Genomic DNA, 115,343 nt, shown 5'->3' on the forward strand with positions numbered 1-115,343 from the left:
GGTGTGGAGCAGGGGAAAAGGTGGAGATAACTTCAAATCCTTACCTATTGCTATATCAAATCAAAAATATTGGAGCTATTTTTGGAAAAGAGATTGAATCTAAAAAGTTTATTCAATTTTATGAAAAACCATTAAAATATATCGAAGAGAAACTTCAAAATGTTGAAAAAAAGAGTGTTTACTGGGAGGACTCTAAAAATTACTATACAGCTTTTCCTGGAAGTTACTACTATAATATGGTGAAAGCCTCTGGTGGAAAAAACATATTCGGTGAACTCGATAGAAAAACAAGTGAAGCCCAAGTTGACTCTGAGTCTATTATTATTAAAAATCCAAGTGTAATCGTAAAAAATATAAGTCCTGCACAAGCCATAAAAGGTACTGGTGTTTACGAAGCTCCTACAATAGATCAACAACTAAAAACTATTGAGGATATCAAAAATAGAAAAGGCTGGAAAGATATAGATGCTGTTAAAAATAATAATATATTTTTAATGTCACAATTTGGACACGGGGGAGCTTCGAAAATGATTGGAGCTGCTTACATGGCTAAATGGATATATCCTGAAGTCCTTTCTGATTTAGATCCTGATGCACTATTTAAAGAGTGGTTAGAAGAGTTCCAAGGATTCCAAAATATTGAGGGCCATTTCTATCCCTCTCCAAACAAGAGGTCTTAATGAAGAATAGATATATAATACTCACAACATCTCTTTTTATTTTAATTTACTTTGGTTTATCATTAGGAAATAGCACCATCAATATTTTTAACATGACAAAACAAGAATCAAGTATCATTTTACTGCTCAGAGCTCCTAGAGTTATCTTTGGCTTACTTTGTGGGATGGGACTAGCTCTTTGTGGAAGTATTATGCAAGGGATAACTAGAAATCCAATGGCTAGTCCTTTCACTCTTGGTGTATCTTCGTCCGCCGCATTTGGTGCTGCTGTTGCGATTGTATTTTTAAATGACAATCCTATCACTGTTATGCTCGGAGCTTTTTTATCAACTATTTTATGTGCGACTATTGTTTTCGTCTGTGCATTAAAAAAAGATATGGAATCTTTAACTATGATTATTATTGGAATTGCTTTAAACTATCTTTTTACTGCCTTGACATCCACTCTGCAATATATAGCTTCAGATGATAAAATATCAGCTATTGTTAGATGGACATTTGGAAGTCTAAATGGAGTTGAGTGGACAAATGTTTGGCTTCTTTTAATTATCTTAGCTCCTATTCTTATTTTTACCCAAAGAAAAGCTTGGATTTTAAATTTAATTTGTAACTGTGATGATGATTACTCTTTAAGTTTAGGAGTTAATCCTTCTAAAGAGAGACTCTTTCTTGGATTTAGTGCACTTTTATTGACCTCAGTTATTATATCAACTTGTGGAATTATTGGCTTTGTTGGCTTAGCTGCACCATATATCTCTAAACGTATTGTTGGAGATAACCATAGATATCTATTAACTTACTCTATGCTTGTCGGTGGAGTTCTTATTCTTATTTCAGATATTTTAGGAAGAACTCTTTTCTCACCTATAATAATTCCAATCGGGATTATTTTAAGTTATATCGGTGTTCCTATTCTTATAAATTTAATTTTAAAACGAGGTGAGAAATAGATGGAGATTAAAAATTTATCCTATCAACATAAAAATAATTTTTCTCTTAAAAATATAAATTTCAAAGTTGAAAAAGGGGAAATCCTTGGGATTTTAGGAAGTAACGGAAGTGGTAAAACAACTCTTATTAAAAATATACTTGGAATTTTAAATGGTGATGGCGAAATTACTATTGATAACTCACCATTTAAAAAACATATGATATCATATGTTCCTCAAGATTCTGGGTTAAACAATCTAACAGTTTTCGACACTATCATGCTTGGTAGAATACCACATATGGGGTATAAAGAGAGTAAAAAAGATATTGAAATTGTAACTCAACTTTTAGATAAGTTCAATCTTAATCACTTTAAAGATAGAAAAATAAGCTCTTTAAGTGGTGGCGAAAGACAGCGGTGTTATATCGCTAGAGCTCTTGCTCAAAACTCTGAAGTTTTAATTTTAGATGAACCTACTAGCAGTTTAGATGTTGCAAATGCTATTCATATATTAAATATTATAAAAGAAGTTATAAGAGAAAAAAATATTCGTTGTTTAATTATTATTCATGATCTTAATCTTGCTTCTAATTTCTGTAATAATTTTCTATTTTTAAAAAATGGTGAACAGATATTTTTTGGAAAAAAAGAGGATTGTTTTAAAAGTGAAATTATAAGTAATCTGTATAATATCGATATGAACATCTACAAAGTTGACACCACATTTTTTGTACATCCAAAACTAGATTGATGAAATTGAGAGTAGGGCTGTGAAGCTCTACTCTTTTAATTCTCTAATATGATAATGCTTTAGATAAAAATTCATATTTTTTTATTGTATCTACGATTTTTTTAGGTGATGAGCTTTTTTCAATGGTTTCTAAAAAGTCACAATTATCAACTAGTTCTAAAAACTGAGTTAAAGCATCTAAATAATCTTTTGAAACTGTCCCACAAAAAGCTAGTAAATACTTCACAGGTTTTTTATCAGGGAAATAAACAGGTTTATCTAGTGATACCAAGGCCATTCCCGAACAATTCACATCTTCTGAAAGTTCACCGTGAGGAATTGCTAATAAATTTGTTATTACTATATAGGAACCATACTTTTCAACTTTATTTATCATCGTCTGAATATACTTTTCATTTACATATCCGGATTCCACTAAAAGTTCCCCTGCAACTTGAATAGCCTCTTGCCACGTCTCTACTTTTTGCTTTAACTTTATAACATCTGTGTTTATAAAATCCGAAAGCTTTTTTCCTCTCTCCTTTAAATCATCTATAATCTTCCCTTCTAAAATAGATTTTAAATCCTTTACTAAAAACTTTTTATTGTTTATTTCACAATGCTTTGATATAGTATCACAAATAACCGAAAGAGAAACCTTATCTAAATGCTTTGGAAGATTATACAAATCTAAAGTTTCTATATCTTTCTCTTTTAGAATTGTATTTATCGAAACTATCGGTATCTCAGTATCTATATCTACTGTTGTTAGTGTTGTTATTATCAAATCTATTTTTCTTGAAAAATCTATATTATTCAATTGATTTAATGGAATTGTATCCAGTATATTTATATTGTACCTTTGTTTTAATTGTTGCTCTAACAGCTTTGAAGTTCCATACCCATACCCACAAATTAAAATTATATTTTTAGTTTGCTCTCTTCTACTTCTCCATCTATCTAAAGCTGTTTTAAAATGTAAAGCTATAAAAGATACCTCATCTTCATTCATCGGAATTCCTAAAAGTTCATCTAAAATAAACAAAGCTTCATTTGTATCTTTATATAGTGTTGGAAATTTTTCTGAAACCTCTTTCGATATTGAATTTTGTAGTTTCAATCCATTTTTAACTCTATGTAATGCTGGTTTTATATGATTTACAAGTCCATTTATCAAAGTCTCATCTTTACTTAAATCCACTTTATGAAGTTTTTTAAACTGTAAAACTATTTTTTTTACTAAAATCTCTATCTCTAACCACTCTTTATATGCTAAGTTTGATAAAGAAAAATTACTACACCCTAAAAAATAATCTGTTAATTTTATCAACTCTAAATTTGAAATTTCCATATTAAAATTCTTTTCTATTAAAGAGATACTCTTTTTTAAAACTTCATACTCTTTTGTATCCTCATAGAATTTTATGTTATTACTTTTTTTTATTTCGTTTCCACTTTGAATTCTATTTATCATAATTAAAATATAATTTGAAAGTATAAAATATGTTTCATCTGTTATCACTGTATTTAACTGCTTTACAATATAGTTTACAAACTTTTCAATCTCCTTCATACTGATATTCAAATATTTTTCTTTTATAAAATTATATATATACTTACGTTCTAAATCCTTTTCCAATATTGTATTTCCATATTCATTTACCAATTTCAATTGAAGATTTCTTAAATTTTGCTCTTCACCACTCAACTTTAAACCAAGATTAGAAACCTCTAATTCTAATGCGTTTTCTTTTAATATTTTTTTTACTTCAACTAACTCTGTTTTTATAGTTGTTCTAGTTAAATCAAACTCTTTACACAACTGTGGTATACAAATCTCCCCTTGAAATAAAACTTTTATCAATATTATTAACTGTCTATGTTCATTAAAAAAAATCTCTTTGAAATTAGATTTTATAAAAATATTTATCTCTTCAATATTTTCATGATAAAACTCACCTTTACTCTGTTTTTGAATTAAACTAATCCCCTGAGACTCAAAAATTTCATTTATTTTTTCAATATCATATCTAATTGTTCTTTCATTAGCTTTCGTAACTATAGAAATCTCTTTCAGATTTGTTCTACCATTTTCTTCAACTATAAATTTTAAAATCTCATATACTCTTTTATTCATTCCCACCCATTCCTTTCAAAAAAATCAAACAAGAAAAATCCTTAAACCTTCACTTTTTTCGAACGTTTTATATATTTATTATAGTTTATCAACTATATAAAAGCAACAAAACTATTTTATTCATATTTTTTTGAATAAAATAGCTTCTTTTTTTTAACAAAATATAATCATATAATCTATTTAATTAAAAAATACGGGAGGGTAAGAATGGATATTAAAAATTTGATTGATAGAGATCTTATAGTTTTAGACTCTAACTCAAAAACAAAAGAGAGTGTTATCGAAGAGTTAATAACTCTTTTAGATGAAAATGGGGTCTTAACATCAAAAAGTGGGTTTTACAACGATGTTTTATCTAGAGAGAAGATTTCACCAACTGGTTTAGAAGATGGATTAGCTATTCCTCATGCTAAATCTAATTTTGTGAAAACTCCAAAAATTGTTGTAGCTAGACTTAAAAGTTGTATCGAAGATTGGGAGTCTGTTGATGACGATAATAAAGTTTGCTTAGTTTTTCTTCTAGCTATTCCATCAAAACATCAGGGGGATATGCATATTGAGATTCTTAAAAATTTAACAATCTCATTTATGAAAGATGGATTTATAGATAGCCTTAAAAATGCTAAAAATAAAGATGAATTTTTAACGCTTTTATCCTCAGAAGAAGTGGCTTCTAAAAAAACTGAAAAAAATCTTAAAGTTGATTCATCTAAAAAGATAGTCGCTGTTACATCTTGTCCTGCTGGAATTGCCCACACATATATGGCTGCTGAAGGTCTATTGAAAGCGGGGAAAGAGTTAAATATAAAAATATCTGTAGAAAAACAAGGTGCTTTAGGAACAGAGGATGCTCTGAGTGAAAAAGAGATTGAAGAAGCTGATGTAGTTATTTTAGCTGTAAATAGAAATATTGAAATGGATCGGTTTGTTGGCAAAAAACTTTATCAAGTAAAAGCTAATGTTGCTATCAAAGATGGAAAGGGATTAATCTTAGAGGCTCTTGAAAATGCAACAGTTTTTGGAGCCAAAGGAAGCAAAGTTGGAAAAATAACTCTTGGAAAAACAGAAAATAAAGCTGTTGGTCATATTATGGCTGGTTTATCATATATGGTACCTATGGTTATTGCTTCTGGAATAATTTTATCTATCGCAAATATTTTTGCTTTTCAAAAGAATGAACTTGGACAGATTGTAAATTGGGGATTTGATAGAAGCACAAACTTTGGATTCTTAATGGCTAAGATGTTTGAGATTGGTCAAATTGGATTTAAATTGATGATTCCACTATTTGCTGGTTTTATTGCTAACTCTATGGCTGGGCGACCTGCAATTGCTGCTGCTATGATTGGAGCTTACATCGCGAACGATGCAGCATATCTTGGAACTCAAACTGGCGGAGGATTTATCTCAGCTATACTTGTTGCATTTTTAACTGGATATATTGTTAATCTGCTTAAAAAAATAAAGTGGCCAAAAGTTGTTCAACCACTTTTAGGAATAATGGTAATTCCTGTAATCTCTTTATTCCTTGTAACTATGATTGTTACTTTTATGATTGGTAAACCTATTGCTAATCTTATGGATACACTTTACTCAACACTGACATTCCTAAATGATAACTATACTGGAATGCCTATTATTATAGGAGCTATAATTGGTGCTATGATTGGGTTTGATTTTGGAGGTCCCGTTAATAAAACCGCTTTAATTTTCGGAGCTGCTGTTTTTACTGATACTGTTGCTAAATATGGAATTCAAGGTGCTAACTTCGTTCCAGGAACAGCTGCTCAAGCTGCTATCTCTGTTGCACCTCTTGGAATATGGTTAGCATCTAGAATTTTTAAAAATAAATTTACAAAACAAGAACATATTTCAGCTGCTTCAGCTTTCGGAATGGGTATTGTGGGAGTAACAGAGGGAGCTATTCCATTTGTTGCATCAAATCCTGTTCAGATGATAACTGCATCTGTTATCGGTGGTGCTGTAGCTGGAGGTTTAGCTGGTGCTACTGGTTGTAAATTCTATGGTGGAATTGGATCACCAATAGGAACTTTCATCGGATACATTGAGCAACCAGTTCCATTTTTAACTTGGATTGCTTGTACTTTTGCAGGAATTATAACAACAGCCCTGATTATTGGATTCTGGAGAAAATCTATTGCTGAAAACGAAAATGAGCTTGAAGAGATTTTAGTTTAAGAAAGAGGAGAAAAATGAAAAAAGTACATGTCTATACTAATACACATTGGGATTACGAATGGTATTTTACAGCCAACGAATCTATTGTTCAACTTATATATCATATGGATGAAGTTATTGAGGCTCTTGAAACAGGTAGTTTAAATCACTACCTTTTAGATGGACAGGTAAGTATTTTAGAGGAGTATTTAAAATATATGCCAAAAAATTTCGAACAAATTAAAAAATTAGCTTCTGAAAAAAAACTCTTAATTGGTCCTTGGTATACACAAACAGATGAACTTATCATTTCAGGAGAATCTATCGTTCGAAATCTATTTTACGGAATAAAAAGTTGTACGCAGTTTGGTGACTATTTTAAAGTTGGTTATCTTCCTGATTCATTTGGTCAAACTAAAGATTTACCAAAAATTTTAAATGGATTTAATATCCACAATTTTATATTTTGGAGGGGTCTTCCAAAAAATCTTTGCTCTGATAGAGAGTTCATTTGGGAATCTGAAGATGGAAGTGAAGTTTTAGCAAGTAATATAAAAAATGGGTATTACTATGGTGGAAATCTTATATATAACGATGATATTGAGAATGTTGAAAAAACCTTTTTAGATGGTGTATCTAAAGATAATATTTTACTATCTGTTGGTGGAGATCAAAGATACGTTGATTTTAATCTAAAAGAACGAATAGAATTTTATAATAAAAATAGTAAAAATAACCTATTGTATATCGAAAGTAACTGCGAAGAGTATTTCAAAGAGTTAAGAAAAGAGGATAATTTTAAAAGAGTTAAAGGAGAACTTATATCTCCTTCAAACTCAAAAATCCATCGTTCTATCTACTCATCTAGATATGATCACAAATACTTAAACGATAAAATCGAACGAAGATTACTCTATCAGTTAGAACCTCTTTTTGTCATCGGACAATCTTTGGGTCTCTCTCCTAAAACTGATATGTTAGAAACCATTTGGAAAAAATTGCTTTTAAATCATGCTCATGATAGTGCGTGCGGGTGTAACAGTGATAAAACAAATAGAAGTATATCATCTAGACTGATTGATGTAGATCAACTGTCTTACTCAGCTTCGGATTATATAGTTAGAAAAATTTGCGAATCAATTGAAGATAAAGAAAACAATGATCTATTTATTTTTAATACTTTACCTTATAAAAGAAGTAATCCTATTAAATTAAACGTATCCACAAAATCTAAATTTTTCACTATTAAAAATGAAAGTGGAAACGAGATTAAATATAATATTTTGTCTCAAGAAAAAGTTTATAGAGGCAGTATCAAAAGAAATGAATCTGAACATAACCCTGAACTTTACTATTATATAACTACACTACTTATAGAGCATACTCTTTCACCTTTATCTTTAGAAAGAATAAAAATCTACGAAACTGAGAGTTTTGAAAGTTCAAAGGCAAACAATTCTGATAACTTTATCGAGGATTCATTCTATAAAATATATTTCTGTGATGGTAAACTTACACTATTTAATAAAAGCACAAAAGTTTTACTTCAAGATTTTATAACTTTAGAGGATAGTGGGGATGACGGAGATACTTATGATTACTCTCCACCTATTTTAGACAGAAAAATACAGCACAGTTTCTCTGAGAGTTCTGCTATTTTTAATAACGATTCTATTTTTAAAAACTTAGAGATGCAAAGCTATATAAGACTTCCTTTAAACTTAAAAGATAGAGAACTTAATATTTTAAATACATATCTAAAGTATGATTTAAAAATTGAACTAAATAACTCTGGAAATATTTCAGTTCATCTCACTGTTGACAACCACACTCAAGATCACAGATTAAGAGCTGTTATAAATACAGGAATAGCCAGTAATATATCTATCGCCGATACTCCTTTTGGAACTATCGAAAGATTAAATACTCCTGAAAATATTGATTCTTGGCGTGAGATTGGATGGAAAGAGGAACCTTCACCGATATATCCATTTTTAAATTTTGTCACACTAAAAAATAAAGATATCTCAGCCTCTATTTTATCTAAAGGAATAAAAGAGTATGAAATTCTTGAAAATAGTAAAATTGCTATAACTTTATTTAGAAGTGTGGGCTTCTTAGGAAAACCAGATCTTTTAAGAAGACCTGGTATTGCATCTGGCCAAGAGTTTAAATATATTCCAACTCCAGATAGCCAACTCCAAGAAAAATTAAAGTTTAAATTTTCTATAAGATTTGAAGATAATTCTATTGTAGAATTTGATGCTAACTCACTCAAAAAAGAGTACCAACTCTACGCTGTAATGACACCTTACTATCAAGTTCAAGAGTTGAATCTATTTACAAACACTCTAAAATATTTTGTGATGCATCCTTTAAAAGACAAATTAAAATCTTTTAAAAACTTAATTGATTTTTCAGAATGTGGTTTAGCTCTATCATCTATTTTTCCAATAGATGAATTCAGTTATGGATTGAGATTAGTTAATTTGAATTCTAAAAAGGAAAATGAAGTTATTAAAGTAAACTTTGGAAAAGCTTATGAAATAATCAATATGTTGCAGGAAAGTGTTCATCAGAAAAGAGAGATAAAAAACTCAAAAATTATATTAAACAACATTAAACATGGGGAAATTATAAATCTAAAGATTTATATTTAAATTAAATTAAATTAACACGGGAGGATTTTTATGAGTAATTTTATGAATTTAATCGAACAAAAGCTTATGCCTGTTGCGGCAAAAGTTGGACAAAATCGGTATTTGAATGCAATTAAAGATGGTTTCGTTTACACAATGCCGTTTTTAATCATCGGATCTTTTATTCTTCTATTGGTAAACCTACCATTTACAGATCCAAACACTGTTCTTTATATGGAGTGGTACAGTAATTTAATGGGAGCTTTCAAAGGAGATTTAGTTCAACCGTTCTATGTTAGTATGGGAATAATGTCTTTATTCGTTTCATATGGTATCGGAATGTCTTTATCTAATTTTTATAAATTGAATGGAACTACTGGTGGATTTTTATCTATGTATGCCTTTTTACTTACATCTGCTAAATTAGATTGGCTACCTGTTGGGCAAGCTGAAGGAGCTACATCACTATTTCTTATAGCTGAAGGTGGATGGATGCCGATTATGGATGCTAGATACCTTGATGCCAAAGGACTGTTCACTGCAATTTTAGGAACTATTATTGCAATTGAAATATTTAGAGTTCTTGTACAGAAAAAATTTGTTATTAAGCTTCCTGACTCTGTTCCACCTGCAATTGCAAAATCTTTCGAACTATTGATTCCAATTGTTGTTGTAACTATTTTATATCATACTGTGAATATCTTAGTTATGAAAAATTTAGAAGTTATGGTTCCAGAAGTTATTCTAAAAACTTTTGCTCCACTTTTAAATATGTCTGATTCACTTTTATCTTTAATAATTTTACTTGTGATTATACATCTATTCTGGTTTGCTGGACTACACGGAACAAATATTGTTGTTGCTATTGTTAACTCAATAACTCTATCTAATCTAGCTACTAACCAAGCTGCACTTCAAGCTGGAGAAGCTATTCCAAAAATATTTGCAGGTGGATTCGTAGATTCATTCATCTTTATGGGAGGAGTTGGAACAACTCTTGGTTTAACTCTTGCTATGATTAGAAGTAATAACACACATATAAAATCGATTGGAAAGCTATCTTTACTTCCAGCTATTTTTAATATCAATGAACCTATTATGTTTGGAACACCTATTGTTATGAATCCACTGCTGTTTATACCATTCATAACTGTTCCTATTATAAATGGAACTATTGCATGGTTTGCTACTAAGTATGGTCTTGTTTCAAAAATTGTAACTCTTGTGCCTTGGACAACTCCAGGACCGCTAGCTGCATTACTTGCTACAAACTTTGATATCTCTGCTGCTCTTTTAAGTTTGGCTCTGATATTACTTTCTTACTTTATATATACACCATTTTTAAAAATCTATACTAACTCATTAAAAGAAGGAGAGATGTAAACTATGATTAAATTTAACGATAACTTCTACTTCGGTAGTGCTTCATCTGCTACTCAAAGCGAAGGAGCTTGGAATACTGATGGAAAAGGACAAAATATTTGGGACTACTGGTTTGAAACAGAGAGCTTCAGATTTCACAATAAAATAGGGCCTTACGAAACTTCTACTTTTTATAGAAATTACAAAGAGGATATAAAACTTTTAAAAGAGACCGGACACAACTCTTTTAGATTTTCTATCAGCTGGTCTAGATTACTACCGAATGGTTTTGGAGAAGTAAATCCTAAAGCGATTGATTTTTACAACAATGTGATAGATGAGTTATTAGCTAATAAGATTGAACCATTTATCAACCTTTTCCATTTTGATATGCCTATGTGTATGCAAAATGTAGGTGGATGGGAAAATAGAGAAGTTGTCGAACACTATGCTAATTTCGCTAAAATATGTTTCGAACATTTCGGCGATAGAGTTAAAAGATGGTTTACATTTAACGAGCCTATTGTTCACGTTGAATGCGGTTATTTACTTGGTTATCACTATCCATATAAAGTAGACCCTAAAGCTGCGGTACAAGTTGGTTACCATACTGCACTTGCTAATGCTCTTGCAATTAAAAACTATAGAGAATTAAATGGAGATGGAAAAATAGGAATTATTTTAAATCTTTCACCTTGTTATCCAAGAAGTGAAAACAAATGGGATTTAAAAGCTTCGTTTATAGCTGATCTTTTTGCCAATAAAAGTTTCTTAGACCCAGCAGTAAAAGGGTATTTTCCAATTGAATTAATCGATATTATTAAAGAACACGATTTAATGCCTGAGTATATAGAGAGCGATTTAAAGATAATCTCTGAAAATACCGTTGATTACTTAGGTGTTAACTACTACCAACCTAGAAGAGTTGCTGCTAGAGCCTCTCTTCCAAACCCAGAAGCTCCATTTATGCCTGAATATTACTACGACTACTATGTTATGCCCGGAAGAAAAATTAACCCCCATAGAGGTTGGGAGATTTTTGAAAAAGGTATCTATGATATAGCCATAAATATTAGAGATAACTATGGAAATATTGAGTGGTTGATATCTGAAAATGGAATGGGTGTTGAAGGTGAAGAGAAGTTCTTAGTTGATGGAGTTATTCAAGATGACTATAGAATTGATTTTTATAAGGACCATTTAAAATGGTTACACAAAGGAATTGAAGAGGGATCAAACTGTATCGGATATCACGTTTGGACTTTTATTGATAACTGGTCTTGGTTGAATTCATACAAAAATAGATACGGCTTGGTTTCATTGGATCTTTCTACTCAAAAGAGAACTATTAAAAAAAGTGGAAGATGGTTTAAAGAACTTTCTGACAAAAAGGGGTTTTAAATGAAAAATTATTTAGTTTTTGACTTTGGAGGAACCTCTATTAAATATGGTGTTTTATCTGAGAATGGAGATATTTTAGAGCACTCAAGTTTCAATACACCAAATAGTTTAGATGCTCTTTATTCTGAGATTTTTAAAATCAAAAACAGTTATGATTATAAATTTTCTGGTGTAGCTTTGAGCTGTCCTGGAGCTGTTAACACTGATACTGGCTTTGTTGCCGGTGTCAGTGCCCTTCCTTATATACATGGACCTAATATAAAAAAAGAGTTAGAAGAACTTTTAGAACTTGAAGTTCATCTTGAAAACGATGCTAACTGTGCTGCTCTTGCTGAAGTTTGGCTTGGAGAAGCACAATTTAATGACGATGTTGTTTTCATTGTACTCGGAACTGGAGTTGGGGGAGCTATTGTTAAAAACAAACAGATTCATAAAGGTAAAAATTTACAAGCTGGTGAATTTGGAATTATGTATTTTGAAAGTGAGAAGGGGGTTCCAGGAACTTGGGGCTCTGTTTCTATTGGACAGCTTACAAGTAGAGTCTCTAAAAAACTTAATCGTGATATAAATGGAGTTGAACTTTTTAATCTAGTCAATAAGAATGAGATTATTTCTAATGAGGTTAAAAATTGGTATAGTGATTTAGCTAAAGGGATTTTAAGCATTCAATATGTTTATGATCCTGAAAAAATAATTATTGGTGGTGGAGTTAGTGCTGATCAAAATATTATTAACAATATTCAAGCTAGCGTAACTAATCTTGTAGATAAAATTGACTCTGCTACTATATACCCAGAAATTAAATCTTGTAAATTTAACAATAATTCAAATTTGATTGGTGCATTATATAATTTTTTACAGAACTGTTAAATTTAGATACCTATTTTTGAATAACAAGTCAACTTTTGGAAAAGTTTTATTGTTTTTTATAAAAAAATAAAAAAACTCTTTTATTTTTACATTTGATATAGTATCTTATACTAAACATTTTTATCAAAATAAAAAAATAGGAGTTTTTATATGAAAAGAAGAGAAAGATACATTATTAGCGGTTTAGTCATGTTCTTATGTATGGGAACTATCTATTCTTGGGGAGTATTTCAAACCCCTTTGAGACAAACTTTAGAAACACTTTACGGAGAGAAAATATCTCCTACTTTAATAAGTATGCCATATACGACATTTTTATTTTGCTATGCATTTTCAATGCCTGTAGCTGGTTTATTTATTAAAAAAATCAATCCAAAAATTTTAGCAATAGCTGGTTCACTTTTGATATCTTTGGCTTGGATTTTAGCTGGATATGCTACGAGTATTGAATTTATAATTTTAACTTATGGAATTTTAGGTGGAATAGGAGTAGGTATTGTTTACGGTATTCCTATGGCTATTGTTTCTGAGTGGTTTCCAGATAAAAAAGGATTTGCAATTGGATTAACTCTTTTAGGATTTGGACTTTCACCATTTGTAACTGCTCCTTTAGCTGGAGAACTAATAATCAAATTCGGTGTATTTTCTACCTTTAAAATTTTAGGAGTAGCCTTTGGAATTATTCTTACACTATTATCATTGACTTTAAGATTTCCAAATAAAAATGAAACTATTATTACAGAAACTAGAAGCGAAGAGTTTAGTCTTGATATTGCCCCTAAAGAGATGATTAAAACAACTAAGTTCTATGCTCTTTGGATTTGTTATGCTATTGGTGCTTTTTCAGGACTTTTAGCAATCGGAGTTGCAAGCTCATACGCTCAGCAGGTAATCGGAATATCTCCATTAAAAGCGGCTTTCTTCACATCATTTTTCGCTATTTTTAACGGAGCAGGAAGACCATTATTTGGAGCTATTACAGATAAATTAGGTTCAAAAAAAGCTATCTTGATATCATATTCATCAATTATTTTTGCAGCGGGACTTTCTTTAATTTCAAAAGATAGTCTTGTAGCTTTCATTATTGCCTTCTCTATTTTATGGTTAAATCTTGGTGGATGGTTGTCAATAGCTCCAGCTTCAACTGCAAATATTTTTGGAAAACCTCATTATACAGCAAACTACGGGATTCTTTTCACATCTTATGGTGTTGGAGCTTTATCTCAAGGGTTTATTGGTGGATATTTTAAAGAAACTTTCGGATCGTATATCTATATTTTTTATCCTGTTATTGCTGCTTGTATTTTAGGGATATTTATATGTTTAATTTTTCTAAGAAAAAAAAGTGTCAAAGATTAATAAAGTTTGACTTTTTTTAACAAAAATTTTATAATCTGAACAAAAGATAAATTAAAAAGCACACACAACACTTTTAAGGATGGTTCTATGAAAAATAATAGTTTTATGCAAAACAAAAGAAAAAGAACTCTTTTTTTTGCGAATATAATGATGATTACATTTATAATATTTCAGTTTTCTGTGATGGGATTTGATAGCCCTGATAGTAAAACATTTTTAATTTTCCTACTTGGAGATCTTCTTCTTTTAGGATTCCAAGTAAGAGAAATTATTAAAGGAAACAAATCTAAAATTTAATAAAAAAATAATGAAAACATGCTATAATTGTTATATCTTAGATATTAAAAGGAGGAAATTATGGCAGCAAATACTATAATTTGTCACTGTAAAAATGTAGATTATATAACAATTAGAATGGCGATGGTTAAAGGCGCACGTACTTTAGAAGAGATAAAAGAGATGACTGGGGCAGGAACTGGTTGTGGAAGATGCACTGGTGAGATTGAAAAAATATTAGCTTCTGTTTGTGGATGTACTGGTGCTTCTATGAAAGACGTTGTCGAGGCTGTTAATAATGGTGCTGACACAGTTGAAAAAGTAGCAGAAATAACTAAAGCAGGTGCTGCTTGTGGAAGATGTAAAGTTTTAGTTCAAGATATTATCGAAAGAAAATATTAATTTTTTTACTCGTCTGAGTTAACCTTTTATACCTTTGATTAAGTTAGTCAAATATGATACAATGTACTAAAAAAACAAGGTGGTATTTCTATGGCAAAAAGATGGAGCGAAAAGATTAAAGATCTGGAAAATGCTATTTCAAGATTAGATGAAGCTATTAAAGATAGTCAAAAATTTGAGTTATCTACGTTAAAAGATGGAGCCATACAAAGATTTGAATTTACATTAGAGTTATCTTGGAAAATTTTAAAAACACACTTAGCAAATGAAGGTATAGATTGTATTAATACTCCAAAAAGTGTTATCAGACAAGCATATAAAGCTGAAATTATTAAAAATGGAGAAGTTTGGTTAGAGATGGTTGACGATAGAAATTTAACATCTCATATTTACAGTCAATCAATGGCTGATGAGATTTATTTAAGAATCACAAAAAAGTATTTCAAAGAGTTAGATTCTTTGCTTTCTTATTTAAAGGAGATGAGTTTTAATTGAACTTAGGACTAAAAGAAAGAGAGATTGATGAAATAAAAATCTTGCATTATCTCTTTCCTCAAATAAACCAGATTATAATTTTTGGCTCTAGAGCAAGAGGTGACTATAATCGAACTTCAGATATAGATATAGCAATAACAGGACAAATAGATGAAATCATATATAAAATAAGAGATTACTTTGAAGAAAGTAATCTCTTATATACTGTAGATGTCGTTAACTATAACTCAATAACAGATATGGAATTTAAAAAAAATATAGATACCGAAGGTATCATTCTTAACTGTTATTAATTAATATTGGTCACTAGCTCAGCTAGTAATCCTTTAAGAAAACGATATCTTGGAAAAATAACTGGCAGAGCTTTAAGACTATATACTTTTCTCATCACTAAATCTGACATGGTGATTCGCTTTTAAATTTTCAAAATATTTTATACCTTGACCTTTCGATAAAAGTAAATAGAAAAGGAGATTACCATATCCAATGATATCGCAATCTCCTACTATTCTAAGGCTAACTTATCTGATTCTTTTCCAGTTCTCTTATTTTTTTTATATAATCTAAAATTCATCCATTTCATCTACTGAAATTTCATAAACTCTTCAATATCGTACGTAAACTGTATTATATTTCTTTTTGCTTTAGACATATATAACACTTCCTAATATCTCTTCTTTTACTTTTTCTTTGTAGTCTTTTACATCTGGATTTTTAAACTTATAATCAAAGACACTTTTTTCAACTAAATCTATCAGTACATAGTATACCATATTTAAATTAGAATTTTACTTTACAAATCTACTATAATGATCTAAACACTAAATACTTTTAAAAAAATAATTTTTAAACTCTTCTCTTTTTTATACAATATCAGATTTTGTAAAATTAAAGTTGACCTATCATTTAACATATGAGAGTACTTTTATTACTTTTTTAATTAATTATAACACAAAATTAAAAAAAACTGCCAACATTTATTGTCGACAGCTAGAAATAGAATATAAGTAGATTTTCTTTCAATATAATTTTTTATTTATTTTTTAAATCTTCTCAAAAAAATTCTCAAAACTGTGAGCTACTTTAAAATCTATTCCAGTATCAATAGCTTTGAAGTGCTCTTTTCCACATTTTATCTTTAGGTTTTCTGTTTCTCTTCTATCCTCTTCAAATAGAGAACCTTTAGTTTCAACAACGAAATATAGTTTCTCTTCAGCTCTATCTAAATTAGGTCTTACTAAAACAGCCCAGTCAGGATTATAGTTTCCTAGAGGTGTTGCTATTTTAAACCAAGCTGGAAGCTTAGCATATACAACAACATTTTTATTTCTCTCTAAATCTTGAGCAAAACTACCTTCTATATCTGAATCTATAATAGCGTGAGAATATGGTGACTTTGAACTTTCAATCATATTTCCATTTTTATTCATCTCTGTTTTTAAGTACCCAAATAAATCCTCTGTTTCGAATAACTCTTGGCAATAGTACTCCTCTTCACCTAGCTTTTCATACTTAATTCCATCAACTATAAATGCTCTCATAGTTCTTTTTATAACTTCTGTAACCTGCTCTAAATAAAGTTGTGGATCCTTTTTAAAACTGTATAAAGTTGATGTTCCTGTAAGAATCTCTACTATACTTTTTCTTGTTAAGTTAGTTTCATTTTGTAGATAGCTTACAATATCTGGCAGCTTATATCTATTATAAATCTTCATTTCCTCATGCTCAGATACTCCTAACCCATCCTCTTCTATTCCGCCTTGAGTTATTTGTAATCTCTTTTTTTCGAATAAAAACTTTTCAGATGGTATATATACTGTATTATCAATATTCTCTATACATTTTTTTATTAACTCTTCTTTATTAAAATTAACTCTGTAAGTAGTTTTATATTTCACCTTTTCCCAAAGTTCTTTAAACTCCTCACTCAATAAAACACCCTTATTAAGAGCAATCTTCTTTTTGTCATCAGCATTCTTGATAACTAATTTTCCAGCAGTAGATTTTAACTTTTTAATAATAGCAAGTTCTAAAGGTTTGAACTCCTCTGGTAAAACTACTTTATTATCTCTTAAATCTATTTTTAGTTTATCCTCTGCAATACCTTTAGAGTTTATATAGTTTTGAGTTAACAGATAACTATATATCTCTTCTGATTTTTCATGTCCTAAATAAACTTCTTTTCCATACTTTATCTCTGTCACTATATTTGAGAATATATGACTTTCAATAACACCAAATTTGATATTCTCCTCTTTTTCCATCTCTTTTTGTAGACTATCAACAAATTGTTCATAAGACTCATTTGCCATAACTGTTAAAGTATTCACTTCAAATCCACGAACTCTTTCTCCGTGTTGGTTAACGGCAATTCTAAGACCTCTTCCAATCTCTTGTCTTTTCTTTATTTCAGATGTAGTTTCATTCAAAGTACAAATTTGGAATACATTTGGATTATCCCATCCCTCTTTAAGAGCAGAGTGAGAGAAGATAAATGATAGTGGTTCATCAAAGCTTAATAGCCTTTCTTTATCTCTCATTATTTTGTTAAATGTATCGTTGTCTGCATTAGTATTTCCCTTTGTATCTTTTTCTTCAAAGTATTCTTTACCACTCTTACTTTTCTTTTTATCCATTGAAAAATAACCATCGTGAACAACAGCAGGTCTTTCATGCAGAGGAACAGATAATGTACCTAAATCGTGGTACTCAGGATGCTGGATAAGATTAAGATATTCCTCTTCAAACATAATAGCATACTTACCTTTTTTAGGTTCACCAGTTTCAGTATCATAGATTCTATAGTTTGATACTTTATCAATAAAGAATAGAGATAAAACTTTTATCCCTTGATACTTCAACCTTTTTTGTTTGTCTAGATGCTCTTTTATAGTTTTTCTAATCTGTAATCTTTTTATAGTATCTGGATTTTCTCCACCGTTTAGTTGTCCTAGAGTAAGTTTAACCTTTCCTAGATCTACAAAAGATTTAGCAGGGTCCTCTTCATTAAATGTTATTTCATTTACCATATAGCCATCATAGATATCTCTTTTAGTTTTTTCACTTAGAATATCACCATGTTTTATTGAAACCTCTTTTCTAGTTACTTTAGCTCCACTTTTAACATCTAACTCTAACTTTGCACTGATTCCAGTTTTAGTAGCTTTTATATCTGTAACTCTTATATATTCTGTATTAGAATTACTACTTACACCTACAGTTGCAACTTCAATCTGTTTAACAAGTTGCTTTTCATAAGCATCCACAGAATCTAATTTGAACACAGGATTATATTTTTCTTTATGAGTAGCTGAATATCTTAAAGTACAAAGCGGATTTAAATCTTTTATAGCTTCTTTTGCTTTATCACTTTCCATGTTTTGAGGTTCATCTATTATTACTACTGGATTACACTGTTGGATATAATCTATTGGTCTATATCTCTTTCTTGCTTTATAACGTTGCTGTCTTTATTAAAAGAATCTATATTGATAACCATAATTTGAATAGTATCATTAACAGCAAAGTTTCTTATCATATCTATCTTTTTAGAATCATATATGAAATAATCATAAGGTACATTATCATACAATCCTTTAAAGTGATCTTTAGTAATCTCTAAAGTTTTGTAAACTCCCTCTTTGATAGCTATTGATGGAACAACTATTATAAATTTTGTAAAATTATATTGTTTGTTTAGTTCCATTATAGTTCTTAAATAAACATACGTTTTTCCTGTACCTGTTTCCATCTCTACTGAGAAGTTGTAATCATCTTTTTTTAGTTTCTTAGTTTGTGGTAATCCGTTTTTAACTTGAATAGAGTTTAAATTTTTTAAAATCTCTTCAGGAAATAGCATCAAGCCATTTCCTATACCAAGTTCATTTTCAACTGTTCCTAAAACCATTTGAGCTCCTGTTGATTTTTCCACAGTAAACATTGTTTTGTTGCTCTCTTGACCAGAGAATATATCTGTAATAGATCCGATTGCATCTAATTGATAACTTAAATCATCTTCAAATTTTATTTTCAATATTATTCCTCCTCCATAATTAATTTTTTTATATCCTCTTTTGAAGGAAGAATTGTTTCATATCTACTTGCAAAGATTTGCTCGTTGTTTTCTGGCAGTGTTATCTCTACCAATGTATCATTTTTTTCACGACATATTATTATTCCAATAGTTTTATTTTCTTCTGGTAATTTAATAAATCTATCATAGTAGTTAACATACATTTGCATTTGACCTAAATCTTGGTGAGTTACTTCTCCTATTTTCAAATCAATAAGAACAAAGCATCTCAATAATCTATTATAAAAAACTAAATCTACTCTAAAATGTTTTTCATCAAAAGTAAATCTAACTTGTCTTCCTACAAAAGTGAATCCTTTTCCTAGTTCTAATAAAAACATCTCTAGCTTGTTAATTATTTCTGATTCTAAATCATGCTCTGAATACTGGTGCTTCTCTGGAAGCCCTAAAAATTCTAGTACATATGGATCTTTTATTACGTCTATTGGTTTTTCTATTATTTGACCTTTTAACGATAACTCTTTTACAGATTCTTTATTTCTACTTAAAACTAATCTTTCATAAAGAGCTGAATCTAATTGTCTTCTAAGTTCTCTTAAACTCCAATTACTGTTAAAAGCTTCAATTTCATAAAACTGTCTTTCCTCTATATTAGATATTCTCATAAGAATAAGATAATGAGACCAAGATAGATTGAATTCGTCAGACAGTGTCTGACGAATCTTATAAACATCATAAAAGGTTTTCATCTGCTTTAAATTTGTTTCAGAAAATCCCTTTCCAAAATCCTTTGTTAATCTTATAGAGAGATTTTTTAAAAGTTCTTTACCATAAGTACCTCGATATTCACCTTTTTGCTCCTCTTCTAAAATTAGCCTTCCTATTTCAAAATAGGTTTTTACCATGGTTATATTTACTGTTTTCAATACCTTTTCTCTAGAATTTTTTAAAATATTTAAAATATTTTCATAAAAAATTTCGGTTTTATTTTGCATCTCCATAACTATATGCTCCTAATCTCTTTTATTCCAGCTTGTTTTAGCTTTTGAATAGCGTTTGTTTTATCAACATCATTACTAAATGAGCTATCTCTTAGTACTACTGTAGTTTTATAATCTTCATCTATTTCTAATAGCATCTTATACTCTTCACATATAGAATCTATGACATCTAAAGTTATCTCTTTATCCAGGTTAACTAAAAGAGTTCCCCCTCCTATCGAATAGAAATCTTTATTCTCTACGATTGAAACATTAAGATCTAATCCATATTTTAAAAGAATTTCATAAAGAACATCTAGTGAAGTTCTATCAGCTTTTATATTATCTACTGAATCAAATAAAGTTTGCTTTAAATCCTCTGTTTCTGAATCCCACTCTTTAATATTAGAAGTGTCTAGCTTAAATACTTTAAATCCAACGTCTAATTTTTCTCTATTTTCTAAAGGTAAACTTTCATCAGATTTAATTTTTTCTCCAGCTCTTCTGATTCTTTCTTTTCCTATTTCACAGATGTTTTTGTATCCTGCTTTTGCTGCTTCTGAATTTTCAGGTGTAGGCTCAGGTAGTTGCACCATTATATATTTTCTATTTCCCCCATCCTCTGCATTTAACTGCATAGTAGCATGAGCCGTTGTTGCTGAGCCTGAGAAGAAATCTAAGATAATATCTCTACTTTTTGAACTCAAAATTAACATTCTTTTTAATAAATCTATTGGTTTTGGATAATCAAAAAATGCATTCCCATCAAAAAGTTTTTTCAACTCTTGTGCTGCTTGTTGATTATGCCCTACTTCATTATAAAACCATAGTGAATTAGGAACAATTCCTGAACTGACTTCTGATAAAAAAGTTTTTAACCTTGGTGGATTTTCACCACTTGTTCCAAACCAAATTCTGTTTTCAGATACCAATTTATTAAAGTTTTCTTTATTCGTTCCCCAATATCTACCATTTGGAGGATAAACTTCTTTTCCCGAAGGCGTTGTTATCTTATATTTTAACTTTTCTGTTCCAGATGCTGTTGAAAATACAACTGATCTCCATGGTCCCCTAGAATCATTATCAATATTTTTATAATCTTTATTGTCTTCTTCCGTTCTTTCTAAACGATACAATTCAAACCCATCTTTACTATCTTTTGTTTTCTTTTTAAGCTTTGAATATACTAAAATTGTTTCATGCATAATTGAAAAGTAAGTTGCATCATTTTGTCTCGCAAATTTCTTTTGCCAAGCTATATCGACTATGAAATTTTCTTCTCCAAATATTTCATCACATATTTTTTTTAAATTTGTAACTTCATTATCATCTATCGATATAAATATTACTCCATCATCTGTTAGTAGATTTCTTGCTAGCTTTAATCTTGGATATATCATATTAAGCCAATCAGAGTGGTATCTTCCACTGCTGTCTGAATTTGTACTTAGCTTTTGTCCCTCTTCTCCAGTTTGCCCTGTTATTTCTAAATAATTCTTTAAACTGTCTTTAAAGTTATCAGGGTATACAAAATCTTTTCCAGTATTATACGGAGGATCTATATATATCATTTTAACTTTGTTATGATATGATTTTTGAAGTAGTTTTAACACTTCTAGATTATCACCTTCTATATATAAATTATCTGTGTTATCCCAATTTTTAGAGTCTTCTTTTGAAGGTAAAAGTGTTCCAGTACTCGTTTCTTGTGCTATTCTTCTTGCATTAGATTTCCCATGCCAATTGAAAGAGTATCTCTCGTTTTCTGTATCAATATGTTCCCCTAATACAACTTTTAAAGCATTAAAATCAATCTTATTTTCTGAAAATATTTCAGGAAATATTTGTTTTAATTTCTCTATATTATCTTGAACTATATTCATGCTTGTTCCATTTAGTTTTTCCATTTTTTAATCATCTCCATTTATATATTCTAAATACGCTTCTAATATTATGTCATTTTTATTTTTTGATTTTATATAATTTTGTAGTAAACAAAGTAAATTTTTATTATTATTTGAATTTTTAATTAATTCTCTTAGTCCTTTTTTAGTAAAAATTTCAAAATCATATAATTTAAATAGAGAATAATCAAAGTTTTTTTTATCTAAAGAATAATTTAAAATATTTTGAAATTCTTTTTTCTCAATATACTTAATCACATTTTCATTGTCATAATTTTTCATATATTCTATGAATTCAATCGTTACTAAGTTGTTTAAAAGTAAATAAAAAATATTATTTAAAATAACATCTGCCGTACTTACTAAGGATTTATCTAAATCTAAACTTTGTAACTGCTCTATAATCAATTTTTCTTGAGAAAAATTAGGAGTTATTAATTCTAAATCTATCATTAATATATATGTTAACATTTCAAATTTTTCTTCTAACTTTATTTTTTCTTCGTTAACAATCTTTTGAATTAAACTTTCCTCTAAAATTCTTGTAAAATATAATCTAATCTCTGAATTACTTTTTTCTAAAAAATTTAAAATTTCTTTAGACTCTATAATTTTATCTTCTGTTTTTTCTTTAAAATGATAGGTTAAAAAGTTAATCAAATCCGAGCTCGGATTAATGAAATCTTTTTCATCAACTATTTTTAAAATTAAATCTTTTAATATATCGCTCTTTAGCTTCTTTATTATTGTATAAAGAAAATTTATAAAATTGGAAACAGTCTCTCGATACAAAATGTGACTAGAAATAAATAATTCAAAAAAAATAGTGTCATTTAAAATAGTAGTTATACATTTATTAGCCTGTTCTTCTGTTAGAGACATTTTTGATAATAAAAAAAATATCTTTTGAAGTATTCCATTTACCTTTTCTTTCGATTTTTCTGAAAAATCAAGAATATTTTTCAAACTCAGAATTAGATTTTCAACACATGATTTATCACATTTTAACTCATCTATAAAATAATCTTTAAATAATAGCTTTAAATCATTTAAATTTAATTGTATCATTAAAAAAATATCAAGATAACAAACCTTATCTATTTTTTCAAATTTTGAACCTTTACCTAAAAACTTTTTACCATCTTGAACTTCATTAGTATAAGCTATAAATAGTATTTCTAAATATTTTTTTGTAATTTTATACATCTCAAAGCTATTCAAACTTATTCCATTAAATATACAATGATTGAAAGCTTCTTTTATATAATATTCTGAATTTTCTATTACTGTCATTCCTAAATGACAACTATTTTTATTTCCTCTTATTTTATATAAATAATTTTCAAATTTTTGTTCAATTTTGCTCAAAGTTAAATTTTCAAAAATTTCTTTATATAACTCTGTCTCATTTTTAAAAAACTTTCTATATATTTTATTCAAATCAATTTTATCCTTATTTTCAAAGTTGAATCTGTGTTCTTCATTTTGAATATTTGACAAAATAAAATTATTCCAAATAATTTTCTCTCTGGGTAACTTTTGAATTTTATATTCTTCAATTACTTCTTTAGCTTTTTGAAATTCATTAAAAAATGTAAAGCCGCACGCTATTAGATAATTATTTTTTATTTCATGGATTAAATTTTCAAATTTATTTTTATCAAAAATCATTATTGAATTTACTATGCTATTCTCATATTCATTAGAAAACAACTCATTAATCTCTATTTTCTCAGGTTTATTTATAACTATATTATTAACCCGAGCTTTAAAAAATATGTCTTTATATTTATATGAATCATCCATTTTTTCTACTGTTATTCCTTTAGTTGTTATTATCCCTTCATCCGAAAGAAAGTATTTAGAAACGCTTATATCTTTTATAATTTTTTTTAAATTATCTTCTGTTATATAATTTAAATTTTCATAAATCTTAAAGTTTTCTTTCATTTCATTATTTTTCCTTCTAGACTCTAAATCTTTTAAAAATTCAGCCAATGTTTCACCTTTGTTACCATTTAAACATTCCAATGAAATCTCATTTATTAATTTATTATTATTTTCATTATTTTCAAAATTAACAAGGTATACTTTTCTAAAGTCCTCATTCAATATATCACTAATCCACTTCATAATATTTTTAACATTTATATCATTCAATGAATAACCTATAAACAGAACCGTATTTGTTGTAAATAAACTTTTTACAAATGTTGTTATTAATGGAAAGTTTTGTTCATATTTATCATAATCACTTTTTTTTAAAACAACATTTCTATTTTCTATATCGCCATGCATTTTAATTATCATTTTTTTGGATTTTGAATATGCTAACTCTTCATCTTTAGTTACCAAATCATATTCATTATTTTCATTTAATTCAGTTTCAATCAAATTATCATAATTTGTTGTTATTATATAGTCTAAATTAAGTTTACTCAAAGCTTTATGAATAAAGTTTGGTTCGTGATTACCCTTAAATGTTTTTTCTAAAATATCATAATACTTTATTTTTCCAAAATGATTATAAAATTTTTCAGGAATTTCTAACATTTCTTCAGAGCTATAATTATCTTTTTTTATTCCCATATATTCTGCATAACATTTTACCAATGAACTCCAACTAGGCAAATCGCTATTCATTGAAACTCCTGCTCCAACAAAAATAACTAATTTTTGATTTTGTAATTCTTCTGCTAAAAAATCAATATACTTTTCGTTCAAGTTAACTCCTTTCCTTACCTATCTAAAAAAAAGACCCCTATGTTACCACTTATTTCTAAGCGATATGCCTTTCGGCTATAGGGGTACGGATCTTATTTATTCATTGATAAAATTATAACTCAAAAATAAATACGTGTCAATCAAATCCCTATTTAAACTCTTTTTTTTCTTTCATTTTAGCCACTAGTTTAGTTTGAATCTCAGCTATTTTATTAAGTTGAGTCTCTTTTTTTCTAAGAGCTTTCAATTCCTCTATCTCTTTATTTAAAGCCTCTAGTTTTTCTATGTTCCTAGTATCTATGTTTGAATCTATTTTTAGAGTTTTAGATAGATTATATATTTTTATTTTTTCTATTATGCTTTCGTAGAATAGTTTCAAATTAGTTGAATTAAAATTTTTATAAATAAGTTCTTTTAAATATTCGTCATCATTGTTTATCCATAAACTATTTTGCAACTCTTCGACTTTAAAAGTATTCTCTGTAATCTCCTTTTTAGCTAAAGAGATTAGTATCTCATTTTCGAAGCCTAAGATTACAACAGTTGCTTTAGGAATAAGCTGATGTAATAGCTTTGAAACTGTATTTTCTTTTCCCTTTTCTTTTAATTCAACTTTCAAAAAGTTAATCTCTTCATAACGCTCTTTACTGTCTATATAGCTTTCAATATTTGTATTCTTATAATTTAATATATATTGGAGTCTGATTCTTTCCACATTTTCTACAAATATTCTTTTTAATTTTTCATCTGCATCTGCAACCCTATAAATTATCTCTTTAGGTACAATCTTATCTATCTTCAACTCTTTAGGAAAATTAAATATCTCCATACGCTTCGACTCCTTTATCTATTTTCTACCTATTTTTTATAACTTATAATTAAAGCTCTAATTCCATAACATTTTCTAAAATATTGTCCATAGATTGACCATATGTTAACTCATTCAGTTTTTTTATCTCTATTCCTGAACTGCTCTTTTTCATTACTCTTACATTCTCATTCTTAACACTTCCTATTATGTGTGGAGAATGTGTTGCAATTATTACTTGGTTGTTATCACCTATATTCTGATATATTTTTATTATCTTTTGTTGCCATTTTGGATGTAAAGATATCTCTGGTTCATCAATTAATATTATCGCATTTTCAGCCTCTATCATCTTAAGGGTAAGTGCTCTCATAAAAAGTTGCTTTTCTCCAGAAGAAAGTCCATTAATATCAAAAACTTCTCCAAAAGAGTTACTAAATAATGGTAAATCTTTTTCATCAGGAGTAAATCCAATCATTTTTATATCTAACTCTAACTCTTTGAATATTTTATTTGTTTCCTCTGAAACTTTATCCTTTATCTGCTTATAAGTCATATCTTCGTTATTTTTTTGCATCAGTTTTACTTTTGTTGCTAAATATGATGGAATATCTTTTACTATACTCGAATCAACTTTATTTAAAAATTTGTACTCATATTTATATTTATCACTAGCATTTTTTATCTCTGAAAAATTTATTTCTGTTGGCATATATATAACTTTAGATAATTTCTTTAAATCAGCTTCTTCATTTAAAAATTCAATTTCTGTTTCGCTTACCACTTCATTATTTTTATTCAAAAAATAATTATAAATAGCTTCTAATAAATTCGTTTTACCACTCCCATTGCTTCCAGCTATAACTATAAGTTCTTGAGCTTTTCCATCTTTATCCAAAAAATCTATATTTAAATTTTTTAATATTTCATGATTTTTTAATTGTATATTTTTAATTTTCAATTTTATTCTCCTCCTACTTTATAACTAAAAATGATATCAACTCAAAATCATCCATGTTTTGTGCTGAGTTATTTAGAATAGTTTCTCCAAAGCTGAATAAGCTCTCTAGACCTTTCTCCTCTTCTTTTCCAATTATGTTTTGAACTGTTTTTTCCAAGAAGTTAGTAAACTTTTTCATATCTTTAGCTTCACTTGTTTCTGTATTAAACTGTGCTATTAAATCTGTATAAACCTTATCCTCTCCACTACAAACTTTCTTGTAAAGATCCAAGATTTTTTTACTTTGAATAAAGTTTAGTAAAACCTCTCCATCATCTTTTATATAAACTAGGAAATAAGGATTTAATGGATTATGCTCACTTGGCTTCAATTCATTATTAATCTGTTTTAAGCAGAATATAACCCCTTTTTCAGCTTCCTCTATATTACTTTTAGCAACAGCATACATTCCAGTTGATGTATTTTCTAAAACCTCTTTATTCTTTTTCATATAGTTAACTAAATCCATTTTGAAATCATTAAATGTCAAATCTGTTATAGAGATTCCACCGCTTATGTCTTCTAAATCAACGACTTGCTCTTGAAGTTGATGTAGCTGCTTCTTTCTGTAATCTAAATCATTCATATTCTCACTGTCAGTTATTATGTTTTCCTCTCCAGTAGCAGACATATCTAGCATTACCATTCTTCCACTAACTCTAGCTTCTAAGTTGATATATTCATCCAACTCCATATTAGGCCAGAAGTTAACAAGTTGTATAACTTCATTTTTAGATCCAATTCTATCAACTCTTCCGAACCTTTGAATAATACGAACAGGATTCCAGTGAATATCATAGTTTATTAAATAATCACAATCTTGTAAGTTTTGTCCCTCTGAAATACAATCAGTTGCAATTAAAATATCAATCTCAGGTAGATTTGATTCTCCTCTTTCTTTAGATCTTGGAGAGAAGTTTGTAAGAATTGTATTGAATTCATTTTTAATACCTTTTAAAGTACTTTTAGGATTGTCACTTCCAACTACAAGAGCTGAATGAATTCCTAACTCTTCAGAACAGTATTTTGAAATATTGTCATATAGATATTTTGCAGTATCCGCAAAAGCTGTAAAGACTATAACCTTTTTATTTTCTGAATTTAGTGGAGATTGTACTTTATTAGTTATAAGTTTTTTTAACTCTAATAACTTTTTATCTCTTCCTGGATTTATTAAATAAGCCTCTTTTAAAAGCTTTTCTAAAATCTCCTTATCTTTTTCCAGTTCAGATTTCCATTTAATTTGATCAATATCTTTTAAAAGAACTTTAACTTTCTTACTTCCTATTAAAACACCATCTAATCTATTATCATCTATATCAATCTCTTCAATATCAAAGTCTTCTACAATATCTTCACAACTATCTAATTTTTGTAATGCAGAATCTATATTTTTCAGTAACTTTGAAACTGTTAATCCAAATGAGTAAATAGAACTTTCCATTCTTTTTAAGATATTTATTCTCATTAGGTGTACTAAACTTTCCTCTCTATCCACTTGCTTAAATACAGACTTTCCAGTTTTAGTATCATATTTTTTACTATATTCATCTATCTTACTAGGAAGAACATATTTAATAGAACAATAGATTGCTAAGTTTAAACTTCTTATCAATCTATTTAAATCTGGAAGAGGTATAAACTCGTTTAATTTATCTATGTCAGCTTTTATATTTATTGGTTTCAATCTTTCAGGGAATTTACCAATACTTGATGTATCATAATACTTTTGAATGTGTTTTCTAGATCTAGCTATAGTAAGCATATCTAAAAGTTTAAAATAATCCATCTCTAAAAACTCTAAAAGAGTTTCTAACTTCTTTTTCTCTTCAGGTAGATCAGACCATCTGTTAAAAGCCATTTGAGCTTTTCTTAAAGTTTGCTCTATACTTTTTATTCCATGAATATTAAGAGCTGCATCCTCTCCCTCTGTTGCAAAAGCGATTTGATTTTTCAAATCGTTCATCTTATTGTTAACAGGAGTTGCAGAAAGCATCAGAACCTTTGTTTTAATACCTTTTCTAATAATTTGATTTAATAGTCTAGAATATCTAGTTTCTTTATCATCTTTTTTATTATTGTTATTTCTAAAGTTATGTGATTCATCTATAACAATTAGATCATAATTTTCCCAATATATTTTCTCTAAATTTATTTCACCACTATATCCAGAGTATCTAGAAAGATCTGTATGATTTAACACATCATAGTTAAGTCTATCTTTTTCTAAAACATTATCTTTTCTATTTCCTTTATATGTCAGCCAGTTATCTCTTAACTTTTTAGGACATAGTACAAGAACTCTGTTGTTTCTTGATTCATAATACTTTATTACAGCAAGAGCCTCAAAAGTTTTACCAAGTCCAACTGAATCAGCTAAGATACAGCCGTTATATTTTTCTAGCTTATCTATTGCTCCTAAAACGCCATCTTTTTGGAAATTATATAGTTTATTCCAAACAACACTCTCTTTAAATCCAGTTTTACTTTTTACAATATCCTCTTCACTTAGATTATCTAAGTAATCTTTAAAAATATTGTAAAGAGTAACAAAATAAATAAATTCTGAAGTGTTTTCTTTATAAACTCCCTCTAAAGTTTCTAATAGTGATTTTTTTACATCTTTAACTTTTGAGGTATCGTTCCAAAACATATTAAATTGGTTAACCATTTGAGAGGTATACATGCTGTTTTTAACATATGTATTCATTTCAGGTTTAGATGAGGCTACTAGTCCAAGTCCTCCAGAAGTGAAATCTGAACTTCCAATAATACAAGAACTTTCCTGTTTTTTATTCTCCATCAAATACATTTTTTGTGGAAGAGAATACTCTTCATCATAAGCTCTAACTTCTACCTTATTTCTAATCCAATCTGCACACTCTTTAGCTATCTCAGATTGTTTAAGTTCATTTTTAAGGCTCATTTCATATCTATCCCCAGCTAAGCCTCTTTCGTAACTTCCACTTAATTTAAACTCTCTGTTTATATCTTTTTTATCTTTTATAAAAGTTGGCTCAGAAAAAAGTAATCTTAAACTTTCTATTTTCCCTAACTCTTTTCTTAAGTGCTCATAGGCATAAATAGTGAAATATGCTGAGATAATAGAAACCTTTGTTCCTGATCTCAGATCATCCTTCAACTTATCTATAACCCTTCCATTGGTTTTATTATCTAAAAACTCCATCAATTTCTCCCCTAATAAAATTTTTAATTTTACTTAATTATAACACTTTTTGATATTTCTTTTCAAATTTTTAACAAAAAAATAGAGTGTGTATTTTCTCACACTCTCTTCACTTTATATATTTTCAAGTATTTCTAATTCTCTCTCTATCAAATCCTTTAATTTTCTTAACTCTTCTTCTGTTAATGTTATTCCTTTCCCCATTTTTTTATGTTCAGGATCCCAAGTTCTAATATCATACTTTGGTTCTTCTCCATTCCAACTTATACGAGTTAATTCTTTTTTCCACCCCTTACTTCCCTCTGAGAGAATTCCCAATTCATTTAAAATTTCAAATTTTAATTCTTGTTTACTCATTCTAAGCCTCCTTCATTTTTATTCTCCAAGCTTTTCTATTTCCTGTAGCTTTTGCTCCTCTTTTATCAAAAGTATATCCATAGTTTTCAGTCTGTAAAAACATCTCTACTTTTCCTTCTATTTCAGGAGTATAGATAATCCACAGCAATCCAGAACTCTCATTATTATCGATATATTCTATCTGGTGTTCATTTAAAAAAGTATATATGTTCTTTTTTTCTATTTTTTTCATCTCTTTTTCAAACGATAAATTTAATTGTAACTCCTTGCTATTATTTAAAGTTTCTATAATATTTTTTTGAATTCTTTCAACTTTTTCTGTTTCTTCTAATCCTAGGTTTACTTCTTTAATATCTAAAACATTCTCTTCTTTCACATCTATAATTTCAGGATTTTTATAATTCTCTCTCCATTCTTCAAGAAGTTCTAAAGATCTATTTTTTATTTTATTTGTAATCTCCATCTCACTTTCTGTTTTTACAGCTCTAATATCCTCTGGATAAATCTCTCTTTTCTCCAACTCTTTTATCACATTTTCCATTGTTAAATCTTTATTTCTAAAGTATTTACTTCCTCTTATTCTAATAAACTCCCAGCCACATCTCTCTAGTACTTCTTGACGCTCCATATCATTTCGAATTTGTTCTTCACTGCTATGCCATCTATCTCCATCACATTCGATTGCTACTCTTTTATTTCCATAAGAAATAACCATATCAATTCTATAGGCACCTACCTGCCATTGTTGTTCAATATTATAATTTCTAGCTGAAAGATACTTTGCAACCTCTTCTTCAAAAATAGAGTCTGATTTTTTTTCAATATTCTCTCCTTGCATAAAATAATTTGGATTTTCTGCAAATTCTAAAAGTTCTCTTCTTATATCATCATTTTTTAAATCATTTAATTTATCCAGAGAGTGTACTATCCACATCTGATTTTTTGCTCTACTTGTCGCTACATTATATCTTTTCTTTACTGAACCCTCTGCCCCATCACCTGTTTTTCTTAAAGGTCCATCCTCGTTTAGATTACTATCAACCATACTCAAAAATATAACATCTCTTTCATCTCCTTGAAAATGACTTGCATCTCCACAAAGAATATTATGTTTTTCTATTTTAGAGCTCCCTACTTTTTCTACCAGCAATTTTTGAATTACATCTACTTGCTCTTTTCCTAACAATGATATTACTCCAAATGATGAATTTTCATATATTTCTTCTTCTAAACAAGCACAAATCAAACTTACAATCGCTTCAGCTTCAACTATGTTAGTTTTACCATCTACTCCTCTTTCTCCTAAGACCCTATGATTTATAACAGCTGGTTTTAATTTAGAGCTATTAGCTTCTCTTAAAGGCTTTATTTTGTAGTCATATGATGTTTTATTGCTATATGAAATAATTTCTGGAACACATCTAAAATGTTCTCTTAGCATTAAAGGTTGATATGTTGTTGAAGCAATTGAATATAAAGAGCTTTTAGTATCATATAAATCATAATTACTGATTCGTCCCTTCAAGTATTTTTCTCTCAATATATTTTCTTTTTCTATTTTTTGCCCTATTCCTAGAGGACTAACTTGCTTATCATCTCCAACAATTATTACTTTTTTAGCCATATATAATAATACCAATGAAGAAATATCCGATTGACTAGCTTCATCTATTATTACTATATCGAATTTGTTTTTAGCAGGATTTAAAGTATCAATAACTTTACCCATAGGCATTATCCAAACTGGCACAGCTTTTTGACAACTTGATATTTTTTCTTTTGCTTGAGCTCGATACATTTCAACATTTTTTCCTGTTCCTTTACCCATTTTTTCAATTGTTTGCTTCCATCCTCTTAAAGCTTGACTTATTAATAAATTATCTTTTCTCTCTACAAAACATAAAACATGATACCATGATTTTTTTTCAACTAATTTCAATGTCAATCTTTTCAAATTTAAAGACCTTTGCTTTAGTTGTTCTTGCAATTCTTCATAAGGCTCTTTTTCTAATTCCTCCATTTTTTTCGAAAGTTGACTCCATTTCCAAACTTCGTAAATATCTTCAATCTCTTCTTCGAAAGTTCCATTTTTTAAACTCATACAAAAATCCCTTGCTACAACTTCTATTTTGTTTAATAATTCGTGCTTTTTATTATATAGCACTCTTTTTTCTGACGTATTTTCTAATATCTGTAACCACCTAGCATACTCTTCATAATTCTCATTATAAATAGCCAACCTAATATTTGTTTCAATCATGGATGATTGCTTTGAATTTTTCAAAATTAAACTATAATATGTCGCATATTCTTTCTTTACTTTTAATAAGTTCATTCCAGCTTGAATTACCTTCAAGGTCTTTTCTAATTTATGACCTAGACTACAAATCATTTTGACTTGTTCAAACATAAATTCTGTTTTTTTATTATCTAAAAGATAGTCTATATTTAAACCTGCATCTTCTATATTTTTTAAAAAAATTTGCTTTTGATTTTTATTCCATTCTAGGAAATAGTTTAATTTATTTATGTAATTATAGGCATATTCTAAAAATTCATCCCCTTCTTTCTTAGAAATTTCATTTATTTTTATCAATATATCCCATTTTTTCTTTAAATTTTGCTTTTCTTTTTCTATCTCTAAAAAGTTTAAAACTAATTCACAGTCTTCATTTGTTACTATTTCTTTTCCATTATAATAAATTTTTCCCTTCAAATTATCTTTTGCTTTTTTTAAATTATTTTTAAACAAAAAACCCGGATTTTTTAAGGCTTCTTTAAATTTTTTCAAAAGTTCTATTCCTTCTGAAATGTCTATAAAATTATGCTCTATTATCTTATCAAAATATATTTTCCTACTTTTATCAACCAGATTATAAACTTCCTCAATATTTTTTATCAAATCTTTATAAAGATCCTTTTTTGAATTCTCATTACATCCTACTAATATAATTTCAAGTTGCCATTCTTCTATTTTTCTTAATTCCGAAGGAAGTAATTCATCTTTATAATTATATCTTTCATACTTTTCTAAATCTGCAATTTTTTCTCCTTCAATATACAAGATTTCCTCTTGAAAATTAAATCTTTTTTCTTCGATAATTTTTATAAATAAATTTTCTATATCACTTTTTTTATCTAATAGTTGCTTAAATTCATCTTTATTTTTAAAAACTTCTAACTCTGTTAAACCATTTTTTATTTCAGTTTCTTCTTCTTTTGTTATTTTGTTTTTATAATTATATAAAAATTTGAACTCTTCATTTGAGATTGGGCATGCTTTTCCTACTGCTACTTCTCCTGTTATTTTATTTAATTCCTTTTCATTTTTTCTTAAGTAGTCTCCAATCTTTTTTACAGAAAAACCCTCGCCATTATAAACAATTGATTGATTTTCTTTATACTTTATTGAATACATTTTGTTTTTTATCTCTTTTAATTCATTATACTCGTCCTTTCTTTTTTCTTCTAATATCTTAATTTCTCTTTTTAATTCCTGCGAATCTAAACGTCCTATATTTTCTGATATCCCATCTACCGAACGTTTCATATCTCCATTATCATCATCTAATACAGATATGCATAAATTTTGAATTTCTTCAGGTATTTTATCTTTTAAAACCTTTAGTGCTTTTTTAGTCTGACTTGTCACTAAAACATTTTTTCCTTGTGCTAAAAAATGACCTAGTAAATTTGCAATCGTATGAGTTTTTCCTGTTCCTGGTGGACCTTGAACTATAACTGCATTATTTTGATTTATTCTTTGAGCTATTTCTATTTGCTCTTTATTCGACTCCTTTACAAATAAGATATCCTCAATAGGAGTTACTGATTTAGTATCTTTCTCTTGAAAAGTTTTTTCTGATTTTACAATTCCTACTAATTCAGAAAGTTGAGTTGGTATATTTTCAAACTCTTGTACATCTTTAATTATTTCATCTATAGTCTTTAATATTCCATTCTCCCTTTTTCTTATAAAGAAAAACGGGTTACTTTCTATAATTAAACTATTTTTTGTCAGCGATTGCTCGTTTTCTACATCTTTTATATATATTCCATCTTTACTCAATTTATGAATAAATTCTCTAAAAAAGCCACCTATTTCTACCTCTTTACAAATAGAGATATCTTTAATCTTTTTTTCTAATTCTAATACCCCTGTTAAATCAACCTCTTCTTCATTTAAAAAATCTGTATAAAGCATTATTGGATTTTTATCTTCTAAATCGGAAATTAATATTTTATTATTTTCTGCTTCAAAATTAATTCTTACTTTTTTTAATAAAATTGGATAGCAAATTCCACTTAATTCTTTCCTTAATATTCCATTTCCTAATAGTAATTCTAAATTTTCACTATCTCTATTCAGTTCTAAATATCTAATATAAAAATTATCAAAAACATCTCGAACTTTTTGAATTATCCCTTGTTCATGAGTCCATTTTTTTCTTTTTTCTATCTCTAGTTCCAGTTTTAACAATATCTCTTCTGGAATTTTAAAAATTTCACTAACAACTTCTTTATCTTCTACTCCAACATTTCTTTCAATCTCAATTATCTTTTCTGATTTTATAGTTATCTTCGATCTATAATCTTTCCAATCTCCAACTATCCACTCTACTAATTCATTTTCTATAAATAATGGTTTCAATAAATGAGGTTTAGTTATTTCTAAAAAAATTCCATCTTCGTCAAAATTAACTTTAATGCTTTTATGCTCTGGTAAATTCTGTAAAAAATAACTCCATTTTTCTTTTTCTATATTTTTTAAAATATTTCTTGAATTTTTACTTATCTCTAAAAGGTAACTATATAATGATATTATTTTATCCTGCTCTTCTACTTTCATTCAAGACCCCTTTTTATATAAAATATTTTTTATTTAATTATAGCACTTTTTTATCTTTTTTTTCAATTCTTCTATTCCTATAAACAAACTAAAAAAATAACTTAACAAATTAATTTTCTCTCTAAAACCATCTATAATCAAGACTTTATAGAAATTTTTCAAACACTTTTTTTGACCCACACCACTCTTTCTAAAGCGATATTTTTTCACCCATATCTAGAATAAGCCTCTTTTTTTAGCAATCCCTTAAAATAAAAATAAGAGCGTCATTTTTGCAAACTTTTGTTCTAATTTTAGTAAATTTCACTTTTTTATCTAAAAAACACTTATAAAAAAGTATTTTGATCAAAATAGTTCATATATGAAGTCTTTTTTCTAACTCTAAACAATCTTTAATTTAATCAAAAAACCGCAGGCTTTTACCCACGGTTTTTAACAAATCTATTTAATTTTTTCTCTATCTTTTAACTTTTAAATCCCCTGATTTCATATCAATTATAAAATCTATATCTGGATAATCATTGATAAATCTATTCAAAACACTAAATAAAACTTTCACTCTATTTGTCACTTTATTCTCTTCAATTTTGTTATTTAAAGATAGCTCATACATAGCTCTATACTCTTTCACACGTTCATTTGAAACATCATTTAAAGCTAAATTTCCAGCATTTCTAAAACGATATAGATCTGTAACTAAATCCGTTCCATTCCACTTTTCTAAATCTTTAATTGTAACTCCATTTCTTTTTAAAATCTCTTCTGCACCCTTTTCATTTCCTACTGCTAAGAGGTTAAACATATCTTTTCCTGACATCGGTACAATATTCGTTTTAATATCCTCTGGCCAATCTTTTGGTAAGAATCTAAGCCTTACTAACTCTTGAATATGCCAATTTGTAAACTCTTTGTAATTTTTAGACTTTAAGATATCCTTATTCCAAATATTTTTTGCTCCTGATTTTTCTAGTTGAATATACTCTTTTTCATAGTGCTCAAACAACTCAGTGAACTACTCCCACTTATAGAAGTGGGAGCTTCTTGGGAAGTACTTAACTAGTGTTAAGTATATTGACCAAGCTCTATGGGTAGTTCCTACCCTGTATATATTTTAATAAGCCAGTAGTGTTCTACCAACTTCACGAATATTTATACTTGCATTTAGGTCTCTATCCATACTATGACCACATTCACAGTTATATACTCTATCTCCTAAAGAAAGCGAGTCTTTTATGTTTCCACAAGAAGAACAAGTTTTTGACGATGGAAACCACTTATCTATTTTTATTACTTGTTTACCTAAAAACATAGCCTTGTACTGAAGCATGACTGTGAATAATCCCCAAGAGTTATCAGCGACAGATTTACCAAAGTTTAATGCCTGACTCATACCTTTCATGTGCAGGTCCTCAATGATAATCGCATTATACTTTGTAACTAATTCTCTTGATAACTTGTGGAGAAAGTCTTTTCTACTGTTTTTAATAGATTGATGGATTTTAGCAACTTTCAATTTAGCTTTATACCAATTACTTGAAAATTTAACTTTTCTTGACAGCTCTCTTCCAGCTTTAGCTAATTTAGTTTCTAATTTTCTAAAAAATCTAGGATAATCAGCTCTTTGGTTATCAGAGCTAACGAATAATTCAGACATAGAAAAATCAAGTCCAACGATATTGTTATCGCTAGGTACTTCTTTTATATCTCTTTGAAATTCAGTAAGAATAGAAACGTAAAAAGCCCCATTAGGTTCTTGGCTAATGGTAGCAGATTTAATTTTATAATTTTGAGGTATATTTCTATGAAGTTTAGCTTTAACTAATCCCAATTTAGGAAGCTTTAAGAAAGTACTCTCTATTCTAATAGAGTTATTAACACTATTTGTAGAATAAGATTTTCTAGCTGTTTTTTTAGATTTAAACTTAGGAAAAGCTGTTCTTTTCTGAAAAAAATTAGTGAATGCAGTTTTTACATTCATTTGAGCATTGGCTAAAGCTAGACTATCAATTTCTTTCAAAAATGGAAATTCAGATTTAAGAGAAGCAGGAGTAATAATTTTATTTTTACCCTCCAATTCATAAATCTCTTTAGCTTTACCCAAAATCTTATTATATACAAACCTAACACAACCAAAAGTTTGTAAAATCAAATTCGATTGAACTTCATTTGGGTATATTCTAAATCTAAAAGCTAAATTATATGTCTTCATAGTTTTACACCTCCATTTTTATAGATTATCCCAATATTATAAAGGACTTTACACTAAAAATCAACAAAAAAAGAAAGGCAATTCATCTCACCACCTAAAGAGGTGGGAGAATTCTTGCCCAAACACTGTTAAAATCCCCATACACATCATGAAAATGTACATCCGATACAAATGCAACTTTATGTTGCTCCTGAGCATTTACCATTGCCGCTCCCATCACTGCTAATAATCCAATTAAACTTTTCTTTACACTAAACATTTTTCTCCCTTTTCCCATTTATTGTTATATTTAATTAGATTATACACCAACGATGTTAAAATTATCTTTATTCCATGCAAAAAACAAGTTAATTTATATAAATATTTTTTGTATTAAAAATATATTTGTTTTCTATTTTGACAATCCTAATTTTAAAGAGTATACTCTTAGTGAAATACATTTAGAAAGGAGTCGTTATGCTAATATGGTTTATTGCTGGCTTAGTGCTTTTAGGAGTTGAACTTTTAACTTTTGGACTTATTTCAATCTGGTTTGCTCTTGGAGCTTTTTTAACAATGCCATTTTATAATTTAGCTTTAGAGCATCAATTTTATATTTTTGTGGGTACATCACTTCTTTCTTTAATCTTGGTTAGAAAAATTGCTTTAAAATATTTCAAAACCAATTCAAAAGAATTAAACCGTATCACAGAAAAAGAAGTAACTATCGAAGATATTACTTTAAAAGGAAACCAAACCTTTTACACAGTTTATCTAGATGGAAAAATTTGGGAAGCAATATCTTCAGATGATTTTAAAATTGGAGAGAATGCTATTGTTCAAAAGATTGTCGGAAACAAACTATTTTTAATTAAAAAATTATAGATTTTAGGGAGGGTTTTATGTTGTTTATATTTATTTTAATCTTTATTGCGATATTTCTAATAGGAACACACGTTAGAATTGTTGCTCAATCTCAGGCTTTCGTCATTGAAAGACTTGGAGCTTACCTTACTACTTGGGACGTTGGTCTTAATGTATTGATACCTTTTATTGATAGAGTAGCTAAAAGGGTATCTTTAAAAGAGCAAGTTATTGATTTCCCACCACAACCAGTTATAACAAAAGATAATGTTACTATGCAAATTGATTCAGTTGTATATTTCCAAATAACTGATCCTAAGTTATATACTTACGGTGTTGAAAATCCATTGAATGCTATTGAGAATTTAACTGCAACAACTCTTAGAAATATCATCGGAGAGATGGAACTTGATGCTACTCTTACATCAAGAGATACTATTAATACTAAGATGAGAGCTATTTTAGATGAAGCTACAGATCCTTGGGGAATAAAAATTAATAGAGTTGAACTTAAAAATATCATTCCTCCAGCTGAGATTCAAGACGCTATGGAAAAGCAGATGAAAGCTGAAAGAGAGAGAAGAGAATCTATTCTTAGAGCTGAGGGACAAAAAACTGCGGCTATCCTTGTTGCTGAAGGAGAAAAAGAATCTACAATTTTAAGAGCAGAAGCTAAAAAAGAAGCTGCTATTAGAGAAGCGGAAGGAGAAGCGGAAGCTATTTTAAGTATTCAAAAAGCTCAAGCTGAAGCTATCAGACTTATAAAAGAAGCTGCACCTGATAAGAGTGTTCTAACTCTTAAAGGAATGGAAGCTTTTGAAAAGGTTGCAAATGGTCAAGCTACAAAAATTATAATTCCTAGTGAATTACAAAGCATCGTAACTTTAAGTGAGTTATTCCACGAAGCTAAAAAGTAAAAATTGAATATAGATTCAATTTTTACTTGACTTATAGAGTTTTTTGAATTATAATTCAAGGAGTAAGAAATTTTTTAACTTTTTCCAACAATCAAATAAATATGAAAAAAGCTCTTTTTTATCAGAGCTTTTTTTTATATAAAAAAATCACATATCTTTTTAACTTATCTAAATAAAACTTTAAATAAATTAAAACTATATGTGATTTAAAATAAATGGTGCCTGAGGGGGGACTCGAACCCCCAAGGTGTTAGCACCGGCGGATTTTGAGTCCGCTACGTCTACCAATTCCGTCACTCAGGCTTTACAAATTCATTCTATACCAATTAGAGAGCTTTGTCAACACATTTTCTTTAAAAAAACCAAAAAAAGCCACCAAATTTTAGAATTTGATGGCCTGTTTTCTATTTTTTTGTAGGTTTTAAAGTCGATTCTAAAGTTTTAAACGAAAACTCTAAATCCTCTGGTGACCCACCTGTATTTAGCATAATGTTATTTTTATAATTTGCCGATAAAATAAAAGCATAATTTTTTATTGAAGGATTTGCAAATACTAAGATTCCATTTCCAAAATCACACTCTGCTGGAACTAAATCAAACCCCTTCTCTTCCAAAAGATTTATTGAATTAGCTATTGCAGTATTAAGCTCTCCATAACTTTTATACTCTACAACCTCTGTATGAGCATTTGCTTTCTTAAAGTTAAACCCAACTTTTTCTGTTGCATATTCCAATTTATATCCATTTTTCTCCATCTTTTGTTTTAATGTTGGAAAATTATAGTTATCTCCACTTGCAAATGCACTTAAAGATAGTGTTAGAGAGAATAAAAATAAAAATATTTTCTTCATAAACGTCCTCCTAGAATCTTAATAGTTGTATCTTCTTCTATAATAGTTCTTTTGTCTTTCATGACCTATAGCCGATCCTGCTAAAGCACCTATCCCTGCTCCTATCAATGTACTTGTTGTGTCTCTACCTATAAGCTGTCCAGCAATAGCTCCAACAGCTGCTCCACCTACTGCATTTCTTCGAACATAAGGTGTATTATAAGAAGCAGAACATCCAACTAAAATAGAGATTAAAACTGAAAGAAAAACCAATCTTTTTAGCATAAAAACCTCCTCTAATAAAAAATAATAAAGCTTAAAATATCTTACGAAATTGAAGGAAGAGTTCCTTCTAAAAAACTAACTCTAATTTGCTTAAGAAAAAAATTCTTGACTTTTTAATCTTTTAATACTATGATTAATGAATAAAAAAACTTAGGAGGAAAATATGTCACAACTGTTCGTTAATTTAAACACATTACATCATCATCATAGATATTAGAGTTTGTTACTATGAATTTTCGTAGATACAGGCTCTTGTTGTTTTGACTTGAGTCTGTATCTATGGTGTGTGAATAACGAAGAAAGTAAACATATTTTCTTGAAGCCATCTAGATACGTCTAGGTGGCTTTTTTGTTTTTGTGAATTTATACGGAGGTTATATTATGAAAAAACTATTTAAACTTTTATTTTTAACACTTACTATTTTTACTACAACTTTCTCGAAAGAAAACTCTTTAGAGAAGATACAAAAAAAAGGCGAAATTATTATTGGTCTTGATGATACCTTCGCACCTATGGGATTTAAAGATGAAAATGGAAACATCATTGGATTTGATATTGATTTAGCTAACGAGGTTGCTAAAAGAATTGGAGTTAAGGCTACATTTAAGCCAAGTGAATGGGATGGAATTGTCTTTGCTTTAAGAAGTAAAAAAATCGATTTAGTTTGGAACGGGATGACAATAACCCCCGCTAGAGAAAAGCAGATTCTTTTCTCTGAACCTTATTTCAATGATGACCAAATAGTTATTGTAAAAAATAGCTCTATTCAAACTTTAAACGACTTACAATCTAAAAATATTGGTGTTCAAATGGGAAGTACATCACACTTCGCTTTTGAAGCTTCAAAATATTCAAAAGATGCTAAAGAGATAAAAAAATACTCTACAAATGTAGAAGCACTTTTAGATTTAGAAGCTGGTAGAACAGATGCAGTTATTATGGATGCGGTTGTTGGAAGATACTATATAGCTAAAAAAGATGGGTTCACTGTTTTAAATGAAGCAATCGCTAGAGATAAAATGGCAGTCGGTCTTAGAAAAGAGGATATCTCTTTAAAAAATGAGATTGATAAAACTTTAAATGATATGAGAGCTGACGGAACATTTAAAGATATATACACAAAATGGTTTGGAGATAAATAATGGAAAATAACTTAATATATATACTAAAAGGTTTAAACCTTACATTAAAACTTTACTTTTTCACACTGATTTTTGCACTTCCTTTCGGTATTCTATTATCACTTGGAAGAGTTTCAAAATCAAAACTACTAAACAATAGTATCCAAATATACACTTGGATTTTTAGAGGAACTCCTCTTTTACTACAGCTTTTCTTTGTTTATTATGGTCTACCTGTAGTTGGTATAACTCTTGAACCATTTAATGCAGCTTTAATAACTTTTGTCATCAACTACTCTGCTTATACATGTGAGATTTTCAGAGGAAGTATTCTTGGAATAAACAAAGGGCAGTATGAAGCTGCCACAGTTTTAGGATATAACTATTGGCAAACTATGTTTAAAGTTATTCTTCCTCAAAGCTTAGTTACAGCTCTTCCATCTTTATCAAATGAAGCTATATCTCTTGTGAAAGATACATCTTTAATCTCGGCTATAGGTATGGCAGAGATTCTGAGAAACTCTAAAGAGATTGTAACTAGAGAGTTCAATATAACTCCTTTTATTCTTTGTGCAGGAGTTTACTTAACGCTTTCAACAATTATAATTTTTATATTAAAAAATATTGAAAAAAAGGTGAATGTATAATGGGTATTAAAGTAAAAAATTTAAATAAAACTTTTGGAGATAGTGTTGTTTTTAAAAATTTAAATCTAGAGATTGAAAAAGGGGAGATTGTATCTATAATAGGTCCTTCAGGTCGTGGAAAATCAACTTTTTTAAGATGTGTAATAGGTTTAGAAACTTATGATTCTGGTGAAATCATTTGCAATAGAAAAAAAATGGGAATGGTTTTCCAAAACTTCAATCTTTTTCAAAATAAAACAGTTTTAGAAAATATTGTTGAACCTTTAATCTTAGTTGATAAATTAGATAAAACTACTGCTAAAGACAGAGCCATATCTCTTCTACAAAAAGTTGGATTAGAGGATAAAAAAAATTCATATCCTAAATATCTTTCTGGTGGCCAACAACAAAGGGTTGCTATAGCAAGAGCTCTTGCTAAAGAACCTGAAGTTCTACTCTTTGATGAACCTACATCAGCTCTTGATCCTTTCATGACAAATGAGGTTCTTAAGGTTATAGAGGAGTTAAAAAATAGTAGCGATATCACAATGGTTATTGTGAGCCACGAGATGGATTTTGTAAAAAAAATCTCTACTAGGATAATTGAATTTTAATATTCAACTTATATTTTGAAAAAGTTTTTTCATAAAATAAGAAAAAAGAATTTACTTTTTATATTTAATGTGATAAAATTAACAAGAATAATATAGATAGGAGATTAAATTTTATGAAAAAACTTAGTAGTAGTACAGCAATAATTATTTCTATGATATTAGGTATAATATCTGGAATTTTCTTACAGGAAAAAGCAGTTATCTTTGCACCTTTGGGAGATCTTTTTTTAAAACTAATTACAATGCTAATAGTTCCGTTAGTATTTTTCAATATCATTCTTGGAGCTATGTCTCTTGGAAAAACAAAATCAGCAGGAAAAGTTGGTTTCTTAACTTTAAGTTATTATTTGGTAACATCATGTATTGCAGTAGTTATTGGAATAGGTGCTGGATATATCTTTAATCCTGGAGTTGGAATAGTAGTTCCTGCATCACTATTAGCAAAAGATGGAGCTTTCGCAGCTGCAACAACAAACCCTGGATTCTGGAGCACAATTTTAAGTATGATTCCAGATAATCCATTTAAATCATTGATTGAGGGAAATATTCTTCAAATTATATTCTTCTCTCTTTTCTTTGGAATCTGTATGTCTAAACTACCTGATGAAAAACAAAAACCAGTTGTCGATATTTTAGAAACGATAAATGATACTTTAATAAAAATGGTTGAGAAAATACTTTTAGTTGCACCGATAGGAGTTTTTGGTTTAATGGCCAACTCGATAGCACTATTTGGAATAGAAATTTTAGTGTTAGTTACAAAACTATTCTTAGTGTTCTCATTGGCACTAGCTTTAATTCATTTTGGAATGTTACCAGGACTTGTAAAATTATTTACGGGTATCTCTCCAATAAAGTTTATTAAAAAAACAGCCCCAGCTCAGATTTTAGCTTTCTCTACAGCTTCATCTATGGCTGCTTTACCTGTAAACACAGAATGTTGTAAACAACTTGGAGTTAAAAACTCTACGGCTTCATTTATTTTACCTCTTGGAGCTACTGTTAATATGAATGGAAACTCAATGCTATATGGACTTCTTGCTATGTTCTTTGCTCAGATGTTCAATATAGAATTAGGACCCGTTCAATACATTGGAATAGTTTTAACATCTGTTCTTGGAGCAGTTGGAACTGCTGGAGTTCCTGGACCATCACTTCTTGTTGTAGCTGTTCTAGCTACTGCTGGAATCCCAGTTGTCGCTTTACCATTAGTTTTTGGAATCGATAGAATTATGGATATGATGAGAACATCTACAAACATCTTAGGAGATGCTTCTTGTGCAGTTATTATGGAAAATATTTTATCTAAGGATGAAAATCAGTAATAAAAAGAAAAATTATTAAAATTTGAAAAGGGTAGGCTTTAGAAATTTAAAGCTTACCCTTTTTTCTACTTAATCTCTCTTCGAACCAACTCTTGAACAGCATACGAAGCTACATCATCAGCATAAGTTCCAGTTCCAAACCCAGCATCATATCCTAACTCTTTTGCAAGCTCATGTGTTATTCTAGCTCCACCACATATAACTAGCATCTTCTCTCTAAGCCCCTCAGCTTCTATCATCTCAATAAGCTCAACTAAGTTTTTTATATGAACATCTTTTTGAGTTACAGTTTGTGAAACTAAAAGTACATCCGCTTTTATCTCAATAGCTTTTGCTATAAAATCTTCATTCAAAACTTGACTTCCCATATTTAAAGCTTCTATCATCTCATATCTTTCTAAACCGTAATGCCCTGCATACCCTTTCATATTCATAACTGCATCTATTCCAACAGTATGAGCATCCGTTCCTGTACTTGCCCCTAAAACTACAATTTTTCTACCTATATTCTCTTTTACAAATTTATCAGTTGCTTCCATCGACCAAGTTGTGGCTTCAACTTTTGGAACATATATAGATTCATAATCTACAGTATGTGTACAACTTCCATAGCAGTTGAAAAATGTAAACCCCTCTGTCAGCTCTTTAAAATATGAAACTTGTGGATTTAAAAAACCCATCTTTTTCATCAACTGCTTTGCTGCCTCAACTCCTTCGGCTCCTGCTGGAACTGGTAAGGTAAACGAAAGGTGAGTTTTACCATCATTCATTGTATCTCCATATGGTTTTACAGCTTTTAAATCCAGTGTTGTATCAAATCCTTTCTCTTCCATTGAATATAATCCACCGCTCATTACTTCACCTCTCCTAACATTTTTGAAATAAACAGATTCATATAGTTAGCTTTTTTAGCTACAACTCCAGCTAATCCTTTTCCACCTGTTCTGCTTCTTTTTATATCTGCAAACGTTCCCTTCTCTAAAGAGTTAAACAATCCATCGTGAACCATTTTTTCTAAAAGTTGCACTGATTCCTCTAGAACAGATTGAGCTCTTTTTTGAATTATTCCATCTGTTTTAAACTCTATTTCAGACCCAAAATCTCTCATGTTGTTGAATATATATCTTGCATTTTCTATTGCTAAATATCTATCAGACATAAACGGTGTATGTATAGCTTCTGTCATCATTCCTAAAAGTTGTAACCCTTGTCCTGTCATTATTGCAACTTGATTAAATAGTGCATCTTGAATATGACCTTTAAAAACATTTCCTGTCATAAATTTTGTCGGTGGCATATATTTTAACGGTGCATTTGGGAAAATCTCTCTTGTCATCTGAGCTTGAGATAACTCTAAAAGGAACCCATTTTCTAATTCAGGATCAATTTCAAAGGCATGTCCAAGTCCCATCTGCTCCTCTGGTAATCCAGCCATAAATGCAAGTTGTTCATTTATTAAATCTGAAGCTAAAACAGTATGAGCGTTTTCAACTGCATCTGCCGTTGTTAAATAGTTATCCTCTCCTGTATTTATTATAACCCCTGCAAATCCATTTATAACTCTCGAGAAGAATTGATCTACAAGTGTTCTTTGCATATTTATATCTCTAAACAAAATTCCATAAAGAGCATCATTTAACATTACATCCAATCTTTCTAATGCTCCCATAGCTGCTATCTCTGGCATACATAATCCTGAGCAGTAGTTACAAAGTCTTATATATCTTCCAACCTCTTCCCCTACTTCATCCAGAGCTTTTCTCATAATTCTAAAGTTTTCCTGAGTCGCAAAAGTTCCTCCGAACCCCTCTGTCGTAGCACCATACGGTACATAATCAAGTAAACTTTGTCCTGTTGTTCTTATAACTGCTATTATATCTGCTCCTTGTCGTGCAGCAGCTTGAGCTTGAATAACATCTTCATATATATTTCCAGTTGCAACTATAACATAAAGGTAAGGTTTTGGTCCCTCTCCTATTCTATTTAAATACTCATCTCTTTTCTCTCTATTAGATTTTATTCTCTCCACCGAAGAGTTCACAAGTGGCTCAATAGCTTTCTCCACTTTATCTTTCGAATTCTGATTTAATTTTGTTAAATCTAGTTCTCCAGCACTCACTTTTTCCGCTATCTCTTGCGGAGACAATCCAGTTTCCAAAATAGCATTTCCTATAAAGTACATAACCCCCTCAGATAAAACCCCTTTATCTTTTAGATGATCTACAACTATATTTGGTAAAGGAACTTCATCTATGTCGACTCCATCTATCCCTAGAAGTCTGCATATAGTTCTTTCAACTGCTACTGTTGTATATGAATCCACAAATTTTTGAACATCCATAGCTATATCTTTTGCCAGCCCTCTAGCTTTCTGAACTTTATTAAAATCTAAACCCAATTTACTTTTAAACATAAATTTTCCTCCCTATAAATACTCATATGCATTTTTTATAATCTCATCATCTATCTTAAGAAGTTTAGCTATTGTGAGAGCTTCTTCTGGAACATCCCCATCATCAACCTCCACTAAAGAGTAATCTATATAATCCTCAATATTTTTATAGTCCACACTTTCTAAAAGTATATCTTTTTTTATTCCTACAACTCTAAGTTTTGTTACATCTTTTCCTATATCATCGTAGTGGGTTGTTATAATCGCCTCAATGGAATATCTATCCAAAATTTTAACAACAGACTTCAAAAGTGCTCGTCCCTCTTCTGGATTTGTTGTTCTAGCTAACTCATCAATAAGAACTAAGGGTCTTACACCTTTTTTTATTTTTTTTACTATTCCATCAATCTCTAACATCTCAGCTGCAAAAGATGACAATCCCTCTTCTAAAGATTGTGAATCTCCGATAGATAAACAGATATCATCTAGTAGTTGAAGTTCTGCTGACTCTGCTGAAACAAAGAATCCTGTTTGAGCCATCACTTGAATCAATCCCAAAGTTTTCAACGTCAAAGTTTTCCCTGACATATTAGCTCCTGTTATAACTGTGACTCTCTTTCCTAAAGATATATCTACCTTTTGATAAACTCTTTCTTTCTCTTCTAATGATTTTAAAACTTTCGGATTGAACATCCCTACAATTTTTGTTTTGTTAGCAAAAGTTGGTTTAACCAAATTTAACTTATTAGCAATCTGAGCTTTTGCAAAAACAAAATCTAGATATCCCAATCTTTTTATTGAACTTTTCAAAACTTGATTATAGTTTAGTAATTTTTTACTGATAAATTTTCTTACATTATCTTCTAACTCTATCTCTTTATCATATAAACTTTCATCTTTTGTTTCTTTTATTTTATCTCTTATCTGACTTAACTCAATTGAATATGAGTTATAGATATGAAAACTTGCTATTCTAATTTTATCTGGGTCCAAAATATCTATAACCTTTTCTAAATTTTGTGGAGCTAAATCTTTATAATTCTCTTTTAACAATTCATACATCTCTTGGGAAATCATAGAAAAAATTTTAATCTCAAAAAGCTCAACATCATCTAATACATATCCATTTATGAGTCGTTCAAGTATACTACTTATATCTTTTAGATTAGACAATTTTCTTTTCATTACAGAATATATCTTCGGATTTTTTTCCAATAGATTTATTACAACTTCTAAATTAAAAAACTCTTTTTCTAAGAAGAGAGAATCATTTGTAAATTGAATCTCTTTTACTCTTTTTTTTCCAAGCTTACTGCTGATATCTAAGTTTTCTAAAATATAATCAAAATTTAATTTTTCAAATTTCATACCCCTCCTCCCTTAAATTTAAGACCGGAACATCTGTAAACTGTTTAATCTCCTCTACAAGTTCTTTCCAATCTAAAATATAACCTGCTGGAGATACTGGATTTACAGTGACTGCAACTAACTCTGTATTTAAAAGAACCCTTAACTTTCCACCTCGCCGAATAAATCTATTTAGTACATCCGGTGATAAAAATATTTTTGTAAAATCTTTAACTAAAATTTCTACATTTTCTATAAAACTTTGTTTTATAAGATTCTCTACAAACCTTTCAGTTAAAACTCCTGTTAAATAAAGAGTACATGGTTCTTCAAATATATTCTCCTCTAGTTCTGAAAAATTTAAAATCGATCTTATTGGAAGTTTATTTATAATCTCTCCATTTAAAACTATTTTATATATTCCATCCTCTAATTTTAAAATTGACTCTCTATTTTGCCAATTCACTCTTTCTAATTTCAAAAGATTTATAACATGTTTAGTTTTCTTTACAATCTCTTTCTGATTTATTGAAACCGAGGCTCCTGTGGACAAAACTATCCCCTCTGTAATAATAGGAGACCCCACACTCATTCGTGATAGGGCCCCATCTACTAAAACACACTCCATACCTTTTCCCAGCATCTCATCTATTATATCTTTTACCCAGTAACTACTCGATGGTCCAGATAGTAAAACTTTTCCCTCTCCTAATGCTCGTGCAGTTACAACTCTACCTAAAGCTGTGGATTTTTCACTCACATTTAAAATCTCTGCTGCAAATCTTTTTTTACAATAGTGTTTTTCACTTGTAACGAAAACCATGCCTTCATATATTGTTATCTCTGGCTTTGATGTATCTGTAACTATATCAATCTTTTCCCCATCTATGCCTATAGATGTAACCCCCGCTAAAATCCCTTCAGCATTAAATCTTTTTAAGATATAATTCATAGTTTCTGTTTTCCCCACATTTTTTTCCAATCCAATAGTTGCGATACTTCTATATTTTTTTATATCTTTTATAAAGGGCATGGTTTTCCTCCTTTTTGTGAGCCTTCTATATTTTTAATGAGCGTTTCTTTGCTTTCTATCAAGTTGTCTTGGCTCTAGTGTCTCTTCACACCCACTCATAAGACCTGCTACTCCAACCTGTTTTTTCTTAGTCTCTCCTTTACAAACTTCACACTCACATGTATTTACATAGTTTGTCGGTTGAGTATATGTAGTTATTACCCCTTCAAAGTTTCTTAATATAACTTTATCTGGTGATTGAGAGATTATATAGTTTGGCATAACTGGAGTTTTCCCTCCTCCACCTGGAGCATCTACAACAAATGTTGGAACAGCATATCCAGATGTATGTCCTCTTAATCCCTCTATTATCTCTATTCCTTTTGAAACTGGAGTTCTAAAGTGCTCAATTCCCATTGATAAATCACATTGATATATGTAGTATGGTCTAACTCTCATCTTTACTAAGTTATGAACTAACTCTTTCATTACATGAACACAATCATTCACCCCTTTTAAAAGTACCGATTGATTTCCTAGTGGAACCCCTGCATTTGCTAACATCTCACAAGCTTTTTTAGCTTCAGGTGTAATCTCTTTTGAATGATTAAAATGAGTATTTAACCAGATTGGATGATATTTTTTTAACATATTGCAAAGCTCAGGTGTTATTCTTTGTGGCATAACAACAGGAGTTCTTGAACCTATTCTAATAATCTCTACATGTGGAATAGCTCGAAGTTTACTTATAATATGCTCTAATTTCTCATCAGATAAAAGTAAGGCATCTCCTCCTGAAAGCAATACATCTCTAACTTGTGGAGTATTTTTGATATACTCAATAGCTTTTTCAATTCTCTCCATAGGAACAGCTTGGTCTGTTTGTCCAGCAAATCTTCTTCTTGTACAATGTCTACAATACATTGCACACATATCTGTAACTAGTAGTAAAACTCTATCTGGATATCTATGAGTTAATCCTGGAACTGGTGAATCTCCATCCTCATGCAACGGATCTAATTGATCTGCTTCTGATCTATGTAGTTCATTTATTGAAGGCACAGCTTGCATTCTCACTGGGCATTTAGGATCATCTAAATCCATAGTACTCAAATAGTATGGCGTTATTCCCATTCTGATAGTTTCTAAAGATTTACTAATTCCCTCTTTCTCCTCTTCAGTTAAAGTCATTAACGCTTCTAACTGCTCTATATTCTCGATTCTATTTCTAATTTGCCACTTCCAATCATTCCATTGCTCATCTGCTACGTTAAATCTCTCTCTCAAATTTATCATCCTAGACTCCTTCAAATTTTCTATAAATCTTTTTTATTTTTCAACCCCACTAAACGTATAGTTTTTCAAATAACTCTCTTATAGCTTTTGACTCTCTTATAATTTCTAGTGTCAAATTAGCGTGTCCCTTTGTGTATCCATTTCCAACTATCATAGTCACATCTTTTCCTACACCCTCTGCCCCTAGTGCAGCTTTTGTGAATGATGTCGCCATCGAGAAGAAATACACCACTCCGTCATCTTTTGTTATAAGAATTGATGACATCTCTGTTCCTGGAACGTTTACATTATTTATAACAACATCACAAAGTTCCCCATTTGTAATCTCATTTATTTTATTGTATATCTCCACCGGCTTTGTTGCATCCCCTACCAATACAACATGAGCTAATCCTAAATCTCTTATTCTTGAAGCATTGCTCTCTGAGTATTCAAACACTATAACTTTCCCATCTTTTCCCACATTTTTCATGGCTTGATAACAGCAAAGAATTCCTGATTTTCCTCCTCCACCAATTATACAAACTGTGTCTCCCTCTTTAACTAACTTTTCAACTTGAGCAGGTGCTCCAGCTACATCTAAAGCTGCAAGAGCTAGTTTCTCTGGAACATCATTTGGTAATACAGCATATATTCCACTTTCGAAAAGAACAGCTTTTGCATCTACATCAACTTGATCATTAGATATATTTACATTTTTTATCTCCTCTATTTTTAAAGGTGTCAATGATAATGAAACTAACGTTGCTATTTTATCTCCTACTTTTAAGTTTTTATCTGGGAAATCCTCTCCTATTTTTTCAATCGTTCCTATCAACATTCCACCAGAACCTGTTACAGGATTTTGCATCTTTCCTCTTTCTGCAACTATATTTTCTATCATCTCCGCCATCTTTTTTTCATCTCTATCACAAGCTTCTTTTATCTGTGTAAAACTAGCTGAATCTATATTTAAAGTCTGAACATTTATTAAAACTTCATTAGACATAATATCCATATTGTTACATATTTTTAAAGCTCCTTGCGGCAGTGATCCAACTGGTTCTATTACTCTATGTGTTCCAAATTTACATCCTTTTTTCATAATACCCTCCTAGTTTAAACCTAATATTTTTCTTGCCTCAGTTGGATTTGCTATCTCTCTTCCAAACTCATTCGCAAGTCTTACAACTTTTTGAACTAATTCACCATTACTCTTTGCTAAAACTCCCTTACTTATATATATATTATCTTCAAACCCAACTCTTACGTGGCCTCCCGAAACTATCGAAGCCGCCGCAAGAGTGAATTCAAATTTTCCAATACCTGCAACCGAAAATGTAGACCCACATGGAATACTTTCTTTTAAAAATATAAAATCTCTTAACTCTCCTGAGATTCCACCGTTTACTCCCATTACAAAACTAAAGTGAATCGGCTCTTTTATAAATCCCTTTTTAGATAATCTAACAGCCATATCTATCATTGATTTATCAAAAACTTCAACCTCTGGCTTAACACCCAAATCTATCATCTTTTTTCCAAACTCTTTTATCATATTCTCAGTGTTTACAAAAATCTCATCTCCACCAAAATTCAAAGTTCCGCAATCTAATGTCGCCATCTCAGGTTTTAGATAAACTGGCTCTAATCTCTCCTCTGAAGTCATCCCCACTGACCCACCTGTAGATGGTTGAATAATTACATCTGGACACTTTTCTCTAATGGCTTTTATACACTCATCATATCTTTCTTTTCTTTGAGTTGGAGTTCCATCATCCTCTCTTACATGAAGATGGATAACACTCGCCCCCGCTTCATATGCACTATAGGCTTCTCTAGCTATCTCTTCTACTGTATATGGAACAGCTGGATTATGTTCTTTTGTCACCTCAGCTCCACAAATTGCGGCTGTTATTATTAACTTCTCCATAATTACCCCTTTCTTTGAACAGCTTTTGGAACTACACAAGTACCAACTGCTTTACACACTACAATAGGCTCTTCTAAAAAATCTGCGGCTGAATCACATATATCAGCTCTTGGTATAATTACTTTTCTAGCTTCAAAACACATAACTCTAGAACTATTCCCAACTTTTGTAATCTCTCCAACAACCTCTAAATAATCTCCAGCATAAACAGGAGCCATAAACTCTACCTCACTATAAGCTTTAAATAAACCCTCATCCCCATCATGTTTTATCAATAGCTCTGTTGCTACATCTCCAAACAACTGTAAAATTCTTGCTCCGTCTACTAAATTTCCTCCATAATGAGCGTCTGCTGTACTCATTCTTAGTCTTATCATCGATTTTGTCATAACTCCTATCTCCTTTACTCTTTTTTTATTATGCTAACTCCTCTGTTTCTACCATCATATCAATCTCTTCATTCTCACCTGCTAAGCTAACTTCTGGTTCTGATGGAAGAGCAAATCTTGGAATAAGTCTATCTAATCCAGTTAAAGTCAGTATTAAAATACTTCCAACAGCTATATAAGCCATAAAGTTAAACTTTATAATACTCATAGCTGTGAATGATGCTAATGGATAAACTGCATTTGCAATCCCTAGATAGAATCCTATATATACATGCCATGGAATAAGTTGAGAGCCGAAAACTCCAAGTGCGTCGCTGAATGTGGCATTTCTTAATCTCAATGTCTCTATAGCTTCAGGGCTTCCTTTAACATTTTTCTCAACAAGCTCTTTTATGATTGGACCTATTGTAACTATCTGTGCCATCTCGTCAGCTAGTGCTGCATTTCCTAAAACTGACAAAACACCGTTGTAAAACATAAGCTGTCTAACATTTCCTGATATTCTTTTAATCAGAATTGATATCGGTCTAAACGCATCCATGATTTTCATTATTCCACCAAAAGCTGCAACCCACATCATCATTACAATTACCCAAGACCCTGCTCCTTCAAATCCAGTGTAAATCAGATCTAAAAAAGCTCCTGGACTCTCTACTGTTCCTGCAAACATTCCACATATAAATGAGGCAAATATTCCAAGGAATAAGCATAATAAAGTATTTACTCCTTTAAAAGCTGAAATTAATACTAACACTAGAGGAATAACCATATAATAAGGCACTCCACTTTTAACTTGGTTAAGTAGCGCTACTGCACTCTCTCTCTTTTCTGCTAGAGCGGCCCATGCTGATTCAGGTATTTGATTTATAGCTTCAACTGGACTTCCAACCTCTGTTGGTAATCCCATAGCAACACTAACTACGTAGAAAGTTATAACCGCACATACCAATACCATCCCTGACCATACACCTTGATGTCTTATTCTTTTTACAACTTCAACTCTTTGAATCCCCGAGCTTACAATTGTAGTATCTGATATAAGACCTATGTTGTCTCCGAAACATGCTCCTCCAGCTATTGCTGCTAAAGTTAAATACATATCTCCTCCAACTATATGATTCAGCCATAAAAATATTGGTGCACACGCTGCAAATGTTCCCCAGCTTGTCCCTGTAGCTATAGACAAAATTGATGTAACTATTATTCCAACCACGGCTACTGTTCTTGCTGTTAATCCAAATCCTAAAGCTATATTAATTATTGACGCTCCAACTCCTGTAGCCATAAAAGCTTCAGCCATTGCATACGCCATCATTAGGATGAAAAAGGCTATTTGCATCTCTCTTGCATTTTTTATACATGCGTCGATAATTTCATTTATCTTCTTTTTTCCAACTAATCCTGCTACTAACGCTGCATATACTGTTGCTAAAGGTGCTGCTAATAATGCATCATACCCGCTCATCATTAGTCCTGCCAAAACTAAAACTGGACTAAGCTTTATTATTGCCGTTACCGTTCCCATATCTTCCTCCTAAAATGTTTATTTTCTCATAAAATTTAGAGTAGGATGTAAGTGAGTGCTTACTTTAGTTTTGTCATTAGCTATATATACCTCACCTTTTTTCCTAAGTCAATAGCATTTTTTTTAAAAAATATTTTTAAAAGTTTTATTTCAGTGCTAAAACATCTTATTACAGACACTTTTGAACCTAAAAAATATTTTTGAAATTAAAAAAAATTTGACAAATTTAATTATTTTGAGGTAATAAGGGACCGTTAAATATTTTTTAATTACAATTTTGAGAATAGGGAGGAAAAAATGGTATTTGAAAATATTCTAGTTCAATTTCATGAAAAGATTTGTGTCGTAAAAATAAACAGGCCAGAATCTTTAAACGCTTTAAACGAAAAAACATATAAGGAGATTTCTGAATGTTTTTTAGAACTTGAAAAAAATAGTGATGTTGATGTTATTCTTTTAACTGGCGAAGGAAGGTCTTTTGTTGCTGGAGCAGATATATCTTTTATGAAAGATTTAACTACAAAAGCTGCTAAAGAGTTTGGTATTTTAGGAACTAATGCATTTAATGCTGTCGAAAATATCAATAAAGTTGTTATTGGAGTAATAAATGGTTTTGCTCTTGGAGGTGGATGTGAACTTGCAATGGCTTGCGATATTCGTTTAGCTTCTGACAAAGCTAAACTTGGTCAGCCTGAAGTTGCTCTTGGAATTACACCTGGTTCTGGTGGAACTCAAAGACTTCCAAGGCTTGTTGGAGTTGCAAAAGCAAAAGAACTTATCTACACAGGATCAATAATTGACGCTTATGAAGCTGAAAAAATAGGCTTGGTAAACAAGGTTATTGAACACGATAAACTTATGGATTCAGCTTTTGAAATGGCAAAAAAAATAAGTTCTAACGCTAAGTTGGCTGTCCAATACTCAAAAGAAGCTATAAACAAAGGAATTCAAGTGGATGAAGCCACATCTATGTTTATCGAGAGTAGTTTATTTGGACTTTGCTTCTCAACTGCTGATCAAAAAGAGGGAATGGCTGCATTTCTAGAAAAAAGAAAACCTAATTTTACTAACAAATAGATTTATAGGAGGAGTTTTATGAAAGTATTTATTATTGGTGCTGGAGTTATGTCAACTGGTATAGCTCAAGTTTTTGCAACAGGAGGACACGATGTTTTAATTACTGATATCTCTGAAAGTGCTCTTTTGAACTCTAAAAAAAGTATAACGAAATCTTTGAGTAAACTTGTAGAAAAAGAGAAAATTACAGAAGATATTAAAATCAACATTTTAAGCAAAATTGAAACTACTTTAAATTTAGAGGATGCAAAAGATGCTGACTTAGTTATCGAGGCTATCTCTGAAAAAATCTCTCTAAAAAAAGAGTTATTTTCTAAACTAGATTCTATCTGTTCTGAAAAAACTATATTCGCTACAAATACCTCGTCTCTTTCAATTACAGAGATTGCAACTGCTACAAAATATCCTGAAAGATTTATTGGAATGCACTTCTTCAATCCTGCACCTGTTATGAAGTTGGTTGAGATTATAAAAGGGTATACAACAAGTTCAGAGGTATATGAAACTATTCTCTCTCTTTCTAAAAATTTAGGAAAAGAACCTGTTCTTTGTGAAGAAGCTCCAGGTTTTGTTGTTAATCGTATTCTTATTCCAATGATTAACGAAGCCGTTGGAATTTTGGCAGATGGTGTTGCTAGTACTGAAGATATTGATAACGCTATGAAATATGGAGCTAATCACCCTATCGGCCCTCTTGCTCTTGGAGATTTAGTTGGTTTAGATGTCGTTTTAGCTATAATGGATGTTCTAAGTTCTGAATTTGGTGATTCAAAATATCGTGCTCATCCACTTTTAAAGAAAATGGTCCGTGCTGGAAAACTTGGTAGAAAATCTGGTGAAGGATTCTATAAATATTAACAAAAAACGAGAGAGAATTTTTACTATTCTCTCTCGTTTCAATCAACTTTTTTATATTTATTTAAAGAGTTTTGATAAAACTTTATCTTCTCATCTAAAAAATACCCATCTCTATCTTTTGTAAACTCTCCTTGTGTCAATATTTTCAAAAGAAAACTTCCCATAATACTACTCAGTAAATCATTTACAAAAACTTCTGGTGAAAACTGTATTCTATTTTTATAAAAAACTTCAATAAAATGATCAACTAAATAGTTTCGAAAGTCAATCGTTCTAATAAATTTTTGATTGTCACTATCTGATAGTTTTAATTGCAATCTAAAAATTATTTCATGTTGTTGTAAAAAACTTTGATAAAGTAAAATACTTTTTGCTATATCCTGCTCTAAGTCTCCCGTCAAACTTTCGTGCAAAGATTTTATTATTTTACTCTCTTCTACAAACTTATTTATAATCTCTTCAAGAACATTATTCTTACTTCCAAACAATCTAAAAATTGTCACTTCATTACAACCAGCTTCTTTTGCTAATCGTTTTGTAGATACTCTTTCAAATCCCTCTTCTGAAAAAAGCCTTTGTGCACACTCTAATATTTTATCCCGTGTTTTCATACATTCTCTCCCTCATCTAAATATTTTACACTATCCCAATTATATACCTTATTCTTGACTTGGTTGTCAATTCTTTTCAAAAAAATAAAAATTTATTTTTATTTTTTTACAAAGTCTCTACAATATAACGTTTATAATATAAATTTTATGTTCGAAAAAAATATTTTTCATTTCACTATTGACTTTTCCTTTTTCTATGAGGTATATATTCATACTGAAAATACGCAAGTATGTACTTGCTAACTTTAAAAAGGAGTGAGTTATGAAAAAATTAGTCTCTGTTGATTTTGCAGCTTCACTTATAAAAAATGATTCATCTCTTATGATTGGAGGATTTTTAAAATGTGGTTCTCCAAAAGAGATAATTGAAAAACTATTAGAAAATGGTACTAAAGATTTAACTATTATTGCAAACGACACTAGCTTCCCTGATTTTGAAAAAGGAAAGTTGATTGTCAATAAAAGAGTTAAAAAAGCGATTGTTTCTCATATTGGTACTAACCCTGAAACAGGAAAACAGATGAACAATGGAGAGTTAAAAGTCGAACTTGTCCCTCAGGGAACTTTGGCTGAAAGAATTCGAGCAGCTGGTTCGGGACTTGGTGGTATTTTAACTCCTACTGGAGTTGGAACTGTCGTTCAAGAGGGAAAAGAAATTATTGAAGTTGATAATAAAAAATACCTTCTAGAAAAACCATTAAAAGCCGATGTCGCTCTTATTTATGGTACAAAGGTAGATTCATTTGGAAATGTCTCTTTCTTTGGTTCTACTCGAAACTTTAACACAATTATGGCAACAGCCGCAGATATTGTTATTGTTGAAGCAGATGAAATTGTCAAAGGGGCTTTAGAGCCTAATGAGATTGTTATTCCTGGAATCTTTATTGATTATGTTGTTAAAGGAGGGAAGTAGATGGAACTTACTAAAGAGAAAGTTAGAGAGATTATTGCCAGAAGAGTAGCTAAAGAGTTTAACGATGGCGATGTTGTCAATCTAGGAATTGGACTTCCAACTGAAGTAGCTAACTATATTTCAGATTCTATATACGTCGCTTTACAATCTGAAAATGGATTGATTGGAATGGGCCCAACACCTTGTGACGATGATGCTGATTGCAGAATTTCAAATGCAGGTGGATCTCTTGTCTCTATTGCTGAGGGCGGATGTTTCTTTGATAGCTTTACATCTTTTGGAATAATTCGTGGTGGTCATGTCGATGCCACAGTTTTAGGGGCTCTACAAGTTGATGAAAAAGGAAATCTTGCAAACTGGATGGTTCCTGGAAAAATGGTTCCTGGAATGGGTGGAGCTATGGATTTAGTTGTAGGAGCTAAAAAAGTTATTATCGCTATGGAGCATACTGCTAAAGGAGCTACTAAAATTTTAAAAAATTGTACTTTACCTCTAACTGCAGCAAATCAAGTTAACCTTATCGTTACTGAAAAGGGCGTTATGGAGATTTGTGACAATAAAATATTTTTAAAAGAGATCAGTCCCTATTCTTCAATTGAAGATATCAAAAAATTCACTGAGGCTGAACTGATAATAGACAATAATCTAAAAACTATGGAGATTTAAAATGCTTTATTGGGAGGATTAAAATGGAAAAAGTTTATATTGTTAGTGCAAAAAGAACTGCTATCGGATCATTTCTTGGTTCTTTAAGCAAAGTATCTCCAAGTGATCTTGGAGCAGCAGTTATTAAAAATATTCTTGATGAAACTAAGTTAGACCCAAAGTTTTTAGATGAGGTTATTATTGGAAATGTTTTATCGGCGGGACAAGGGCAAGGTGTTGCAAGACAAGCTTCTATCAAAGGTGGAGTTCCACACACAGTTCCAGCATACTCTTTAAACCAAATTTGTGGTAGTGGTATGAAAGCTGTAATGTCAGCATATCAAATTATAAAATCTGGAGAAGCTAACCTTATTTTAGCTGGTGGTACAGAATCTATGTCTGAAGCACCTCTTCTTATGAATAGTAATCTTCGAACTGGAGTTAAAATGGGGGACTCAATAGCTAAAGACCACATGATTTTAGATGCTCTAACAGATGCTTTTCACGGAGTTCACATGGGGATAACTGCAGAAAATATTGTTGAAAAACACTCTATCTCTCGTGAAGAGCAAGATTCTTTTGCTATATCTTCACAGGAAAAAGCAATCGCTGCAATTCAAAACGGTAAATTCAAAGATGAAATCGTTCCTATTTCTATATCTGATAGAAAAGGAACTATTACTATTGATACTGATGAATATCCAAATAGAAATACATCCTTAGAAAAATTATCACAACTTAGACCAGCATTTAAAAAAGATGGCTCTGTTACTGCTGGTAACTCATCTGGTTTAAATGATGGTTCTGCAATACTTTTATTAGCGTCTGAATCAGCTATAAAAAAATATAATCTCGCTCCTCTAGTTCAAATTGTTGGAGTGGGTCAAGGTGGAGTAGACCCTTTAGTTATGGGGCTTGGACCAGTTCCAGCTATACAAAATGTACTACAAAAAACAAATTTAAATTTAAAAAATATGGATTTGCTTGAACTAAATGAAGCTTTTGCTGCTCAAGCTATTGGAGTAATAAAAGAGCTTTCTGAAATCTACTCTATCAATCCAGAATGGTTTAAAGATAAAACAAATATAAATGGTGGAGCTATCGCCTTAGGTCACCCGGTTGGAGCTAGCGGAGCTAGAATTTTAACAACTTTGATACATGAAATGAAAAAGAAAAATTCTGAATATGGTCTTGCTAGCCTTTGTATAGGCGGAGGCATGGGTACAGCTATAATCATCAAAAATATTGGATAAAATATATTAGGAGGAAATAAATGGATTTTACTTTGACTAAATCACAAGAACTTTTTAAGCAAATGATTACAGCTTTTGCTGAAAATGAGGTAAAGCCTCTAGCTGCTGAAATTGATGAAGAGGAAAGATTTCCCGAAGAAACTGTAAAAAAAATGTGTGATACTGGACTTATGGGAATTGTTATTCCCACTCAATATGGTGGTGCTGGTGGAGACCAGATTATGTATACTATGGCTGTTGAAGAGCTTTCAAAAGTTTGTGGAACAACTGGTGTTATCCTTTCAGCTCATACATCTTTAGGTGTTGCTCCTATTTTAGAGTTTGGAACTGAAGAGCAAAAACAAAAATATCTTCCTAAGATGGCTTCGGGTGAATGGGTTGGTGCTTTTGGATTAACTGAACCAAATGCTGGAACTGATGCTGCTGGACAACAGACTACAGCTGTTTTTGATGAGAATACTAACGAGTGGATTTTAAATGGTTCTAAAATATTTATAACTAATGCTGGATACGCTCACGTATATATAATATTTGCTATGACAGATAAATCCGCAGGATTAAAAGGAATCTCAGCTTTTATTGTTGAATCTGATGCTGCTGGATTCTCTATCGGAAAAAAAGAGAAAAAACTTGGAATCAAAGGTTCTGCTACTTGTGAACTTATATTTGAAAACTGTAGAATTCCGAAAGATAATCTTCTTGGAGCAATCGGTAAAGGATTTAAAATAGCTATGATGACTCTTGATGGTGGTAGAATTGGAATTGCTGCTCAAGCTCTTGGAATCGCTGGTGGAGCTTTAGATGAAACTATAAAATATGTAAAAGAGAGAAAGCAATTTGGAAGAACTCTTGGACAGTTCCAAAATACGCAATTCCAAATAGCTGATATGTATGCTAAAGTTGAAGCTTCAAAACTTCTAGTTTATAAAGCTGCATGGAAGAAATCAAGAAAAGAAAATTACTCTGTGGACGCAGCTACTGCAAAACTGTTCGCCGCTGAAACTGCTATGGAAGTTACAACAAAAGCTGTTCAACTTCATGGTGGATATGGATATACTAGAGAATATCCTGTTGAAAGAATGATGAGAGATGCTAAAATCACAGAGATATACGAAGGTACATCTGAAGTTCAAAGAATGGTTATTGCTGGTTCATTACTAAAGTAAATTGGGAGGATTAAGGAAATGAAAATAGTTGTATGTATAAAACAAGTACCTGATACTACAGAGATTAAATTAGATCCAATAAAAGGAACTCTTATTAGAGATGGAGTTCCTAGTATTATAAATCCAGATGATAAAGGTGGTTTAGAAGAAGCTTTAAAATTAAAAGATAAGTTTGGAGCTCATATCACAGCTATCACTATGGGACCTCTTCAAGCTGATGCAGCTCTTAGAGAAGCAATCGCTATGGGAGTTGACAGAGCTATCCTTTTAACTGACAGAAAATTTGCAGGAGCGGATACTTTAGCTACATCACACGCCATCTCCTCTGCTCTTAAAGAGTTGGAATATGATTTAATCATTGCTGGAAGACAAGCTATTGATGGGGATACTGCACAAGTAGGGCCACAAATTGCTGAATTTTTAGATATTCCTCAGATTACATACGTAAAAGATATCGAATTCGATGGAAAAAGTAGTTTCACAGTTAAAAGAGCTACAGAGGAAGGATATATGCTTCTTGGAGTGGAATCTCCGTGTCTGATGACAGTTCTAGCTGAAGCCAATAAACCTAGATATATGAATGTTAAAAATATTGTTGAAGCTTTCAATAAAGAGGTTGAAATCTGGGGTGTAGATAGATTATCTGATGTCGTAGAGGAAAAGCTAGGATTAAAGGGTTCGCCAACAAAAGTAAAAAAATCATTCACTAAAGGAATCAAAGCTGCTGGACAACTTCATGTTGTTGACCCTCAAGAAGCTGCAAAAATTATTGTTGAAAAGCTAAAGGAAAAATTTATAATCTAAAACTTTAAAAAAGGAGAGTAGCATGAATTTAAATGAATATAAAGGAATCCTTGTTTTTGCTGAGCAAAGAGAGGGAGTATTACAAAATGTTGGGTTAGAATTAATTGGAAAAGGAAAAGAGTTAGCAGAAACTTTAAACGAAAAAGTTACTGCCGTACTTTTAGGATATAATATAGAAAAGTTATCTAAAGAACTTATAGCTTATGGTGCTGATCAAGTTATCGTTGTAGATTCTAAAGAACTGGCAATATACGATACAGAAGCTTACACTCAAGCATTTTCAACAATCATTAATACTGTTAAACCTGAAGTTGTTTTAATTGGTGCAACAACTTTAGGAAGAGATTTAGGACCTAGAATCTCTTCTAGAGTAGAAACAGGTTTAACGGCTGATTGTACTATGCTAGAAATTGGTGAAAACAGAGAGCTACTTATGACTAGACCAGCTTTTGGTGGAAATCTAATGGCAACAATTATCTGTCCTGATCATAGACCACAGATGTCAACAGTTAGACCAGGTGTTATGACTAGACTTTCAAAGGATTTAAATAAAGTGGGTGTTATAACTAACTTTAAAGTTAACTTTGACCATTCAAAAATGAAGGTTAAAGTTTTAAATATAATAAAAGAAGCAAAAGCAAAAGTTGATATCACAGAAGCAAAAATTTTAGTTGCTGGTGGTAGAGGGGTAGGATCTTCTGGTGGATTTGATAATTTAGAGCTTCTAGCTAATGAGTTGGGTGGAGTTGCTGCTGCATCTAGAGCTCTTGTTGATGCTGGGATAGTTAATCATGATAGACAAGTGGGACAAACAGGAAAGACTGTTAGACCTGATGTTTACTTTGCATTTGGAATCTCTGGGGCTATACAACATTTAGCTGGAATGGAGGAATCTGAATATATTATTGCAATCAATAAAGATAAATCAGCTCCTATTTTCGGAAGTGCTGATTTAGGATTAGTTACTGATTTAGCTAAGACAACCACATATTTAATAGAAGAGATAAAAAAAGCTAAAGCTGAAAAGTAAAAAATATTAGAAATAAGAAAAGGTTGCTTCCGCAACCTTTTTTTTATTTATTATCTCTATATACAAATAGTCCTGTTAGTGTTAAAGCCACAGATATTGCCATATATCCTGGGTTAGAGATTGCTGCATATACAAATATAGAAGCTCCTCCTATTAACGCTAATACTGGTACTACTGGATAGAAAGGTACTTTGTATGGTCTTTCTAAATTTGGCTCTCTCTTTCTTAAAATGAATAAACCTAAGAATACTAGACAGTAGAATAACCAGAATAACGCCACTGGGACATCTCCAAATATATCTGGATTTCCAGTTGCTAGCATCGCTATAAGGAAAATTATTCCTAATACATACATAACAACTGATGAGTTAACTGGTTGCTTATATTTATCATCAATCTTAGAGAAGAACTCTTTTTTTGGAAGGTGTCCCTCTATAGCTAATGTATAAGGTATTCTTGTTGAAGCCAAAGTCATTCCATTTAATCCACCAAAAGCTGAAATCATAATTCCTAAGAATATAAACTTAGCTCCCATAGGTCCAAATAACTTTGTTGCTACTCCAAACATACCTTGCTGTACAATCTCCTCTGCTGTGAACACATTTAAAAGTGCTACATTCAATGCCACATAGAAAACAGCAATGAATCCTAATCCTAATATAATCGCCTTAGGAAGGTCTTTTTTTACATTTTTTAAATCCCCAGCAATTGTTCCAACATATATCCATCCATCAAATGCAAACATAATTGGAACTAAAGATAATCCAAGAAGTACTAATGGTGAAGATGAAGTTACTTCTCTTGTAACCTCTGTCATATAAAATACTCCAGAAGTGTTATCTCCAGAAATGAATCCAAAAATAGTTATTAATAATAATGGAATTATTTTTGCTGCTGTTGCTGCTGTTTGAATTTTTCCACCTACATTTTTTGTGAATATGTTTATTCCAAATAAGAATGTTATTGCCACAAAAGCTGTTCCACCTAAAAATGCTGTATTACTTGGATCTATATTTAAGAAGTTTCCTGTAAAAACTGCAAAATAATATGCTATTAAAGCTATTAAAGCTGGGAAATATATTATCAACTGAGCCCATCCAACTAAGAATGCAATTCTCTCACCATAGATTCTCTTTATCCAAGCTATCATTCCTCCTGTTTCAGGAATTGCAGCTCCGACTTCTGCTGCTGTCAGCCCTGATAAGATAGAGATTATTCCTCCAAGAACCCAAGCTGCTATCGCTATTTTAGGATTCATATTTGCTGCTGTTAAAATTTGTCCTGCTTTAAAGAAAATTCCTATTCCTATAACAATCCCAACAACCATTGAAAAAGCTACAGAAAACCCATATCTTTTTTCTAAATTTTCACTCATTTTTCTTTTCTCCTTCATCGTTCTGTTCTATTTTTTTAGCATTAACCTACTTATTAAAAAGTATTTTTCGATTAGTAATTTTAGCATAAATCAACTTCTAAAACAACTGTTTTTTATTTCTTGCATAAATATAAAAAGTGGTATATAATGATTTTTGTAAATAAAAGGGGTGAAGAAAAAACAAAATGCTAGACAAAAAAAGAACAAATAATAACTCTATTGTAGACTATTCAGCTAAGTTCTACTTATTCCCACTACTTTTAATTGGATTACTTCTTAGAGCTGTAGATAATTTATTTTTAAAATTAAAATACCAAAGATAAAAAAAGAGAGCCTAGCTCTCTTTTTTTATCTTTGATAGATATTAAATCTATCTGTTATTTTTTTCAATTTATCTAATCTCTCAATACTTTCCTCTTTATTTTGTTTTCCAAACTTAAGAAGTAACGCATTTAAAATTATTATTCCTGGAACAAAAGTATAAGCTTTTCCTCCATTTTTAGTTGTGATTACTAAATCCGATATATTACCTAATACAGAATCCTTCTTATCCGTCATAGTAATTATTTTATTACCTTGCTCTTTAAAGAACTCAGTAACTTGACATGTGAAGTTTGTATATGGATGGAATGATATTGTAAACAATACATCATCAGGACTTGAGTATAATAGTTTATCTGTGAAATCAGAAGCTCCTGATATCATCAGCTCTACATCCTCTCTTAACTCTTTTAACATAAAGTATAAGTAATAAGCTAATGCATAAGAACCTCTAGCTCCTAATATATATAACTTTCTACTACTTTTTATCATTTCCATTGCTGATTCTAATTGTCCTTCAATAGCTGCAACATCCATCTCTTCTAAAAGTTCAATATTTGTAGTTATGATTTCAGAAAGTATTCCATCACCTGACATAGAGTCGATTTCCTCTCTAAATTCTTTCATTTGAGAAGTTGAAATCTCTACATCTTTTTGGAAAACTCTTTGGAAATCAGGATACCCTTTAAATCCTAAATTTTTTGAAAATCTTGTTATTGTAGCTGGACTCGTTCCTGTTTCCTTAGCAAGTTCGTTTATAGAAATAAATGAAACTATACTTTGGTTATGTTTTATAAAATCTACAATTTTTTTAAAACTTTTACTATACGTTGAATAATTCTGCTCTAAATTAGCTAATACCGCCTTTTTCATCTCACACCTCTATAGACTATACATTCGGGTTTAATACAAACTCCGTTAAATCATTTACAAAATTCATTGTTTTCTCATTCTTATCATTTACTGGATTAAACTCTACGATATCTACTGATGTTATAGAGTAATTTTTAAATAAGAATCTGAATGTTTTAAACATTTCATCAGGGGTAAATCCATTTCTTACTGGTGTACTTACTCCTGGTGCAAACTCAGGATCAACTGAATCTACATCGAAACTTATATGAATGTTATCGATTTTTAAGTAATCTCTAATCTCATCTAAAACATTTTCTAATCCTTTATGAACAACTTCATCATAAGGAATTACTTTAACTCCTAACTCTTCTATTACTTCTCTCTCTTTTACATCAAGATCTCTAGCACCTAAAATTACAACATTTTTGCTTTCAATTTTAGCTCCTTCATAGAAACAGTTAACTAAATCTCTATCTCCAGCTCCTTGTAAAAGTGCAAGAGGCATTCCGTGAATGTTTCCTGACATAGTTGTTTCATCTGTATTCATATCTCCATGAGCATCAATCCATACTACTCCAACCTCTTTTTCTAACGCAACTCCAGATATTGATCCTAAAGCTATTGAGTGATCTCCACCAACAGTTATTGGTCTATATCCATCTCTTACTGCTGCATTTACTGCTGAAGCTAACTTTTCACAAGTGTTTAATATTGTATTCTTATACTTTAATGACCACTCGTTGAAGTTTTCTCTTTGCTTTTCTACATCTATATAAGTCATCTCTCCAAATGTATCTGGGAAGTGCTCTGCTAATACTTCTGGTCCAAATTCGATACCTGCTTTATTTGCTCCTAAGTTCATCGGAACAGCAAACATCTTGTTCTTCATTTTTTCAGTATATAGGTATACTGCATCCTCTTCATCTATAACTTTTATAAATTCTAACTCAGGGTCTTCCATACCTTGAACATGAAGTTTAGCTGCTTTTAGGTTTTGAATATAAGTGATTGTATCTTTTGATATTCTTTCCCCTGGAGTGATTACTGGAATTCCTGGCGGATATGCCATTACCATCTCAGCACAAATCTTTCCTTCACTTTCTAAGAATTTAATTCTATTGTTCTCACTGTAGAATGCTTCTCTTGGAATTAAAACTGATTCAGGAATAGCTGGCATTTTTCCAACTGATTCTGCTATAGTTTTTCCTTTACCGAAGAATCTCTTACTTATATCTTTTAAAGCTTCTAAAAGCTTTCCAGTACTAGTTTCGTCGTCTCCTAATGTAACTAATCCTAATACATTATAGAAGTCTGATAACTCAACTTGGATATTGTAATCATCAACTAATAAAGTTTCTAATTCAAATCCAGTTAATCCTAACTCTCTTGCTGATATAGAAAGTTTTGTATCATCAAAATCATGTATTCCGTATCTTCCAATGATCTCTTTTCCGAATGAGAAGATTCCTGGAATTTTATTGATTTCAGCTCTTAAATCTCTAGCTAATTTCAATGTTCTTGTTAATAACTCTCTTCCTTCTGTAGCTATCTGTCTTCTAGCACAGTCTAATGATGCCATTAGTGGGTATGAAGGAGATGTCGTATGTAATATACTTAATATTTGTTGAATTCTGTTAACATCAACTCTTGTTGAGTTTACATGTAACATTGACATTTGTGTCATTGCTCCAATTATTTTATGTGTACTTTGACAACAAATATCCGCTCCTGCATCTATCGCTGATATTGGTAACTCTTCATGGAAGTGTAAGTGAGCTCCGTGAGCCTCATCAACTATTAAAGGAATATCGTAGCTATGAACTATATCTGCAATCTTTTTAATATCAGTTGCTGCTCCATAGTATGTTGGGTTAATGATTAACACAGCCTTTGTATCTGGATGCTGTTTTAGCATATTTTCAACAACCTCTGGTCTAACTCCATGAGCTATTCCTAATTCGTCATCCACTTCAGGATTCATGTAAACTGGAATTGATCCACTTAATATTATTCCACCAGAAACCGATTTATGAACGTTTCTCGGGACTAATATTTTCTCTCCTGGCTTTACAACAGACATTATCATAGCTTGAATTGCTCCTGATGTTCCGTTGACAGCGAAGAAGGTCTTCTTTACTCCATAAGCGTCAGCTGCTAATTCTTGTGCTTCTTTTATACAACTCTTTGGATTGTGTAATCCATCAACCATCTTAAAGATAGTTACATCAATTGAAAAGGGATTTGGTCCCATAAACTCATAAAACTCTTTATCCATTCCCTTTCCTCTCTTATGCCCTGGAACATGGAATGGAGTGATATCTCTTTTCGCATATACGTCCTTCAGTGTTGAGAATATAGGTGTTTGATATTGATTTAATTTAGTCATCTTACCTCCTTGTTTAATAAATTTTGTTATTAAAAAATGATATTAAAAAGTTACAAAATAATATATAATTTACATTATTAATTTCTTTTAAAATACGAGATATTGTAGAGCTTTTTAGAAATTAAGTCAACTATTTTTTGAAAGGAAGTAGAATTTTTATGAAAAAAATTTTAATTTTTGCTTCAAACGGCTTCGAAACCCTAGAATTAGCACCTTTTCTTGATGTCTTTGGTTGGAATAATATTGTCGGAAATAAAAAAATTTTTTCAACAGTTTGTGCCCTTCATGATGAACTTAATGCAACTTGGAACTTAAAAATTGTACCTGAAATTAACTTAAAAACTACTAATTTATCACTTGATGAATTTGATGCTCTTGTTATCCCTGGTGGATTTGGTAAAGCTGGATTCTTTAATGATATTCAATCTGATGAATTAAAATCCTTGTTAAATTATTTTATTTTAAATAAAAAGATAGTTATTGGGATTTGTACTGGAGCTCTTGCTATTGCAATTCATGGTTTTTTAAAAAATATTCCTGCAACAACTTATTTATTAGATAATGAAAGATATTTTAAACAATTGAAAACTTATGGTGCTATTCCAGTTCAAGAGGATATTGTTATATCTGATAATATTATTACATCTTCTGGCCCAAGTACAGCTCTTGATATAGCTTTTCATCTATTAAAAGAGTTTACAGATGAAAAAAATTGTAAGATTGTCAAAAAAAATATGGGATTTTTTAAATAATTTAAGATTTTTAATGAAATTTATTTCGTTTTATGCTATGCTTTAAAGTATCAAATAACCCTATCTTATATAGGGATTTTAGTGAGGTGTTTTATATGAAAATAGAAGAAGGAAAAGTAGTAACACTTGAGTTTAAAGTTTACGACAAAAACAACGGAGAACTTTTAGAGGATACACAAGATGTAGGACCATTTTTCTATATCCACGGATTTGGAAACTTTGTTCCAGCTATCGAAGAAGCTTTAGAAGGTAAAGAAAAAGGACATACTGCTACTATTGAGTTAACTCCAGAAGAAGGATACGGAGAGTACGACGAAGAGTTAATCATCGAAATGGATAAATCTGAGTTCGTTGAATTCGACGATCTTTACGAAGGTCTTGATTTCATAGCTGATATGGACGACGATACTGAGCAATCATTCATTATCACAAAAATCGAAGACGAAGTTGTAACTGCTGATGGAAACCACCCATTCGCTGGTAAAAACTTAAAGTTTGACGTTACAGTTTCTGACGTTAGAGAAGCTACAGAAGAGGAGATCGAGCACGGTCACGCTCACTTCCACGGATTCGAAGACTAATCTAAAAATATTACTATAAGAGTTTAAGGAGTATAAATAAATGAAAATAGCTTTAGGTGCAGATCATGGTGGATTTGCTTTAAAAGAGATTGTTAAAAAACACTTAGAAGGAAAAGGATTTGAAGTTTTAGATAAAGGATGTTACTCAACAGATTCTGTTGATTACCCTACTTACGCAAAATCTGTTGCTAACTCTGTTTTAGATAAAGAAGCTGATTTTGGAATCCTTATCTGTGGAACTGGAATTGGAATTTCAATTGCAGCAAATAGATTTAAAGGAATCAGAGCAGCACTTTGTTCAAATACAACAATGGCTAAATTAACTAGAGAGCATAATGATGCTAATATTTTAGCTCTTGGTGCTAGAATGACTGGTGATATCTTAGCTCTTGAAATTGTTGATGAGTTTTTAAGAACTGAATTCGAAGGTGGAAGACACTTAACAAGAATCGAAGCTATAGAACTTTAATTAAAAAAGGAGTAAACTTATGGCTACTATATTTACTAAAATTATAAATAGAGAGATTCCAGCTTCTATCGTTTTCGAAAACGATAAAGTTATTGCTTTTAAAGATATAAATCCTGCAGCACCAATTCATATCTTGGTTGTTCCTAAAAAGGAGATTCCAACTTTAAATGATATTACAGCTGAGGATTCAGAATATCTAACTGCTATGTATTTAGCTATTAAGGATATTACTAAAGATTTAAATATCTCTGAAAATGGGTACAGAGTAATTACAAATTGTAACTCTCACGGTGGACAAGAAGTGTTTCACTTACACTTCCACATCTTAGGTGGTCAACACCTTGGACCTATGCTATCAATTTAATAGTAATTAATAAGAGGTTGCTAAAAGCAACCTCTATTTTTATACTCTATATATTTTTATTTCTCTACCCATTCTTTTATATCTTTAAAGTTCTTTTTTACAATCTCTTCAACACTTAAAGAAGTTGGTGAAACCTTAGGGAAGAACTTAACTTTTACAGTTCCACTTGTTGGAGTTTTTCTATGAGCTGGGAATAATTCGTAAGCACCTTTAATTCCAAATGGAACTATATCAGCACCTAACTCTTTTGCTAAAATAGCATAGAACTTCTTAAACTCTTTCATCTCTCCATCTCTTGTTCTTGTTCCTTCTGGGAATATAACTATATTCTTTCCTTTTCTTAAAGCCGTTGCAGCACTTTGTAATGTCTCTGCTAAGTTTTTATTTATATCTATCAACATTACATTTGAGTTTTCACCTAAAGATTTCATAAATCCTTTTTGGAAATGAGCTACTTTTGCTAAATAATATGTGTTATCTAAGATTTTATTATCCACACTTTGATTGAAAATAAATCCATCTAAGAAACTTTGATGGTTTCCTACAAATATTGTTGGCGTATTTACATTTGAGTTTTCCACTGTTTCTTTCTCAACTTTAATATATGCAGAGAATACTGGTTTTAAAATTGTTTTTACTATTTTTCCAGCACAGTTAGATTTAGGGAAGCCTTCTAAACTCTCCTTCTCTAATATTGTTTTCCAATCTATATCCTTTACTTCTAAACCATTTGAGTTCTCTTTTAAATACTCAGCAATAGCTATTACAGTTGGATTCTCTGTTAAAACTTCCTCTGTTAAATTTACGCCAAAACTACTTTGAACAAACGCCATAAATTCAACTAAGTCTAATGAATCTAATCCTAAATCTAATTCTAAGTGAGCCTTAGATGTAACTTTTTTACTTTTTAAGTTACTTAAATATTCTGAAATTACAGTATACTCTTCAAACGTTGGAGCGTTCTCCTCTTTTTCTACTTCAACTTTTCCTTCTAATAAATCAGCTACCATAAATCTTCTAATTTTTCCAATCTTTGTTTTAGGTAGCTCTTGTTGAACTATTTTTAAATCTAAAATTTTCTTATAGTTTGGAACCTTGCCATTATATTTATCAATAACATCATTTTTTAATGTCTCGGCAATATTTGTTATTCTATGCTCTTTTACTTTTGCAAAGTTTGGATATACAACAGCTGTCAATAAAGCATTGTATTCTGTTACAACCATCTCTTCTATTAAATCAGTATTAGACATTATCCACTGCTCTATCTCTATTGGATTGATATTTTTACCATTTGATAAAACAATCATCTCTTTCTTTCTTCCAGTTACATATAGGTATTCATCTTTTACCTCTCCTAAATCCCCTGTATGGAACCAACCATCAGCATCAATTACTTCTGCTGTTGCCTCTGGTTTATTATAGTATCCTTTCATTAGGTTTCTTCCTCTAGAAAGAATCTCTCCATCTTCAGCTATCTTAACCTCTACTCCATCCATTATTTTTCCAGCTGAACCTGGTACAACTTGATTGATTGGAGTAAATGAAATCATCGGAGCAGTTTCTGTAAGACCATATCCTTCACAAACATCTATTCCTAATGTCTTAAAGTCTCTTGATACTTCTGGATTTAATTTCGACCCTCCTGAAACGAAGAATCTTATATTTCCTCCAAATCCTTCATGAACCTTTTTAAATAGTTTTTTACTGAAATCTTTACTATCCACTTTTTCTGCGGCTTTAAACAGTGTTTTTATAACTTTATTAGAGTTAATCTTCTCCATTATTTTTTTATGAAGCATCTCCCAAAGTCTAGGAACTCCTATCATCATAGTTATTTTATAATTATTTAAAGCATCCACCATAGCTTGTGATGATAGCTCTTTTAAAAACGCTATAGTAGCTCCTTGTTGTAATGGAACTATTCCAGAACCTAAAAGCGGGAATATATGGTGCATAGGTAGTAGTGCTAGAACTCTATCTGATGGTTGATACATATTATATTTATTAAGTCCTTCGATATTTACTAAGATATTATCAAATGTTAGCATAACACCTTTTGGACTTCCAGTTGTTCCCGATGTATAAAGTATTAGAGCAACTGCATCTCTATCTGGAGCATATATTACTCCCTCTTTGTTTGCATTTGCCAAATCGATTTTATCAACATTTAAAATTGTTGTAGTCACTCCTGAAATTTGCACAGCTTCTCTTGCTACTTCATAAGTATTTTCTGATACAAATATATATTTTGGTCTACAATCCTCTATAAAATATTGAAACTCAGAAACTTTTGAAGCTGCATCTAAACATACACAAGTTCCCTTTTTATCCCAAATCCCTAAAAAAGCATAAAGTAGTTCTGGTCTGTTCTCCATAAATACTACTGCTTTCCCCTCTTTTTCTAAGTCTAACAGCGAAGCATACTCTTTTGCTCCAGCTATTAACTCTTTATACGAATATTCTTTCCCCTCATAAAATATCGCTGTTTTATTATGATTTTTTACAAATTCCAATTTTTCCTCCCAATTATTACAGGTGTTTTTTTAATCTCAGAATGATTATAACATACTTGTGTTATTATTTCAATCAATGAAAAACTGAAAGCTGAGAGAAAAATTTCCCCTCAGCTTCATACCTTATTTATTACTACGAATTTAAACTTTTAACAATCTCTTGCTTTGTAAGTTTTAAAATTTCCTCAATCGTTTTATCTTTCGGAGATATTTCATTTAATATTGTAACACTCATCTCTCCAGATGATGGTTTATTCTGACCGTATGGCATCAACTCGTAAGCCCCTTTTAAAACGAATGGAACTACTGGAATCTCTAACTCTTTTGATAAAATCGCAAAAGTCTTTTTAAACTCTTGAATCTCTCCATCTCTAGTTCTTGCTCCTTCTGGGAAAATAACTAAATTCTTTCCATCTTTTAAAACTTTTGCTGCTATTTTTAAAGTTTCTTTTAAATTTTTATTCATATCGACTAAGATTACATTTCCATTTTGTGCTAAGTATTTTTTGATTTTTCCTTCAAAATGTATATTTATAGCTAAGAAATATGTATTCTTTAAAACATCTTTTGGTAAAGCTTGTCCAAAAGCAAAAGCATCTAACATACTCTGATGATTTCCTACATAAATTACTGGTGATTTCTTTTCTAGTTTCTCTGTATTTTTCTTCAATTTTATATAGTATGTAAATAGAGGCTTTAAAAGATTCGTAATTGGTAAAACAACTTTTGAAGTTGGCATATTTAATTCTACAGGCTCTTCAAATATTTTTTTCCAATTTACTTCGCTCTCTTCAAAGTTCCCACCTTTTTCTCTCACATACTCACATAGTGCTTCTACTGTTTTTATTCTTGCGAACTCCTCTTCAGCAATATTTACTCCAAATGTATTTTGAATATATGTTATAATCTCAACTATATCTAAAGAATCCAATCCTAAATCAATCTCTAGATGTGATTCTGGAATTATATGAGCATCATCATGTAAAGTATTTATAAATTTAGATATTTGTTTAAACTCTTCTGTATTTATCTCTTCTGAAGTTGAAACCTTTTTCTCGGCAGGTTTTGATTTCACACTTTCATTTTCAGAATCATTAACTTTTGCAGTAACTCCAGTTATTAAGTCTTTCAACATAAATCTTCTCAATTTACCTAACTTTGTTTTTGGAAGCTCCTCTTTTACAATAACTATATCTAAAATTTTTCTATAAGCTGGAGCTGTCATATTATATTTATCAACAACTTCCCACTTAATAGCTTCTTTTGCATTAGCTATTCCTCTCTCCTCTAAAACCTTAAAGTTAGGATAAACTATTGCTATCAAATGCTTTTGATACTCTGCAACTGCTACCTCTTCTATTAAATCTGTTTCCTTCATAATTTCAGCTTCTACATCTGATGGATTTATATTTTTTCCATTTGATAGTACAATCATCTCTTTTTTTCTTCCAACTATTTTCAAATGATCTCCATCAAATTGTCCTAAATCGCCTGTATGGAACCATCCATCTTTATCTATAGCTTCTGCTGTAGCTTCAGGTTTATTGTAATACCCCTTCATTACATTTCTACCTTTTACTACAATCTCTCCATCTGTCTCTAGCTTTACTTTTACTCCAGGAAGAGGCACACCTACTGTCCCTGGAACAATATTATCAATTCTATTGAAAGATATAATTGGTGATGTTTCTGTTAACCCGTATCCTTCTAACATTTTAAATCCAAAAGCGTTGAAGTCCTCACATATCTCTTTGTCTAACTTCGCTCCTCCTGAAACTAAGAAGTTTATATTTCCTCCAAAAGCTTCTTGAATCTTTTTGAAGATTATTTTATTTAAAGGAATTATATTCAATGATTTACAAATATTAAAGAGTTTATAAGTTACAGGGCTACTCTTTATTTTTCCCATTATACCCTTATGGAACATCTCCCATACTCTAGGAACCCCTATTACAATAGTGATTTTATACTTTTGTAAATTTCTTTTTATAGCATCTGAAGAAAGCTCATCTAAAATAACAACTAAACATCCAAAACTTAGAGGCATCAGTACTGTAAATGATAGAGGTAATATATGATGAAACGGTAATAAAGCTAGTAATCTATCTTCAGATCCAACCATTTTTATCTCCTCAATAGCTTCAACATTAGACATTATGTTATCAAATGTTAACATTACCCCTTTAGGATTTCCTGTCGTTCCAGATGTATATAACATAACTGCTATAGCTTCTTTTTCTAAGCACTCCACAGCTATATTTTCCATCTCTATCTCTTTACTTATATCAATTTCATCTATATTTAAAATAACTATCTCTGAATTTGAATCGATTTTTGCTGCTTTTGCAATTTCTATATTTTCATTAGAAGTTATTATATATTTAGGATGAGAGTCATTAAAAACATAACTCAATTGCTCTGAGTTATAACTTGCATCTAGATTGGTACAAGTTCCTTTTTTATCCCATACTGCTAAAACAGACCCCATGTATTCTGGTCTATTCTCCATAAATATAACTACTCTATCCTCTTTTTCTATATTTAATAAACTTGAATATATTTTAGCCATTTTAATAAGCTCATAGTACGAATACTCTTTATCTTTATAAATTACTGCAGTTTTTTTTCTATCATATATAAAATTCATAAGCTTCAAGCCTCCCTATCGTTCTGACAAATAATAACCTATTTTATAATAACTTACAGTAATTGTCTACTTTTTCCTCTTCAGATGTTGACTTTTTACTATTTTTAAAGTAGTATTGATTTAAAATGCTAAGGAGGTTTTTTATGTTAGATGAATTACTATTAAAGACTCGTTCTTACAGAACATTTGATTCAACAGAGATTGATTTTGATACTTTAGAACAAATGATTAATGCCGCTAGATTAGGTGGATCAGCTAGAAACAGTCAAACATTAAGGTATACTTTAGTAAACTCGACAAGTTTATGCCACAAAATATTCCCACACACAGCTTGGGCAGGTGCTATTCCTTGGAGCCCTACTTTAGAAGAGGGACCTAAAGCTTATATTTTAATAAGTAGTTTAAAAGACTCACCTTTACCTCCTGTAACTTTAGGAATGGATATCGGAATCGCTTCTCAAAATATTCTTTTGAAAGCAACTGAACTTAATTTAGGTGGATGTTTAATTGGTTCTTTTAATAAAATGGAGATTCCACAAATTGTAGATTTAGATACTGAGAAATATGTTCCTCAAATTTTAGTTGCTTTAGGTAAACCTACTGATAAAGTAATTCTTACTGAAGGAAATGAGGGAAATCTAAAGTATCATAGAGATTTAGAAACTAATACTCATTATGTTCCTAAGCTACCATTAAAAACTTTAATATTAAAAAAATTCTAGGAGGTTTTAATTATGAAAAAAATAGTAACTTCTATATTTATTTTGGCATCTTCTATAGGTTTTGCTAATGATACGCCAACAATATCTGTTACAGGAACAGGTACTGTCTCTGGAAAGCCTGATACATTTTCACTTATAGCTACTGTCGAAACTTCGGATAAAGAATCAGAGTCAGCTATCAATCAAAATACAACTATAATTAATAATACTGTAAAACTTTTAAAAAAAGCTGGTTTAAAAGATAGTAATCTAAAAACTGAAAACTATACTTTAAACTATAGAACTGACTACAATACAAATAATAATTCAAATAGTGATATGAAATATTTTGTTAGAAATCAAATAACAATCACAAGCAGTGATTTAAAAAATGCAGGTGATATTCTAACAGCCTTAAATAAAGGTGGAGTAAATAATATTGGTGAAGTTAACTTCTATATTGCAGATAGAAAAGAGCTTGAAAACAAAGCTTATAAATTAGCTTATGAAGATGCTAAATCTAAAGCTTCTTTAATTGCAAATCTAGAAAACTTAAATGTAACTCCTAAAAATATTGATTTAAACTTCAACTCACCTAGAACGCTTCCATTTATGCTTAATGGTTCATTCAAAGGTGATAGTGCTCCTATTCCAGTAACTGTTCCAAGTAACATTGAAGTTACTGCTAGTTTAAACGTTACTTTCTATATGGAGAAATAATTTTTTCAAACAAATTAATAAAGCTAGACAAGTTAAAGATTATAACTTATCTAGCTTATTTTTTAGTTTAATAATACAAGGTAATTCCTAAATAAAAATCTAATAAGACTTGAAACACAATGGCTAAGAACGCCAATAAGACTACGCCTAATAGACTCGTTCCACAATCTTTATCCTCGGGTTCAAACTCACATCTTTGAAGAACTTTCTTAGCTTTATTATAATATATATCATTTGCTTTAAAACCTATAAATACTCTAATAATAAGAGTTAATATCATTCCAATCATATAAAATTTTGTTTTTATAAGAACTAAGATTGTTAATAAGTTTATTGAGATATTTACTATAACTAAAACGATTGCCCAAGTGTACATTTTTCTGTAAGCAAACCATAGAGCTTCAAATAAAAATGCAGCAAAATTAAATTTAATCCTCTCACTTCTCCAAGCTTCTAAATAATATTTTGAACTACCTCTTACAAAGTCTTCTAAACTTCCGAGGTGTTTATCTACATAGTCTACTCTATCTCCCATGGCTCCTCCTTCAACAATTAAAAGTCTTGGTTAAAATAGTTTACTTTCTCCTTAAATATTCTACTCAACTTCTTCTCTTTATCCTTATTTTTTATGTAAAAACTTTCTATTTTTTTCAAAGAGTTAAAATCTCTAAATCCATATGCCAGTGTTGCTAAATCTTTTATTACTAAACTGATATCAAAATCACCTTTTGTTTTCTCTACACCATCTTTCGTAAGTTTATATACTCCTGTATTTTCAGATATATAATCATCTTGGATATAGATAGATAGCTCTTCATTCTCAAACAACTCTTTTGAAAGTCTATGTAAAGTTTTTTCCACTCTCAATATTCTAGCTTGAACTTTATTTTTCAAAGTTTTAGTTATACCATTTTCACTTTTAAAATAATCCTCTAAATATGTATTTTCAGGTAAAACTATTTCAACTTTAGATGCGTAATCCTTATACCCATAAACAACTGCAAGTAGTGTTTCTAAAGCATCTTTCTCTTTAAACAGAAGTTCTTTTATAAAAACATTTTCAGTTCTAATCATACTCATATATCCATTTATTTTTCCAGAGATATCATAACTCAAGTATACATTTCCCTCTTCAACAAATATTTCTGACAATATTTCTTTATAGTCCTCTTTCTCTCTAGCTACACTTATATAAAAATCTTTTGAAACCTCTCTATAAAAATCTTTCAATTGAATCAAAAGATTTTCATTATAGTTTTCCTCTGAAATTTTTTGTACTCTAAACTCTTTTTTCATACTTTCTAATTTTGAAAAAGGTAACTCATACTTCGAAAGTTTCGAAATAAAACCAAAACCAAATCTTTCATATATATTTTTGTCAATTGGAGTTAAATATAAAAACTCCTCTCCATATTCATAAGCCTCTTTTAAAGTTTGTATAAGAAGAGATTTCATAACTCCCTCTCCTCTTTTTTCTGGAGCTACTCCTATACCAACTAGATAACGTCCTAAAAATCTATCTCTATCAACCGATAGATGATAACTATTTTGAAATAACATCCCTATCGGTTTTTCATTTTCTAGTTGCACTCTTGTCGTTTTCTCTTTGTATATATTTTGAAAATACCACTCTATGTACTCCCACTCATCTTGAAAAAGATCTCTCCACATTTTTTTTAATTCAATCTCTAACATAATCTTTCACCTCTTTATAGAAGAAAAGGTGAGTATAATTCCTTATCTCACCTTTCAATTTTTTATCTATTTTTTACATAGCTATAAAGTGCTTTTACTCCCACACCAGTAGCTCCTTTTTTAACCCACTTCACACTGCTATTAAATGATGTTCCAGCGATATCCATATGTATCCAAGGTAACCCTTCAGCAAATCCTTCTAGGAACTTAGCAGCTGTTATAGATCCACCCATTCTTCCACCAGTATGCTTTATATCTGCAACTGTTGATTTAAGTTGCTCGTTATACTCATCAAACAGTGGCATTCTCCAAACTTTTTCACCATGTAATCTACTTGCATCCTCTAGCATTGAATATTTCTCATCACAGTTTGAAAATACTCCCGTTGTTAAACTTCCTAAAGCAACCATTATAGCTCCTGTTAAAGTTGCTACATCCACAATCTCTGTAACTTTCTCATTTCTTACAGCGTACGTTATTGCATCAGCTAAGGCTAATCTTCCCTCTGCATCTGTATTTATAATCTCGACTGTTTTTCCATTCATTGATTTTATAATATCTCCAGGTCTGTATGCATTTTCATTTATTGCATTTTCACAAGCTGGAACAATTGCCACTACATTTCTCTCAACTTTTCCTGCGGCAATAGCACACATAGCACCTATAACAGAAGCCGCTCCTGCCATATCACTTTTCATTTCAAACATAGAATCTGCTGGTTTTATACAAAGACCACCTGTATCATAAGTCAATCCTTTTCCAACTAATCCAATTCTCTCATCACTATTTTTCCCATTTAAATACTTCATAACAATCAGTCTTGGTTTTGTAATTGAAGCTCTTCCTACAGCTAGTAATAGATTCATATCTAGTTTTTCCATATCATTTTCATCTAGAACCTCTACTTCAAACCCATATTTTGCTCCTAACTCTACAACTCTTTGTGCTAAAGTAAGTGGATTGATAATATTTGCTGGTAAATCAACTAAATCTCTTGCGATATCTGTAGCCTCTCCTAAGAAAATAGTTTCAGAAATATTTTTTTCCTCTCCTGCTACGAATAACTCAACTTCTAACTTTTCAGCTTTTTTCTCTTTAAATGTATCAAAAGAGTAGTTTACATTTGATACTATCTCTCCTAAAACTTCGTGATTTGAAAGAATAGCTTTATCTGAAGATATTAAAACTGATCCCTTCTCTTTAGATAAGAAATCAAACATCACTTCTCTATATACATCAAAAGTGAACTCTTCCTCTTTTCCCATTCCAAGTAAAGCCATTGAAATTAAGTTCTCTTTTTCTAAAAAGTCTACTTTTAATATCTCACCTTTTTTTCCTGAGAACTCTTTTTTATCTATCAATCTCTTTATTAACGCTCTGTTTTCTGCTGAAATATGTTCACAAATCTCTACCCCACCATCAAACACTAAAGCAACATTTAAATCATAACTTTTCCCTATCTTGTTAATAACCTTAAACATAAAATCCCTCCTTAGTTTTCTATTTAGTAAATCGTTTTAAATACTATATTTTTTCAAAAATTTAATCGGTTGATATGATAATTTTGCCTCTCTCAAACCTAAACTTCCAAAATCATCCTCTCTATTTAAAAATTCGACATCTGGAAACTCCTCTCTAGCAAGAAGCATATTTATCATCTGATAACTTCCCATATATTCGAAATCTCCCTTTTCTATATGAACAACACCCATATTTTCTGTTAACTTCTCGCCAATTGCATAAGCTACAATTCTGTTATCTACCTTTAAAACTCCACCTCTCAATTTCAGTTTCTCATAGTTATTTAAAACTCCTTCAATTCCTAGAGTTTCAGATAAGATTATCTCATCCTCTTTTCTATTTTCACTCCATTTTTGTTGAAAAGCTCTAACCTCTTCAATATTAATATCTGAAATTTTTTCATATGTATACTCATATGTTTTTATAAATTTATTCACTTTATTTTTTTTCGAAGAAAATTTTCTTCCTTTTAAAAATGCTAAATCTTCTCTTGAATAGATATAATCAAAGGAATCTCTCTCCTCTTTCAATTCAAAATCATCCTCTAAAAACTGTGCATACTCCTCAGGAATAAATACTAGTTTTCCATTTTTGTTTTTTATCCATTTAACTGCATCTATTATTTTTTTCTGATTTCTCTCTCTAGAAATTGGTGCAAAGTAATACTCTTTTCCTTCGTAATAACCTCTTATATAAAGAACATCATCTTGAATTGCGTATTCTATATTTTCGCTAAAACTCCATAAATAAAAATTTGTAAAGTTTAGATCTGATGTCTCAAATCTATTTTCTAAAAATTCGTTAATTTCAGCTCTACTTTCTGTTAATAACCTCTTCCAGTTCATTATTCTACACCGCCTTTATATACTATTAAAAGTATATAACAATACACAAGCTCTTGTCAATTAGTTGTAAAATAAAAAAGAGTCAGACTAATCTGACTCTACCTATTAATTCATCTCTTCTAATCTTCTTATTCTTTCAGCTGTACTTGGATGTGTACTAAATAGATTCGCCATCTTACTACCTGCTAACGGAGAAACAATAAACATATTCTCAGTTGCTGGTGCTGCATCCATAGGGATTCTTGTTGCGTATGACTCCAATTTTCTTAAAGCGTTAGCTAAGTATCTTGGGTGTCCAGCTACTTTTGCACCAAATTTATCAGCTTTATACTCTCTACTTCTTGAAATAGCCATTTGAATCAACATTGCTGCTAATGGAGCAAATATACTTATAGCTAAAAGTCCAAAAATTCCACCATGATTATCGTCATCATCTCTTCTTCCACCACCAAAAATTGCAGCCCACTTTGCCATATTTGCCATATATGCAATAGCTCCAGCTAATGTTGCAGCCACACTCTGAATCAAGATATCTCTATTTGAAACATGTCCTAACTCATGGCCTATAACTCCTGCTAACTCATTATCATCCATTAACTCTACCAATCCTCTTGTTACAGCTACTGCTGCATGGTGAGGGTTTCTTCCAGTTGCAAATGCATTTGGTTGACTTTCATTTATCATATAAACTTTTGGCATAGGTAATCCTGCGCTCTCAGCCAATTTTTTAGTTATCCAATACACCTTATGGTTTTCTGGTAACTCCTGTGCTTTATACATAGATAACACAATTTTATCACTAAACCAATATGATACAAAGTTCATCACTCCTGCAAAAACTAAGGCTATTGTCATTCCATTTCTTCCACCTATAGCTCCACCTATAAATAGCAATAGGAAAGTCATTACTAGCATTAATATAAATGTTTTAAATCCTTGCATTTTAAACCTCCAGATTCTTTTTGACTTTTCTATAAAATACCATACTTTTTATATTTTGTAAATAATAATGGAGCTATATATTTCCTCTATTTTAGAGACTCCGCAGCTTCCTCTCCTGCTAAACGTCCAAACACTACTGCTCCACTATATGCTGCACTCGTACTAGTTACTTCTCCAGCTGCATATAATCCTTTTACTACTGCTCCATCGTTATCTAAAACTCTTGTCTTTTCATCAGCAACAACTCCACCCTTTGTCATATGAACAGCTGATTGGACCTTAGCACCATAGTATGGTCCCTCTTTTTTTAAATTTTCTGTTGAGGCTTTTAATGATTCAAGTGGAATATTTAATTTTTTTGATAACTCATCTATTGTATCCGCCTTTGTATGTAATTCTAAATCTGTATGTTTTTGTAAACGATAGAATGACTCATAAAGATTTTGATCATATATATAATAAGCATAACTTCCTGTTTGAGCCTCTATAGACTTAGCTCTTTCCATACTTGTCGGTTTATCTTTTAAGAAGGTCTTTCCCTCTTGATTAACTAATACATAATCATTTCCTCCACCTGTTAAATCTCTACTAGGAACAAGAATAAATGAAAAAATACTTAATACATCTAGGTTCTCCATCTTTAAATTATTTTTTTCAAACACAGGTATAAAATCTCCTGTTGCCGACATCTGATTTGATGTTGCTAACGTTTCAGAGCCAGAAGCATATTTTGCCAATAAATCTTTATTATGAGAAAATCCTCCTGTTGCTAATACAACAGCTTTTGCATTTATATCATAAAAGTTATTTTTGTTTTGTACTTTTATTCCTACTACTTCTCCATTTTTTATAACTAAATCCAATCCCTTTGTTCCTGTTCTAACATCTATTCCAAGCTCTTTAACTTTTTTTTCAAGTCCATCTTGAATCTCTTCTCCTGCATAAGCATTTTTCTCTGCCATATGATTTCTTAATCCATAGTTATGATTTAACTCTATCCCCATTCCTCTTAGCCATTTATCTAATACAAAAGCCCCTTCAGCCTGAGCTTTTGTTCTTTCAATAGTATCCATTTTATTAGCTTTATCTTTTATAAAACTTTCCACAGTATCAAAAGTTCCGTTTGCCTTTTGTGCTTCAGAATTTATCATATCAAAAAAATTCATATCAAACTTTCCGTTTCCACTTAATATATCTAATTTTTCAATCAAAATTATATTGTTCGCTCCCGCTTCTTTTGCTGAAATTGCTGCTGCTAATCCAGCAGGTCCCCCTCCAACTATAACTATATCTGTATTTACAGCCTCTAAATATGCTATTGGTTGCTCAGGTAAATTTGTTTTCATAGTTATTGTTCCATAATCTTTTCCTGCAGATTTTAAAGCTTGAGCAACCGCTCTTTTTACTCCTAATGATGTATATGATGCCCCACTAACACTATCCACTATTGGAGTTTGTTCTTTTAAAATTCTTTCTTTTAAAATAGGAAAAGCTCTTTTTACAACTGGTGAAGTTTCCTTATGTGAAAGCAATTCTAAATCTAAAATCTTCTCCCCTTTAGTTTTTACATTTACTTTTAGCTCTCCACCATACCCATTTCCTTTTCCAATAAACTCTTTTTCACTTTGAGCCATTAAGAGTGTACTCACTGCCATCAAAAATAAAACCTTCTTTTTCATCCAATCCCCTCCACATTCTTTTCTATGTTCAAATTATATTGTTATTTGTTTATTATGTAAACATTTTTTTGCTGAATTTGCTTTTTTCTGATAAAAATATTATACTCTATAATGTAACAACAAAAAATAAAAGGAGAGTTCTATGAAAAATTTAGTTATGAAAACCTCTATAAATTCATACGACATTCTTATTGGACAAAATACAATAAATAGACTTAATGAGTTTACTGAAAATTACGACAAAATACTACTTTTAACAAATAAAACTATTGGCGATTTACATGCTCATAAAGTTTTATCAAATTTACCAAAAAAGAAAACCTATACATATAAAATTGAAGATGGTGAAGTTCATAAAAATATGGATACCACAATGGAGATATATTCATTTTTAATAGAAAATAATTTTTCTAGAAATTCATTAATTATCTGTCTTGGTGGTGGAGTGGTTTGTGACTTAGGTGGCTTTATCGCCTCTACTTTTATGAGAGGATTGGATTTTTTACAAGTTCCAACATCTTTACTAGCTCAAGTTGACGCAAGTATTGGTGGAAAGGTGGCTATAAATCACACTCTTGGAAAAAATTTAATCGGTGCTTTCAAACAACCAATAGCTGTTATTATTGATATCGATTTTTTAAAAACACTTCCACAATGTCAGTTTAAATCTGGAATGGGAGAAGTTATAAAACACAGTATAATATCTACTGATAAATCTTATCAGAAATTCCTTATAGATTCATACCGAGAGATTTTAAAACTAAAACCTGAAGTTTTAATTGAGATGATTTACGAATCTTGTAAAATAAAAAAAGATTTCGTTGAAAGAGATGAGTTTGAAAAAGCTGATAGAGCATTTCTAAATCTTGGCCACACTTACGGTCACGCTTTAGAAACACTTTTTGACTATGAATACATGTCTCACGGTGAAGGAGTTGCCAAAGGAATTATATTTGAACTTCAAATTTCAAAACTTTTAGGTTTTGTAGATGATAACTATATAAACTCTATTGTTGAACTTTTCAAACTTTATAGAATAGATTCAACTCCTATTAATATAGATGAGGAAACTTTGATAAACGTGATGAAAAAAGATAAAAAAAATAGTCATAGTAAAATTAAGTTTATCATAGATAAAAATAGTGTATTTGAAAATCTACCTATTGAAAAAGAGACTATTTTAGAAGCGAATAGATATTTTAAAAACAGATTTTTAAAAGGTGTCATCGATATTGGAACTAACTCATGTAGAATTTTCATTGCTGAAGTTGAAAAAACTAATAATAAAATTGAGATAATAACTTCAATTTTTAAAGATTTAGAAGTTTCTAGACTTGGAAAAAACTTAAATCAAACTGGTTTACTTTCTAAAGAATCTATTGAAAAAACATATGAGATTATTAAAAGGTTTAAAGAAAAGTCTGATTCTATGGGTGTTACAGAACTTATCGCTTTTGCTACTGCTGCAACTAGAGAAGCAAGTAATGGAATTATGTTTGTTCAAGGGATTAAAAACGAATTTGATATAAATACTCTTGTTATTCCTGGTGAAATCGAAGCAAAATTAAGCTTCAACGGAAACAGTAATATCTATAGAGAGAAAATTGCTACTATTGACGTTGGTGGAGGAAGTAGTGAAATAACTATTGGAAACTACAATGGGATTGATTATATTAAAAGCTTCCCGATAGGAGTTGTAAAATTAACTGAGATGTTCTTTGCTGATGAAAATTACAATGAAGAAACTCTGCTTTCAGCTCGTAACTATCTTAAAGGATTCTTTAATGAGCTAACTAAATTTAGTCAAAACTCATTTAAAATAATTGGAGTAGCTGGAACAGTAACTACAAATGTAAGCATTGTTAAAAGGCTTCCTAAATTTATAGAAAGTGAAGTTAATGGACATGTTTTAACTAAACTAGACTTAGAGGAAAATCTTTTCCTATTTTTAAGTAAAAATTTAGACGACCGTAAAAAAATAGTTGGATTAGAACCTAATAGAGCTGATGTAATTATAGCTGGAAATCTTATTTTACTTACACTTTTAGAGATTTTAAATAAAACTACTATCACAGTATCTACCGTTGATAATTTAGAGGGCGGTATGGTATTAAACATATAAATATGGTATAATTTAAAAATTCATTTCAGAATTGATAGAGGAGGCAAATAACTGTTGAAATAAATCTATAGATTTGTATAAAAATATAGTATAATTTTGTAGAGGTGATTAAATGGAATTTATTTTAATAGGAGAATTTGCTAAAAAAATTGGTGTAACTATTCAAACTTTAAGAAATTGGGATAAAACAGGTAAACTAAAACCTAGCCATATTTCTAAAAGTGGATTGATTAAAGATGATCTTAGCCAAGAAGATTAGATTAAAACCTAATAAAAATCAGGAGATTCTTCTTTGGCAATCTGTAGGAACGGCAAGATTCATATATAACTGGACTTTAGCAAGACAGAAAGAAAATTATGAGAGTGGTGGAAAGTTTTTAAGCGATAATGAGTTAAGAAAAGAGATAACAGTATTAAAAAAAACAGAGCTAAGTTGGTTAAATAATGTTTCAAACAATGTAGCTAAACAGGCAGTAAAAGACGCTTGTAACAGTTATAAAAGTTTTTTTAAAAAGCAAACTGGATTTCCTAAATTTAAAAGTAAAAAAAAATCTAAACCTAGTTTCTATAATGATACTGATAAACTTAAAGTAAAAGAAAAGCTAGTTTTAATAGAAAAAGTTGGTTGGATTAAAACCGCTGAACAAGTTCCAATAGATGTTAAATACACAAATCCTAGAATTAGTTTTGATGGAAAATATTGGTATATCTCTGTAGGAATAGAAAGAGAAAATAACATTTTAGAATTAAGTGATATTTCACTAGGGATAGATTTAGGTGTTAAGGATTTAGCAACTTGTTCTACCGGTAAAGTATATAAAAATATAAATAAGAAAAAAACTATTAAAAAATTGAAAAAGAAGTTAAAAAGACTTCAAAAACAGGTTTCACGAAAATATGAAAAATCTAGGGAGGTGACAAACCGTTATCATAAGAGCCAAAATATCGTGAAACTAGAGAAAAAAATAAGGCTCGTTCATAGAAGAATTTCTAATATTAGAAACAATAATCTTCATCAAATTACTAATGAGATAGTGAAAACCAAGCCATCTCGAATTGTAATGGAAGATTTAAATGTGAAAGGTATGATGAAAAATAAGCATCTCTCAAAGGCAATAGCTGAACAAAATTTCTATAAGTTTATAACTTATATGAAATATAAGGCTGAATTTAATGGAATAGAGTTTATACAAGTACCTAGATTTTATCCGAGTAGTAAAACTTGTTCAAAGTGTGGAACTATTAAGAAAGATTTAAAACTTTCTGACAGAGTTTTCAAATGCGAATGTGGTCATATTATGGATAGAGATTTAAATGCAAGTATAAATTTAAGCAATTATAGAGTTTCCTAAAGAAGAAAACTATAATATGTACCGTTCGTTATGCGGGAATTTAAGCCTTCTGAGAGTTATATACACTAAAGTAGATAAAGTGATTTATTGAAATAGAATTCTATGAACAAGGAATTGAACCTATAAAACTTTATAGAGTTTTATAGGTTTATGATAACGGATAACTTATGAAACTTTTATTAGATAGATGTTCAATCGGTGGTTGAGCAAGCAAAATAGGACCGGAGGTTCTTTCGAATTTATTAAAAAATCTTCCGAGTGTGGAAGATAAAAATCTTATCGTAGGATTTGAAAAATCAGATGACGCTGCTATATACAAACTAACAGATGATATAGCTTTAATACAGACTTTAGATTTCTTCACTCCTATGATTGATGACCCGTATATATTCGGGCAAATCGCTGCTGCAAACTCTTTAAGTGATGTTTATGCTATGGGTGGTGAACCTAGAACAGCAATGAACATCGTTTGTTTCCCTGAAAAGGAGAATATTGAAATCTTAGGTGAGATTTTAAGAGGTGGAGCAGAGAAAATAGCTGAATCAGGTGCTGTCCTAAGTGGTGGACACTCTATTCACGACCCTGAAATAAAGTATGGATTATCCGTAACTGGATTAGTTCATCCAGATAAAGTTTTTAAAAATTATGGTTCTGAAGATGGAGATGTTTTAATTATTACAAAACCTTTAGGAACTGGTATTATCTCAACAGCAACAAAAGTTGAGACTTTGTCTGAAGAGGTAAAAAATGAGTGGGTTGAGGTTATGACTACCTTAAACAAATACTCTGCTGAGATTATTAAAAACTACCCTGTATCAGCATGTACAGATATTACTGGATTTGGATTTTTAGGTCATGCCTATGAAATGGCTGTAGCATCTGAAAAAACATTTACATTAGAAGCAGAGCTTATTCCATACATAGACATTGCAAGAGATTTTGCTAAAGAGTTTTATATAAACTCTATGGGACAAAAAAATAGAAACTACCTAAACGATAAAGTGGATATATCATCTGTTCCATTCTGGCTACAAGAGATTATGTTAGATCCTCAAACTTCTGGTGGATTACTATTCTCTCTACCTTCAAAATATGCTGCAGAAGTTATGGAAAAACTGAATAACTTAAAAATAAAATCAGCGTTAATTGGAACTGTTGATAAATTTACTGGAAAATATATTGTAGTTAGATAAGGGGAAAATATGAATAATAAGCAAACTCTTTTAAGAAACCTGCCAAAAGTAGATAAAATAATTGATCTACTTAAAGAGAAAGAGTTTTTTAAAGATAAACCATATAAAGAGATTTATGATGCTGTAAATGAAACTATCAATCTTTTTAGAAAAAATATTTTAAATGAAACTATCTCTAGCTACTCGTTAGATGATATAGAGATTGAGATTACTAAATTATTATCAAAAAATTTAGAATTCAATCTAAAAAGAGTTATAAATGGAACTGGAACTATTCTACACACAAACCTTGGAAGAGCTCTTTTCTCTAAAGAGTTAATAGAGCATCTTTCAAACTCACTTACTGGATATAGCAACTTAGAGTTCGATTTGAAAACTGGAGAAAGAGGAAGCAGATACTCTCACGTTGAAGATCTTATAGCTAAAGTTACTGGAGCTGAAGCAGCTCTTGTTGTAAATAACAATGCTGCGGCTGTTATGCTTTGCTTAAATGAGTTCAGTAAAAATACCGAGGTTGTCATATCTAGAGGAGAACTTGTTGAAGTTGGAGGTTCTTTCAGAATCCCTGATATTATGGAGCTATCTAATGCTAAGTTAGTTGAAATTGGAACTACAAATAGAACTCACCTAGTTGATTATGAAAAAGCTATAAATGAAAATACGTCTATGCTTTTAAAGGTTCATACTTCAAACTACCATATCTCTGGGTTCACTAAATCTGTTTCTAATAAAGAGATTGCAGATTTAGCTAGAGAGAAAAATATCATCTCTATGGAAGATTTAGGTAGTGGAGTTCTTGTTGATTTTTCTAAGTATGGAATTAAAAAAGAGCCAACTATTTTTGATTCTATCGAATCAGGAATGGATTTAATAACTTTCAGTGGTGATAAACTTCTTGGCGGACCTCAATGTGGAGTTATCATAGGTAAAAAATCTTTAATAAATAGACTTAAAAAAAATCAATTTTTAAGAGCTTTTAGAGTTTGTAAAATGACTATAACTGCACTTGAATTTGTTTTTAAACAATACTGTGATGAAAAAGTTGCAGTTGAAAAAAATCCTACATTAAATAGAATCTTAGAACCATTAGAAAACGTTTTAGATAGAGCTAATATTTTAAAAAATCTATTAGAAACTCTTAATATTGATTCTGATATCATTAAGACATCTGCAATTATAGGTGGAGGTTCAATGCCTGATGCAAGTATTGAAAGCTATGGTGTTCTTATAAAATCTCTAGATTCTATGCAGTTGAATAGATTTTTCTTAAAAGCTTCTACACCAATTGTAGGCAGAATTCAAAACAACTATTTTATTATAGACTTAAAAACTATTCACAGTGATGAATACTCAATTATTTTAGATAATTTTAAAGCTTTTTTAGAAAGTAGAAGTTTATGAGAAATTGGGTTATTGGAACTGCGGGACATATCGACCACGGAAAAACAACTTTAGTAAAAATGTTAACAAATATTGATACGGATAATCTGAAAGAGGAAAAAGAAAGGGGCATGACCATAGATCTTGGTTTTGCCCCTCTCCTTACACCCGATGGAAATACTATCAGTATCATTGATGTTCCAGGACATGAAAAATTTATAAAAAATATGGTAGCTGGTGCTAAAGGAATAGACTTCGTTCTTTTCCTTATAGCTGCTGATGATGGAATTATGCCACAAACTATTGAGCATAAAGAGATTTTAAAGCTACTCGGAGTTAATAAAGGTATTCTTGTCTTATCTAAAATAGATTTAGTTAGTGATTCTAGAGTTTCAGAACTTAAAGCTGAAATCTCTCAAACGTTTTCAGATGGCTATTTCAACGATTTTCCAATTGTTGAAGTCAGCTCTAAAGATTCTTTAAGTTATAAAAATCTCTACAACCTTATTATCTCTGAGCTAAACTCTTTTTCAAACTCTGAAAAATATAACTTTGAGACTTCTTCTTTCAGATTGGACATTGATAAAATCTACTCTCCTAAAGGAGTTGGGACTATTGTCAGTGGTACCTCTATTGGAAACATAAAAAAAAATGATAGTTTAACTATTTTTCCACAAAATCAAAAAGTTAAAATAAAAGCAATTCAAGTACACGGAAAAGAGGTAGAAGAAGTTTTCTCCCACCAAAGATGTGCTCTCAATATTAGTAATATAAATGCAAAAGATATTGCTAGAGGTAATATTCTTACCAACAACGCATCTCTTGTTTGCACAAAAATATTGGATGTATTATTCTCTAAAATATCTACTGATAAAATCCCAAAGAACAACACAAAAATAAGATTAAATATTGGAACTGCTGAATATTACGGAAAACTAAAATATCTTAAAGATGAATATTCGGATGATATTTTTTTCCAACTAATAATGGATGAATATATCTGTATTGACTTTGATGATATTGGAATACTTAGAAGCCTCGCTCAATCTGAACTATTAGGTGGTATTAGAGTTTTAAATCCAAATGCTGTTTCAACTAAAAAAAACAATGCCAAATATCTTAAAAAATTAAACTATCTTTTAAATAAAAAGATCAATTTTTCTGAATACCTCTTAGAGGAAGGTTATTTCGTTTCTATTCAAAATTTAAAAAAAGAGTTCAATTTAAAAGATATCGATGTTTCGAAAGAGAGTGATATCCTTTTATTTTCAGATGAAGATTTATTGATTCATAAAAATAACTTTGAAAAAATAAAATGTGAAATTTCACTTTATCTAGATAATTTTCATAAGCAGAACCCACTGAGTAATGGTGTGTCATCAGCTACCATCAACAACATATTTTTTAATAATCTCAATTTAATTAAACTGTTTTCTGAAGTCTTTAAAGAGGTAGATGGGTTTATATCTTTAAAAAACTTTAAGGTTAAGCTGTCTAAAGATGAAAAAAAGATGAAAGATGAAATCTTCTTCATTTTAAAAAAAGAAAAATTTAATGGGATTAATAAAAAAGATTTAGATAATCTTTTTAAGAATCGATTGTTTAAAAATATGTTTATGTATCTTTTAAATAATAAATTTATAATAGAGATAGGTGAGATTTTTATTTTAAATGGTTTCTATAAAGAGGCTTTAACTCAGCTAAACATCTTCTTTAATAATCATGATAAAATTACTCTTGCTCAATTTAGAAATCTTTTAAATTGTAGTCGAAAAATTGCTTTAATATATCTTGAGGAATTTGATAAAAATAAGGTAACTACAAAAATAGATGATTATAGAGTTTTACTTCAAAGGAAAAAGAGAGCAGATTGATAACTGCTCTCTTTTTGACTTCATTCTATCCCTATCCTATTTAACTATAATTCTATTTTCAAGTTTTGGATTCAACTCTTTCTTCTCTTTTACATAATCTATGAAAATATCAGAATCGATAACTTTTTCTGAATCTATCTCGACTGTTCCAACTGGATTTTTTAACATCTCAAACCCATCTCCTCCATTTTTTATATATAGAGGTAATGCAACCGTGTAAACTTTATCTAATATAATCGGCTTGCCATCTATTTTTACAGATATAACTCTTTCTCCAACTTTATTCTCTGGTTTGTATTCATATTTTAATCCAGATACCTGTAAGAATCTTCCTGATTTTTTTTCTACGCTACTTACACCATGTTCTATAGCTTCTACTATCGTTTTACCAGTATATTCAAAAGCTCCAACTTTATTTGAAAACGGAAGTAAAGATATAGCATCTTTCAACTTGAATTGTCCTGCATCTATATTAGCTCTCAATCCACCACCATTCATAAACCCTATCTCAGTTTTGAAATGATTTCTATACGCATCTGCAATTAGATTTCCAACATTACTCTCTTCATATCTAGCATGGTGATTCTCTCCAAAACCTGAATCTAATTTAACCTTTGCCTCAGCAATCACAATCCCTAAATCTTTTTCCAATTTATCCCTATAATAATTTTCTAACTTTAATAACTCTTTATCAGATTCTACAGAGTTATTTAACGGAATAAACGACAAGTTTTGTGATATTTTACCATCGTTTTCTTTTATAATTTCAACTTTTACAATAGAACCCATATTTCCTTGAGGTGACACAATTGGCTTTTCACCAACATAAGTTACATAGTTATACTTTTCAGATTTCTCTTCTGCTAAAATTGAGTTAATCTCTGGAAATTTTTCTAAAATTTCAATATTTAGTTCTGGCTCTGACTGAGTCAGTAAAACTATAAAATCTACTTTTTCTTTTTTTAACTTATTTAAATTCTCTTCAATACTCTTAAATATATCAGCTTGATATATCTCTGTTGTTTGAATTGTTGTGCTCATTCCATCTGTAGTTCCTAGAAAACCTATTTTTAAATCTCCAAACTGCTTTACAATATACTCTTTTGATTTATTGAACGATTCTCCTGAGCTTTCTTTCAAATTACTTGAAATCCATTCGAAGTTTGATTTATTCACTAAATTTCTAGCTTCTGTCACTCCAAAATCAAATTCATGCTGTCCAAAGTTAGATATATCTATCTCAATTTTATTAAAAGCTTCAATCATAGGAAAACCATGATAAATAGCTCCGAATAAAACTCCTCCTCCTAAATCTCCACCTTGAAGAACTAAGGTATTTTTATTTTCTTCACGAACTTTATCAATTACAGTTTTAGCTCTCGCTACCCCCCCTCTTTCACCGTGTTTATCCACCACTGGGTAAATTACATGTGAATCGTTAAAATATAATAGTGTTGCCTTTTCCTGAGCCATCACTATCGATGAAAGTAATAAAAAACCACATAAAAATCTTTTCAAAATATTTCCCTCCAAAACCTTTTTTTCTAAGAAAATAAACAATGTTCACAACATTATATATTCAAAAAAAATCTCTGTCAATTTCATTAACAACATTTATACAATTTAATACATATTTAATCAAACTTTTTCAGTCTCAAAAAACGTCTAATAGTTATAATAATAGTTAGAAGAGTAAAGTTTTTAAAAGTTTCAGTATTAAAAAAGCCATCACACAGATTCAGAGTTGTTTATTATTAAATAAATTGTGCAATCTAAATCTAACTATTATGAGAAATAGATTTAAAGTTAGTAAGTTTTGTTTTAATTTTTAAGGCATTGTTTTTACGAGTTTTAAGGTTATTTAAACGGAAGATTTTCAAAGAATTAAATATTTAGTAGAAATAGAGGGATTTGTGATGGTTGCCCTCTATTTTTTATTGCACTAGAACTTTATATATCTACTAAACTTAGGATTAGTTAACATATGGCCATGCATAGGTTTTTTACTATGACAGGTCACACAAACCACTTCTAAATTTGTTGCTTTATTATTTGATTTTACTCCATCTACATGATGAACATGCAGTTCATTTGTATCTTTTGAACAATCTTTTCCACAATCTTGGCAGATAAACCTCTTACTTTTTTTATAGTCAAAACTTATTTTACTCCATTCCTCTGCGTACTCATTTAATGGTTGAGAGCTTGAAGTATGAGTTGGTTCTATATAAATCTCTGTATTGTATTCATCTAAAAATTCTTTTACATTAAAACTGTTAAAAATATGATCTTTCAAATTATATGACGAACTATAACCTTTATAATTTAAATTTCCTAAACAATATTTACACACATTTAATTCTAATTCTATATCTCTTTTAACTACTTTTCCATTTAAAGTTTTATTCAATAAGAAAATCCCGTCATTCCTCTGACTTACAACATATCTATCATACCTTTTACTTTTGTGCATTTTATCTAAAGCCTGGCACCAAGAAAGATGAAATTTAGGAAAAGATGACATATCATTTTCATCCTTCACATAATTCCCCATAAAGTCTCTTATATACACAAGCATCTTTTGCCCAGGGAAATCTTTATGTTCTAACGTCTTATCTTTTGCTACAACTAATTCATCAAATGATATATCTAAACCCTTTGTTTTTATATTACTAAGCTTTAGCTCTTTCATAATAGCTTCTGAACTCTGAAAATTTGGCTTAAAATCCTCTGAAATCCCCATACTTTTTCTTATTTTTTTAAAAGCTAAAAACTCATTAAAATTAATTAATTTCATTTTTTTCGCCTCTTTCTCTATCATTCTTTGCCAGTATTTGATCTATCTTTTGTTCAGCTTTTGTCCTTATTCTAAACTCAACTCTTCTAGACATTTTCTTATCCTCTATACCCTTAGTTATAATTCTTTTACTATATGACAATCCATTCGCAGTTACTTTTTCTATCATAAACTTCTCATGCTTTCTCATTCTAGGTAGTGTCATTACATATTGCAAAGTTGTTCTCGTTCTATTTTGTGATAGCTCCATATTTTTAAAATAAGAGTCCATAGGAGATGAATTTCTTGTCCACTCTGTTGATGTATGCCCTTCTATTCTCACCTCTTCAATTTCACTTTCAAACTTTTTAGAATTTAATATTGTTATATATCTTGGGAAAAAATCATTTAATATATTTTTAAACCCATCATTTAATTCGCTACTTCCTTGCTGAAAAAATATATCTGGTTCTCTGAATTTTATTGATAATGTTTCTTCATCTATATAAGCATTCCAGTCATTTAAATCGGTTTGGAACTCCTTAAAAAGCTCTTGATAAATTGATATCTTTATTTTTCTATAATCTTCGGCTAAGTCAGTCATACCTTGTTTTTCTTTTGCCACCTGTGACATAAAAGATATTGCGATAAACATAAATATAATCATCAATCCTGACATTAAGTCTGATATAGACGGCCAAAAGTCATCATTTTGTATGTATTTATTCATTTAATTACCCTACCTTTTTTGCCAAGTTAATTAACTTTTGAAGCTCTATAGTCAGTGGAGTATAATCACTAACAAATTTCTCTGAAACAGCTGCTAATTGATTTCCTAAAGACTCTAGAGATGTATTTAACGTTACTCCTAAAGCTTTATTTATATTTTCAACACTTGTTTGTACATTTGAGTTGTTATTTTCAACCATTACTTGAATATTATCAGATATTTTTTTAGTCAGTGTAAATCCTTCATTTTCAAATCTAACAATTGCTTTTTCAGTTGCTATAATCTGCTCTTCCATAGCTCTTATATTAAGTTCACTCACCCCTGAAATACTTGCTGTTAAATCTTTTAAAGATGTTACAACTTCTTCTTGTTGTTTTTTTATACTTTCTGTCGAAATCTGTGTTAACTCTTTAATTGAATTTCTTACTGAAACAATTTGATTATTATTCTCATCTATATTTTTCGAAATCCCATTTGATACACTACCTGCTGTTAACAGTAAATCATCCATAGATGATTTTATAGAATTTTGTATACTATTAATATATCCTATAGATTCTGATGATTTCTCTTCAAAGTGATCTGATAATTTTGATATATTTTCTACAGCTTTTTGATTAACTAAATTTATTTTTTGTAGTATATTTTCTGATGATTTATTCACTTCTTCAATACTTTTTTCAGTTGTTACGACCACATGATTAGTTATCTTGTCCGTGGCTAAAACTGTATGCTCTAATAACTTCGAATCAACGTCAATTATATATCCCTCTACATTTTTTATACTTTCTAATGTTTTTTCTTTTAACTCTGATGTATACACATCTAAATTTGGAATTAACTCCTTTGCTTCTTTAGATATTTTATTTAAGATTTCGATAGAATTATTTAAAGTTTGCTGCTGAGTATCAAAGGTTACTATTTTATCTCCAAGTTTATTTGCAATTTCAACTATTGATGAACTTCTTTCATTTATCTCAACAACTAAATCTCTAGCCATGATCATTCCATTATAAAGTTCTACTTGATTCTCATTTGTTTTTTCAATTGTTTCTTTATAATGAACTTGCCACTCCAATAATTTTTCTACTGCATAATTTAAGTGCTTAAAGTTTTCACCAAATTGCTCTTGCAGTTGATTATTCAAGTCTCTTATACACTCTTGAATAGCTTCTGTAAAAGCTTTCATATTATTTTCAGCCATATTTTTAGCAAAAATTCTAAACTCTTCAATTAAAACATTATTTCCTCTTTCTATCTCTGTACTAATTGCATTGTTTGTCTTTACTAAGTTATCCAGTTGATTCCCCATATTTTCAAGCCCTATATTCAATCTTTCCTGAGCAGTCTCTTGAGCTTTTATCATACTCTCTCTTAAAATTTTCATTTGACCTACAAGAGATGTTGGTTTATCTCCTGTTAATTCTTGAACTAGAGATTCAATTGCTACTCTACTTACCTCTGATGTTTTCTGTGTATTTTCTTTTATATCGACTATTGCTTCAACAACTTGTTTGTTACTTTGAACAATCGCTTCTTTCATTTCAAACATTAATGTTGCTATTTTTTCTAAAGAAACCTCTCCAACATTCTCTTTTTCATTTCTTATTGCTTCTTTTATCATCTTTGATTGAAATGATTTTAAAATATTTGATAAAACTAATCCAACTAAAGATGTAAAGAAGGCAGTTTTCATCCCTTCTAAAAGTTTTGGTATACTTTTGTCTAAGTTTACAGTGTCAAATTCTAATAATCCCATAAAAATTCCAAAAAATGTTCCTATGATTCCTAATCCTGCTATTAAGTTAGGTATTGTTGTACTCTCTTTCGGCTTTGAAAGTATTTTCTTTAATGATATTAAAAATAATCCTACCATTAACACTCCAAATACAATATTCGTTGGTTCTAATATTTGTTTAAAAAAACTGTTCATTCGCTCTCCTTTAACTTCTGTAATTTTATTGTGTAAATTTCTAAATTATTATAACATAAAAAATGCCACAATAAAAATACTGTGACATCCTTTTATAACAACTCTATATTCTGAACAATCCCTCTATTAGAACTTCCTTAAATCTGATTACACCATTTGAAATCCCTCTCTAATCAACAGGTTTAAGAAGTGTTTCTAATAGGTTTTTAGGGTGTTTTAAAGCTTTTTATAGCATGTTTTTTCCACCCGACTTCTTATAAGACCGTTTTTTTTCGTTGGGCTTAAAATCAAAATAAAAGCGTCATTTTTATGGACCTTTTTTGAAAATATACCATTTCAAAAAACTCTGTCCTTAAAAACGAACTATTACTTATTTAGTGCTTTAATATGAGTACTTTTCGAATTAGATTTAGTTATCAATATATCTACATATCCTTCAATATCTCTAATAAAATCGACTTTTTCTCTTCCTCTTTAAGAGCCATACCCATAGATTTAATAGTTGCTTCTAACTTCGTCTTCAACATCTTTCCAATCGCTGTATGCTCTTTCATGATCTCCAATACAACTCTCTCTCCATTTGATATAATTTGAACAGAGTTTTCAGAATCAACATTCTCAACTTTTTCCCTTACAGTTAAAAACTCTTTCATCTTATTTTCAAAATCAGTTATATCCTCTAAGCTCGACCAATTTTCATAACTAAATCCTTTTATTTTAGCAGTAATATCTAGTATGAATCTTCTATCTCCAGTATATCTATATTTTTTTAACCATGTTTTAATACCGTTATCTAAAATGCTATCCTCTTTTTGCCAACTTTCTAAAGCTTCTTTTAAGTCAATCTCTCCTTTTAACTGGTCTATTATTAAGAGTTTTAGTTGCTCTTCAATTTTTAACTTTTCATCCTCTAAATAAGTCATCTCAGAGTTTACTAACGAGATAACTTCATCATAACTTTTAGCTCTAGCTCTTTTAGGTAACTCTTCAAATAAAAACTTATATGGATCTTTATCTTGGAATAAACCTTTAAATACTTTTGAAAGTAGTTTACAGTTATCTAAAGAAACTCTGTTTATCAATCTACTTAAAGAGTAGAAGTAACTCTTTAATCCTTCAACTATACCGTTCTCTATATCTAAACTATCTACAAAGTAGATTCCTAAACTTTTCATCAACTCATTTAAATATCTTTCCTCTTCTTCACTTTTCTCAACATAAGTCAGATAGTACTTCTCAGGATTTTTTTCGATTTTTTCAATCAGATCTCCACTTAAATTTTCTTTTTGTTTATTTTGATTTTCAATTATTAAAAGACTATTTTTATTTTTTATTAAAAGTACACCTAAAAACAAAGTAAAAATACCACTTCTTAATCCATAAGCTCTTTTATCACTTGTATAATCTAAATATAGCTCTTCTAATTGGCACTCTTCATTTTGTAATCTATTTAAAATTTCATCACTTAGCTCCTGCCATTCATCTTTAAGTATTACCTCTGTTTCACCAATAGATATAATTTTGCTTAAAACAGTTCTTGCTACTGAATTTATTGCTCCTGTTTCTAGGTAAAAACTGTCTTCTAATAATATTTTATCTCCTTCTAACAACATTTGAAGAAGTGTCGTCCTAACCTTTTTCATTGGAGTACTTATTTTATCTTTATTTAACAACTCATAGTTTATAGGAATATAATTCTTAAATTTTTCATTTAAATAATAATATGTCACTTGAAGTAAATCTTTTTCTATTTGAGTTTTTCCTAAGTACGTTATCTCTCTCTCATCTTTAGAGAAATACCTATTCAGTTCCTCTTTTAAAGTTTGAATCAACTCCCCTTTATATAAACTATACTCCTCTAAAATAGCCTTATTGTTATAATTTTTCTCCAATAAAACTAAACATTCAATGGCTTCTAACTCTTTTAAAATTCCATCTATTTTTAAATTAGAATTTTTTATATTTGATACAATAATAATATCTTTTAATTTTAAAGAGGTCTTTATAGAATCATAATCTAAAGCTTTTGATATATTTGTTAAATAAACAACCCTACCATCTACTTTATCTTTCAACTTATCTAAATAACCTATGTTTGAACAATCTAAATATATTTGCTGGAAATATCTTGTTATATCCATTTCAAAATTGTATTTAACAGGATAATAGAAATCGAGCTCTATAAATTTATTCAATGATTCAGTTAGATTTAGACTGTGTAATTTGTTTATTACATACTCTTTAATCTCCTTTTGAATATTTATATCGCTATCCTCTACAATCTTGTAATGTCTCTTATTTCTTTTAAAACTTATTATATTCTCATTTTCTAAATCTTTTACAATTTTATCTAACTCAATATCATCAATATTTAAAGATAACTTTAAAATCTCCTTTGTTGGCGGGATTTCAATTGGTCTATTGTATATCTGTAACATACCCAAAGTTTTCAGGAATTTTATATGATTAGAATCTTTTACTAAGTTTAAAGCTTTTTTAGTATTAAAATAGCTTTTATACTCTAAACTTTCATGATTTAAAAACTTAAAGTTTTCTTCAAAATAATCGTATATTCTATCTAGCCCCACTATAAAATCATCTTTTAATACACTCTCTAAACCTTTAACATCTCCAGAACTTAGAAAAGCAAACATAGTTCTTTCATTTTGGGCAATCTTTTGAGATAACTCCGGTAATATATATGCTGTTAAATAGTTTAAAGGATAAAAATTTTTTACTGTTTTATCAACAGTTTCAGTTAACAAATTAGATTCAGTAAGATTTTTAATATAGTTATTAAACTGTTCTATATTTTGGTTATAAAACGCTTCAAACCCATCTTTTTTATAAACTACTTGTGACAATATACTCAAAGAAGTAACTTTATCATAAGTCATCTGCTCTTTATGAAATCTTCCACTTACCTTTTCCCATTCAAATATATTATCTTCTCTATTCAATTTATTTGTATACTGGAAAATATCTTTATGAGTTATTAAAAATAGATATGACAAAGCTTCAGAGTTACAGTATTCTGCCATATCCTGTATCTCTTTTACATCAACTTTGTTTATATTTGATTCCAAATATCTTCCAAACTCATCAAAAACATAGATAACACCTTTATATGATGTCGTTTCAATAACTTTCTCCTCAAAATCTTTCAGTAAGTCTACAATTTGGAAATTAGATTCATAGTTTACAAATTCTTCTCCATAAAAAATCTCTTTATATAACTCTTTAAATATTTTTATAGCATTAGAGTTATTATTTTGAAGCTGAAGCTCTATTTTTTCTAAGTTTATATCTCTTTTTAATAAAGCTTCTTCAAATTTAAAAATTATATCTGAATAGTTCTTTTTCCAAGATTCAATTTTATCTAAAATTATTTTACTTTCCAGATTTAAACTTATATTCAAATCTTCCTTTTTTATAACTTCTAGTATCCCGTGTAGCACTGATTTTTCATAGTTAGAGTATCTATCTTTTGCAAATACTACTAAATATTTTTGTTCATTAAGCTTTGAATATATCTCTTTTATTGGGAACTTTTCCTCAGCTCTATTTAAAAATATATCTATCTTACTTTTATTTTCTACTGATAAAAGATTTAGTAATACCGAAAGAAAATATGACTTTCCACTTCCATATGCTCCTGATAAAATATATGATCCATTTTTTTTATTCAAAACTCCTTTTGTAAGTTTTGCTAAAAGCTTTATATTTTTCTCTGTAGGAATATATGAATTAATTTTCTCGTTATCTTTGTAATCTCTCTCAATATTTACTGAAAACCCTACTTTTGTAATCTCTATTACTTTATCCATCAAACTAACTCACTTTCTAGTATTTTTTTTACGACTTCTTTCTCTGAATATCTCTTTGTATCTATAGTTATATTTTGTAATCCTGCTGCTCTATCTACAGATAACTCATTTTGGAACTCTAACTCCTGTATAGTTTTCTCAAAATTAAGATAACTCATCTTCACTATTTTATTTACATACTCGTAAGCTTCTTTTATTGTTATTTGATTTACAATTCCCATCTTTTTAGATTTTCTATAAAGTAAATAGTATATCATGTAATCAGAAATATCTTTTCTTTCTATATTTTGAAATTTAAACTCACCATTAATCTCTTTTAAATAATTTAGTCTTACAAATGGAGAAACTATATTTTCTTCTGGATTAACACTCTCTTTAGAATCTTTATAATATGTTTTTATAAAAACATTTATTGTATCTAAAACCATTCTGCTTGAAAACTTACTTCCATTCTCTATATAGTAAAGCTCTATACTCTTTTCCAAACTCTCTTTTGTAAATGTAGCACCTTCAGGTAATGAAAAAGCTTTCTCCCAAACTAGAGCTTTCTCTTTTTCTTTCAAAAAAATATTTGAATGTAAAATCCATAAACTGTTATTATTTTGTAAGTATGGATCTAATTCAAAAACGACTTTCATACTTTCACTTAACTCTATACTTTTAGCTTTTTTTTCAAGAATACCTAAAAAATCAGCCCAAAACTTTATAGATTCTACCATCTTACTTCCTACACCCAAGATATCTATTGCATTTATTAAGTTAGCTTTAGAGAAAAATGAACTTTCTATTTTTTTATTTACATCTTGTTCAAACACCTTGTAAAATAGTTTATTTATCCAGTTCTCTCTGACATAAAAAGAACTATGACCACTCATTATAATTTTCATTTCTACCTCTTTTTTATTTTTAATGCTGATGCTATTAAACATCCCGAATCAAATTTATCTATACATTTTAAGCAGTTTACACACTTATTTTCATCTACTATGTATTTTCCGTTGCTAACGTATATAGCTCCTGTCGGACAAGCCGAGTTACACCCTTGACAGTAAAGACAACTATTAAATTTATTAAACTGCTTTTGAATTTTATTGAATATATATTTATCATCAGTTTTCATGATTGTAACTTTAACTTCCGTTCCCTCAATTCTATAAGATAACTTGAAGATTGGAGTGTTGCCTCTATCCATTAAAATTATTTCAACCGCTTTGTTTTTTTCAAATATCTTCATAGTTCCAAACGGCTTGAAAAGTTGAATAAAATCTTCGTTTACAGATTTATTTAATACAAACGTTTTTGAATTTTTCTCATTGATACACTCTTTAGCTTCTACAATTATCTCTGTACTTTTTTCTAATCCATCTCCTCCTTGTCTTGCTTTCCATTTACCATCTTTAACATAATCCTCATAATCTAACTTCCCTATTCTTTTAGAAAAATCAATTAAAAATGAATACCATTTATCATATTCCTCTGAATTATATATTGATGAAAGAAGTTCAGACCATGAACCGTTATTTGGACATACCCAACATCCTACTCTTGCAAATCCTTGTCTATATGAATCATTAAAATCTAATTCTTCTGTTAGCATATATAACCAAACATCTAAGTCACACCAATCTATAATTGGAGAAGCTACCATCTGTTTTAATATTTTTGGACTTTGAGATACTTTTTTATATTTAGATCTAGACGCTGACTCTCCTCTTCTAAGACCTAAAAATGTTATTATATTTTCATCAAAATTTGCAAGTGTTGTTCCCATTGGTCCAGTTTTAAATATTGAGCAGCACCAGCTTTTAACTCTACTTGGTGGTCCAATCTCTTCACACATTTCGAAGAAATTATTCTCTTCATTTCTCTCTTCGAAAAATGGTGTAAATGGATTTTCCTCTTTAAACCTCTCTACATATTCATATGACTTAGGCAGTTCTAATGTTGTATCTCCAAATATGTGTAAAATACTTTGATTATTTAAAGCCAATCTCACCAAATGAGAAACAACTGTAGAATCTTTTCCACCAGAGAAAGATACTAGCATCATTCTATTTTTATATTTTTCTGCATTTTCAACGATAAAAGGAATTGCTCCTATGAACTCTCCCTCTTCGTCTCTATTCTCACTTTTTACCAGTATATTAAAACGACTACTGTTTGCTTTTATAAATTTATCGAAGCAATCTCTTTCAACTTCTAAATGCTCCTCTGTTATTGAAAACTTCATCACTTCTTTCCTTAAATTTTCAATTTCTGATTGAGTCATTTTTTTAAATTTTGATGTTGCTATTAAACCAACCATCTCACCGTTAACTATATATCTATTCTGTTTTGTTGCCCAAACTGATTTTTTTAAGAATTTATCATCTAATCTATCTGGAAACAAGTTCATTAATAACCATTTTTCTTGTAAAAATACTGGTCTTAAATCTTTTGCGATCTCTTTTAATGATGATGTCACACCCTCTTCTAAAATTACTGGAACATTATCTATTTCATTCCAACAAATTTTAACTTCTTTTTTTTCCATTTTTACATCCTCATTTTCTATCTTTCACTTAAATAGTGAAGCTCTCTTAACAATGTATCTTTTATTATATTAAATCTATTTTCTAAAACTCTTCTATAGTATGCATTTTGTTGTTCATTTTCCTTCTGCAACAAATCTTTATTTATCATCTGACCTATTCTAGATATATCTTGTACATCTTGCATATACTTTTCAAACCCCATATCTCTAATTTTCCTATTTGCTTCTTTGCTTATAAGAGTTCTATTTAAAACACTATTTAAAATATGATTTTTATCGTTTCTTATTTTAGAACTCAGCTCTCCATATTTAGTGCCTGTTCCTAAAGGTATTAAATGATGATCTTCCAGTTCTACTGATGCTTCTGTTATCTCAAATGCTTTAAGTTTTTTCGAATGATTCTCTGGTAATAAATCAAATGGTTCTAAACTTAAAATATAGTATAATAAATTCTTACTAACTTGAGATGGTGTTTTAGAATCATTTAATAATGTTTCTAAATCTGAGTACTCCTCTACATTTAATACCTTCCCTATATTTTCACAAACTAATTCTTTAACTTTCAAATCTTCTAAATCCTCTTGAATAATCCATCGGTAAATAGTTTTTAAATCATCTACGGTTCTTATATTTTGACGCTCTCTGTATCTTCCTATAAATATTGATGTCCAGTACCAATATTCAACTTTATCTAATACTTTTTTATTGTTCCAATTTTTATCTTCAGAAAATATATAAGCCATAGGTAAAACCATTAATTCAAATGAGAAGTTACCAAATTTCGTTATTCCTAATCTAGTATTAACAAACGCTAATGCTCTCAACAATGAAATAACTGTTTTTTCAGTTAAAGAATTTATATCTTCTGATGAAATTTCAAAAATTTTATCTCTTTTTATATGTTCTAATTTTAACTTCAACGGATCTTTTACATGAGAAAAAATTGATAATAAGTTTAAATATTGATTTTTAAATCTCTTATTCAACTCCTCTTGTCCTTCAATCAAACCAAAGTTTATTCCATTCCAACTTCTTTCTTTAAAATCTTGTGGTAACTCAATTCCTAACTCTACAATTCTTTTTATTCTTTGAGTTAAAGATTCTAATTTAGAATCTTTTGCTGCTTTAGCTACAATTAAATCATAATTATCTAAAGGTGTCCCACCTTTATTTATTGTTTCGAATATGGCTATTCCTCTACTTATCTCATTTTTTTCTATTTCAATTATCGAAACCTCTTGTTCTACTAATTTATCTAAGAAATTTATAATTTTAGTTTTCCATTTCATTGACAATTCATACTTTAAACTATTTTTTCTTGTTTCAAATTCATCTATTAATTCTTCTTCATCTACTTCAGAAGAAAAATCCTTAAAATAACATTTTATTTTCTCTATTTTTTTTATGTTTTCGTACTCTTCTATCTCATCTATTATTTTATCTGCTCTTTTATTTGCAATCTTTTCCACAACTTTATCCTGAAGTTTATTACTCTCATTTAATCCAAATAGTGGAATAAGATTTTGATCAGAACATAAATTTGCAAACTCGTTTATCTTTCCTGAATCAGTTGTTTTTTCAAACTGAAATTTTGGATGGTACCAGCAATTTATATTTTTTGTTTTATGAATTTTATACTCTTGAATAAAATCTATAATTTCACTTGGTGTATATTTTCTTAAACTACCATGCTCAAAATCTAAATTATTATAACCAAATACATCCTCTGTTTCATCATCTGAAGTTGAAACTTTTAAAAACCATCTATTCTTTATTTTTCCATATAAATCTGAGTAACTATTCTCCCATTCACCTTTAAATAAATCAACAAACATAGCTTTTAAAGTTGACATTCTCTGCTGACCATCTAAAAGATACATGCACTCCTCTTTAGCACATTCAACTTCATTTGAATAACATAGCTTTCTATAATTAAAATCATTACAGCTTCCTTTTAACAAAAGAATGCTGCTTATAGGTAACTCCACTAAAAATGTCGCAAGTAACTCTTTTTGCTGCTTTGTATCCCATACAAAATCTCTTTGGAAATTTGGAAGTATTATTCTTCCTTCATCTTCGTCTTCAAATATCTCTTTTAATCTCTTTACCTTCATTTTTTATCCTCTCTATGAATTAAAATATTTTATTTAATGTTTCTTTTAAGCCTTCTAAATCTTGATTACTATTAAAATATCCAACTGAGAATCTAAGTGTTCCTCCATCCTGAGTTCCTATATGATGATGAGCAAGTGGTGCACAGTGCATCCCTCTTCTCGTTATAATCTCGTTGTCATTCATAATCTCTTCTAACTCTTGAGGTGAGTAATCAAACCCAGTTATTGATAATACTCCAATATTTTTCTCTTTTTCTGAGTGTATTTTTATATCATATGAATACTCCTCTAAAAGTTCATATAACTTTTTAAAGTTTTGTTCTTTTTTTGATTTTATATTTTCTATTCCTACTTCTAACAACTCATCTGTTGCAATTTTAAGTCCAATCATTCCTAATATATTTGGACTTCCAGCTTCAAACCTCTCTGGCAGTTCCTCTGGCATCTCTTCATCTTCAGATTTTATTCCTGTTCCTCCATATAGTAGAGGTTTTAAAGAAATTTTTTTATTGTAGATATACCCTCCTATTCCTGAAGGACCATATAAATTTTTATGACCTGCAAATACTATAAAATCTGCGATTTCAGAAATCTCTGAAAAATCTAAAACACCTCCTGTTTGACTTGCATCTAAAACTGTAATTGCATCATATTTTTTTCCAGCTTCAAAAATATCAAGAACAGGTAAAATGTTTCCAAAAACATTTGAAGCATGATTAAGTATAATTAAATCTGGTTTTTGTGATAAAAATTGTAAATTCATATCCTCTATATCCAATTCAAATTTTTTAAATTTTAAAATTTTCAGCTCTATATTTTTTTCTTTTGCTACTTTTTTTATAACTCTGTAAACTGAATTATGTTCGAAAGGCGAAATGTAAATTGTTTTTATATTTTCATAATTTAGTCCTAATATTATCTCATTACATGAAAAAGTTGCTGAAGAGTTTAATATTACTTCATTTTTTGTTGAAAATATATTTTTGATGTTATTTATTAAATTTTTCTTTATCTCTTTTGCATTCTTACTTTTATCTGAACTATTTCTAGTAAAATTAATCCCTATCTCTTTGTATAACTCCATTGTTCCATCATATACTCTATTAAACTTTGGATATGTCGTTGATGCATTATCATAATAAATCATATTTTTACTCCTTTTAAAAAAAAAAGACTGATTTTTATATAAAATCAGCCATTTTTGTCATTATTTAATTTCTTCATGCGTCATTTTATTTTTAGAAAATATTTTTAGTCACATTGTAGCATATTTTATTTTTCTTAACTACTTGAAATTTTTTTAAATTTTTTTAAATTTTCTTCAAGAAGTCTAAAAAATGTTCTATTTTAGAAAAAAATTAAAAAAAAGAGGCTAGAAAAACTCTAACCTCTAAACTATTAACATAATGATTTTTTAGAATCCATCTTAGTAGCTAAGTATAGGAACGGTGTATCTAAAGCTGCTACTATCCACTTTAAGATATATGTACTTAAGAATATCTCAAACATAACTGAAACTGGGAACACTCCTATAAATGCAAATGTCGTAAATAAAATGTTATCTACTAACTGACTTATCATTGTACTTCCGTTGTTTCTAATCCATAAATGATTCGGAAACTTCTCTTTTAATTTTTTATATAGATAGATATCTATATTTTGAGAAATAGCATAAGATACTAATCCAACTATCATAAATCTAGGGAACAATCCAAAAATAGATTTTAAATTACCAAACGTTTCCACTCCATCAACTTCCGGTGTAAACATAAGAGCAAAATTTATCATTAAAGCTACAACTATATTAGTAAAGAATCCAATCCATATAGCTTTCTTTGCATCCTCTTCTCCATACTTCTCTGAAAGAATATCTGTAACAAGGAAAGCACTCGCGTAAGGAATATTTCCTAAAGAAGCGTGTAGCCCGAATAACTTAACTAAAATCATAACCTCAACGTTTGCTATAAACATAGATATTGGAATCCAAACAAACAATCCAACTTTACCAAAACACTTATATGCTCCTAAAACTGTTATAAAACTTACCAATAATTTTATTGCCCATAATACTTCATTTTTTAATAATATATCTGCCATAGTCATTTTTAATACCCCTTTAACACGATTTCTGTATCTTTTATATTTTCTGGAAAAACTCTTTTGAAGAATAGATTAAAGAACTCCTTCTCATCTACCTCAGTGTTTATAAATACATTTGGATTTCTTCTATAGAAATCACCAATATCTATCAAACTCTGCCCCATAGCAGGTCCATCTTCCACACACTCTAAATGTGTCAAAACTCCCTTACATAACTCTGGTTTTATAAAATATGCCACTGCTAAAGGATCGTTTATAACACACCCTAAAGTCCTCTCTTGCATCCAGTGGAAATCTACATAAAATCCTGTTACATCATAGATAAACTGTGCTACATCATTTTTCATCTGTCTTAGATACTCTCTATAATTTGGTGTTAAAACTATCTTTCTAGTTACATCTAGAGGTATTAGCTCTATCGCCTTATCAACATTTTCAAAAACTACATTTACCGATTGAGGATCAACCCAATAGTTAAACTCTGCCACTTGTGAACAGTTACCATTTGTTCTAAAAGCTCCACCCATAGAAACTATTCTCTCAGCTTTTTTCAAAATATCTTTTTCCCTCTCCACAGCCTTTGCTAAATTTGTCAACGGACCTAAAGCTATAATCGATACATCTTCACTATTTTTTAAGGTTTGAATTAAATAATCCACAGCCCCTAACTTTATAGTTTCTTCTGGAATTTCAATCTCAGGTAAAACTTCACCTAAGCCATCCTCTCCATGTGTATCCTGAGCTGTAACAAGCTCTCTTTTCAACAACTTATTATCTCCTAAATAGATTGGAATATCCTCTCTATTCATTAGTTTTAGAACTTTATAGGCGTTTACTCCTCCAAGTTCTACTGGAACATTTCCAGCACAAATCGTAATTCCAATAACATCCAATTCTGGTGATTTTAATGCTAAAATCAGTGCCAACGAATCATCAATTCCTGGATCACAATCAATAATTACTTTTTTCATAACCTCTCCCTTTCTGGGACCCACAAAACAAAAAAGGACACGAAAAAAACCGCATCCTTAGCTGGTTTTTTTTACAGATGGATCTCCCAAACATCTTGTTTATTAAATTCTTTCGAAAAAAATTATACCATTTTTTTTAGCTTTTTACAATTTAATTATGTAATATTTAACTCCATTTACTACAATTGTTTCCTCTTTTTTCTTTCCGATTCTATCAAATTTACTATGAGTGTATCTTCTAACAAGCTTAGCTGGATAATCTCTTGCTGTTTTCATTGAGATTAACTCAATTGTACCTAACAATTCAACTCTATCACTTGAAACTAAGTAGTCATCTATTCCGTAAGAGAATAACACTCCTTTATAGTATCCATCAGGTTTTATCATTTTAAAATTAAAATTCTTTCCTGTTTCTTTAACTAGATATTGCCCTAAAGCAGATATTTTATTTTTCATTTTTTACCTCTTTTTCTATATTTCTTTTAACATTTTTTCACAAAACTTTTTAGTTTTTAAATTCTCTTCAGATATTTCTAACTCAATACTTTTTATAGCTTCATCTTCCTCTTTCAGGTGAGTCAAAATGAAATATCCTAAGCCTTTATTTTGATATTTTGGTGTTATAAACAGTTTTTTAACTTTAAACTCTCCCTCTATATCTTTTGCCTCTAAAAATATAGCTCCTATTATCTCATTTTGTAAAACTAAGACTTTTCCAACTGTATTTTCGATAGACTTTTTAAAATCATCTAAGCTCTCTTTTTTAGAATAACTTCTAAATGCATTTCTATGAATATTGAAAAGCGATTTGAAATCACTTTCAACATAATTTTTTACCTCAAACATCGTTCCTCCTTAAATATTGCCATCTTTTAAAATTCTTTCTGGCTTTCCTAAATAGTACCCTTGACCATAATTTATTCCAATCTCTTTTAAAAACTCGTACTGCTCTTTTCCCTCTATTCCTTCTGCAACAACTTTAAGTTTTAAACTTTTTATCATCTTTGCTAATCCTATATAAACACTTCTTCCTTTATCTGAATTTTCACATATCGTTGCCATTAAAGACCTATCAAACTTAACTACATCTATTGGCAAAGTGGTTAGTAATCCAACTGTTGAATATCCTGCTGTAAAGTCATCTACAGATATATAGATGCCTTTTTCACTTAATTTTTGAAGTTTTAATATCACATTTTTAGCATCTTTTAAAAACATGCTTTCTGTGATTTCAATTTCTAAGTTTTTTCCATCTAGTGAATACTTTTCTAAAAGACTAAATATATATTCTACAATATCATCTCTTCTAAAAGTTTCTACTGACATGTTAAATGACATTCTGAAGTCATCCTTTACTCTTTTCTGAGACAACATTTTTTTTGTTTCTTTTACTGCAAGTTCTGCAATCTTATAATCTATTTTATGAATCATTCCTAGCTCCTCAGCTATCGGAATAAACTCTATTGGCGGAACTAATCCTAAATCACTATTATTCCATCTTGTTAAGGCCTCTGCTCCTATTAAATCTTTATTATTCAAATCATATTTACCTTGAAATACAGCATAGAACTCTTTATCAAAACCTTTCTTTATAAGTATCTCAAGCTTCTTTTTTCTTGCATTTTGATTTATAAACTCATCAGTGGCTTCTTCATACCACTCTTTTTTTTCACGTTTTGCAAAATACATAGCCATATCTGCATATTTGAAAGCATCAATCATAGTAACATCATCTTTTTTATAATAATACCCTAAACTAAATGATATATTATAATTTCTTAATATTGTAGAATCTTTAAATATTTTTTTCAGTTTTCTAAACTTTAACTCTACATCTTCAATACAGTTTAAAAATACATAAAATTCATCTCCAGATATTCTGAATACATAATCTTTATTAAATACCTTTTGTAAGCATTTTCCAACTTCAATCAATATCTTATCACCATAGTCATGACCATAGGTATCATTTACACTCTTAAAGTTATTTAAATCGAGTAATATAGCACACCCTTCTAACTTTATATTTTCTCTGCAAAATTCATTATACACTCTTCGACTATATAATCCTGTTAAATCATCTTTTAATAGCTCTTTAGTTGTTTTTTTATGCTTTTGCATTTTTGCCGTTTGATGCATCACTAAAATACTTAAAAAGAAACAGCTTATTACAATTAAAACAATTATGTTTTTATGAGCTCTTTTCTCATAAAGTTCAGTTTTCCTTCTCGTAATCTCAGAATCTTGCATAAATTCATCTATATTAATAAATTCATCTATAACTTTATTAAATATATCCCTTAATATTATGTGTTCTTTTTTCAAGACTATATTCATTGGCACAACATCTAAAACTCTCACAGTATACTTAGAAATATCATAATTATCTGCGTTTATAGACAATATTGTATCTATTTTTTTTCTTTTAAAATCTTGATTTATTTTTTCTTCACTTTCATACCTTTTAATTTTACTATTTATAAAGTACTCAAGAGCTACTTTTTCTTCAATGGAATCTTTTATAACTCCAATTGTTTTATTTGTTTTATTTTCACTATTTAAATCCGTTATTTCATATATGTTTAAATCTGATAATTTATTCGTAAACAGAAACTCTTTTTCACGTTCTGAAGTTTTAGAAAGAAGCATCATATCAATATATCCGTCTGAAAGTTTTTCTTTCCAAGCTCTCCAATTTGTTTTTCTTAAATTTACGCTTTCGATAACTTGAATATCTGTTTTTTCAGAGATATAATTTATAATTCTTGGTGCTATTCCAATATATCTATTTTCTAAAGATGAATAAGTACTAATCTTTTCAATATCTCCATATGCTACTCGAAGCACTGGTAGATCTGTCAAATACTGCTTTTCATTTTCTGTTAACAATTTATCTAGTTTATCTTTAAATATTTTTTCTTTTCTTTTTTCAAACCAATTTTTTATTAAAGCTCCATATTTTTCATCCAAAGAGTTATCAATTATTTTTACTAATTCATCATGCTCCTTTAATAGCCCTAAAGTAGCTTTTGGAAGTCTCCCTAATATTAATTTATTTTTTTCGCCGATAGTATTCAAATCAGAATCGACATAAGAAAATGGTCTTTTATCTCCTATATCTGAAACTTCAATATACTTTAAATCGAGACTATTTTTATCAATCAATCTCTCTAAAAACTTTTGATAAATACTATTTTGAGTTACATACACTTCTAAGCCATTTAAGTCATTTATTGTATCTATTTTCTTATCTCTTGAAACTACTACTAAGTTCTCCTCAATAATTCCTTGAGTGAATAAAGCATAATTTATTCTATCCTCTGACGGTGTTAAATACGTTAAAATATCTAACTCACCATTTTTAAAATTACTATAATTCTCATCCCATTCTCTCTTTTCAATAGCAACATTCATTCCTAAATAGCTTCTAAACATATCTTCAACAATATCATTTAACGATACTCCATCAATTTTTTCTGATGCAAAATAATTTTTCTGAACTACTCCTACTTTAAATGTTCTCTCTCTAGCTTTTTCAAGATAATCTCTTTCCTCTTTATTTTTAGGTATATATCTTTCTGTTGAAAATATCATGCTAAAACTTATTAAGAACATAATTAGTATTCTTATCCTATTCATTCATCCCCCTTAATTATAAATAGCACACACTAAAACAAATCCTTCGTCATCTTCTATCAAATTTAATCAATTTTTTTCATAACAAAATAGTTTTCTATAAATTATATCTCGAATTCCATTTTTTTTCTAGGTAAAATATACTTTTTTTTCGACTTTTTACTTTTTTTCTAAAAAATTAATTCATTTTTTGGTTTTGGTTGGTTTTATTCCTCTGTGAGATATTAATATTTAATTTTTTTATGGTTTTACCTTTCTTTTACCTTTTTTTCATTTTCTCTTTACATAGATAAAGTATAATCATTTTATAAAATAAACTATGGGGTGATTTAAATGATTAATAAAAAAATAATTGGTTCACTACTTTTTGCTGGACTTTTAGTTGGGTGTGGAAGTTCTGAGAAACCCTCTGCTGCTGGTAACAAAAACAAAGAGATAACAGTATATACAGCTTTAGAAAACGAACAAATACCAGAATATTTAGCATCTTTCAAAAAACAATATCCTGATATAAAGTTAAATATCGTTAGAGAATCTACGGGTGTTATAGTTTCTAGAGTTTTAGCAGAGAAAAACAATCCTCAAGCTGATGTTATATGGGGAACTGCAGCAACTGGATTATTAGTTTTAGATGAAGCTAATCTTTTAAAAGCATACTCACCTAAAGGTATAGAAAAAATAAATACAAAGTTTAAAGACAACAGTGGAAAAGATCCTAAATGGGTTGGAAATAATGCTTGGATGACAGCAATCTCTGTTAACACTATTGAGATGAAAAAACTTGGAATAGAAGAACCTAAAAACTTTGCCGACCTTTTAAAGCCTGAATATAGAGGATTAATCTCTATGCCAAACCCAGCTTCATCTGGAACTGGATTCTTAACTGTTTCTGCTTTAGTTCAACTTTTAGGAGAGGAACAAGCTTGGCAATATATGGCTGACTTAGATAAAAACATGGGAGTTTATACTCACTCTGGTTCAAAGCCTGCAAAAACAGCAGCTTCAGGAGAATATCCAATTGGAATCTCTTATGGATACCCTGGAATCAAAATTAAAAATGAAGGAGCACCTATAAATGTTTACTTCCCTTCAGAAGGATCAGGTTGGGATTCAGAAGCAAACGCTCTTATAAATAAAAAAGATATAAAAGATGAAGCAAAAATCTTCTTAGATTGGGCTATATCTGAAGAAGCAATGGCTATGTATGCTAAGTCATATGCAATTGTTTCAAGAGAGATGGATGTTAAACCTCCAAAAGGGTTCCCTGAAAACCCAATATCTCAACTTATTGCAAATGACTTCTCTTGGGCTGCAGCTAACAAAGAACGTGTTCTTTCAACTTGGGAAGCTAAGTTCGGTTCAAAAACTGAAAAAAACTAATACTTACTTTAACTAGCTACAGAGAAATCTGTAGCTTTTATTTTTTAACAAAATTTTAACCTTTGTTTTACTCGTGTTTTACTTGGTTTTAATTTGTTTTTAACTCTGATGTAGTATTATAACTATAGATGATGAAAGAGGGAGGATTTAATGAGTTATTTAAAAATAAAAAATATTGAAAAAACTTTCGGTAAATTCAAAGCATTAAACAATATAGATTTCGAAATAGAAAGAGGGGAGTTTATCTGTTTCTTAGGACCATCTGGTTGTGGTAAAACAACACTGCTTAGAATAATTGCTGGTCTTGAAACTGTGGATAGTGGTGAAATTTTCTTAAAGGATGAGAATATCACAAAGAAACACCCATCAAAAAGAAATATGTCAATTGTGTTCCAATCATATGCTCTTTTCCCTAACTTAACGGTTGGTGAAAATATAGCTTACGGAATGAAAAATAAAAAAATACCAAAAGATATAATCAGAAAAAAGGTAGATGAGTCTCTTGAACTTGTTGGTTTAAGAGGACAAGAAAACAAATACCCAAATGAACTTTCTGGAGGACAACAACAAAGAGTAGCTCTTGCAAGAGCAATATCTTACTCACCAGATATTCTTTTACTCGACGAACCACTTTCAGCACTTGATGCTAAAGTTAGAGAAAAGCTTAGAAATGATATAAAAGACCTTCAAAAGAAACTTGGAATCACAACTATCATGGTTACTCATGACCAAGAGGAAGCTCTTTCTATGTCAGATAGAATAATTGTTATGGATAATGCTAAGGTTGTTCAAGTTGGAACACCTCAAGATATCTATGAAAACCCAGCTAATAACTTTATTGGTGATTTTATAGGAAAAGTTAATAAGTTTGAAATCAATGGAACAAAAGTTATGGCAAGACCTGAAGATATCTCGTTAGCTGATGAGCATACTGAAAACTTCTTTATGGGAACATTGGAATCGTGGGAATATATGGGATCATACTATAGATTAAAAGTTAACAAAAAGAACTATATAATCGAAGTTGATATCTGTAGAAATAAAATTGCTCATATACCTTTAAAAAAAGACCAGCATATCTTCCTTAAAGTTGAAAGAACTTTAGGAGGCGAAGTTGAATGGAGTTAGTTTTTAAAAAATCTGAGAAACTACTTTCTGAAAAAGTCAGGGATATAATGGTTTGGGCAATCGTAGCATTTTTCATTGTTACATTGGCCTTTCCTCTAATCACTTTAAGTATAAAAGCGACAGAGGATAATGCTGGAAACTTTATTGGATTACAAAACTTTATACAGTATCTAACTAGTCCAGGGGTTATGGCTTCATTCTTTAATACAGTTAAAATTGCTAGTTTAACTATGATTATAACTTTAATTTTAGGATTTGGGTATTCTTATGGAATGGCTAGAAGTAATATAAAAGGAAAAGGAGTTTTAAAGTTTCTAATTCTTCTACCTATATTTGCTCCGACTATGTTACACGGTATCTCTCTTGTATATCTTTTCGGAAGAATGGGAGTTATTACAACTGGTTTCTTTGGAAACTTTCCCGCTATAGCAACTGATATAAATCTTTATGGTCCTACTGGAATTGTAATAAGTGAGGTAATCTACACTCTACCTCAAGCTTACTTGATTATATCAATGGCATTACAAAATAGTGACTATAGACTTTACGAAGCTGCTAAAACTCTTGGAACAAGTAAAGTGAAGCAGTTCTTCACTATAACTTTACCATCTTGTAAATATGCAGTGTTCTCTACTGCGACAGTTTCATTCATTCTTGCTTTCACAGATTTTGGAGCTCCAAAAGTTGTTGGTGGAAACTACAATGTTTTAGCTACAGATATCTATAAGCAAGTAATTGGACAACAAAACTTAGGAAGAGGAGCAGTTGTAAGTATACTTTTACTTATCCCAGCAGTGATATCTTTCTTCTTTGAAAAATCTTTAGAGAAAAAGCAAAGAGATACTTTCAATGCAAAGTCGATGAACTACAGAATTGAAAACTCTACTGGAAGAGATATTTTCTTCTACTGTTTCTGTTGGTTAATTGGTCTTAGTGTCTTAGGGCTTTTCGTTGCAGCAGCAGTTGCATCTTTCGTTAAAATGTGGCCTTATAACTTTGAGCTTACATTGAATAACTACAAATTCTTTGACTTTAACGGTGGAGCTTTCCACTTCTATAAAAACTCGGTAACTATCGCAATGCTTTCAGCACTGTTTGGAACAGCTATAGCATACCTTGGTGCATACATCTGTTTAAAGACTGAAAGTTTAACTAAGCTAAGAAATGTTATCAAATTCTTTGCTATCGTACCTTTAGCTCTTCCCGGAATGGTTTTAGGTTTAGGTTATATCTTCTTCTTCAATATGGATTATATAAGAGTTCCACTACTTGGTTGGGTAGGTAACCCATTCAATAGTATCTACGGAACACTTTGGATTTTGGTTCTTGTAAACATTGTACACTTTTTCTCAGTTGCTTTTATGACAGCATCAACATCTTTGAAAAAGTTGGATAAAGAGTTTGAAATTGTATCTCTATCTATGGGTGTACCTTGGTATAAAACATTCTTCAATGTGACTCTACCACTTACTAAGCACACTATCGGCGAGATTTTTATATACTACTTCGTTAACTGTATGACTACAGTTTCAGCAGCAGTTTTCCTATACACATCAAAGACTACTCTTGCTTCTATAGCAATGGTAAACCTTGATGAAGTTGGAGATCAAGCTAAAGCAGCA

94 protein-coding genes, 1 tRNA gene and 1 pseudogene (1 of these 96 running past the window's edge) are annotated in these 115,343 nt (G+C 29.9%); 43 read left to right on the plus strand and 53 right to left on the minus strand.

Annotation, left to right across the window (positions count from 1 at the left end; genetic code table 11):
* From Q0O83_RS02485 to Q0O83_RS02495, 3 genes are all read left to right on the plus strand, one after another.
* Positions 1 to 680: ABC transporter substrate-binding protein (locus Q0O83_RS02485; protein WP_294093873.1), on the plus strand; the 680-nt coding region annotated here is incomplete at its 5' end.
* Entirely contained in the window at positions 680 to 1,630 is a 951-nt protein-coding gene (locus Q0O83_RS02490; protein WP_294093875.1) for an iron ABC transporter permease, read from the plus strand. The genes Q0O83_RS02485 and Q0O83_RS02490, both read left to right, overlap by 1 nt.
* Complete coding sequence (locus Q0O83_RS02495) at positions 1,631 to 2,362, plus strand: ABC transporter ATP-binding protein (RefSeq protein WP_294093877.1); 732 nt, start codon at positions 1,631 to 1,633, stop codon at positions 2,360 to 2,362. It begins immediately after the preceding gene.
* A 43-nt stretch (positions 2,363 to 2,405) separates the two neighbouring features.
* Here the strand turns inward: Q0O83_RS02495 and Q0O83_RS02500 are convergent, their stop codons facing one another.
* Positions 2,406 to 4,478 carry a BglG family transcription antiterminator gene (locus Q0O83_RS02500; protein ID WP_294093879.1) on the minus strand — a complete coding sequence of 691 codons (2,073 nt, stop codon included), beginning with the start codon at positions 4,476 to 4,478 and terminating at the stop codon, positions 2,406 to 2,408.
* Positions 4,479 to 4,685: 207 nt separating this feature from the next.
* Between Q0O83_RS02500 and Q0O83_RS02505 the strand changes: the two genes are divergently transcribed.
* The 10 genes from Q0O83_RS02505 to Q0O83_RS02550 all read left to right on the plus strand — a co-directional run bounded on the left by Q0O83_RS02505 (position 4,686) and on the right by Q0O83_RS02550 (position 15,753).
* Positions 4,686 to 6,677, plus strand: a complete 1,992-nt coding sequence (locus Q0O83_RS02505; protein WP_294093883.1) for a fructose-specific PTS transporter subunit EIIC — start codon at positions 4,686 to 4,688, stop codon at positions 6,675 to 6,677.
* Positions 6,678 to 6,691: 14 nt separating this feature from the next.
* Entirely contained in the window at positions 6,692 to 9,316 is a 2,625-nt protein-coding gene (locus Q0O83_RS02510) for a glycoside hydrolase family 38 C-terminal domain-containing protein (RefSeq protein WP_294093885.1), read from the plus strand.
* Between the two features lie 30 nt (positions 9,317 to 9,346).
* On the plus strand, positions 9,347 to 10,678 hold the full coding sequence (gene celB, locus Q0O83_RS02515) for a PTS cellobiose transporter subunit IIC (protein ID WP_294093887.1): 1,332 nt from the start codon (positions 9,347 to 9,349) through the stop codon (positions 10,676 to 10,678).
* A gap of 3 nt (positions 10,679 to 10,681) precedes the next feature.
* Positions 10,682 to 12,058, plus strand: a complete 1,377-nt coding sequence (locus tag Q0O83_RS02520; RefSeq protein ID WP_294093890.1) for a glycoside hydrolase family 1 protein — start codon at positions 10,682 to 10,684, stop codon at positions 12,056 to 12,058.
* Positions 12,059 to 12,928 (plus strand): ROK family protein, encoded by an 870-nt coding sequence (locus tag Q0O83_RS02525; RefSeq protein WP_294093892.1) that lies wholly within the window; start codon positions 12,059 to 12,061, stop codon positions 12,926 to 12,928.
* A 150-nt stretch (positions 12,929 to 13,078) separates the two neighbouring features.
* Positions 13,079 to 14,287 (plus strand): OFA family MFS transporter, encoded by a 1,209-nt coding sequence (locus Q0O83_RS02530; protein WP_294093894.1) that lies wholly within the window; start codon positions 13,079 to 13,081, stop codon positions 14,285 to 14,287.
* Between the two features lie 87 nt (positions 14,288 to 14,374).
* Positions 14,375 to 14,584 carry a hypothetical protein gene (locus Q0O83_RS02535; protein ID WP_294093896.1) on the plus strand — a complete coding sequence of 70 codons (210 nt, stop codon included), beginning with the start codon at positions 14,375 to 14,377 and terminating at the stop codon, positions 14,582 to 14,584.
* A 60-nt stretch (positions 14,585 to 14,644) separates the two neighbouring features.
* Positions 14,645 to 14,965 carry a (2Fe-2S)-binding protein gene (locus Q0O83_RS02540; protein WP_293723979.1) on the plus strand — a complete coding sequence of 107 codons (321 nt, stop codon included), beginning with the start codon at positions 14,645 to 14,647 and terminating at the stop codon, positions 14,963 to 14,965.
* Positions 14,966 to 15,055: 90 nt separating this feature from the next.
* The gene (locus tag Q0O83_RS02545) at positions 15,056 to 15,460 is read left to right on the plus strand and encodes a nucleotidyltransferase substrate binding protein (RefSeq protein WP_294093900.1); all 405 of its coding nucleotides are present in this window, start codon (positions 15,056 to 15,058) and stop codon (positions 15,458 to 15,460) included.
* Positions 15,457 to 15,753 (plus strand): nucleotidyltransferase domain-containing protein, encoded by a 297-nt coding sequence (locus tag Q0O83_RS02550; RefSeq protein WP_294093902.1) that lies wholly within the window; start codon positions 15,457 to 15,459, stop codon positions 15,751 to 15,753. The genes Q0O83_RS02545 and Q0O83_RS02550 overlap by 4 nt, the downstream gene beginning before the upstream one ends.
* A gap of 351 nt (positions 15,754 to 16,104) precedes the next feature.
* Here Q0O83_RS02550 and Q0O83_RS02555 read toward each other — a convergent pair whose 3' ends face one another.
* From Q0O83_RS02555 to Q0O83_RS02620, 14 genes are all read right to left on the minus strand, one after another.
* Positions 16,105 to 16,233: a hypothetical protein gene (locus Q0O83_RS02555; RefSeq protein WP_294093904.1), complete on the minus strand. Its 129-nt coding sequence runs from the start codon at positions 16,231 to 16,233 to the stop codon at positions 16,105 to 16,107.
* Between the two features lie 270 nt (positions 16,234 to 16,503).
* On the minus strand, positions 16,504 to 18,837 hold the full coding sequence (locus Q0O83_RS02560) for a type III restriction endonuclease subunit R (RefSeq protein ID WP_294093906.1): 2,334 nt from the start codon (positions 18,835 to 18,837) through the stop codon (positions 16,504 to 16,506).
* 50 nt (positions 18,838 to 18,887) lie between these two features.
* Complete coding sequence (locus Q0O83_RS02565) at positions 18,888 to 19,493, minus strand: DEAD/DEAH box helicase family protein (protein WP_294093908.1); 606 nt, start codon at positions 19,491 to 19,493, stop codon at positions 18,888 to 18,890.
* A gap of 2 nt (positions 19,494 to 19,495) precedes the next feature.
* Entirely contained in the window at positions 19,496 to 20,494 is a 999-nt protein-coding gene (locus Q0O83_RS02570; protein WP_294093910.1) for a PDDEXK nuclease domain-containing protein, read from the minus strand.
* Between the two features lie 2 nt (positions 20,495 to 20,496).
* A complete protein-coding gene (locus Q0O83_RS02575; RefSeq protein WP_294093912.1) occupies positions 20,497 to 22,380 on the minus strand; it encodes a site-specific DNA-methyltransferase in 1,884 nt (627 codons plus the stop codon).
* Positions 22,381 to 22,383: 3 nt separating this feature from the next.
* Positions 22,384 to 25,101, minus strand: a complete 2,718-nt coding sequence (locus Q0O83_RS02580) for an SIR2 family protein (RefSeq protein WP_294093914.1) — start codon at positions 25,099 to 25,101, stop codon at positions 22,384 to 22,386.
* A 148-nt stretch (positions 25,102 to 25,249) separates the two neighbouring features.
* A complete protein-coding gene (locus tag Q0O83_RS02585; protein ID WP_294093916.1) occupies positions 25,250 to 25,930 on the minus strand; it encodes a DUF4391 domain-containing protein in 681 nt (226 codons plus the stop codon).
* A 49-nt stretch (positions 25,931 to 25,979) separates the two neighbouring features.
* On the minus strand, positions 25,980 to 26,870 hold the full coding sequence (locus Q0O83_RS02590; RefSeq protein WP_294093919.1) for an ATP-binding protein: 891 nt from the start codon (positions 26,868 to 26,870) through the stop codon (positions 25,980 to 25,982).
* A 13-nt stretch (positions 26,871 to 26,883) separates the two neighbouring features.
* A complete protein-coding gene (locus Q0O83_RS02595; RefSeq protein ID WP_294093921.1) occupies positions 26,884 to 30,096 on the minus strand; it encodes a helicase-related protein in 3,213 nt (1,070 codons plus the stop codon).
* Between the two features lie 114 nt (positions 30,097 to 30,210).
* Positions 30,211 to 30,453: a PC4/YdbC family ssDNA-binding protein gene (locus Q0O83_RS02600; RefSeq protein ID WP_294093923.1), complete on the minus strand. Its 243-nt coding sequence runs from the start codon at positions 30,451 to 30,453 to the stop codon at positions 30,211 to 30,213.
* Position 30,454: 1 nt separating this feature from the next.
* Positions 30,455 to 35,302 (minus strand): AAA domain-containing protein, encoded by a 4,848-nt coding sequence (locus tag Q0O83_RS02605; RefSeq protein WP_294093926.1) that lies wholly within the window; start codon positions 35,300 to 35,302, stop codon positions 30,455 to 30,457.
* Positions 35,303 to 35,759: 457 nt separating this feature from the next.
* On the minus strand, positions 35,760 to 36,305 hold the full coding sequence (locus Q0O83_RS02610) for a hypothetical protein (protein WP_294093928.1): 546 nt from the start codon (positions 36,303 to 36,305) through the stop codon (positions 35,760 to 35,762).
* A 108-nt stretch (positions 36,306 to 36,413) separates the two neighbouring features.
* Positions 36,414 to 37,511 carry an RNA-guided endonuclease TnpB family protein gene (locus Q0O83_RS02615; RefSeq protein ID WP_294093930.1) on the minus strand — a complete coding sequence of 366 codons (1,098 nt, stop codon included), beginning with the start codon at positions 37,509 to 37,511 and terminating at the stop codon, positions 36,414 to 36,416.
* Between the two features lie 94 nt (positions 37,512 to 37,605).
* Positions 37,606 to 37,770: a hypothetical protein gene (locus Q0O83_RS02620; RefSeq protein WP_294093931.1), complete on the minus strand. Its 165-nt coding sequence runs from the start codon at positions 37,768 to 37,770 to the stop codon at positions 37,606 to 37,608.
* A gap of 197 nt (positions 37,771 to 37,967) precedes the next feature.
* Here Q0O83_RS02620 and Q0O83_RS02625 point away from each other — a divergent pair, with 197 nt between their 5' ends.
* Both Q0O83_RS02625 and Q0O83_RS02630 read left to right on the plus strand, forming a co-directional pair.
* On the plus strand, positions 37,968 to 38,375 hold the full coding sequence (locus Q0O83_RS02625) for an NfeD family protein (protein WP_052193946.1): 408 nt from the start codon (positions 37,968 to 37,970) through the stop codon (positions 38,373 to 38,375).
* 17 nt (positions 38,376 to 38,392) lie between these two features.
* The gene (locus tag Q0O83_RS02630; protein ID WP_047395590.1) at positions 38,393 to 39,271 is read left to right on the plus strand and encodes an SPFH domain-containing protein; all 879 of its coding nucleotides are present in this window, start codon (positions 38,393 to 38,395) and stop codon (positions 39,269 to 39,271) included.
* 216 nt (positions 39,272 to 39,487) lie between these two features.
* On the opposite strand, the gene Q0O83_RS02635 is transcribed toward Q0O83_RS02630, so the two are convergent.
* The 3 genes from Q0O83_RS02635 to Q0O83_RS02645 all read right to left on the minus strand — a co-directional run bounded on the left by Q0O83_RS02635 (position 39,488) and on the right by Q0O83_RS02645 (position 40,386).
* Positions 39,488 to 39,574 (minus strand) — tRNA-Leu (locus tag Q0O83_RS02635).
* Positions 39,575 to 39,675: 101 nt separating this feature from the next.
* A complete protein-coding gene (locus Q0O83_RS02640; protein ID WP_294093937.1) occupies positions 39,676 to 40,122 on the minus strand; it encodes a hypothetical protein in 447 nt (148 codons plus the stop codon).
* A gap of 18 nt (positions 40,123 to 40,140) precedes the next feature.
* Positions 40,141 to 40,386 carry a glycine zipper 2TM domain-containing protein gene (locus tag Q0O83_RS02645; protein ID WP_052191681.1) on the minus strand — a complete coding sequence of 82 codons (246 nt, stop codon included), beginning with the start codon at positions 40,384 to 40,386 and terminating at the stop codon, positions 40,141 to 40,143.
* 381 nt (positions 40,387 to 40,767) lie between these two features.
* Here Q0O83_RS02645 and Q0O83_RS02650 point away from each other — a divergent pair, with 381 nt between their 5' ends.
* The 4 genes from Q0O83_RS02650 (at position 40,768) to Q0O83_RS02665 (ending at position 44,073) form a co-directional block, all read left to right on the plus strand.
* Positions 40,768 to 41,529, plus strand: coding sequence for an amino acid ABC transporter substrate-binding protein (locus tag Q0O83_RS02650; RefSeq protein ID WP_294093939.1), 762 nt, complete (start codon positions 40,768 to 40,770; stop codon positions 41,527 to 41,529).
* A complete protein-coding gene (locus tag Q0O83_RS02655) occupies positions 41,529 to 42,155 on the plus strand; it encodes an amino acid ABC transporter permease (RefSeq protein WP_294093941.1) in 627 nt (208 codons plus the stop codon). The genes Q0O83_RS02650 and Q0O83_RS02655 overlap by 1 nt, the downstream gene beginning before the upstream one ends.
* A complete protein-coding gene (locus Q0O83_RS02660; RefSeq protein ID WP_294093943.1) occupies positions 42,155 to 42,748 on the plus strand; it encodes an amino acid ABC transporter ATP-binding protein in 594 nt (197 codons plus the stop codon). The genes Q0O83_RS02655 and Q0O83_RS02660 overlap by 1 nt, the downstream gene beginning before the upstream one ends.
* A 113-nt stretch (positions 42,749 to 42,861) precedes the next feature.
* Positions 42,862 to 44,073 carry a dicarboxylate/amino acid:cation symporter gene (locus tag Q0O83_RS02665; RefSeq protein WP_294093945.1) on the plus strand — a complete coding sequence of 404 codons (1,212 nt, stop codon included), beginning with the start codon at positions 42,862 to 42,864 and terminating at the stop codon, positions 44,071 to 44,073.
* Positions 44,074 to 44,138: 65 nt separating this feature from the next.
* On the opposite strand, the gene Q0O83_RS02670 is transcribed toward Q0O83_RS02665, so the two are convergent.
* The 9 genes from Q0O83_RS02670 to Q0O83_RS02710 are packed head-to-tail and all read right to left on the minus strand — an operon-like array spanning position 44,139 to position 53,946.
* Positions 44,139 to 44,927, minus strand: coding sequence for an OAM dimerization domain-containing protein (locus tag Q0O83_RS02670; protein ID WP_294093947.1), 789 nt, complete (start codon positions 44,925 to 44,927; stop codon positions 44,139 to 44,141).
* Complete coding sequence (locus Q0O83_RS02675) at positions 44,927 to 46,486, minus strand: lysine 5,6-aminomutase subunit alpha (protein WP_294093949.1); 1,560 nt, start codon at positions 46,484 to 46,486, stop codon at positions 44,927 to 44,929. The genes Q0O83_RS02670 and Q0O83_RS02675 overlap by 1 nt, the downstream gene beginning before the upstream one ends.
* Before the next feature lie 12 nt (positions 46,487 to 46,498).
* A complete protein-coding gene (locus tag Q0O83_RS02680; RefSeq protein WP_294093951.1) occupies positions 46,499 to 47,833 on the minus strand; it encodes a hypothetical protein in 1,335 nt (444 codons plus the stop codon).
* Entirely contained in the window at positions 47,823 to 48,845 is a 1,023-nt protein-coding gene (locus Q0O83_RS02685) for a hypothetical protein (RefSeq protein WP_294093953.1), read from the minus strand. The genes Q0O83_RS02680 and Q0O83_RS02685 overlap by 11 nt, the downstream gene beginning before the upstream one ends.
* 33 nt (positions 48,846 to 48,878) lie before the next feature.
* A complete protein-coding gene (gene ablA, locus Q0O83_RS02690; protein ID WP_294093954.1) occupies positions 48,879 to 50,120 on the minus strand; it encodes a lysine 2,3-aminomutase in 1,242 nt (413 codons plus the stop codon).
* Between the two features lie 49 nt (positions 50,121 to 50,169).
* A complete protein-coding gene (locus Q0O83_RS02695) occupies positions 50,170 to 51,204 on the minus strand; it encodes an L-erythro-3,5-diaminohexanoate dehydrogenase (RefSeq protein ID WP_294093956.1) in 1,035 nt (344 codons plus the stop codon).
* A 9-nt stretch (positions 51,205 to 51,213) separates the two neighbouring features.
* On the minus strand, positions 51,214 to 52,032 hold the full coding sequence (locus Q0O83_RS02700; RefSeq protein ID WP_294093958.1) for a 3-keto-5-aminohexanoate cleavage protein: 819 nt from the start codon (positions 52,030 to 52,032) through the stop codon (positions 51,214 to 51,216).
* 2 nt (positions 52,033 to 52,034) lie between these two features.
* Positions 52,035 to 52,421, minus strand: a complete 387-nt coding sequence (locus Q0O83_RS02705) for a hotdog domain-containing protein (protein ID WP_294093960.1) — start codon at positions 52,419 to 52,421, stop codon at positions 52,035 to 52,037.
* Between the two features lie 28 nt (positions 52,422 to 52,449).
* Positions 52,450 to 53,946 (minus strand): Na+/H+ antiporter NhaC family protein, encoded by a 1,497-nt coding sequence (locus Q0O83_RS02710; RefSeq protein WP_294093962.1) that lies wholly within the window; start codon positions 53,944 to 53,946, stop codon positions 52,450 to 52,452.
* A 297-nt stretch (positions 53,947 to 54,243) separates the two neighbouring features.
* Between Q0O83_RS02710 and Q0O83_RS02715 the strand changes: the two genes are divergently transcribed.
* Complete coding sequence (locus Q0O83_RS02715) at positions 54,244 to 55,023, plus strand: enoyl-CoA hydratase-related protein (protein WP_294093964.1); 780 nt, start codon at positions 54,244 to 54,246, stop codon at positions 55,021 to 55,023.
* 18 nt (positions 55,024 to 55,041) lie between these two features.
* A complete protein-coding gene (locus Q0O83_RS02720) occupies positions 55,042 to 55,881 on the plus strand; it encodes a 3-hydroxybutyryl-CoA dehydrogenase (protein ID WP_294093966.1) in 840 nt (279 codons plus the stop codon).
* Positions 55,882 to 55,919: 38 nt separating this feature from the next.
* Here the strand turns inward: Q0O83_RS02720 and Q0O83_RS02725 are convergent, their stop codons facing one another.
* Positions 55,920 to 56,492: a TetR/AcrR family transcriptional regulator gene (locus Q0O83_RS02725; protein ID WP_294093969.1), complete on the minus strand. Its 573-nt coding sequence runs from the start codon at positions 56,490 to 56,492 to the stop codon at positions 55,920 to 55,922.
* Positions 56,493 to 56,754: 262 nt separating this feature from the next.
* Between Q0O83_RS02725 and Q0O83_RS02730 the strand changes: the two genes are divergently transcribed.
* Genes Q0O83_RS02730 through Q0O83_RS02755 form a run of 6 tightly spaced genes read left to right on the plus strand, consistent with a single transcriptional unit; the run spans position 56,755 to position 62,303 of the window.
* The gene (locus Q0O83_RS02730) at positions 56,755 to 57,405 is read left to right on the plus strand and encodes a CoA transferase subunit A (protein ID WP_294093971.1); all 651 of its coding nucleotides are present in this window, start codon (positions 56,755 to 56,757) and stop codon (positions 57,403 to 57,405) included.
* Complete coding sequence (locus Q0O83_RS02735) at positions 57,406 to 58,071, plus strand: 3-oxoacid CoA-transferase subunit B (RefSeq protein ID WP_294093973.1); 666 nt, start codon at positions 57,406 to 57,408, stop codon at positions 58,069 to 58,071.
* Between the two features lie 23 nt (positions 58,072 to 58,094).
* Positions 58,095 to 59,303, plus strand: coding sequence for an acetyl-CoA C-acetyltransferase (locus Q0O83_RS02740; RefSeq protein ID WP_294093975.1), 1,209 nt, complete (start codon positions 58,095 to 58,097; stop codon positions 59,301 to 59,303).
* A gap of 20 nt (positions 59,304 to 59,323) precedes the next feature.
* Complete coding sequence (locus Q0O83_RS02745; RefSeq protein ID WP_294093976.1) at positions 59,324 to 60,469, plus strand: acyl-CoA dehydrogenase; 1,146 nt, start codon at positions 59,324 to 59,326, stop codon at positions 60,467 to 60,469.
* A gap of 18 nt (positions 60,470 to 60,487) precedes the next feature.
* Positions 60,488 to 61,273, plus strand: a complete 786-nt coding sequence (locus tag Q0O83_RS02750) for an electron transfer flavoprotein subunit beta/FixA family protein (protein ID WP_294093989.1) — start codon at positions 60,488 to 60,490, stop codon at positions 61,271 to 61,273.
* Positions 61,274 to 61,295: 22 nt separating this feature from the next.
* The gene (locus tag Q0O83_RS02755; RefSeq protein WP_294093991.1) at positions 61,296 to 62,303 is read left to right on the plus strand and encodes an electron transfer flavoprotein subunit alpha/FixB family protein; all 1,008 of its coding nucleotides are present in this window, start codon (positions 61,296 to 61,298) and stop codon (positions 62,301 to 62,303) included.
* Between the two features lie 43 nt (positions 62,304 to 62,346).
* On the opposite strand, the gene Q0O83_RS02760 is transcribed toward Q0O83_RS02755, so the two are convergent.
* Complete coding sequence (locus Q0O83_RS02760) at positions 62,347 to 63,678, minus strand: amino acid permease (RefSeq protein ID WP_294093993.1); 1,332 nt, start codon at positions 63,676 to 63,678, stop codon at positions 62,347 to 62,349.
* Between the two features lie 185 nt (positions 63,679 to 63,863).
* On the opposite strand from Q0O83_RS02760, the gene Q0O83_RS02765 reads away from it, so the two are divergent.
* Positions 63,864 to 64,001: a hypothetical protein gene (locus Q0O83_RS02765; protein ID WP_294093995.1), complete on the plus strand. Its 138-nt coding sequence runs from the start codon at positions 63,864 to 63,866 to the stop codon at positions 63,999 to 64,001.
* Positions 64,002 to 64,026: 25 nt separating this feature from the next.
* Here the strand turns inward: Q0O83_RS02765 and Q0O83_RS02770 are convergent, their stop codons facing one another.
* Positions 64,027 to 64,872 (minus strand): MurR/RpiR family transcriptional regulator, encoded by an 846-nt coding sequence (locus Q0O83_RS02770; RefSeq protein WP_294093997.1) that lies wholly within the window; start codon positions 64,870 to 64,872, stop codon positions 64,027 to 64,029.
* A 16-nt stretch (positions 64,873 to 64,888) separates the two neighbouring features.
* The gene (locus tag Q0O83_RS02775) at positions 64,889 to 67,240 is read right to left on the minus strand and encodes an aminotransferase class I/II-fold pyridoxal phosphate-dependent enzyme (protein WP_294093999.1); all 2,352 of its coding nucleotides are present in this window, start codon (positions 67,238 to 67,240) and stop codon (positions 64,889 to 64,891) included.
* 158 nt (positions 67,241 to 67,398) lie between these two features.
* Between Q0O83_RS02775 and Q0O83_RS02780 the strand changes: the two genes are divergently transcribed.
* From Q0O83_RS02780 to Q0O83_RS02795, 4 genes are all read left to right on the plus strand, one after another.
* On the plus strand, positions 67,399 to 67,992 hold the full coding sequence (locus Q0O83_RS02780; RefSeq protein ID WP_294094001.1) for a DJ-1/PfpI family protein: 594 nt from the start codon (positions 67,399 to 67,401) through the stop codon (positions 67,990 to 67,992).
* 95 nt (positions 67,993 to 68,087) lie between these two features.
* Positions 68,088 to 68,573 (plus strand): peptidylprolyl isomerase, encoded by a 486-nt coding sequence (locus Q0O83_RS02785; protein ID WP_294094003.1) that lies wholly within the window; start codon positions 68,088 to 68,090, stop codon positions 68,571 to 68,573.
* Positions 68,574 to 68,613: 40 nt separating this feature from the next.
* The gene (rpiB, locus tag Q0O83_RS02790; RefSeq protein WP_294094004.1) at positions 68,614 to 69,042 is read left to right on the plus strand and encodes a ribose 5-phosphate isomerase B; all 429 of its coding nucleotides are present in this window, start codon (positions 68,614 to 68,616) and stop codon (positions 69,040 to 69,042) included.
* Positions 69,043 to 69,061: 19 nt separating this feature from the next.
* Entirely contained in the window at positions 69,062 to 69,406 is a 345-nt protein-coding gene (locus tag Q0O83_RS02795) for a histidine triad nucleotide-binding protein (protein WP_294094007.1), read from the plus strand.
* Positions 69,407 to 69,462: 56 nt separating this feature from the next.
* Here Q0O83_RS02795 and Q0O83_RS02800 read toward each other — a convergent pair whose 3' ends face one another.
* Entirely contained in the window at positions 69,463 to 71,922 is a 2,460-nt protein-coding gene (locus Q0O83_RS02800) for an AMP-binding protein (RefSeq protein ID WP_294094009.1), read from the minus strand.
* A gap of 133 nt (positions 71,923 to 72,055) precedes the next feature.
* Positions 72,056 to 74,569, minus strand: coding sequence for an AMP-binding protein (locus Q0O83_RS02805; protein ID WP_294094011.1), 2,514 nt, complete (start codon positions 74,567 to 74,569; stop codon positions 72,056 to 72,058).
* A gap of 143 nt (positions 74,570 to 74,712) precedes the next feature.
* On the opposite strand from Q0O83_RS02805, the gene Q0O83_RS02810 reads away from it, so the two are divergent.
* The gene (locus Q0O83_RS02810; protein ID WP_294094013.1) at positions 74,713 to 75,291 is read left to right on the plus strand and encodes a nitroreductase family protein; all 579 of its coding nucleotides are present in this window, start codon (positions 74,713 to 74,715) and stop codon (positions 75,289 to 75,291) included.
* Positions 75,292 to 75,303: 12 nt separating this feature from the next.
* Positions 75,304 to 75,990: an SIMPL domain-containing protein gene (locus Q0O83_RS02815; RefSeq protein ID WP_294094015.1), complete on the plus strand. Its 687-nt coding sequence runs from the start codon at positions 75,304 to 75,306 to the stop codon at positions 75,988 to 75,990.
* A gap of 67 nt (positions 75,991 to 76,057) precedes the next feature.
* Here Q0O83_RS02815 and Q0O83_RS02820 read toward each other — a convergent pair whose 3' ends face one another.
* From Q0O83_RS02820 to Q0O83_RS02845, 6 genes are all read right to left on the minus strand, one after another.
* Positions 76,058 to 76,525 (minus strand): DUF2628 domain-containing protein, encoded by a 468-nt coding sequence (locus Q0O83_RS02820; protein ID WP_294094018.1) that lies wholly within the window; start codon positions 76,523 to 76,525, stop codon positions 76,058 to 76,060.
* 17 nt (positions 76,526 to 76,542) lie between these two features.
* A complete protein-coding gene (locus tag Q0O83_RS02825; protein WP_294094019.1) occupies positions 76,543 to 77,685 on the minus strand; it encodes a GNAT family N-acetyltransferase in 1,143 nt (380 codons plus the stop codon).
* 62 nt (positions 77,686 to 77,747) lie between these two features.
* Complete coding sequence (locus tag Q0O83_RS02830; protein WP_294094020.1) at positions 77,748 to 79,166, minus strand: leucyl aminopeptidase; 1,419 nt, start codon at positions 79,164 to 79,166, stop codon at positions 77,748 to 77,750.
* A 36-nt stretch (positions 79,167 to 79,202) separates the two neighbouring features.
* The gene (locus tag Q0O83_RS02835) at positions 79,203 to 80,051 is read right to left on the minus strand and encodes a phosphatidylglycerol lysyltransferase domain-containing protein (RefSeq protein ID WP_294094021.1); all 849 of its coding nucleotides are present in this window, start codon (positions 80,049 to 80,051) and stop codon (positions 79,203 to 79,205) included.
* Between the two features lie 105 nt (positions 80,052 to 80,156).
* Positions 80,157 to 80,993, minus strand: a complete 837-nt coding sequence (gene htpX / locus Q0O83_RS02840) for a zinc metalloprotease HtpX (RefSeq protein ID WP_294094022.1) — start codon at positions 80,991 to 80,993, stop codon at positions 80,157 to 80,159.
* Positions 80,994 to 81,079: 86 nt separating this feature from the next.
* Complete coding sequence (locus tag Q0O83_RS02845) at positions 81,080 to 82,672, minus strand: FAD-binding protein (protein WP_294094023.1); 1,593 nt, start codon at positions 82,670 to 82,672, stop codon at positions 81,080 to 81,082.
* A 142-nt stretch (positions 82,673 to 82,814) separates the two neighbouring features.
* On the opposite strand from Q0O83_RS02845, the gene aroB reads away from it, so the two are divergent.
* The 6 genes and pseudogenes from aroB (at position 82,815) to selB (ending at position 90,593) form a co-directional block, all read left to right on the plus strand.
* The gene (aroB, locus tag Q0O83_RS02850; protein ID WP_294094024.1) at positions 82,815 to 84,794 is read left to right on the plus strand and encodes a 3-dehydroquinate synthase; all 1,980 of its coding nucleotides are present in this window, start codon (positions 82,815 to 82,817) and stop codon (positions 84,792 to 84,794) included.
* Positions 84,795 to 84,906: 112 nt separating this feature from the next.
* A pseudogene (locus tag Q0O83_RS02855) lies at positions 84,907 to 85,020 on the plus strand (MerR family DNA-binding transcriptional regulator); the annotation flags it as partial.
* 10 nt (positions 85,021 to 85,030) lie between these two features.
* Positions 85,031 to 86,146 (plus strand): transposase, encoded by a 1,116-nt coding sequence (locus Q0O83_RS02860; RefSeq protein ID WP_294094025.1) that lies wholly within the window; start codon positions 85,031 to 85,033, stop codon positions 86,144 to 86,146.
* A gap of 167 nt (positions 86,147 to 86,313) precedes the next feature.
* A complete protein-coding gene (selD, locus tag Q0O83_RS02865; protein ID WP_294094026.1) occupies positions 86,314 to 87,339 on the plus strand; it encodes a selenide, water dikinase SelD in 1,026 nt (341 codons plus the stop codon).
* 9 nt (positions 87,340 to 87,348) lie between these two features.
* The gene (gene selA / locus Q0O83_RS02870; protein WP_294094027.1) at positions 87,349 to 88,740 is read left to right on the plus strand and encodes an L-seryl-tRNA(Sec) selenium transferase; all 1,392 of its coding nucleotides are present in this window, start codon (positions 87,349 to 87,351) and stop codon (positions 88,738 to 88,740) included.
* A complete protein-coding gene (gene selB / locus Q0O83_RS02875; RefSeq protein ID WP_294094028.1) occupies positions 88,737 to 90,593 on the plus strand; it encodes a selenocysteine-specific translation elongation factor in 1,857 nt (618 codons plus the stop codon). Before selA ends, selB begins: the two co-directional genes overlap by 4 nt.
* Positions 90,594 to 90,629: 36 nt before the next feature.
* On the opposite strand, the gene Q0O83_RS02880 is transcribed toward selB, so the two are convergent.
* The 14 genes from Q0O83_RS02880 to Q0O83_RS02945 all read right to left on the minus strand — a co-directional run bounded on the left by Q0O83_RS02880 (position 90,630) and on the right by Q0O83_RS02945 (position 111,216).
* Positions 90,630 to 92,111, minus strand: a complete 1,482-nt coding sequence (locus tag Q0O83_RS02880) for a bifunctional UDP-sugar hydrolase/5'-nucleotidase (protein WP_294094030.1) — start codon at positions 92,109 to 92,111, stop codon at positions 90,630 to 90,632.
* 424 nt (positions 92,112 to 92,535) lie between these two features.
* Positions 92,536 to 93,390 (minus strand): HNH endonuclease signature motif containing protein, encoded by an 855-nt coding sequence (locus Q0O83_RS02885; protein ID WP_294094031.1) that lies wholly within the window; start codon positions 93,388 to 93,390, stop codon positions 92,536 to 92,538.
* Positions 93,377 to 94,099: an OmpA family protein gene (locus tag Q0O83_RS02890; protein ID WP_294094033.1), complete on the minus strand. Its 723-nt coding sequence runs from the start codon at positions 94,097 to 94,099 to the stop codon at positions 93,377 to 93,379. Before Q0O83_RS02890 ends, Q0O83_RS02885 begins: the two co-directional genes overlap by 14 nt.
* A 4-nt stretch (positions 94,100 to 94,103) precedes the next feature.
* Positions 94,104 to 96,032: a hypothetical protein gene (locus Q0O83_RS02895; RefSeq protein ID WP_294094034.1), complete on the minus strand. Its 1,929-nt coding sequence runs from the start codon at positions 96,030 to 96,032 to the stop codon at positions 94,104 to 94,106.
* Between the two features lie 425 nt (positions 96,033 to 96,457).
* On the minus strand, positions 96,458 to 99,859 hold the full coding sequence (locus Q0O83_RS02900; protein ID WP_294094035.1) for a hypothetical protein: 3,402 nt from the start codon (positions 99,857 to 99,859) through the stop codon (positions 96,458 to 96,460).
* Positions 99,859 to 100,746, minus strand: a complete 888-nt coding sequence (locus tag Q0O83_RS02905) for a DUF4007 family protein (RefSeq protein WP_294094036.1) — start codon at positions 100,744 to 100,746, stop codon at positions 99,859 to 99,861. Before Q0O83_RS02905 ends, Q0O83_RS02900 begins: the two co-directional genes overlap by 1 nt.
* A 2-nt stretch (positions 100,747 to 100,748) precedes the next feature.
* On the minus strand, positions 100,749 to 102,392 hold the full coding sequence (locus Q0O83_RS02910) for a phosphoadenosine phosphosulfate reductase family protein (RefSeq protein ID WP_294094037.1): 1,644 nt from the start codon (positions 102,390 to 102,392) through the stop codon (positions 100,749 to 100,751).
* Positions 102,393 to 102,409: 17 nt separating this feature from the next.
* Positions 102,410 to 104,506: a DUF262 domain-containing protein gene (locus tag Q0O83_RS02915; RefSeq protein ID WP_294094038.1), complete on the minus strand. Its 2,097-nt coding sequence runs from the start codon at positions 104,504 to 104,506 to the stop codon at positions 102,410 to 102,412.
* 19 nt (positions 104,507 to 104,525) lie between these two features.
* A complete protein-coding gene (locus tag Q0O83_RS02920) occupies positions 104,526 to 105,653 on the minus strand; it encodes an aminotransferase class V-fold PLP-dependent enzyme (RefSeq protein ID WP_294094039.1) in 1,128 nt (375 codons plus the stop codon).
* A gap of 251 nt (positions 105,654 to 105,904) precedes the next feature.
* Positions 105,905 to 106,603 carry a queuosine precursor transporter gene (locus Q0O83_RS02925; protein ID WP_294094040.1) on the minus strand — a complete coding sequence of 233 codons (699 nt, stop codon included), beginning with the start codon at positions 106,601 to 106,603 and terminating at the stop codon, positions 105,905 to 105,907.
* Between the two features lie 8 nt (positions 106,604 to 106,611).
* Positions 106,612 to 107,577 (minus strand): nucleoside hydrolase, encoded by a 966-nt coding sequence (locus Q0O83_RS02930; RefSeq protein WP_294094041.1) that lies wholly within the window; start codon positions 107,575 to 107,577, stop codon positions 106,612 to 106,614.
* Positions 107,578 to 107,721: 144 nt separating this feature from the next.
* Positions 107,722 to 108,033, minus strand: a complete 312-nt coding sequence (locus tag Q0O83_RS02935) for a hypothetical protein (RefSeq protein WP_294094042.1) — start codon at positions 108,031 to 108,033, stop codon at positions 107,722 to 107,724.
* 15 nt (positions 108,034 to 108,048) lie between these two features.
* A complete protein-coding gene (locus Q0O83_RS02940; RefSeq protein ID WP_294094043.1) occupies positions 108,049 to 108,423 on the minus strand; it encodes a GNAT family N-acetyltransferase in 375 nt (124 codons plus the stop codon).
* 9 nt (positions 108,424 to 108,432) lie between these two features.
* Positions 108,433 to 111,216 (minus strand): EAL domain-containing protein, encoded by a 2,784-nt coding sequence (locus Q0O83_RS02945; protein ID WP_294094044.1) that lies wholly within the window; start codon positions 111,214 to 111,216, stop codon positions 108,433 to 108,435.
* Between the two features lie 330 nt (positions 111,217 to 111,546).
* Between Q0O83_RS02945 and Q0O83_RS02950 the strand changes: the two genes are divergently transcribed.
* The 3 genes from Q0O83_RS02950 to Q0O83_RS02960 form a co-directional block, all read left to right on the plus strand.
* Positions 111,547 to 112,593, plus strand: a complete 1,047-nt coding sequence (locus Q0O83_RS02950; RefSeq protein ID WP_294094045.1) for a putative 2-aminoethylphosphonate ABC transporter substrate-binding protein — start codon at positions 111,547 to 111,549, stop codon at positions 112,591 to 112,593.
* A gap of 150 nt (positions 112,594 to 112,743) precedes the next feature.
* The gene (locus Q0O83_RS02955; RefSeq protein ID WP_294094046.1) at positions 112,744 to 113,721 is read left to right on the plus strand and encodes an ATP-binding cassette domain-containing protein; all 978 of its coding nucleotides are present in this window, start codon (positions 112,744 to 112,746) and stop codon (positions 113,719 to 113,721) included.
* Positions 113,712 to 115,343 carry the 5' portion of a putative 2-aminoethylphosphonate ABC transporter permease subunit gene (locus tag Q0O83_RS02960; protein WP_294094047.1) on the plus strand. 90 nt of this gene lie beyond the right edge of the window, so only the first 1,632 of its 1,722 coding nucleotides appear in the window; it begins with the start codon at positions 113,712 to 113,714; its stop codon lies off the right edge, out of view. The genes Q0O83_RS02955 and Q0O83_RS02960 overlap by 10 nt, the downstream gene beginning before the upstream one ends.

Origin of the sequence: uncultured Cetobacterium sp., from assembly GCF_945952365.1 — a bacterium.
Taxonomy (GTDB): Bacteria; Fusobacteriota; Fusobacteriia; order Fusobacteriales; family Fusobacteriaceae; genus Cetobacterium_A.

Bases quoted from the DNA above. Each gene is read 5' to 3' on its own strand.
- Q0O83_RS02490 (WP_294093875.1), top strand. From the start codon at position 680: ATGAAGAATAGATATATAATACTCACAACATCTCTTTTTATTTTAATT.
- Q0O83_RS02495 (WP_294093877.1), top strand. From the start codon at position 1,631: ATGGAGATTAAAAATTTATCCTATCAACATAAAAATAATTTTTCTCTT.
- Q0O83_RS02500 (WP_294093879.1), bottom strand. From the start codon at position 4,478: ATGAATAAAAGAGTATATGAGATTTTAAAATTTATAGTTGAAGAAAAT.
- Q0O83_RS02505 (WP_294093883.1), top strand. From the start codon at position 4,686: ATGGATATTAAAAATTTGATTGATAGAGATCTTATAGTTTTAGACTCT.
- Q0O83_RS02510 (WP_294093885.1), top strand. From the start codon at position 6,692: ATGAAAAAAGTACATGTCTATACTAATACACATTGGGATTACGAATGG.
- celB (WP_294093887.1), top strand. From the start codon at position 9,347: ATGAGTAATTTTATGAATTTAATCGAACAAAAGCTTATGCCTGTTGCG.
- Q0O83_RS02520 (WP_294093890.1), top strand. From the start codon at position 10,682: ATGATTAAATTTAACGATAACTTCTACTTCGGTAGTGCTTCATCTGCT.
- Q0O83_RS02525 (WP_294093892.1), top strand. From the start codon at position 12,059: ATGAAAAATTATTTAGTTTTTGACTTTGGAGGAACCTCTATTAAATAT.
- Q0O83_RS02530 (WP_294093894.1), top strand. From the start codon at position 13,079: ATGAAAAGAAGAGAAAGATACATTATTAGCGGTTTAGTCATGTTCTTA.
- Q0O83_RS02535 (WP_294093896.1), top strand. From the start codon at position 14,375: ATGAAAAATAATAGTTTTATGCAAAACAAAAGAAAAAGAACTCTTTTT.
- Q0O83_RS02540 (WP_293723979.1), top strand. From the start codon at position 14,645: ATGGCAGCAAATACTATAATTTGTCACTGTAAAAATGTAGATTATATA.
- Q0O83_RS02545 (WP_294093900.1), top strand. From the start codon at position 15,056: ATGGCAAAAAGATGGAGCGAAAAGATTAAAGATCTGGAAAATGCTATT.
- Q0O83_RS02555 (WP_294093904.1), bottom strand. From the start codon at position 16,233: ATGGTATACTATGTACTGATAGATTTAGTTGAAAAAAGTGTCTTTGAT.
- Q0O83_RS02560 (WP_294093906.1), bottom strand. From the start codon at position 18,837: ATGGAAAGTGATAAAGCAAAAGAAGCTATAAAAGATTTAAATCCGCTT.
- Q0O83_RS02570 (WP_294093910.1), bottom strand. From the start codon at position 20,494: ATGGAGATGCAAAATAAAACCGAAATTTTTTATGAAAATATTTTAAAT.
- Q0O83_RS02575 (WP_294093912.1), bottom strand. From the start codon at position 22,380: ATGGAAAAACTAAATGGAACAAGCATGAATATAGTTCAAGATAATATA.
- Q0O83_RS02585 (WP_294093916.1), bottom strand. From the start codon at position 25,930: ATGGAGATATTTAATTTTCCTAAAGAGTTGAAGATAGATAAGATTGTA.
- Q0O83_RS02595 (WP_294093921.1), bottom strand. From the start codon at position 30,096: ATGGAGTTTTTAGATAATAAAACCAATGGAAGGGTTATAGATAAGTTG.
- Q0O83_RS02600 (WP_294093923.1), bottom strand. From the start codon at position 30,453: ATGAGTAAACAAGAATTAAAATTTGAAATTTTAAATGAATTGGGAATT.
- Q0O83_RS02605 (WP_294093926.1), bottom strand. From the start codon at position 35,302: ATGAAAGTAGAAGAGCAGGATAAAATAATATCATTATATAGTTACCTT.
- Q0O83_RS02615 (WP_294093930.1), bottom strand. From the start codon at position 37,511: ATGAAGACATATAATTTAGCTTTTAGATTTAGAATATACCCAAATGAA.
- Q0O83_RS02620 (WP_294093931.1), bottom strand. From the start codon at position 37,770: ATGTTTAGTGTAAAGAAAAGTTTAATTGGATTATTAGCAGTGATGGGA.
- Q0O83_RS02625 (WP_052193946.1), top strand. From the start codon at position 37,968: ATGCTAATATGGTTTATTGCTGGCTTAGTGCTTTTAGGAGTTGAACTT.
- Q0O83_RS02630 (WP_047395590.1), top strand. From the start codon at position 38,393: ATGTTGTTTATATTTATTTTAATCTTTATTGCGATATTTCTAATAGGA.
- Q0O83_RS02640 (WP_294093937.1), bottom strand. From the start codon at position 40,122: ATGAAGAAAATATTTTTATTTTTATTCTCTCTAACACTATCTTTAAGT.
- Q0O83_RS02645 (WP_052191681.1), bottom strand. From the start codon at position 40,386: ATGCTAAAAAGATTGGTTTTTCTTTCAGTTTTAATCTCTATTTTAGTT.
- Q0O83_RS02650 (WP_294093939.1), top strand. From the start codon at position 40,768: ATGAAAAAACTATTTAAACTTTTATTTTTAACACTTACTATTTTTACT.
- Q0O83_RS02655 (WP_294093941.1), top strand. From the start codon at position 41,529: ATGGAAAATAACTTAATATATATACTAAAAGGTTTAAACCTTACATTA.
- Q0O83_RS02660 (WP_294093943.1), top strand. From the start codon at position 42,155: ATGGGTATTAAAGTAAAAAATTTAAATAAAACTTTTGGAGATAGTGTT.
- Q0O83_RS02665 (WP_294093945.1), top strand. From the start codon at position 42,862: ATGAAAAAACTTAGTAGTAGTACAGCAATAATTATTTCTATGATATTA.
- Q0O83_RS02670 (WP_294093947.1), bottom strand. From the start codon at position 44,927: ATGAGCGGTGGATTATATTCAATGGAAGAGAAAGGATTTGATACAACA.
- Q0O83_RS02675 (WP_294093949.1), bottom strand. From the start codon at position 46,486: ATGTTTAAAAGTAAATTGGGTTTAGATTTTAATAAAGTTCAGAAAGCT.
- Q0O83_RS02680 (WP_294093951.1), bottom strand. From the start codon at position 47,833: ATGAAATTTGAAAAATTAAATTTTGATTATATTTTAGAAAACTTAGAT.
- Q0O83_RS02685 (WP_294093953.1), bottom strand. From the start codon at position 48,845: ATGCCCTTTATAAAAGATATAAAAAAATATAGAAGTATCGCAACTATT.
- ablA (WP_294093954.1), bottom strand. From the start codon at position 50,120: ATGATAAATTTGAGAGAGAGATTTAACGTAGCAGATGAGCAATGGAAT.
- Q0O83_RS02695 (WP_294093956.1), bottom strand. From the start codon at position 51,204: ATGAAAAAAGGATGTAAATTTGGAACACATAGAGTAATAGAACCAGTT.
- Q0O83_RS02700 (WP_294093958.1), bottom strand. From the start codon at position 52,032: ATGGAGAAGTTAATAATAACAGCCGCAATTTGTGGAGCTGAGGTGACA.
- Q0O83_RS02705 (WP_294093960.1), bottom strand. From the start codon at position 52,421: ATGACAAAATCGATGATAAGACTAAGAATGAGTACAGCAGACGCTCAT.
- Q0O83_RS02710 (WP_294093962.1), bottom strand. From the start codon at position 53,946: ATGGGAACGGTAACGGCAATAATAAAGCTTAGTCCAGTTTTAGTTTTG.
- Q0O83_RS02715 (WP_294093964.1), top strand. From the start codon at position 54,244: ATGGTATTTGAAAATATTCTAGTTCAATTTCATGAAAAGATTTGTGTC.
- Q0O83_RS02720 (WP_294093966.1), top strand. From the start codon at position 55,042: ATGAAAGTATTTATTATTGGTGCTGGAGTTATGTCAACTGGTATAGCT.
- Q0O83_RS02725 (WP_294093969.1), bottom strand. From the start codon at position 56,492: ATGAAAACACGGGATAAAATATTAGAGTGTGCACAAAGGCTTTTTTCA.
- Q0O83_RS02730 (WP_294093971.1), top strand. From the start codon at position 56,755: ATGAAAAAATTAGTCTCTGTTGATTTTGCAGCTTCACTTATAAAAAAT.
- Q0O83_RS02735 (WP_294093973.1), top strand. From the start codon at position 57,406: ATGGAACTTACTAAAGAGAAAGTTAGAGAGATTATTGCCAGAAGAGTA.
- Q0O83_RS02740 (WP_294093975.1), top strand. From the start codon at position 58,095: ATGGAAAAAGTTTATATTGTTAGTGCAAAAAGAACTGCTATCGGATCA.
- Q0O83_RS02745 (WP_294093976.1), top strand. From the start codon at position 59,324: ATGGATTTTACTTTGACTAAATCACAAGAACTTTTTAAGCAAATGATT.
- Q0O83_RS02750 (WP_294093989.1), top strand. From the start codon at position 60,488: ATGAAAATAGTTGTATGTATAAAACAAGTACCTGATACTACAGAGATT.
- Q0O83_RS02755 (WP_294093991.1), top strand. From the start codon at position 61,296: ATGAATTTAAATGAATATAAAGGAATCCTTGTTTTTGCTGAGCAAAGA.
- Q0O83_RS02760 (WP_294093993.1), bottom strand. From the start codon at position 63,678: ATGAGTGAAAATTTAGAAAAAAGATATGGGTTTTCTGTAGCTTTTTCA.
- Q0O83_RS02765 (WP_294093995.1), top strand. From the start codon at position 63,864: ATGCTAGACAAAAAAAGAACAAATAATAACTCTATTGTAGACTATTCA.
- Q0O83_RS02770 (WP_294093997.1), bottom strand. From the start codon at position 64,872: ATGAAAAAGGCGGTATTAGCTAATTTAGAGCAGAATTATTCAACGTAT.
- Q0O83_RS02775 (WP_294093999.1), bottom strand. From the start codon at position 67,240: ATGACTAAATTAAATCAATATCAAACACCTATATTCTCAACACTGAAG.
- Q0O83_RS02780 (WP_294094001.1), top strand. From the start codon at position 67,399: ATGAAAAAAATTTTAATTTTTGCTTCAAACGGCTTCGAAACCCTAGAA.
- Q0O83_RS02785 (WP_294094003.1), top strand. From the start codon at position 68,088: ATGAAAATAGAAGAAGGAAAAGTAGTAACACTTGAGTTTAAAGTTTAC.
- rpiB (WP_294094004.1), top strand. From the start codon at position 68,614: ATGAAAATAGCTTTAGGTGCAGATCATGGTGGATTTGCTTTAAAAGAG.
- Q0O83_RS02795 (WP_294094007.1), top strand. From the start codon at position 69,062: ATGGCTACTATATTTACTAAAATTATAAATAGAGAGATTCCAGCTTCT.
- Q0O83_RS02805 (WP_294094011.1), bottom strand. From the start codon at position 74,569: ATGAATTTTATATATGATAGAAAAAAAACTGCAGTAATTTATAAAGAT.
- Q0O83_RS02810 (WP_294094013.1), top strand. From the start codon at position 74,713: ATGTTAGATGAATTACTATTAAAGACTCGTTCTTACAGAACATTTGAT.
- Q0O83_RS02815 (WP_294094015.1), top strand. From the start codon at position 75,304: ATGAAAAAAATAGTAACTTCTATATTTATTTTGGCATCTTCTATAGGT.
- Q0O83_RS02820 (WP_294094018.1), bottom strand. From the start codon at position 76,525: ATGGGAGATAGAGTAGACTATGTAGATAAACACCTCGGAAGTTTAGAA.
- Q0O83_RS02825 (WP_294094019.1), bottom strand. From the start codon at position 77,685: ATGTTAGAGATTGAATTAAAAAAAATGTGGAGAGATCTTTTTCAAGAT.
- Q0O83_RS02830 (WP_294094020.1), bottom strand. From the start codon at position 79,166: ATGTTTAAGGTTATTAACAAGATAGGGAAAAGTTATGATTTAAATGTT.
- Q0O83_RS02835 (WP_294094021.1), bottom strand. From the start codon at position 80,051: ATGAACTGGAAGAGGTTATTAACAGAAAGTAGAGCTGAAATTAACGAA.
- htpX (WP_294094022.1), bottom strand. From the start codon at position 80,993: ATGCAAGGATTTAAAACATTTATATTAATGCTAGTAATGACTTTCCTA.
- Q0O83_RS02845 (WP_294094023.1), bottom strand. From the start codon at position 82,672: ATGAAAAAGAAGGTTTTATTTTTGATGGCAGTGAGTACACTCTTAATG.
- aroB (WP_294094024.1), top strand. From the start codon at position 82,815: ATGAAAAATTTAGTTATGAAAACCTCTATAAATTCATACGACATTCTT.
- Q0O83_RS02860 (WP_294094025.1), top strand. From the start codon at position 85,031: ATGATCTTAGCCAAGAAGATTAGATTAAAACCTAATAAAAATCAGGAG.
- selA (WP_294094027.1), top strand. From the start codon at position 87,349: ATGAATAATAAGCAAACTCTTTTAAGAAACCTGCCAAAAGTAGATAAA.
- selB (WP_294094028.1), top strand. From the start codon at position 88,737: ATGAGAAATTGGGTTATTGGAACTGCGGGACATATCGACCACGGAAAA.
- Q0O83_RS02885 (WP_294094031.1), bottom strand. From the start codon at position 93,390: ATGAAATTAATTAATTTTAATGAGTTTTTAGCTTTTAAAAAAATAAGA.
- Q0O83_RS02890 (WP_294094033.1), bottom strand. From the start codon at position 94,099: ATGAATAAATACATACAAAATGATGACTTTTGGCCGTCTATATCAGAC.
- Q0O83_RS02895 (WP_294094034.1), bottom strand. From the start codon at position 96,032: ATGAACAGTTTTTTTAAACAAATATTAGAACCAACGAATATTGTATTT.
- Q0O83_RS02900 (WP_294094035.1), bottom strand. From the start codon at position 99,859: ATGGATAAAGTAATAGAGATTACAAAAGTAGGGTTTTCAGTAAATATT.
- Q0O83_RS02905 (WP_294094036.1), bottom strand. From the start codon at position 100,746: ATGAAAATTATAATGAGTGGTCATAGTTCTTTTTATGTCAGAGAGAAC.
- Q0O83_RS02910 (WP_294094037.1), bottom strand. From the start codon at position 102,392: ATGGAAAAAAAAGAAGTTAAAATTTGTTGGAATGAAATAGATAATGTT.
- Q0O83_RS02915 (WP_294094038.1), bottom strand. From the start codon at position 104,506: ATGAAGGTAAAGAGATTAAAAGAGATATTTGAAGACGAAGATGAAGGA.
- Q0O83_RS02920 (WP_294094039.1), bottom strand. From the start codon at position 105,653: ATGATTTATTATGATAATGCATCAACGACATATCCAAAGTTTAATAGA.
- Q0O83_RS02925 (WP_294094040.1), bottom strand. From the start codon at position 106,603: ATGGCAGATATATTATTAAAAAATGAAGTATTATGGGCAATAAAATTA.
- Q0O83_RS02930 (WP_294094041.1), bottom strand. From the start codon at position 107,577: ATGAAAAAAGTAATTATTGATTGTGATCCAGGAATTGATGATTCGTTG.
- Q0O83_RS02935 (WP_294094042.1), bottom strand. From the start codon at position 108,033: ATGAAAAATAAAATATCTGCTTTAGGGCAATATCTAGTTAAAGAAACA.
- Q0O83_RS02940 (WP_294094043.1), bottom strand. From the start codon at position 108,423: ATGTTTGAGGTAAAAAATTATGTTGAAAGTGATTTCAAATCGCTTTTC.
- Q0O83_RS02945 (WP_294094044.1), bottom strand. From the start codon at position 111,216: ATGAATAGGATAAGAATACTAATTATGTTCTTAATAAGTTTTAGCATG.
- Q0O83_RS02950 (WP_294094045.1), top strand. From the start codon at position 111,547: ATGATTAATAAAAAAATAATTGGTTCACTACTTTTTGCTGGACTTTTA.
- Q0O83_RS02955 (WP_294094046.1), top strand. From the start codon at position 112,744: ATGAGTTATTTAAAAATAAAAAATATTGAAAAAACTTTCGGTAAATTC.